Origin of the sequence: Pseudoalteromonas distincta (genome assembly GCF_000814675.1) — a bacterium.
Taxonomy (GTDB): Bacteria; Pseudomonadota; Gammaproteobacteria; order Enterobacterales; family Alteromonadaceae; genus Pseudoalteromonas; species Pseudoalteromonas distincta.
Genome location: NZ_JWIG01000026.1, coordinates 1 through 103,346 on the forward strand (window position 1 = coordinate 1; position 103,346 = coordinate 103,346).

At 39.2% G+C, this 103,346-nt stretch carries 87 protein-coding genes, 2 tRNA genes and 1 pseudogene; 51 read left to right on the forward strand and 39 right to left on the reverse strand.

From position 1 onward, the window contains the following. Positions 1 to 636, forward strand: a 636-nt coding sequence (locus tag QT16_RS16800) for an integrase core domain-containing protein (RefSeq protein WP_039486341.1), incomplete at its 5' end; no start/stop codon positions are given. 59 nt (positions 637 to 695) lie between these two features. Here the strand turns inward: QT16_RS16800 and QT16_RS16805 are convergent. The 6 genes from QT16_RS16805 to nirB form a co-directional block, all read right to left on the reverse strand. Further along, entirely contained in the window at positions 696 to 2,417 is a 1,722-nt protein-coding gene (locus tag QT16_RS16805) for a two-component system response regulator (RefSeq protein WP_039489492.1), read from the reverse strand. Positions 2,418 to 2,472: 55 nt separating this feature from the next. Beyond that, positions 2,473 to 3,666: a sensor histidine kinase gene (locus QT16_RS16810; RefSeq protein ID WP_039489495.1), complete on the reverse strand. Its 1,194-nt coding sequence runs from the start codon at positions 3,664 to 3,666 to the stop codon at positions 2,473 to 2,475. Positions 3,667 to 3,941: 275 nt separating this feature from the next. Continuing rightward, a complete protein-coding gene (locus QT16_RS16815; RefSeq protein ID WP_039489629.1) occupies positions 3,942 to 5,204 on the reverse strand; it encodes a nitrate- and nitrite sensing domain-containing protein in 1,263 nt (420 codons plus the stop codon). Positions 5,205 to 5,478: 274 nt separating this feature from the next. Beyond that, complete coding sequence (gene cobA, locus QT16_RS16820) at positions 5,479 to 6,342, reverse strand: uroporphyrinogen-III C-methyltransferase (protein WP_039489496.1); 864 nt, start codon at positions 6,340 to 6,342, stop codon at positions 5,479 to 5,481. A gap of 9 nt (positions 6,343 to 6,351) precedes the next feature. After that, complete coding sequence (gene nirD / locus QT16_RS16825; protein WP_002959861.1) at positions 6,352 to 6,705, reverse strand: nitrite reductase small subunit NirD; 354 nt, start codon at positions 6,703 to 6,705, stop codon at positions 6,352 to 6,354. Further along, positions 6,692 to 9,265 carry a nitrite reductase large subunit NirB gene (gene nirB, locus QT16_RS16830; RefSeq protein ID WP_039489497.1) on the reverse strand — a complete coding sequence of 858 codons (2,574 nt, stop codon included), beginning with the start codon at positions 9,263 to 9,265 and terminating at the stop codon, positions 6,692 to 6,694. Before nirB ends, nirD begins: the two co-directional genes overlap by 14 nt. Before the next feature lie 397 nt (positions 9,266 to 9,662). On the opposite strand from nirB, the gene QT16_RS16835 reads away from it, so the two are divergent. Further along, entirely contained in the window at positions 9,663 to 9,902 is a 240-nt protein-coding gene (locus QT16_RS16835; RefSeq protein ID WP_039489499.1) for a hypothetical protein, read from the forward strand. A gap of 38 nt (positions 9,903 to 9,940) precedes the next feature. On the opposite strand, the gene QT16_RS16840 is transcribed toward QT16_RS16835, so the two are convergent. Beyond that, positions 9,941 to 10,792, reverse strand: a complete 852-nt coding sequence (locus tag QT16_RS16840; protein ID WP_039489501.1) for a universal stress protein — start codon at positions 10,790 to 10,792, stop codon at positions 9,941 to 9,943. Between the two features lie 10 nt (positions 10,793 to 10,802). After that, complete coding sequence (locus tag QT16_RS16845) at positions 10,803 to 12,293, reverse strand: SulP family inorganic anion transporter (RefSeq protein ID WP_039489503.1); 1,491 nt, start codon at positions 12,291 to 12,293, stop codon at positions 10,803 to 10,805. 580 nt (positions 12,294 to 12,873) lie between these two features. On the opposite strand from QT16_RS16845, the gene QT16_RS16850 reads away from it, so the two are divergent. Genes QT16_RS16850 through QT16_RS16870 form a run of 5 tightly spaced genes read left to right on the forward strand, consistent with a single transcriptional unit; the run spans position 12,874 to position 16,551 of the window. Next, positions 12,874 to 13,272: a type IV pilin protein gene (locus tag QT16_RS16850; RefSeq protein WP_039489505.1), complete on the forward strand. Its 399-nt coding sequence runs from the start codon at positions 12,874 to 12,876 to the stop codon at positions 13,270 to 13,272. Then, the gene (locus tag QT16_RS16855; protein WP_007585191.1) at positions 13,263 to 13,715 is read left to right on the forward strand and encodes a GspH/FimT family pseudopilin; all 453 of its coding nucleotides are present in this window, start codon (positions 13,263 to 13,265) and stop codon (positions 13,713 to 13,715) included. The genes QT16_RS16850 and QT16_RS16855 overlap by 10 nt, the downstream gene beginning before the upstream one ends. After that, positions 13,709 to 14,119: a type IV pilus modification PilV family protein gene (locus tag QT16_RS16860; protein WP_007585189.1), complete on the forward strand. Its 411-nt coding sequence runs from the start codon at positions 13,709 to 13,711 to the stop codon at positions 14,117 to 14,119. Before QT16_RS16855 ends, QT16_RS16860 begins: the two co-directional genes overlap by 7 nt. Further along, positions 14,116 to 14,628 carry a PilW family protein gene (locus QT16_RS16865; RefSeq protein WP_007585188.1) on the forward strand — a complete coding sequence of 171 codons (513 nt, stop codon included), beginning with the start codon at positions 14,116 to 14,118 and terminating at the stop codon, positions 14,626 to 14,628. Before QT16_RS16860 ends, QT16_RS16865 begins: the two co-directional genes overlap by 4 nt. Next, complete coding sequence (locus QT16_RS16870) at positions 14,629 to 16,551, forward strand: DUF7305 domain-containing protein (RefSeq protein ID WP_039489508.1); 1,923 nt, start codon at positions 14,629 to 14,631, stop codon at positions 16,549 to 16,551. It begins immediately after the preceding gene. Positions 16,552 to 16,641: 90 nt separating this feature from the next. Here the strand turns inward: QT16_RS16870 and QT16_RS16875 are convergent, their stop codons facing one another. Then, positions 16,642 to 17,370, reverse strand: a complete 729-nt coding sequence (locus QT16_RS16875) for an NUDIX hydrolase (protein ID WP_007585186.1) — start codon at positions 17,368 to 17,370, stop codon at positions 16,642 to 16,644. Between the two features lie 364 nt (positions 17,371 to 17,734). Between QT16_RS16875 and QT16_RS16880 the strand changes: the two genes are divergently transcribed. The 10 genes from QT16_RS16880 (at position 17,735) to QT16_RS16925 (ending at position 32,401) form a co-directional block, all read left to right on the forward strand. Further along, positions 17,735 to 19,090 carry an MFS transporter gene (locus QT16_RS16880; protein ID WP_039489510.1) on the forward strand — a complete coding sequence of 452 codons (1,356 nt, stop codon included), beginning with the start codon at positions 17,735 to 17,737 and terminating at the stop codon, positions 19,088 to 19,090. A 62-nt stretch (positions 19,091 to 19,152) separates the two neighbouring features. Then, entirely contained in the window at positions 19,153 to 20,220 is a 1,068-nt protein-coding gene (locus QT16_RS16885) for a glycoside hydrolase family 43 protein (RefSeq protein WP_039489512.1), read from the forward strand. A 387-nt stretch (positions 20,221 to 20,607) separates the two neighbouring features. Further along, positions 20,608 to 23,637 carry a TonB-dependent receptor gene (locus tag QT16_RS16890; RefSeq protein WP_039489514.1) on the forward strand — a complete coding sequence of 1,010 codons (3,030 nt, stop codon included), beginning with the start codon at positions 20,608 to 20,610 and terminating at the stop codon, positions 23,635 to 23,637. Between the two features lie 177 nt (positions 23,638 to 23,814). Beyond that, entirely contained in the window at positions 23,815 to 24,558 is a 744-nt protein-coding gene (locus QT16_RS16895; RefSeq protein ID WP_039489516.1) for a SapC family protein, read from the forward strand. Between the two features lie 10 nt (positions 24,559 to 24,568). Further along, entirely contained in the window at positions 24,569 to 25,579 is a 1,011-nt protein-coding gene (locus QT16_RS16900) for a cupin-like domain-containing protein (protein ID WP_039489518.1), read from the forward strand. 22 nt (positions 25,580 to 25,601) lie between these two features. After that, positions 25,602 to 27,086, forward strand: a complete 1,485-nt coding sequence (locus tag QT16_RS16905) for a tryptophan halogenase family protein (RefSeq protein WP_039489520.1) — start codon at positions 25,602 to 25,604, stop codon at positions 27,084 to 27,086. Positions 27,087 to 27,091: 5 nt separating this feature from the next. Next, positions 27,092 to 27,814: a DUF6445 family protein gene (locus tag QT16_RS16910; RefSeq protein WP_039489522.1), complete on the forward strand. Its 723-nt coding sequence runs from the start codon at positions 27,092 to 27,094 to the stop codon at positions 27,812 to 27,814. A 7-nt stretch (positions 27,815 to 27,821) separates the two neighbouring features. Beyond that, a complete protein-coding gene (locus tag QT16_RS16915; protein ID WP_039489524.1) occupies positions 27,822 to 28,646 on the forward strand; it encodes a ThuA domain-containing protein in 825 nt (274 codons plus the stop codon). Between the two features lie 417 nt (positions 28,647 to 29,063). After that, entirely contained in the window at positions 29,064 to 30,374 is a 1,311-nt protein-coding gene (locus tag QT16_RS16920) for a sugar porter family MFS transporter (protein ID WP_039489525.1), read from the forward strand. A gap of 14 nt (positions 30,375 to 30,388) precedes the next feature. Beyond that, positions 30,389 to 32,401 carry a glycoside hydrolase family 32 protein gene (locus tag QT16_RS16925; RefSeq protein ID WP_039489527.1) on the forward strand — a complete coding sequence of 671 codons (2,013 nt, stop codon included), beginning with the start codon at positions 30,389 to 30,391 and terminating at the stop codon, positions 32,399 to 32,401. A 550-nt stretch (positions 32,402 to 32,951) separates the two neighbouring features. Here the strand turns inward: QT16_RS16925 and QT16_RS16930 are convergent. Then, a pseudogene (locus QT16_RS16930) lies at positions 32,952 to 33,948 on the reverse strand (LacI family DNA-binding transcriptional regulator). Positions 33,949 to 34,271: 323 nt separating this feature from the next. Here QT16_RS16930 and QT16_RS21055 point away from each other — a divergent pair. Next, the gene (locus tag QT16_RS21055) at positions 34,272 to 34,712 is read left to right on the forward strand and encodes a glycosyl hydrolase family 8 (RefSeq protein ID WP_238719453.1); all 441 of its coding nucleotides are present in this window, start codon (positions 34,272 to 34,274) and stop codon (positions 34,710 to 34,712) included. Then, positions 34,631 to 35,551 (forward strand): glycosyl hydrolase family 8, encoded by a 921-nt coding sequence (locus QT16_RS16935; RefSeq protein WP_238719454.1) that lies wholly within the window; start codon positions 34,631 to 34,633, stop codon positions 35,549 to 35,551. The genes QT16_RS21055 and QT16_RS16935 overlap by 82 nt, the downstream gene beginning before the upstream one ends. 123 nt (positions 35,552 to 35,674) lie before the next feature. Here QT16_RS16935 and QT16_RS16940 read toward each other — a convergent pair whose 3' ends face one another. Continuing rightward, entirely contained in the window at positions 35,675 to 36,649 is a 975-nt protein-coding gene (locus QT16_RS16940) for an SMP-30/gluconolactonase/LRE family protein (RefSeq protein WP_039489529.1), read from the reverse strand. A gap of 115 nt (positions 36,650 to 36,764) precedes the next feature. Between QT16_RS16940 and QT16_RS16945 the strand changes: the two genes are divergently transcribed. Next, entirely contained in the window at positions 36,765 to 37,898 is a 1,134-nt protein-coding gene (locus QT16_RS16945; protein ID WP_039489531.1) for an endo-1,4-beta-xylanase, read from the forward strand. Positions 37,899 to 38,495: 597 nt separating this feature from the next. Further along, on the forward strand, positions 38,496 to 40,718 hold the full coding sequence (locus QT16_RS16950; protein ID WP_039489533.1) for an endo-1,4-beta-xylanase: 2,223 nt from the start codon (positions 38,496 to 38,498) through the stop codon (positions 40,716 to 40,718). 184 nt (positions 40,719 to 40,902) lie between these two features. Here QT16_RS16950 and QT16_RS16955 read toward each other — a convergent pair whose 3' ends face one another. Beyond that, positions 40,903 to 41,856: an MBL fold metallo-hydrolase gene (locus QT16_RS16955; RefSeq protein ID WP_039489536.1), complete on the reverse strand. Its 954-nt coding sequence runs from the start codon at positions 41,854 to 41,856 to the stop codon at positions 40,903 to 40,905. Between the two features lie 278 nt (positions 41,857 to 42,134). Further along, entirely contained in the window at positions 42,135 to 42,467 is a 333-nt protein-coding gene (locus tag QT16_RS16960; protein WP_238719455.1) for a DoxX family protein, read from the reverse strand. Positions 42,468 to 42,631: 164 nt separating this feature from the next. Here QT16_RS16960 and QT16_RS16965 point away from each other — a divergent pair, with 164 nt between their 5' ends. Beyond that, positions 42,632 to 43,519 (forward strand): LysR family transcriptional regulator, encoded by an 888-nt coding sequence (locus tag QT16_RS16965; protein ID WP_039489540.1) that lies wholly within the window; start codon positions 42,632 to 42,634, stop codon positions 43,517 to 43,519. A 58-nt stretch (positions 43,520 to 43,577) separates the two neighbouring features. Here QT16_RS16965 and QT16_RS16970 read toward each other — a convergent pair whose 3' ends face one another. Further along, entirely contained in the window at positions 43,578 to 44,000 is a 423-nt protein-coding gene (locus tag QT16_RS16970; protein WP_039489542.1) for a cupin domain-containing protein, read from the reverse strand. 135 nt (positions 44,001 to 44,135) lie between these two features. On the opposite strand from QT16_RS16970, the gene QT16_RS16975 reads away from it, so the two are divergent. Further along, positions 44,136 to 45,275, forward strand: coding sequence for an endo-1,4-beta-xylanase (locus tag QT16_RS16975; RefSeq protein WP_039489544.1), 1,140 nt, complete (start codon positions 44,136 to 44,138; stop codon positions 45,273 to 45,275). A gap of 99 nt (positions 45,276 to 45,374) precedes the next feature. Here QT16_RS16975 and QT16_RS16980 read toward each other — a convergent pair whose 3' ends face one another. The 6 genes from QT16_RS16980 to xylB all read right to left on the reverse strand — a co-directional run bounded on the left by QT16_RS16980 (position 45,375) and on the right by xylB (position 52,689). Continuing rightward, positions 45,375 to 46,322 carry an aldose epimerase family protein gene (locus tag QT16_RS16980; RefSeq protein WP_052201174.1) on the reverse strand — a complete coding sequence of 316 codons (948 nt, stop codon included), beginning with the start codon at positions 46,320 to 46,322 and terminating at the stop codon, positions 45,375 to 45,377. A gap of 13 nt (positions 46,323 to 46,335) precedes the next feature. After that, positions 46,336 to 46,719 carry a hypothetical protein gene (locus tag QT16_RS16985; protein WP_007585159.1) on the reverse strand — a complete coding sequence of 128 codons (384 nt, stop codon included), beginning with the start codon at positions 46,717 to 46,719 and terminating at the stop codon, positions 46,336 to 46,338. Positions 46,720 to 46,826: 107 nt separating this feature from the next. Beyond that, entirely contained in the window at positions 46,827 to 48,845 is a 2,019-nt protein-coding gene (tkt, locus tag QT16_RS16990) for a transketolase (RefSeq protein WP_039489547.1), read from the reverse strand. A 58-nt stretch (positions 48,846 to 48,903) separates the two neighbouring features. Then, positions 48,904 to 49,842, reverse strand: a complete 939-nt coding sequence (gene tal / locus QT16_RS16995; RefSeq protein ID WP_152609347.1) for a transaldolase — start codon at positions 49,840 to 49,842, stop codon at positions 48,904 to 48,906. Positions 49,843 to 49,881: 39 nt separating this feature from the next. After that, on the reverse strand, positions 49,882 to 51,201 hold the full coding sequence (gene xylA / locus QT16_RS17000; RefSeq protein ID WP_007375167.1) for a xylose isomerase: 1,320 nt from the start codon (positions 51,199 to 51,201) through the stop codon (positions 49,882 to 49,884). Positions 51,202 to 51,231: 30 nt separating this feature from the next. Beyond that, a complete protein-coding gene (xylB, locus tag QT16_RS17005) occupies positions 51,232 to 52,689 on the reverse strand; it encodes a xylulokinase (RefSeq protein WP_039489554.1) in 1,458 nt (485 codons plus the stop codon). Positions 52,690 to 52,851: 162 nt separating this feature from the next. Here xylB and QT16_RS17010 point away from each other — a divergent pair, with 162 nt between their 5' ends. After that, the gene (locus QT16_RS17010; protein WP_039489556.1) at positions 52,852 to 53,808 is read left to right on the forward strand and encodes a Gfo/Idh/MocA family protein; all 957 of its coding nucleotides are present in this window, start codon (positions 52,852 to 52,854) and stop codon (positions 53,806 to 53,808) included. A 105-nt stretch (positions 53,809 to 53,913) separates the two neighbouring features. Here the strand turns inward: QT16_RS17010 and QT16_RS17015 are convergent, their stop codons facing one another. Continuing rightward, on the reverse strand, positions 53,914 to 55,524 hold the full coding sequence (locus QT16_RS17015; protein WP_039489558.1) for a glycoside hydrolase family 43 protein: 1,611 nt from the start codon (positions 55,522 to 55,524) through the stop codon (positions 53,914 to 53,916). Positions 55,525 to 55,734: 210 nt separating this feature from the next. Here QT16_RS17015 and QT16_RS17020 point away from each other — a divergent pair, with 210 nt between their 5' ends. The 8 genes from QT16_RS17020 to QT16_RS17055 all read left to right on the forward strand — a co-directional run bounded on the left by QT16_RS17020 (position 55,735) and on the right by QT16_RS17055 (position 65,977). Then, complete coding sequence (locus QT16_RS17020; RefSeq protein WP_033028786.1) at positions 55,735 to 56,775, forward strand: LacI family DNA-binding transcriptional regulator; 1,041 nt, start codon at positions 55,735 to 55,737, stop codon at positions 56,773 to 56,775. A gap of 59 nt (positions 56,776 to 56,834) precedes the next feature. Further along, positions 56,835 to 58,238 carry a sugar porter family MFS transporter gene (locus QT16_RS17025; protein WP_370597200.1) on the forward strand — a complete coding sequence of 468 codons (1,404 nt, stop codon included), beginning with the start codon at positions 56,835 to 56,837 and terminating at the stop codon, positions 58,236 to 58,238. Between the two features lie 667 nt (positions 58,239 to 58,905). Further along, positions 58,906 to 59,763 carry a DUF6236 family protein gene (locus QT16_RS17030; RefSeq protein WP_039489561.1) on the forward strand — a complete coding sequence of 286 codons (858 nt, stop codon included), beginning with the start codon at positions 58,906 to 58,908 and terminating at the stop codon, positions 59,761 to 59,763. A gap of 600 nt (positions 59,764 to 60,363) precedes the next feature. Next, positions 60,364 to 61,512 (forward strand): N(5)-(carboxyethyl)ornithine synthase, encoded by a 1,149-nt coding sequence (locus QT16_RS17035; RefSeq protein ID WP_039489563.1) that lies wholly within the window; start codon positions 60,364 to 60,366, stop codon positions 61,510 to 61,512. A 170-nt stretch (positions 61,513 to 61,682) separates the two neighbouring features. Next, the gene (nhaA, locus tag QT16_RS17040; protein WP_039489565.1) at positions 61,683 to 63,050 is read left to right on the forward strand and encodes a Na+/H+ antiporter NhaA; all 1,368 of its coding nucleotides are present in this window, start codon (positions 61,683 to 61,685) and stop codon (positions 63,048 to 63,050) included. 494 nt (positions 63,051 to 63,544) lie between these two features. After that, complete coding sequence (gene hflK, locus QT16_RS17045; RefSeq protein ID WP_200886974.1) at positions 63,545 to 64,486, forward strand: FtsH protease activity modulator HflK; 942 nt, start codon at positions 63,545 to 63,547, stop codon at positions 64,484 to 64,486. Continuing rightward, positions 64,483 to 65,466, forward strand: coding sequence for a protease modulator HflC (hflC, locus tag QT16_RS17050; RefSeq protein ID WP_039489568.1), 984 nt, complete (start codon positions 64,483 to 64,485; stop codon positions 65,464 to 65,466). Before hflK ends, hflC begins: the two co-directional genes overlap by 4 nt. Positions 65,467 to 65,518: 52 nt before the next feature. After that, positions 65,519 to 65,977 (forward strand): hypothetical protein, encoded by a 459-nt coding sequence (locus QT16_RS17055; RefSeq protein WP_039489570.1) that lies wholly within the window; start codon positions 65,519 to 65,521, stop codon positions 65,975 to 65,977. Between the two features lie 94 nt (positions 65,978 to 66,071). Here the strand turns inward: QT16_RS17055 and QT16_RS17060 are convergent, their stop codons facing one another. Next, complete coding sequence (locus QT16_RS17060; protein WP_039489572.1) at positions 66,072 to 66,275, reverse strand: hypothetical protein; 204 nt, start codon at positions 66,273 to 66,275, stop codon at positions 66,072 to 66,074. Between the two features lie 670 nt (positions 66,276 to 66,945). On the opposite strand from QT16_RS17060, the gene QT16_RS17065 reads away from it, so the two are divergent. After that, a complete protein-coding gene (locus QT16_RS17065; RefSeq protein WP_039489574.1) occupies positions 66,946 to 67,656 on the forward strand; it encodes a Crp/Fnr family transcriptional regulator in 711 nt (236 codons plus the stop codon). A gap of 452 nt (positions 67,657 to 68,108) precedes the next feature. Here the strand turns inward: QT16_RS17065 and QT16_RS17070 are convergent. The 4 genes from QT16_RS17070 to QT16_RS17085 all read right to left on the reverse strand — a co-directional run bounded on the left by QT16_RS17070 (position 68,109) and on the right by QT16_RS17085 (position 70,987). After that, positions 68,109 to 68,185: transfer RNA gene (locus tag QT16_RS17070), tRNA-Val, on the reverse strand. Positions 68,186 to 68,399: 214 nt separating this feature from the next. Continuing rightward, a tRNA-Val gene (locus QT16_RS17075) sits at positions 68,400 to 68,476 on the reverse strand. A gap of 113 nt (positions 68,477 to 68,589) precedes the next feature. Then, entirely contained in the window at positions 68,590 to 69,654 is a 1,065-nt protein-coding gene (locus QT16_RS17080; RefSeq protein WP_039489575.1) for a DUF3080 family protein, read from the reverse strand. After that, positions 69,617 to 70,987 carry an MATE family efflux transporter gene (locus QT16_RS17085; protein WP_039489577.1) on the reverse strand — a complete coding sequence of 457 codons (1,371 nt, stop codon included), beginning with the start codon at positions 70,985 to 70,987 and terminating at the stop codon, positions 69,617 to 69,619. The genes QT16_RS17080 and QT16_RS17085 overlap by 38 nt, the downstream gene beginning before the upstream one ends. Before the next feature lie 128 nt (positions 70,988 to 71,115). Between QT16_RS17085 and QT16_RS17090 the strand changes: the two genes are divergently transcribed. Beyond that, positions 71,116 to 71,742 (forward strand): riboflavin synthase, encoded by a 627-nt coding sequence (locus tag QT16_RS17090; RefSeq protein WP_024603969.1) that lies wholly within the window; start codon positions 71,116 to 71,118, stop codon positions 71,740 to 71,742. A 1-nt stretch (position 71,743) separates the two neighbouring features. On the opposite strand, the gene QT16_RS17095 is transcribed toward QT16_RS17090, so the two are convergent. Continuing rightward, positions 71,744 to 71,947 carry a CPXCG motif-containing cysteine-rich protein gene (locus QT16_RS17095; RefSeq protein ID WP_002962509.1) on the reverse strand — a complete coding sequence of 68 codons (204 nt, stop codon included), beginning with the start codon at positions 71,945 to 71,947 and terminating at the stop codon, positions 71,744 to 71,746. A gap of 103 nt (positions 71,948 to 72,050) precedes the next feature. After that, on the reverse strand, positions 72,051 to 72,923 hold the full coding sequence (locus tag QT16_RS17100) for a fructosamine kinase family protein (protein ID WP_002962507.1): 873 nt from the start codon (positions 72,921 to 72,923) through the stop codon (positions 72,051 to 72,053). Positions 72,924 to 73,047: 124 nt separating this feature from the next. On the opposite strand from QT16_RS17100, the gene QT16_RS17105 reads away from it, so the two are divergent. The 4 genes from QT16_RS17105 (at position 73,048) to QT16_RS17120 (ending at position 77,493) form a co-directional block, all read left to right on the forward strand. Continuing rightward, positions 73,048 to 73,740, forward strand: coding sequence for a hypothetical protein (locus QT16_RS17105; RefSeq protein WP_024603971.1), 693 nt, complete (start codon positions 73,048 to 73,050; stop codon positions 73,738 to 73,740). Between the two features lie 224 nt (positions 73,741 to 73,964). Then, on the forward strand, positions 73,965 to 74,750 hold the full coding sequence (locus QT16_RS17110) for a hypothetical protein (RefSeq protein WP_002962505.1): 786 nt from the start codon (positions 73,965 to 73,967) through the stop codon (positions 74,748 to 74,750). A 100-nt stretch (positions 74,751 to 74,850) separates the two neighbouring features. Further along, positions 74,851 to 76,233 (forward strand): amidohydrolase, encoded by a 1,383-nt coding sequence (locus QT16_RS17115; protein ID WP_002962503.1) that lies wholly within the window; start codon positions 74,851 to 74,853, stop codon positions 76,231 to 76,233. Positions 76,234 to 76,245: 12 nt separating this feature from the next. Then, complete coding sequence (locus QT16_RS17120) at positions 76,246 to 77,493, forward strand: amidohydrolase family protein (RefSeq protein WP_039489581.1); 1,248 nt, start codon at positions 76,246 to 76,248, stop codon at positions 77,491 to 77,493. 461 nt (positions 77,494 to 77,954) lie between these two features. Here the strand turns inward: QT16_RS17120 and QT16_RS17125 are convergent, their stop codons facing one another. Both QT16_RS17125 and cspD read right to left on the reverse strand, forming a co-directional pair. Beyond that, positions 77,955 to 80,177: an NADP-dependent isocitrate dehydrogenase gene (locus tag QT16_RS17125; protein ID WP_039489583.1), complete on the reverse strand. Its 2,223-nt coding sequence runs from the start codon at positions 80,175 to 80,177 to the stop codon at positions 77,955 to 77,957. 511 nt (positions 80,178 to 80,688) lie between these two features. Further along, positions 80,689 to 80,907 (reverse strand): cold shock domain-containing protein CspD, encoded by a 219-nt coding sequence (gene cspD, locus QT16_RS17130; RefSeq protein ID WP_002962500.1) that lies wholly within the window; start codon positions 80,905 to 80,907, stop codon positions 80,689 to 80,691. Positions 80,908 to 81,115: 208 nt separating this feature from the next. Between cspD and clpS the strand changes: the two genes are divergently transcribed. Continuing rightward, positions 81,116 to 81,424 (forward strand): ATP-dependent Clp protease adapter ClpS, encoded by a 309-nt coding sequence (gene clpS / locus QT16_RS17135; RefSeq protein WP_021032429.1) that lies wholly within the window; start codon positions 81,116 to 81,118, stop codon positions 81,422 to 81,424. 93 nt (positions 81,425 to 81,517) lie between these two features. Then, the gene (gene clpA / locus QT16_RS17140; protein ID WP_039489587.1) at positions 81,518 to 83,779 is read left to right on the forward strand and encodes an ATP-dependent Clp protease ATP-binding subunit ClpA; all 2,262 of its coding nucleotides are present in this window, start codon (positions 81,518 to 81,520) and stop codon (positions 83,777 to 83,779) included. A gap of 214 nt (positions 83,780 to 83,993) precedes the next feature. Here the strand turns inward: clpA and infA are convergent, their stop codons facing one another. The 4 genes from infA to trxB form a co-directional block, all read right to left on the reverse strand. Next, positions 83,994 to 84,212 carry a translation initiation factor IF-1 gene (infA, locus tag QT16_RS17145; RefSeq protein WP_002962494.1) on the reverse strand — a complete coding sequence of 73 codons (219 nt, stop codon included), beginning with the start codon at positions 84,210 to 84,212 and terminating at the stop codon, positions 83,994 to 83,996. Between the two features lie 90 nt (positions 84,213 to 84,302). Beyond that, complete coding sequence (locus QT16_RS17150; RefSeq protein ID WP_039489600.1) at positions 84,303 to 85,007, reverse strand: arginyltransferase; 705 nt, start codon at positions 85,005 to 85,007, stop codon at positions 84,303 to 84,305. Continuing rightward, positions 85,000 to 85,716: a leucyl/phenylalanyl-tRNA--protein transferase gene (gene aat / locus QT16_RS17155; RefSeq protein ID WP_039489602.1), complete on the reverse strand. Its 717-nt coding sequence runs from the start codon at positions 85,714 to 85,716 to the stop codon at positions 85,000 to 85,002. Before aat ends, QT16_RS17150 begins: the two co-directional genes overlap by 8 nt. Before the next feature lie 97 nt (positions 85,717 to 85,813). Further along, positions 85,814 to 86,764: a thioredoxin-disulfide reductase gene (trxB, locus tag QT16_RS17160; protein ID WP_002962484.1), complete on the reverse strand. Its 951-nt coding sequence runs from the start codon at positions 86,762 to 86,764 to the stop codon at positions 85,814 to 85,816. A gap of 287 nt (positions 86,765 to 87,051) precedes the next feature. Here trxB and pssA point away from each other — a divergent pair, with 287 nt between their 5' ends. After that, positions 87,052 to 88,377, forward strand: a complete 1,326-nt coding sequence (gene pssA, locus QT16_RS17165; RefSeq protein ID WP_002962483.1) for a CDP-diacylglycerol--serine O-phosphatidyltransferase — start codon at positions 87,052 to 87,054, stop codon at positions 88,375 to 88,377. Positions 88,378 to 88,485: 108 nt separating this feature from the next. Here the strand turns inward: pssA and ald are convergent, their stop codons facing one another. Continuing rightward, positions 88,486 to 89,607, reverse strand: coding sequence for an alanine dehydrogenase (ald, locus tag QT16_RS17170; RefSeq protein WP_039489605.1), 1,122 nt, complete (start codon positions 89,605 to 89,607; stop codon positions 88,486 to 88,488). A 142-nt stretch (positions 89,608 to 89,749) separates the two neighbouring features. On the opposite strand from ald, the gene lrp reads away from it, so the two are divergent. The 8 genes from lrp (at position 89,750) to QT16_RS17210 (ending at position 97,552) form a co-directional block, all read left to right on the forward strand. Further along, on the forward strand, positions 89,750 to 90,229 hold the full coding sequence (lrp, locus tag QT16_RS17175; RefSeq protein ID WP_007582985.1) for a leucine-responsive transcriptional regulator Lrp: 480 nt from the start codon (positions 89,750 to 89,752) through the stop codon (positions 90,227 to 90,229). A gap of 174 nt (positions 90,230 to 90,403) precedes the next feature. Then, positions 90,404 to 92,902 carry a DNA translocase FtsK gene (locus QT16_RS17180; protein WP_039489607.1) on the forward strand — a complete coding sequence of 833 codons (2,499 nt, stop codon included), beginning with the start codon at positions 90,404 to 90,406 and terminating at the stop codon, positions 92,900 to 92,902. Further along, on the forward strand, positions 92,899 to 93,525 hold the full coding sequence (gene lolA / locus QT16_RS17185) for an outer membrane lipoprotein periplasmic chaperone LolA (protein WP_039489610.1): 627 nt from the start codon (positions 92,899 to 92,901) through the stop codon (positions 93,523 to 93,525). The genes QT16_RS17180 and lolA overlap by 4 nt, the downstream gene beginning before the upstream one ends. Beyond that, positions 93,518 to 94,861: a replication-associated recombination protein A gene (locus tag QT16_RS17190; protein ID WP_039489611.1), complete on the forward strand. Its 1,344-nt coding sequence runs from the start codon at positions 93,518 to 93,520 to the stop codon at positions 94,859 to 94,861. Before lolA ends, QT16_RS17190 begins: the two co-directional genes overlap by 8 nt. After that, complete coding sequence (gene crcB / locus QT16_RS17195) at positions 94,854 to 95,234, forward strand: fluoride efflux transporter CrcB (protein WP_039489613.1); 381 nt, start codon at positions 94,854 to 94,856, stop codon at positions 95,232 to 95,234. The genes QT16_RS17190 and crcB overlap by 8 nt, the downstream gene beginning before the upstream one ends. Before the next feature lie 9 nt (positions 95,235 to 95,243). After that, a complete protein-coding gene (gene serS / locus QT16_RS17200; RefSeq protein WP_039489615.1) occupies positions 95,244 to 96,548 on the forward strand; it encodes a serine--tRNA ligase in 1,305 nt (434 codons plus the stop codon). 380 nt (positions 96,549 to 96,928) lie between these two features. Beyond that, positions 96,929 to 97,147 carry a hypothetical protein gene (locus QT16_RS17205; RefSeq protein WP_039489617.1) on the forward strand — a complete coding sequence of 73 codons (219 nt, stop codon included), beginning with the start codon at positions 96,929 to 96,931 and terminating at the stop codon, positions 97,145 to 97,147. 105 nt (positions 97,148 to 97,252) lie between these two features. Continuing rightward, entirely contained in the window at positions 97,253 to 97,552 is a 300-nt protein-coding gene (locus QT16_RS17210) for a hypothetical protein (RefSeq protein WP_039489619.1), read from the forward strand. Between the two features lie 34 nt (positions 97,553 to 97,586). On the opposite strand, the gene QT16_RS17215 is transcribed toward QT16_RS17210, so the two are convergent. Next, complete coding sequence (locus QT16_RS17215; protein ID WP_039489620.1) at positions 97,587 to 98,540, reverse strand: IS110 family RNA-guided transposase; 954 nt, start codon at positions 98,538 to 98,540, stop codon at positions 97,587 to 97,589. A 336-nt stretch (positions 98,541 to 98,876) separates the two neighbouring features. Here QT16_RS17215 and QT16_RS17220 point away from each other — a divergent pair, with 336 nt between their 5' ends. Further along, a complete protein-coding gene (locus QT16_RS17220; protein WP_024595227.1) occupies positions 98,877 to 99,284 on the forward strand; it encodes a hypothetical protein in 408 nt (135 codons plus the stop codon). Positions 99,285 to 99,584: 300 nt separating this feature from the next. On the opposite strand, the gene QT16_RS17225 is transcribed toward QT16_RS17220, so the two are convergent. Next, on the reverse strand, positions 99,585 to 100,775 hold the full coding sequence (locus QT16_RS17225; protein ID WP_039489622.1) for a PQQ-dependent sugar dehydrogenase: 1,191 nt from the start codon (positions 100,773 to 100,775) through the stop codon (positions 99,585 to 99,587). Here QT16_RS17225 and QT16_RS17230 point away from each other — a divergent pair. Then, entirely contained in the window at positions 100,760 to 101,212 is a 453-nt protein-coding gene (locus tag QT16_RS17230) for a hypothetical protein (RefSeq protein WP_039489624.1), read from the forward strand. The genes QT16_RS17225 and QT16_RS17230 overlap by 16 nt on opposite strands. A 103-nt stretch (positions 101,213 to 101,315) precedes the next feature. On the opposite strand, the gene QT16_RS17235 is transcribed toward QT16_RS17230, so the two are convergent. Together QT16_RS17235 and QT16_RS17240 are read right to left on the reverse strand one after the other, a co-directional pair. Continuing rightward, the gene (locus QT16_RS17235; RefSeq protein ID WP_039489626.1) at positions 101,316 to 102,515 is read right to left on the reverse strand and encodes an Nramp family divalent metal transporter; all 1,200 of its coding nucleotides are present in this window, start codon (positions 102,513 to 102,515) and stop codon (positions 101,316 to 101,318) included. A gap of 187 nt (positions 102,516 to 102,702) precedes the next feature. After that, a partial coding sequence (locus QT16_RS17240; RefSeq protein WP_039487489.1) for an IS3 family transposase occupies positions 102,703 to 103,346 on the reverse strand: 644 nt, incomplete at its 5' end.

Genomic DNA, 103,346 nt, shown 5'->3' on the forward strand with positions numbered 1-103,346 from the left:
ATTCTCACCGACGCTCAAGTAGCTGCGCTTGAAAAGAAAAAACATGATGACGAAGCGTGTGGTGAAATTGAAACGGCTCACCCAGGTTATCTAGGCTCTCAAGATACATTTTACGTGGGTAATCTCAAAGGCGTTGGGCGTATCTACCAACAAACCTTCGTTGATACATACAGCAAAGTAGCGTTCGCTAAGCTCTACACCACGAAAACGCCAATTACTGCGGCTGACATACTCAACGACAAAGTACTGCCGTACTTCGAACAGTACGAGCTTCCCATGCTACGTATTCTAACCGATAGAGGCACTGAATATTGTGGCAAAGTCGAACATCATGATTACCAGTTATATCTGGCTATTAATGATATCGATCATACAAAAACCAAAGCTATGTCACCGCAAACAAATGGTATCTGCGAACGCTTCCACAAAACGATACTCAATGAATTCTATCAAGTTACATTCCGTAAAAAGCTATATAGCTCATTAGCGGAATTGCAAAAGGATCTGGACGAATGGATGATTTATTACAATAATGACCGAACTCATCAAGGAAAAATATGCTGTGGCAGAACGCCATTAGAAACTTTATTAGATGGAAAATTGATCTGGGCTGAGAAAAATTTAGCTCAAATCTAGACTGACAGTCACCGATTAAAAAACGGGTAACTGTCGGATCAAGTCTGAGCTAGTACAATTTATTTAAGGATGATTTTTTTACAATAGTCATCGAGTATCAGGTTAATCTCGTTTGCAGGCATAGGTTTTGAAAATAGAAAACCTTGCAAGTAGTCTATGTTTAGTTTTTTACATAGCTGATGTTGGGCTTTCGTTTCGATTCCTTCAGCTACCACAGAAAAATCTAATTTTTTTAGCATTAAAGATAAACTCTCGATTATTTTTAATCGCTTATTATTTTCTCCATCCAACGACTGCATGCTTTTGTCTAATTTTACTATATCAATAGGGTAAGATATTAGATGAGATATGGATGAGTACCCCATACCAAAATCGTCCAAAGCAATCCTAAATCCCTTGTTAGACAAAGAAGTTAATATCTCAATCACTTCTTTACTATTTTCCATAAAAGCTGTTTCTGTTATTTCAAGAATAATACTGCTGGTTTTTAAGTTGTATGTTTTGATTGTCTCTAATAAATAGGTCTCTAAAATCTTTTTTTGTAGCTGAATAGGTGAAATATTAATAGATAGTGTTAACGGCGTTTCATAGCTTTGCTGCCATAAAGATAACTGCTCTAAAGCGCTCGCAATTATCCATTTTCCAAGTGGATCAATTAAACGACACTCTTCAGCAATAGGAATAAACTCATCAGGGGTATAATGAATGGTTGTATTTGGCCAACGGACCAGTGCTTCAACACCTGTCATCATTTGTGTTTTAGAACAGTAAACAGGTTGATAAAATAACCTAAAGCTTTTTTCCTCTATGTGCTCTTTTATACTATTTTGAATATCTACCCGGCGACTAAATTCATATTGATATTGCTCTTTGTAAAAGCTAATTCTACTTTTACCACTTTGCTTTGAGCGATACATTGCAATGTCAGCACATTTTAGCAGTTCATGCGATTCAGTCGCATCGTTTGGGTATAAAGCACTTCCTATACTAACACTGCAATTTAAAGTTCTACCTTCATGCAAAAAGGGTTTAGACACTTCAGCTAGTATTCTATTTGCTATCATACCTATTTGATTAATATTGCAAATTCCACCTATTATAACTGCAAATTCATCGCCTCCTAAGCGTGCAAATCCTTCATTTTGTCTCAGGCAACTATGAATTCTTTCTACTGTTTGTATTAAAATTTCGTCGCCGACACTATGGCCAAGCGTATCATTAATATTTTTAAAGTTATCTAAATCTAAAGCAAGTAACGCTACGCAGTTTTTTGCACGTTTATTGTTAGCTATCATTACTTTTAGTATTTCTTCAAAATGATATCGGTTAGACAAACCAGTAAGCTGATCCCGTTCTGCCATATGCTTTACAGCAAGATAACTATTGTGCATACGTTGTTCTGCTTCGAAGCGTTTTTTGGCATATATAAGCGCTTTATTTAAACTATCCCTCGTTATATCACCTTTTGGTAAAAAGTCTTGAGCGCCGGCTTCTATACACTCAATAGCTAAAGCTGAATTCTCTGAGGAACTAATCATGATAATTGCGGTGTTACCGAGTTTAGGCTTTGCACGCATTTCAATTAGCATTTCAATGCCATCTTCTTTCGGCATATTATAATCGAGTAGTATTATATCAAAGTGCTTATTTTCAATGGCTTTCAAGCCCTCGGATACGCACGTTACTTCGGTTATATCATGATGGTGAGAGCCATCAGAAATAAGCATCTTTTTAATTAATTTGCGATCAACTAAGTCATCATCAACAATTAATATATTCATACGTTCCTTCTAAGAGCAGCTAAATTATGCTCGTTTATAATTGATAATTTCATAGTTAAACTTTGGGCCAAAAAATAGTAAATGTACTGCCAAGCTTTCCATCGGAGGCTACTTCAATTTTGCCTCCATAATTAATAATGAGCTTATTGGCAATACAGAGTCCGATGCCGCTCCCTTCAACATCATCTCGAGATTGCAATGTCTGAAATAACTTAAATATGAGTGAAAAATACTTAGGGTCAATTCCTGGACCATTATCTTTTATTTCAATAATGTAATATTGATTAGAGGGGATAAGTGAAATATCGATAACCGAGTGCTCTTTATTGTTATGTTTTATTGCATTACTAATAAGATTTTGAAAAACAGTTTTAAAAGGGATCAGTGGTATATCGAGTACTTCGTGATTGGCGTGTATATTTACAGTGACAGTTTGAGGAACTTCTAAAATTTGTTCTATATCTTGGTAAAGACTTTCTAAAGATATGTTTGCACGAGTTGAATCACAGCTATTTATTCTCGAGTAGCTTAGTAAATCTTCTAGCAGTACTTGCATTCTATTAGCTCGGCTGAGCACAAGCTGAAAATTTTCTAGGTGCTCCTGAGGGAGTAAATCTTTGCAATCATCATAAACCCATTCTAATAAACGTTTTATAGCATTTAATGGTGACTTGAGATCGTGTGAAGCAATACTGGTAAATTCATCAAGTTCATCGCTCATTTTTTGTAATTTTTTAATTAAGCGATCTTTTTCAGTTTCGTCTTCTTTGTTTTGCTCGCAAATTGTTGAGTTAAACTTAGCACTGTTTATTTTATCTAATAATTTTTTACGTTGGACTAACTGATTTACAAAGTTTTTTTGTAAACTATTTAAAATTGATTTTTCTTTTTCTGTAAGTTGTGAATCACTTGCTCGCTCGAATATCAACCATCCAAACTTAAGACCTGAGGGCAAAATAATAGGCGATATAACTCTAAATATTTTAAGGTCATGCTCAATAATCGATTCATTAAAAATATCATCAGATAGTTGCTCTTTAGCTACTGCTATTTCTGAACCTGATTTATATAGCTCAACGACACCTGAAGGCAGATTAGCAACAATAGAAAATGAGCTCGCATCAAAAATGTTTAAAATTAGCTCAGCAATGTTTTCTATGTTTGTTTGAATGTCATTATCAAGAGAAGTTGTTAACTGCTGCTCATCTATTAATAATACACCTTCTATATAACTCTCTACATTGGGCATTCAAACTCCTACAACAGTATTAAATATGCCTCATTAAAATGAGATGCAACAAATGATTAACTTATTGTAGTTGATTATTTTGAATACGTTGAATAATTTGCATTATAAATAGACGTCAAATTAGAGTTTTACCTTATTGTAGTCAGCAGGTTATGAATCAATTTTAAAATAAGGCAAAACTCAATCTGGGTGTGAAATTTATAACTTAATAAATAACTATTATTTAGGGTAGTGTTCTTACTAAAGAGCAACATGCCCAAGTAAAAACAGCATATTTAATCGCTCAGTTGTACAATTTTTTGCGCTACGCTAAATAAGGTTTTATGCGTATCCATTGCTTGTTTTTGTAGCTGTTTATGGGCTTGCTCTTCGGTGAGCTTTAACTGCTCAATAAGTATGTACTTAGCTTGGTGAATAACCTTTTGCTCACTAATAACTTTTTTAGCGTCAAGTAACGCTTGGTTTATTTGTTTAATATGCTGGCTTTGCTCGATAATTAAATCGTACATACTTTTATTACTATTGAGCTTATCGGCCGCTATATTTTGGCTTATTTCTGGCTCTGGTTGCTTAATGGCTAATTGCCCAAAAGTCGGGGCTATGTGCTGCTCTGCCATATTGTTAAGTACTTGCTTATTTGTGTTTAAACTACGTTGAGCACAGGCTATTTGCATTGCTGCGGTATCAATTAATTGATCTGCTATGTTTTGTTCAATTTTGTGCATTATATCTATGCGCGTAGTGGTTACTTCATACCATACTTCGCTTAGTTGCGAGAGCGGTTGAGCATTCTCGTCATCGAGTTTTTGCAGCAAACTTCTAAGTTGCTCTACCTGATTATTAACCTGATGTGTTGTTAACGAGGCAAAGCATTTTAAAAGGTGCGCATCGGCGTACTCATTAAAAAAGTCAAAACTGTGGTTTTGCTCTTGTACAAAATGCGCGAGTTGTTGTTTTTGCTCAGTGGTAAATTTACTCGCGGCAAATGCTTGTGCACCACAGGCGCGCTCTTGTCCTGCATACTCTTTACCTTGCATAAAGTTAAAAAATGCAACTAATAAACGCGTTATTTTAGGATCGCTTGCGCCATCTGCTGCCTCTAAAATAATATTGAGTAAACTAGCAATTAACTGCGTGAACGACTGCGTAGCATGCACTGCACTAATGTTTTGTTGTGCTATTTGATTGCGTAATTCGGGCAATGCGTCAAGTGTTTGCAGGCTATAGGTAATTAAATTAAATAACCGAGTATGTCCAGTATCGGCGTTGTCGTTTATAAATGTTTGTTTAAGAGAATCATAAAATGCAGTTTGTGCGCTGCTGCTTAAAGGGATTTGTTCTTGTAATTGGGTTTTAAATCGCTCGCGATTTGAGGCCAAAAATATATTACTCATTGCACGTTCTTTTTGTAACTGATGTACAAAATCGCCTAATTTAGTAAGCGAGGCACAACTGTTTTGTAATTGCTTTAGCGCGTGTATTTCTTGATACTTAGCCGCTAATAAAAACTGTTTTGTGAGAGGATTGCTTGTCGCCATTGGTATTATTCCACACTTTTTTGTTTTTAAAGTGCAACCACTGTTCCAATCATTAATAAATTTCATCATTGAATTTAAAATCAAGCTAATACAATTGCTTAAAGTGTTATTTTTGTTTTTCACTTTGTTTCTATAATTTAACTTACCATTACTTTTAACTTATTTGGTGCATTTAAGTATGTTATTGCACACAACTTGAACCCAAATTAAAAACAAAAAAAGCGCCTACTCCTGGGGAGGTAGTAAGCGCGAAAAGTGCATTATTCATTTTACGTCATGCGTTAACATTTACACTGTTTAGTAACTCAGGACTAATTGCCATTTTATGATTTATTACTTCGCCAATCATAATTAGGGTAGGGCCTTGAAGGTTGTGTTTAGCATGCTCATTTACTATTAGTTCAAGCGTACTGGTAATTACCTTTTGCTTAGTGGTAGTGGCATTCTCTATTAGTGCGATGGGTGTATTACTTGGCCAACCCACTGATTGCAAACCGCAGCTTAGCGTTTGTAAGCGCGAAAGCCCCATATAAACCACTAAAGTGGGGTTGTTGTTTGCAGGCATAAACGCGTAATTTTGCCAATGAGGTTGCTTATTAGGATCGGCAAACTGCGCCGTTAAAAATGTAACACTACGCGCTACATCGCGTGCAGTGAGCGGAATACCCGTATAAGCGGACGTAGCACAAGCCGTTGTTACACCCGGCACAATAGCAAAATTAATATTATGCTCACTAAGCGCATCGGCTTCTTCGTTAATACGTGCAAACATACTCGGATCGCCGCCTTTTAAACGCACTACGTTTAAGCCTTGTTGTGCGTATTTAACCAGTAGTTCGCAAATGTTAGCTTGGGTCATCGAATGTTTACCCGCACGTTTACCTACAAATATTCGGTGTGCTTTTTTAGGAAGCGTTTTTAATAAATCATCGCTTACTAACCAATCGTATAAAACAACATCGGCGATATTAATTAAACGCTGCGCTTTTACTGTAATTAGCTCTGCGTCTCCTGGGCCCGCACCAATTATGTAAACATTGCCGCTTTTGACGCTGCGACTATTTGAACTTGTTAGCTTAGTAATAAGCTTATTTAGCCACACGTTTTCAATACCCGAAAAATAAGACAGTACACTCATACTATTCCCCTAAGCCACAGCTGTAGTAACTTTTGGTTCAGAGCTTATAAATACACTGCCGTCTTCAATTTTTGCATTAAAAACCGGTAAGTGTATTGCTTCTGCTTCTAAACATTCGCCTGTTTCTAGGCAAAAGTGTTGCTTATATAAAGGCGATGCAACAACTAATTTATTGTCGATTGAGCCAATAATGCCACGCGATAATACATTGGCTTTGCCAATAGGGTCGTAGTTGCTAATGGCAAACACAGCCGTTGGATTTTGTGGAATGTAAAAAATAGCCACTTGCTGATTATTAACTAATGCGCATACGCCGCTATTAGCCACTAGGTTGTCGATTGTTCCAATATTATGCCAAGACATCAGCTTGCTCCTCTTCAACTTCCATTACTGGAATACGGTTTTGTGTATTACGTTGCTCACGCTTTTCGGCTTCTGTAGCAGGGCGAATTTGGTTACGCTCTTGCACAAATAAAATGTTGTCGTCGGTTTCGGGGCTATTAACAAACTGGCGGAATCGTTTGGCTGCATCAGGGCTTTCAATCGCTTTTTTCCACTCACACGCATAGGTTTGTGTAATTAATTCCATTTGCGCTTCTAGCTCGTCGCAAATGCCTAAGCTGTCGTCAATTACTACGCTTTTAAGGTAGTCTAAACCGCCTTCAAGGTTTTCCATCCATACCGACGTACGCTGTAATTTGTCAGCCGTTTTAATGTAAAACATAATTACGCGGTCAATGTATTTAATTAGTGTTGGCGTGTCTAAATCGGTCGCAAATAAATCAGCATGGCGAGGGCGCATACCGCCATTACCACACACGTATAAGTTCCAGCCGTTTTCGGTGGCTATAATGCCAATATCTTTACTTTGTGCTTCGGCGCATTCGCGGGTACAACCCGATACCGCCATTTTAAATTTATGCGGTGCGCGTAACCCTTTGTAGCGGTTTTCTATTTCTATTGCGTGTCCAACGCTGTCTTGCACACCATAACGACACCACGTACTACCCACACACGACTTAACAGTTCTAAGAGACTTACCATAAGCATGACCTGTCTCAAATCCGGCTTCTATAAGTCGCTCCCAAATAACAGGAAGCTCTTCTAAGCGTGCACCAAATAAATCAATACGCTGACCGCCAGTGACTTTGCAGTACAGGTTAAAGTCTTTTGCTACTTGTCCAATTACAATGAGTTTGTCGGGGGTTATTTCGCCACCAGCAATACGCGGTACTACAGAGTACGAACCATCTTTTTGCATATTTGCTAGGTACGTATCGTTAGTGTCTTGCAAGCCAACATGAGCGGGTTCTAAAATAAAGTCGTTCCATGTTGAGGCTAAAATAGAGCCAATGGCAGGTTTACATATTTCACAGCCATGACCGCTGCCGTGTTTAGTTAGTAAGTCATCAAAGCTTTTAATGCTTTCTACTTTTACCATGTGCAGTAGTTCTTGGCGTGAATACGCAAAGTGCTCACATACATGGTTGTTAACTTCAACACCGCGGCTTGCTAATTCGTTATCAACAACTGATTTTAATAACGCGGCACAGCCACCACAGCCGCTTGCTGCTTTAGTGCATGATTTTACCGAGGCTAAATCGCACGAGCCGCCATCAATTGCACCCACAATGTCGCCTTTACTCACATTGTGACACGAACAAATAGTGGCGGTGTCGGGTAGGGCACTGCCAGATAACGACGGCACGCCGCCGCTGTCTGGTAAAATTAAGCACTCAGGGTTTTCTGGTAAGTCCATGTCGTTAAGCATGTACTGCAATAAAGTATCGTAATCGCTGGTATCGCCAACAAGTACAGCGCCCAGTAATTTATCGCCTTTTTCACTTAGTATGATTTTTTTATAACAGCCGCGAATAGCGTCTTGATATATAAGTTCTTTGCAGTCTGGCGTTTTTGCATGAGCGTCGCCAATAGAGCCTACTTCTACACCTAATAACTTAAGTTTTGTGCTCATGTCGGCACCTAAAAACTCAAGCTCGCCACCACTTAATTGACTCGCTGCAACGCGCGCCATGTTGTAACCCGGTGCTACTAAGCCAAATAGTTTTTTGTCCCACAGGGCACATTCACCAATGGCTAAAATATCAGGATCTGACGTTTGGCATTGATTATTAATGATAATACCGCCGCGTTCACCGAGTTCTAAATCAGCAATTTTACCTAGCTGATCGTACGGGCGAATACCGGCAGAGAACAAAATTAGGTCTGTTTCTAAAAATGACTCATCCGAAAAGTTCAATCTAAAGCGACTCGTTTCGCCTTTTACTATTTCACTGGTTGCCTTTGATGTGTGTACCGTTACGCCAAGTTCTTCTATTTTATTTTTTAGAAGCGTACCGCCTTGCCCATCAAGTTGAACAGCCATAAGTTGTGGTGCAAATTCAACTACGTGGGTATCAAGTCCTAGTTGCTTAATCGCATTTGCGGCTTCAAGCCCTAACAAACCACCGCCAATAACTACACCACTTTTACTTACAGCGGCACTGGCTTTTATTTGTTCTAAATCTTCTAATGTGCGATACACCAAACAATGGGGTTGGTCGTTACCTTTTATAGGCGGCACAAATGGGAACGAACCTGTAGCGAGTACAAGTTTGTCGTACGGGTATTGCTCACCCGTTAATGTGGTCACTATTTTTGCTGATCTATCAATGCCTTCAACCCACTGGCTGGTATGCACATTAATATTAAGTTGTTTATAGTTGTCGTGAGTGGTGAGTGCTAAATCGGCGGCTGTTTTGCCATCAAATACACTTGATAAATACACGCGATCGTATGCAAGATTTGCTTCTCCGCAAAGTACAGTAATGTCTGCGTTGGCATCGCTTTGGCGCATTTGCTCAACAAAGTGGTGTCCGACCATACCATTACCAATAATGAGTATTTTTTGCGAGGTTTGCATATGGCATTCCTTAAAGTGACGGTTTAAATACAAATAACAAAAAAGCCCGCCACAAATACGCATTATGCATAATTGTGTGCGGGCTTCTTTGCCGATGGTTGCTAATAGCTATAGTGCCAACAACCTAAATTTTTGCCGTAAGTAAAACTGGCTTGTTAATAGAGTGTTTGCAAAAACATAGCCAGTTTTTTAAGTTATTGTTTAAATAGTATTTAATATGTTTTTAGAGTGAATGAAAAACCCGTTTTGACATATGTTGGTGCGCACCTGGCACTAAGAGGGTGCAAGTATTGTCATTGTTTTGTGCATTATCAGTCAATAAAACACCCATTATCATTGATTGTATATTGAGTTAAATTTAGCCCATAAAATACGTACACGTACTCTCACGGGCAAAATGATAAACACAAACTCAATAGATGCTTCACCTTTTCACGAAGGCGAGCTGGCAATACAAGACAAGCTCGGTAAACGAGAAATAATGGCAACATTTGGTAAACGTGCCGTGCGCTCATTTATGCCAGAGCAGCATAGAAAGTTTGTGGCTCAAAAGGTTACGTCGTTTATTCAGTTTTTATTTGAAAAGTTTGAAGCTGGGCCAAAAACAAAAAGCCTAAAATCAGTTAAGAGATTTTAGGCTTTTGAGACTGGTTTAAACTTATTTAAAATAGCTACTTATTTTAAAATAACCACAGGCACATCGCTGTTTTCGAGCATTTTAATGGTGTTACTGCCCACAAAAAACTGCCTTAATTTAGAGTGCCCAAAAGCCCCCATAACAATCAAATCAATATTATTTTGTTCTTTGTATTGCATTAACGAGTCAAAAATATTGCCCTCTAAAAAGCTTGCAGACACTTCAAAGTCCATACTGATAAGCTTGTGCTGTGCATTAACAAATTTTTCTTCAAGGTCTTTTTCGTTATTTTTAATACTCACTAAATGACAATGCAAACCATGTAATAAGCCGCCATCAATCACTTGTTGTAGCGCTTTGTCGGCTGTTTCGCGGCCGTCATACGCAATCATAAATGATTTAGGTTGTTTAAATGTTTCAGGAATAAGCAAAATAGGTTGTGTTGCATTGCGTACTAAGGTTTCTATATGTGAGCCCAGCACCGCAAAGCTATTACTATGTCCAGCACCATTTTGGCCAATAACAATAAGGCGTGTGTCGTCTTTTAAGTCTATAACGGTATCGAGCAAATCACCGTGGCGCTTAATTAATTCAAAATTAGTAACACCTGCCGATTTAGCATGCTCACTTACTGAATTTAGTAATTCGTCAGCCATTTTTAAACTTACTTTGCAGCGTTGTTCGTCAAGCTTAGTCATTTCATCAAGAAGTGTTGACTGTGCACCAAGCCCAATACTACCAGAGTAGTCACCAACATTTGTTCGCTGCGTTTTTTCAATTGTATGCACAAAGCTAATTGGTTTATTTAGCTTTTTTGAAGCCCAAATAGCAGCATCGGTTACATTTTTAGTAATGGCTGAGCCATCTACATAGGTAATTATTTTAGTCATTGCATTCTCCTTAATGTCCGCCAAGTAGTTTTTCGACTTCTTCAGGGTTGTTATGCACGCCAAACTTATCAACAACTGTTTCGGTTGCGCTATTCATACCAACAATATTAACTGTTGCGCCTTCGCGTCTAAACTTAATAACCACCTTATCGAGTGACGATACACCGGTTATATCCCAAAAGTGGGCATGGGTTAAATCAATTACTACGTTAGAAACCGCATTTTTAAAATCGAACGACGCTATAAACTGCTCAGCTGAGGCAAAAAATACCTGGCCTACAACTTCATAAGTTACTAGGTTTTTAGTTTCATCGTGCTTAGTTGTAACAACCATAAAGCGACCAATTTTGTTCGCAAAAAACAACGTAGCTAGCAATACGCCAACTAAAACACCAATGGCTAGATTATGCGTGGCAACAACCACAATAACGGTTGAAATCATCACTACGTTTGATGAAAGAGGGTTCTTTTTTAAATCTTTAACTGATGCCCACGAAAACGTACCAATCGATACCATAATCATTACTGCAACTAATGCAGCCATAGGAATTAAACGCAGCCACTCATCTAAAAACACCACCATGATGATTAAAAATAAACCAGCAATAAAGGTTGAAAGTCGTCCACGACCGCCCGATTTAACGTTGATGATTGACTGTCCAATCATGGCGCAACCCGCCATACCACCAAATAAACCTGCGCCAATATTAGCAATACCTTGGCCCTTACATTCTTTATTACGATCGCTCGTTGTATCAGTTAAGTCATCAACAATGGTGGCGGTCATCATTGATTCAAGTAAGCCCACAACCGCAAGACCAATTGAATACGGTAAAACAATTTGCAGTGTTTCGAGTGTTAGTGGTACATCGGGCCATAAAAATATAGGTAGGGTGTCTGGCAGTTCGCCCATGTCGCCAACGGTTCTTATATCAAGACCCAAAAACAGTGAAACCAGTGTAATAACAACAATACACACTAAAGGAGAGGGAAGTATTTTGCCAATAGTTGGAATGTATGGGAATAAGTAAATAATACCTAAGCCTGCAGCAGTCATGGCGTAAACATGCCAAGTAACATTGGTAAGCTCAGGTAACTGTGCCATAAATATTAAAATCGCTAATGCGTTTACAAACCCTGTAACAACAGAGCGCGATACAAACCGCATTAACTCACCAAGCTTTAAAAAGCCTGCAAATATTTGCAGTACACCGGTAAGTAAGGTAGCAACCAGTAAGTATTCCAGACCATGATCTTTAACCAGCGTTACCATTAACAGCGCCATTGCACCGGTAGCCGCCGATATCATGCCTGGGCGACCGCCTACAAAGGCAATAATAACCGCAATACAAAATGAGGCGTATAAACCCACTTTAGGATCAACACCCGCAATAATAGAAAAGGCAATAGCTTCCGGTATTAGGGCAAGCGCCACAACAATACCAGCAAGCACATCACCACGAACATTAGAGAGCCAATCTCTTTTTACGTGATCAAACATGTAATAAACCTAATTAGTTAGTTTCCCAAAGTATAGGGGAGTATTTTATTTAAATAACAATGATTCTCGCGCAGATGGCGATTAAGGGTGCACGCAACGTGCTGATGAAAAAGGGAGTGGTTGCCTAGGGCGGCGTAAGTTTCAAGTAAAAAGCTCCTTTTTGATTAATTAATTTACTAGCTACGTGAAAATAACATAAGAAAAAGTTTGTTTCTAGCGAATAGAAAAATAGAAGGTTACGGCTGATGAATAAAAGCCTAGTTACATTTTAGAAACATATACAATAAATAAGTTATTAATTATATAAAATAACTTAGTATATTAACAGTGAGCTATTAAGGTAATTATAATACTATGTTATTTAAAACACTCGTTATTTGCACTGTTTTAGTGCACTCAAACGTTTTTTATTTAATCTGGTGCGTAACTGGAGTTAAATAAATGCTTCTGTATATTCTAACGTTATATTGTTGACAAGATGTAACTTGTCGCTATTATACATTCTTCAAAAAACTCCAAATTACTTTTTATTTTACGTAAAAATAAAACATGTTTGATATAAATAATGGAAATTAAATAAGTGAAAACGGAGCAATTAAGGATACCTTACGGTTTTACCCTTATTGAATTAATGATAGTAATTGCTATTATAGGTATTTTATACTCAGTTGCACTTCCAAGTTATACGAGTTACATACAACAAAGTCGAAGAGCTGATATCCAACAGGTTTTACTACAGCAAACAGCTGTTTTAGAAAGGCAATACACTCGTGTTGGTGGTTACCCAAATACATTTACTTTTCCTACCTCAGATTATTACTCCTTTAGCTATACAACCGATGCAACTACAGGCGCTTCAAATGGGTCTGAATTTACAATACAAGTTACACCTAAAGGTGCTCAGAAAAGTGATGAGTGCGGCAAGTTGTCTGTAAATCAAAGTGGTACTAAGTCAGCAGATAAATCTAAATGCTGGTAAAAAAAAGCCTTGGTTTTACTTTACTCGAAGTTTTAATCACGATGACCATTATTGGTATTTTAACTGCAGTTGCGACTCCTTCGTTTATTACTTTTATAAAGCGGGATAGATTAGTTACAAATTCGAATCAACTGCACAGTGTTTTTAAATTTGCGCGTAGTGAAGCCATTAAAAGAGATCAAAGTGTTTCTATCAAAACGTTGAATAAACAATGGCTAGTAAAAACTGCTATTAATTCGACGCAAACCACGTTAAATATTTTTGAAACTACACATAGCAGCATTTCTGTAGATTTAAAGAATATTAATATTTCAAGTACGGGTGAATTAGGCCAAATGTATCAAATCTTGGTGAGCGATAAGGACAGTACAACTGGCGACTTTACTTTATGTATTTTACAAAGTGGACAAAGTTGGTTAGTTGAGGCCCCAGAGACATGCTAATAAATTACAGCAAAGGGTTTTCTCTTTTAGAAGTTATGGTTGCTTTAATTGTCGCGACGGTTGCATTGTTAGGGCTTGCTTCAGGTCAACTAAAATCATTGCAATATATTACAAACAGCTTTAATTATACGGTGTCAATAATTGAGGCTAATAATGTTTTAGAGCGTATTTGGCCTCATTTATGCGAGCTACAACAAACAGATCCAAGTTTGTACAACGATACTGACTTTAGAAATTATTTATCCCCACAAATTGATGCATATACACTCACTCTACCTGCTAACTTTTCAAATGATTTATCGGTTGAAGTAACCTGGCAAGATAAGCGTTTGACTGACAACTTAGAAAATCGCGTTGTAATTACAGGAAGCTTCCCAACACTACCTGATGGTTGCACGCCATGAAACATCTAATAAATAAACATAAAGGCTTTACTTTAATAGAGCTTATGGTTGCACTTGCTGCAGGTATGTTTCTATTAGGCGGTGTGAGTCTGGCTTATTCTTCAATTAATAGCAGTACCAGCACAGCAAAAGATTTGGAAAATGCATTAGATGTAATCCGATTTAGCAGTAAAGTATTTACACGAAGTCTAAAACAAACCAACTCAGTCCCTACTTACACAAATAATATTCTAAGTGTTGAGCAAGAGATGGGGTCATCTGCTTGTACTGGCTTAACTATTAGTGCGCCATTTATCGAAAAATATAGCCATGAAGATGACTCATTATTTTGTGATGTAGGGAATGGAAAAGTAAAAATATTAAAAGGTGTTAATGCAATTAGCTACGTAATTGATAACAACGTAGTGAGTGTCCTTGTAGAACCTACAAACTTACCAAGCCAATTCAATAACAGCTTAGTGATTGATATATCTTTGTCGCAAATGGTAATGAATAAGGCATTTCAATAAATGAAAAATACATCTGGTTTTACACTTGTTACTGTACTTATTTTAACATCTATGGCTTCAATTGTTGTACTTAGTACTCTTAGAGATAGTGTGATCCAGGAGCGCTTGAGTGGTAATTTTCAGAAAAAATTGAACGCAAGGTTGATGTCTGAGAAAGGGGTATTTTCAAGTATTGAAAAACTAGAAACAGCAATGCTTGCAGATCCGACTATAAATATTAACGATTTAATAGCCCATAATAGTGAAGTTTCTGGTACAAGTTCGCTTGAATCTAGTATATACAATGCAACCATTGAGATTGACAGTAATGGCGATATTTTAATTTCTAGCGAAGGTACTCGCTTTGAAGGTGAGAACCAAATGCAAGCTATATTCGAATATGTAGCTGGTGGGGGCGGAACGACCAGCAGTGCCTCAGTTTTTTCTAATGGAATTACAGGGTGTTCTGGTGTTGCAATTAGTGGAAGTGGCTTAATTGATAGCTATGATTCGTCTTTAGGGGATTATAACGACACACTAGCTGATGGTAACAAAAATACATCAGAAGAATCTTTTGTTAATACAGTTAACGACTCTGGTGATATTACGCTCAATGGTAGCGGTACAATTGAAGGTAATGTTCTATCCTCTAGTAATTTATCAATTATTCAAGGCGCTGATATTAAAGGCAATATTCATAGTAATGGAAATTTAATACTCTCTGGTGGCGTGGTCGTTGGAGGGGATGCATCGGCATATCTAAGTTTCACACAAAGTAGTGGTACTGTTTCAGGTAGTATTTCAGCAAACCAATCTATATCAGTAAAGCAAACTCCAGTTGGTGGTGATATTAGTTCATCAGGTCCAATTTCTATTACAGGTAATGCAGTCCAAGGAACAATTCGTTCATATGATTTAGTCGCTCTTAATCAAACAACAATACGGCACGGCGTTTATACCTCCGGGAATTATGAGCAAACAGGGGGAAGTGTATACGGTGGAGTGCGTGTTCAAGGTAATGTGACGCTTAAACAGTGGGGCAGTACTATTGATAGTAAAGACCTTAGATACGCAGGTAATGGCTCTTTTAAGGACGACACACCAGAGTATGCTTTTTCACCTTATAAAGTATCAAGTCCAGACATATCAATACCAACTATTGAGCCAGTTGAAAAAATAACACCAGAAAGTGAAAATAATAGAGGGTTAACTGCGTGTGATCCACTTGATATTGCAACAGCAATTGATAGCGTGTCAGTTAATACGACAAGCCCTGACCTTTTTATAAATAACAATAGCAGAGCTGGTGACTTACTCGAGTTAGAAACTAACACGGCTAACTTTTTAGTAGACTTTGGAAGCACTCCAGATAGTGCCATCACTGCTAAAGCTGCAACTTTCCTTGATTCAGCAACTCAAATATTTTATTTTGATGATGTAACAATTAAAGGGCGAATGCAGGTAAAAAGTAATCACAATGCAGTTATGTTTGTAGATGGCGATTTTACAATGAATGGCGCAAGTTCACTAACAATCCCTGATAACAGCAGCTTAACTATCATAATTAAAGGAAAGCTTAAGATAGGAAATGGGGCACAAGTTTACGCACCTGACAATGGGATTACAAATGAAGGCAGGCCCGTTTTTAGTATTTATAGTTCTTACAGTGGAAATGATACTGGAATAGAGTTTTCAGGTGGTACACGAGAGCTTTATGCTGTTATATACGCACCACTTTCACAAGTTAAAGTTACTTCAGCAGTTGGTTTTAAAGGGTCTATTTTAGGAGATACTGTTATTGTAAGCGGCGCTGGTGGTATTCACTTTGACACGGCATTAAATGAAGCCAGTTTTGGTGGTTCTTCATCTGGTGGTAATGGATCTGCAAGCAAGTTAGTTTTCAAAGGATGGCGCTTTACCCCCGTTGAAAAAAGCAATGAATAACAAAGCTATTAGGTCATTATTCAAAGCTCAATTCTATAAGGGAATCTATCAAGATTATTGAATTAATTGCTTTGACCAATATTTGCATACTTAAAACTCAAACGTAAAACCAAACTCTCTTAATTTTTCATATACGTTTATATCAAAACGGTACAAAGTAGCAGCTCTGTGAGCTACATTTGTTTGTTTTTCTTTACAGTTTATTAGTAAGTTCATTTTTTGGAACTTACGTCTAAAGTTAGGTTTATCGAGTGATTTATTCAAAATCGACTCGTAAATTCCTTGTAGCTCAAGCAGGGTAAATTTTTCTGGAAGTAAGCTAAAACCAATCGGCTCGTGCCTTACTTTATAGCGTAAGTAATCAAGGCCGCTTTTTAAAATATCGGCATGGTCAAACATTAAAGCGGGTACACTATTTACATCAAACCATTCACACTCTAAAGCATTGTCGCCACTCACAAGGTTGGTTTCTTCAAAGCGAACGAGCGAATAATAAACAATGGTAATAATACGTCTGGCAGGGTAGCGGTCTACGTTACCAAACGCACCTAACTGATCTAAATAAAGGTTTTCAACACCGGTCGTACTTTTAACAACACGTAAAGCTGCAAGGTCTAAGTTTTCATCTTTACGAACCCAATGACCAATTAAACCCCATTGGCTTGTTGCAAGGCCTCGATTATATTTAACCAGCAACACCTTTAACTTACCTTCATGAATAGCAAATACAATATTATCTACGGTTAGATTACTAATGCAGTCATCAGGAATCGATTCTTCGTCGATGTTGTTAGAAATGTTTGATGTTTTATAGTGCATAAATTACTCAGCCAAAGCTATACGAAGATATTGTTATAAAGACTATTAAGGGTATATAAAAGGTGGGTAAAGCGCAAATAAAAAGCGTTTATAATTCCTATTTAAAACAATCACATCTATTTAATTAATCACTTTATACACTGTACCTGTTTTTACGCGTTAACGCCGATATTCGGCTTTGGTTTGGTATTGGTTCTTTATTGAGCGAGTAATACCTTTGTATGTTAGTAGCTTTGATGCTTAATTAGTGTGATGTATCAATTAAATTACCAGTAAATTAAAAATGTAACATAAATGTTTACATGTGCTAAAAATGCATATAGTATTTTTGACTATATCGATTTGCATTGAAAATTGAGCACACATGAACAACACAAAACACACACTCACAATTAAAGAAAAAATAGGGTACGGCCTTGGTGATACAGCCAGTAATATTGTATTTCAAATGGTCGCTAACTTTATGTTGATATTTTATACCGATGTTTACGGTTTATCTGCAGCCGCTGCGGGTACCTTATTATTAGCGGTTCGTTTATTTGATGGTATTACCGACCCAATAATGGGCAGCATTGCCGATAGAACGCGCAGCCGTTGGGGCTCTTACCGCCCATATATATTATTTTTAGCCGTGCCTTACGGTGTGTTTGCTTGCTTAGCATTTATAACCCCAGATTTTGATTCTACGGGCAAGCTTATATATGCCTACTTTACTTACGGGCTATTAATGACGTGTTATACCGCCATTAATATACCGTACGGCGCACTTGGCGCAGTTATGACAAACGATCCAAAAGAGCGTGCATCGCTTCAGTCATATCGATTTGCAATGGCAATGGCTGCACTGCTTGTAATTGTATGGGCACTGCCTAAGCTGGTTGCTTTTTTTGGCGACGGCGACGATGTAGTAGGATATCCGCTAGCCATGGTGTTTTTAGGCGGACTTGCTGCGGCTTGTTTTTTACTATGTTTTAAAATGACTAAAGAAACAAAACAAGTTAAACCCGCGCAAACTAAAAAGAATGCCTTCCTTGAATTTTTAAGCTTATTTAAAAACGATCAATGGGTTGTAATAGCCGTTATAAGCCTAGCAACATTAATCTTAATTGGCGTTAGAGCCTCTGTAGCGCCGCATTATATTAAGTACTACGTAGGAGAAGCCTCACTTACTTCTAACTTTTTAACACTCTCAGCAATTGGCTCAGTACTAGGCGCTGTGTCTACTAACTTTTTAACCAAATTTATTGAAAAGAAAACACTATTTATAGTCGCTTTAGTGGTCGTAATTATTTCTCACAGCATGTTTTACGTACTTGAGAGCGACGCCATAGTCACCATTTTTATTGTCTACTTTATTGCTAACTTTGCCCACATGATAATTACCCCAATTATGTTTTCGATGGTGGCAGATACGGTTGACTACGGGGCATTAAAAATTGGTCGCAGATTAACCGCCGTTACGTTTTCGGGTCATTTATTGGCAATAAAACTAGGCTTTGCAATTGGCGGTGCTATTGCAGGGTGGATATTATCTGGCTATGCATACGTGCCTAATCAAGAGCAGTCAGAACACACGTTATCAGGCATTTTACTCGCCTTTGCTGGCATTCCAGTAATTTGTACAGTGGCATGTTTAATTTTTATAACACGTTACAAACTTACCGAGCCTGAGGTAAAGCGCATTCAAACGCAGCTGGCTGATAACAAAACCATAAACTAATTTAGCAGTCCATTTTGCACCTTTTAAAAGTGCAAAGTGGGCAGGCAATACTAGGAGTAAAAATGCAAAATACAGCGCAAGCAGCACCCCCATCTAATGGATTAAGTGACGCTGAACTTAAACAGTTAAAAGACTTACAACGAGCCAACTCGTTAATACAAAATCATAATGTGTTAGTTGATCACATGTATACCGCCGATCCGTCTGCGCATGTGTTTAACGGCAAAGTGTATATTTATCCGTCGCACGACATTGAATCAAAAAATGAAATTAATGATAACGGCGACCACTTTGCAATGCGCGACTACCATGTATTTTCGCTTGACGAAAGCTCAGGCAAAGCCATAGACCATGGCGTAGCACTTTGTGTAGACGACGTAAAATGGGCAAGTAAGCAAATGTGGGCACCCGATGCTGCGCATAAACTTGGTCAGTATTACCTTTATTTCCCCGCGCGCGATCAGCAAGGTATTTTTAGAATTGGCGTTGCAAAAAGTGACAGTCCAACAGGTCCATTTAAAGCCGAAGACGATTACATTCAAGGGACGTTTAGTATTGACCCTGCTGTATTTGAAGATGACGACTCAAGCCATTATTTATATTTTGGTGGCTTGTGGGGCGGCCAATTACAAAATTGGCAAACCAGCGAATTTAATGAACAAAGCACGTATCCAAAAAATGGTGAACCTGCAATTCCTGCGCGCGTTGCAAAATTATCGGAAGATATGATCAGCCTAAGCGAAGACGTAAAAGAGGTTGTTGTACTAGATGAGAGCGGCTCACCAATTACAGTGTGCGATAACAACCGCCGGTTTTTTGAAGGCCCTTGGGTACACAAACATAACGGTATTTATTACTTTTCGTACTCAACGGGCGATACACACAAAATTGTATACGCAACGGGCGATAACCCATACGGACCATTTACCTATCAGGGTGTTATTTTAAACCCTGTACTTGGTTGGACCACGCATCACTCAATTGTTAAGCACAATGGCGACTGGTTTTTATTTTATCACGACAGTACGTTATCGGGCGGGCAAACCCATTTACGCAGTATGAAAATGGCTAAGCTTGAGCACGACTCAAACGGAAAAATTCAAACAATAAGCCCATATGAACACGCTTAACAAAAATAGTTTTAAACAATGCAAATTATCTGCGTAAGCAAAGCTTAAGCTTTTATTTGCACAAAAAAGATATAGTCAATGTGACCATTAATTTATTTTGTTAATGGTCTAAATAAGAGGAAGCTGAGGACATATGACAAAATGAAAATATTTTAAAGTAAAAAATAGCACAAAGAATTAGCATAAACATGCTGTTATTTAAAGATTTATTAGTTAAGTAGCACATGTTTAAAACTGGTTGTGGTCTTTGTAAAACGTTTAAAACATACACACACAATAATTATTTATTGACCGTAAAATGAAACAAATAGTTTACAATTATGTTTCGAGTAATTCTTAAAGTCTTGCAGTACGTCAATAATAATTTAATAAGAAAAAGGCATCATGATGTTTAAGAAAAAGATAATTTCAACAGCCATACTCGCTGCAATGGGTACCGTTACGCTTCCTCACCAAAGCTACGCTGCCGAAACCGTTGTCGACGAAGATGTAGAAATAATACAAGTAACAGGCATTAGAGGTTCATTGCAGCGCTCTATGGATGTTAAACGCGACTCTTCTGGTATTGTCGATGCTATTTCGGCTGAGGATATGGGGAAATTTCCTGATACTAATCTTGCTGAATCGCTGCAACGTATTACCGGCGTATCAATTGATAGAGCGGGCGGTGAAGGTAGCCGCGTAACAGTACGTGGATTTGGACCTGCTAATAACTTAATTACTATTAATGGCCGCCAACTTCCAAATACAACAGGTGACCGTACATTTGATTTTGCTAATGTGGCATCTGAAAGCGTATCGGGCGTGCAAGTTTATAAAACATCAGACGCAAGTGTTACCTCAGGTGGCATTGGCGCAACTATAAACTTAACAACAAACAGACCTTTAAATAGCCCAGGTATAAAAGCATCGTTTGGCGTTAAAGCTGTAGACGATCAATCAACCGACGAGGGCAGCATTACACCAGAGGTAAGTGGTTTATATTCGCAAACATTTGGTGACGATAAATTTGGTATATCTATTTCAGGTAGCTACCAAGACCGTGAAAGCGGTATGCAACAGTTTATTCAAGATCAAGGCTACAGAGCATCTGATTACACAAATACAGGGTGGGGCGGTGTACCTGCAGGCGCAGAGGGTGGAGCAAACAGACCTACATCAGGTATTTATTCAAACCCGCAACAACCACGTTATGTGTTTGAAGAACGCCAACGTGAACGTGTAAATGGCCAGCTAGTTTTTCAATATCAACCTGTTGAAAACATTACAGCAACCCTTGACTACACTACGTTTAGAACAACCGTTGAAGAGCAGCACACTGATGCCTCAGTTTGGTTTAACTACGCTGGCGACAGAAGTGAATCTGTTTGGGCGGGCGAGCCTAACGCGTATCCACTTATTTACTCAGAAATTTATGACATTCAAAGTGATGCCGATTACCGCGATACGTCGCTTACGGTAGGTTCTTGGGGTCGCGAAGAAAAAACAGATTCATTAGGCTTTAATCTAGAATGGGCAGTGTCTGATCAGCTTAACCTAGAGTTTGATCACCACAGTTCAAAAGCATCAATGAAAGCAACTGATCCACGCCACGGTACACGTAACAATATTCAGTTACCGTCGTACACACGTTCGCGCTCAGGGCTTGATTTAACAGGCGACTTACCAGGTATTGCTATTGGTAATATTGAAAATTTTAACCCAAGTACTATGCGTTTATCGGGTAGCTGGTTTGCAAATGATAAATACGATTCAGAAATCGATCAAACGCAAATTTCGGGCGACTACTACATTGACGACAACCTAAGCATTGACTTTGGTGTTGCGGTTAATAAAGTAAATAACCATTACCGTCATACACAAGTACAGCGCCCAGATTGGGGTGGTGTTGGTGTTGAGGGTGACTTTGCTGATATTGATTGGCGCCAAGATACTATTTTAGATAAGTTTCAAGCTAAGGCGGGGAACTTTGAAGGCACTGCAACACAAGGCGAATACGATTTATTTAATACAATCTTTTTTGCCGACTTTGATGCGATTGTAAATGCAGCAGAGTACGCAGATCCTATTGCTAACGTAGATAACCTTTACGGTGATTGTAAAGCAGCCGACGGCGCAGCTGCAGGACCAAACGGCGAAGGACAATTTTGTGCCTCAACCGACTGGGATGCAGCAACAAACCGCTTTACTGAAGAAAAAACGCAGTCTGCTTTTGCACAAGTAAATTACAAAGGTGAATTGAGTGGCATGTTCTTCGACCTGCAAATTGGCTTACGGTACGAAAAAACAGACGTATTTTCTAAAGCAACCGCACCAGGTTACAGCCGCGTAGAGTGGAACGAAGATACAGCTACATCAGTAACCGGTGTTACCGGTATTGAAACGCTAAGCCAGTCGGCAGATTACAGCCAGTTCCTGCCAAATATTAACTTTAATATTGAAGTTGTTGAAGATGTAATGATTCGCGCAGCAGCGAGCAAAACTATTTCAAGAGCAGGTTATGGCCAACTACAAGGCGGTACAACTATTAATACCGGCGGTAGCTTAAGTGGTTATTCGGGTGGCTCTGGTAACCCAGGACTTAAACCGCTTGAATCAATTAACTACGACTTATCAAGTGAATGGTATTACGGCGAAGGTAGCTATATTTCGTTTGGTTACTTTAAAAAAGACGTAACAAATTGGATCACTACAGGTACTATCGACTCAAATATATTTAACTTAGCTGATCCATTAAATGGTGAAAAGTTTAGAGCTGCTACAGCGGCACTTGGCGCTAATGCATCTAACGAAGATATCAGAAATTACATATTTGAAAACTTTGCTGATGATCCAAATGTGCAACCTAAGTTTGATGAAGATGGTGAATTAGACGGCGGCACAATTGTTGGTGACCCAGACTCAGATGATCCAATTAACTTTAGAATAAACGTGCCTGTAAATGGCGACCAAGAATACACCATTGATGGTTTTGAATTTAATATTCAGCACTTATTTGGTGAGTCAGGCTTTGGCGGTATTTTTAACTACACCATGGTTGACTCAGGCCTTGAATACGACAACGACTCGCTAGAGGATACAGAAGCACTCGTAGGGTTAAGTGATACAGCAAACGTGGTGTTCTTTTACGATAAAGAAGGCTTACAAGCACGTATTGCGTATAACTGGCGCGACTCGTTTTTAAATGAGCGTCGTGTAAATGGCGATTTAACCGCACCAATTTACACCGATGAGTATTACCAAATAGACTTTAACGTAAGTTACGAAGTACCCGCAGTCGAGGGACTTACTGTATTTATTGAAGGTATAAACATTACCGACGAGTACGTAACATCGTACGGGCGTAAGCAACAGTTGATTTATAACATCACTCAAACAGGCTCTCGTTACGGTTTAGGTGTTCGTTATAATTTTTAATAAATTACACTTGTAGCAACCTTATAAAAGCCGCATTTTGCGGCTTTTTTATTTGCCTAAATTAACCTAGTAATAATAATATCCAGCTGTTATAGTCAATATGAATTTAACTTATTGGTTACATTTAATGTGGAGCAATAGGTAAAGGCACACAACAACAATTGGAGCACACAATCCATGGCCAATCATGCATTATTAAATAATGTTGAACATCAGCATTTAAAAATAAACCCTGCACGCAGCACACACTTAGGTGACGGGGTTTGGTATAGCGAAACATTTGTGAGCGAATTTAGAGTCGCTCAAGCACATTACCCAATATTTTTTACCAAAGACGATACAACAAATACATTTTCGCCGGTGTGTTTGTACGGCATAAATAAAGACGAAAACTTATTTTTAGTAAACCAGCAATGGCAAGCACACTATATTCCACTAAGTATGCAGCGACTGCCTTTTGCTATAGCGACTCAAAATACAATGCAAAACGGTGTGGCAACGCAAGAGCGTATGTTAAGTATTGATTTAGACTCGCCAAAAGTGTCAACAAAGCAGGGTATTAACTTATTTTTAGAACACGGCGGGAATAGCGATTACCTCGAAAACATCATAAACGTGCTCGACAACTTGCATCATGGTTTGCAAGAAAACCAGCCCTTTATTAAAACCTTAATCAAACATGGTTTGCTTGAATCAGTATCGCTAGAGCTTGATTTAGTAAACGGGCTTAAACATAACTTACTTGGTTTTTATACCATAAACGAAGACTCGCTTAACCAGCTAAGTAGCGATGCAATTGCGCAGCTTCACTCACAAGGGTATTTAGCGTGTATATACATGATCATTGCATCGCAAGTACATGTGCGTGATTTAGTGGCGCTTAAAAACGAGCAACTTATGCTACAAAAGCACGCTGTGTAAGTATTTCGCTATGGAAAATTTAGCAAATAAAATTCAAACGCTTAATGGCTTAACTCCCAGCACGTTGCCCAAAGAGCTTTTAAACTCGTCTGTGCCTATTGTACTAAAAGGGTTTGTGAGCGATTGGCCCCTCGTTATTGCTGCTAAAAAGTCAGACAGTGCAGCGATTGATTATTTAGCGCCGTTTTACGAAGGTTTTTTAGTTAATACTTGCACAATACCCGCCAGTCAAAGCGGGGTTGTAGGGTATAACCCCGATATGAGCGGTTTTAATTTTACTAATCAGCAAGCGGCATTTATTAATGCGCTTGAGCAAATAGCGCAAAGTGCAAATAATCCACAAGCCGACACTTTATACATTGGCTCTACTAGCATTGCACAGTGCTTACCTGGTTTGGTTAATCACTGCCACGTTAACGCATTAAACGAAGGCTGTTTATTTAATGTATGGGCAGGCGGAAAGGTTACCGTACCAGCACATTACGACGTAGCGCAAAATTTAGCATGTTGCGTTGCAGGTAAAAGGCGTTTTACTTTATTTGCCCCCGATCAAATAGATAATTTATATATAGGCCCGCTTGATAAAGCACCTGGTGGTCAGCCAATAAGCTTAACCACTACTACAGCGCCTAATTTCACAAAATACCCTAAATTTAAACAAGCTATAAAAGCAGCAATAACTGTTGATTTGGAAGCAGGCGATGCGCTTATTTTACCCAGCATGTGGTGGCACCAAGTACAGGGGCTTGGCAGTTTAAATATACTGTTTAATTATTGGTTTAAAAATACGCCAGCGGTGTATGGGCAGCCTACTAATGCGTTGCACCTTGCTATTTTAAACATACGTAATTTACCAAAGCATGAGCGCGCAGCATGGCAACGTTTGTTTAATTACTATGTATTTGCTGATAACGAATTTACCCACATACCAGAGCCCGCACAGACTATTTTAACAAAGCCAATGAATGAGCTAACAGCGCGTAAATTAAGAGCCGAATTACAAAATAAATTAAGACGCTAAGCGTACTAGTAAGGTTTGAATTATGAATCAAAATGCAATTAAAAAAATCGTAATAGCAGGTGGCGGTACCGCCGGTTGGATGTGCAGCGCTGCAATGGCAAAGCTACTAGGTAAAAATATTGAAATATGCTTGGTTGAATCCGATTTAATACCTACCGTAGGGGTCGGGGAGTCAACTATTCCTACGCTGCATATATTTCATGATTTACTAAAAATTAGTGAATCAGAATTTATGGCAGCCACTAATGCCACGTTTAAATTAGGCATATCGTTTGAGGGCTGGAAACAAAACCAGCAAAGCTACTTTCACTCATTTGGTTATGTGGGGCAAGGTTGTTGGGCTGCAGGTTTTCAGCACTTTTGGCTAAAAGGTATGCAACAAGGTGTAGCTGCCGATATTGGTGATTATTGCACAGAGCACGTAGCAAGTCGCTTGGGTAAATTTGCCGTAGTGCCGAATCAAGACCGTAACCATGCTTATCAGTTAGATGCCGGTTTGTACGCTAAGTTTTTACGTAATTTTGCACAGCAAAACGGCGCTAAACGTATAGAAGGCATGATAAGTAAAGTTAATTTAGAGCCCACTAATGGCTTTATAAAATCGCTTACTTTAGGTGACGGGCAAATTATTGAGGGTGATTTATTTATAGATTGCACCGGCTTTAAAGGTTTATTAATAGAGCAAGCGCTACACACCGGATACGAAGATTGGAGCCATTGGCTCCCGTGCGACAGCGCAGTGGCAATACAAACCGAATTAGTAAGCCCAATAGTGCCATATACGCGTGCAATGGCACATAAATGTGGTTGGCAGTGGCAAATACCGCTGCAAAGCCGCCGTGGTAATGGCTTAGTGTTTTGTAGTAAATACATGAGCGATGATGAGGCAAAAACAGCGCTACTCAATAACGTAGAAGGCAAACCTATTAATGAGCCGCGCGTTATTAAATACCGCACCGGTACACGGCGTAAACATTGGAACAAAAACTGTGTTGCTATTGGCTTAGCAAGTGGTTTTATTGAGCCGCTTGAATCAACCAGTATTCATTTAATTCAGCAAAGCATTATAAGATTAATGCAAAACATGCCAACCAAAGCAATCGAGTCGTGCTATCAAGATGACTTTAACAACAAAATGCGCTTTGAAGCCGAAAACATTCGCGACTTTATTGTACTTCATTACCATGTAACACAGCGCACCGATAGCGACTTTTGGCGCTACTGTAAAAACATGCCAATTCCAGAGTCGCTTGCCAAACGCATTGAGCTATTTAAGCAAAGTGGGCATGTTTATAAAGCAGAGCAAGAGTTATTTGGTGAAGCCTCGTGGTTACAAGTGATGTTAGGGCAAGGGCTAGTGCCGCAAAATTATCATCCGATTGTTGATAGCATGAGCGATGATGAGCTTAAACGATTTTTAGAGTCAATAAAAAATCATGTTGCTAAAAAAGCAGATAGCTTACCGAGTCACATTGATTTTATTAATCATTATTGCAAGGCTAAGTAAGCAATATGCTAACACTTGGCAATAATTTACAGCCGCAGTATGAGTTTATAGGGCAAGAGCAAACGCCAATTATTATAATTGACGACTACCTGAGTGAGCCGCAAAAACTTATAAACTTAGCGCAAAGTGCTGATGAAAATCATGCGCAAAATCAGGGAGAGTTTAAACCTGACGAACTCACTCAATACCCAGGTTTACGCATGCCGCTGCCAAAGCAATGTGTGGTTGATTACCTAAAGCCGCTTATACAGGGGTTTTATAACGTATTTAATATTGGGCAAACACTTACCCCATACCCAAAAGATAATACCTTATCGTTAATTACTAAAACGCAGCAGCAGCTATCACCAATACAAACCTTGCCACACTTTGATACCAATGATCCTAACTTAATTGCCATTATTCATTACCTTGGCAGAGGCGAGCACGGCGGCACTGGATTTTTTAGGCATAAAAAAACAGGGTTTGAAACAATCAGCACCAAGCGCAAAAACACGTATGTAACACATGCTCAGCAATACCTTGAATTAGATAATACAAAGCCTAGTTATTGCACGACGCAGCACAGTGAGTTTGAGTGCTACAAGCACATAGAATATAAGCCAAATAGGCTTATTGTGTTTCCTGGGTATTTGCTGCACACCAGTTTACTTAATACGTCTACCGATATTTCGTCGTGTCCACAAACAGGGCGGCTAACGGCTAATATGTTTGTTCATTTTAAATAGGAATATTATGTTTTTTTCTTTATCTAGATTCGCATATAAAGGTTGGCTATTATGCTTTGTTGTATTGACGCTGAGTATGGTAACAGTGCAAAAAAGTCATGCTACAGGGTTTGATACGCTCCCTAAAAAGCAATTTAATGTGCTGCTATTTACAAAAACCGCAGGGTGGCACCATAAGTCGCAAACCGAAGGGGTTAAAGCGTTAGAGGTCTTAGCCGATAAGCATTTTTTTAACTTAATTTGGCACGAAGAGAGCCATTACTTTAACGACGATTACTTAAAAAATGTTGATGTAGTGGTATTTTTATCAACCACGGGCGATATTTTAAACCTAAAAGAGCAAGCCGCGCTTGAGCGATTTATAAAAGCAGGTAAAGGCTTTGTTGGCATTCATAGCGCATCAGATACCGAATACGACTGGCCTTGGTACCAAAAGCTGGTGGGGCGCACCTTTAACATTCATCCTGTTATTCAAACTGGCGTACTACGTAAAGTGCCGAATACTGTCTTTATTGGCTTAAACCATATGCCGCAGGAGATACTTTGGACCGACGAGTGGTACGAGTTTGGGCCCGAGCTAACTAAGTTAAACTACTTACTCACGGTTGATGAGCAAACTTACAACCCAAATGCCGATTGGGGTAATAACAAAACAGGCTCAGGCATGGGGGCGTTTCATCCTATTTCGTGGTATCACAATTACGATGGTGGTCGCTCGTTTTATACAGCCCTTGGGCATACTAATGCGGTGTATAAAAGTGAATTTTTAACCGAGCATATCTATGGCGGAATTTATTGGGCAGCAACAGGGAAAGGACTAAAAGAGCTGTAGGCAATATGTCGGGTAATCATCAATAACGAACCACATAAAGGTAATACATTGATGCAATGATTTTGTTGAGTTTACGTTTCTTTAATGTTAAAAAGACAACGTTGTCATAATGTTTGTTTAACTTTATGCTTTAAGTACTACGGGCAATTGACCGTACAATTAAATTTAGACAGATAGAGTAAATCAAAAAAGACAACGTTGTTTATTTGAAAGAGTAAATAGACATGCAATGAGAAAACACACAATTTAAGCACTTTAAAACCATAATTATCAAGGTATTGGGTATTGCTCTTATATACACTGATTTAGCGCATCTAATTACCAGATAAGTATGTAACTTAAAGCTTTAATAAGAATATAAATGCGCCCATTGTCGTGCTTTGATTAAATTGGCGCCTATAAGTAATAAGAGTTGATATGAATAAGATTATTTACTGGTCAATAACAGTCGCTGTAGCGGGGTTTTTATTTGGCTTCGACACGGCGGTTATATCTGGGGCAGATAAGCCCATTCAAGCAATGTGGGATACGAGTTCGTTATTTCATGGCTTATTTATTATGTCTTCAGCTTTATGGGGAACATTAATTGGAGCCTTAGGAGGTAATTACCCTTGTGATAAATATGGCCGCAAACCCACATTAGTATTGGTTGGCGTATTATTTTTAGTTTCTGCTATTGGTTCTGCAATTGCGCAAGACCCTTATACTTTTGCCTTGCTGAGGTTTATTGGCGGTGTAGGTGTGGGTATCTCTTCTATAGTGGTACCCGCTTATATATCAGAAATAGCCCCTGCTAAATATCGCGGGCGGTTAGTTGCGCTTTATCAGTTTCAAATTGTGTTTGGGATTTTAATTGCATTTATTTCAAATTTCCTAATTTCAGGTACATCTGGAAACGATTGGCGTTTAATGCTTGCCGTAGAGGCAATACCTGCCGTTATCTATTTACTTATGGTTGTGAGAGCGCCTGAAAGTCCACGTTGGTTAGTACAAAATAAAAACGCTATAAAAAAAGCGCGGTCAATATTAATCCAACTAGGAGAGTCAAAGCCAGATACCGTTTTACTAGCAATTGAAAAAGATAAAAAACAAAATGTTGAGTCTAAACTGTTTTCAGGTACTTACAGTAAAGCCGCTCTACTCGCATTTTTGTTTGCGGCATTTAATCAATTATCGGGTATTAATTTCATTATTTACTATGCTCCTCGGCTTTTTGAGCTAGCAGGATTAGATGTAAACCAGGCACTACTATCAGGTGCAGGGATAGGCCTAGTTAACTTATGTTTTACTATGCTTGGCTTATTATTAATTGATAAATATGGCCGCCGTTCATTAATGTATGTTGGTTCTATTGGTTACATTATTTCATTGGCTGTCGTTGCATGGGCATTTAGCAACCAAACAGGAGGAGTATTGGTTGTTGCGTTTGTATTTGTATTTATAGCCGCACATGCAATTGGACAAGGCACAGTAATTTGGGTTTTTATAGCCGAAATATTCCCAAATAAAATACGCTCTAAAGGTCAGTCTTTAGGCTCCGGTACACATTGGTTGTTTGCTGCAGCAATCACTTTATTTATGCCTTATTTTTTAGAAAAATTTAGTCCAGCAGAGATTTTTGGCTTTTTCACTTTAATGATGGTGGGGCAGCTTATTTTTGTAGCTCGTTTTATGCCTGAAACAAAAGGGCGTTCTTTAGAAAATATTTCTATTAATACCAATAACTAAGTGTGGGCCATTCGATGCAACTAATAATTATAATACTCGTTTTGTCTTTTTTAACTGCATGTGATGCAGTAAATCAATCTCAAAACAACAAGCAATATGTAAAAGAACAATTGGCAAACGAAGCGTTTAGGCCTGCTTATCATTTTACACCTAATAAAAATTGGATGAATGATCCTAACGGAATGGTGTATTACCAAGGTGAATACCATTTATTTTATCAATATAACCCTTATGGTTCGGTGTGGGGCCCTATGCACTGGGGGTACGCAATAAGTTCTGATATGGTTGAATGGCAACATCAAGGGGTAAAGCTGTACCCAGATCAACACGGAACGATATTCTCAGGCAGTGCCGTTGTTGATTGGAAAAATAGCAGTGGCTTTGGTACAAAAGAAAACCCACCTTTGGTGGCTATTTACACATACCATAATGAGGAAAAAGCAAAACAAGGGTTAAGCGATATTCAGACACAAGGATTAGCGTATAGCATAGATAAAGGGCGTACTTGGCAAAAATATAAACATAATCCTGTACTTAAAAATTCAAATATCCGTGACTTTCGAGATCCAAAAGTTAAATGGCATCCAACAACCAAGCAGTGGGTTATGGTATTGGCCCAAGATGACCACATAGGTTTTTATACTTCAACTAATCTAAAAGATTGGCAGTTTAAAAGTACTTTTGGAGCCCAATGGGGTAGCCATGGTGGAGTGTGGGAATGCCCTGATTTAATCCGTGTAAAAATACGCGGCACTGATAATTATAAATATGTTCTACTAGTAAGCATTAACCCAGGTGCACCTAATGGCGGCTCAGGAACTCAATATTTTATAGGTGATTTTGATGGAACAAAATTCACTTTAGATGAAAACTATCAGAAAATGCTAGCGCCTACATCGGCTGTATTTCCACAAGGTGTAGAGTTTGCAAATTTTAAAAATGGATTAAGTAAATGGCAGGTAGAAGGAAATGCATTTCATATTGCAAGTGATCAACAAGGAAAGCCAATACTGAGCTCATTTAACCAATCTGACGAAGCAACTGGTTCAGCTTTATCTGAGGCTTTTACTATTGAGCACGATTATATCAATTTTAAAATATTAGGTGGTAAACATAAAAATCGAACTGCAATTGAGTTATTGATTAACGGTGAAGTAGTTAAAAGTACAGTAGGTAGTAACTCAAATGTTATGTTAGAAACTGCGTGGGATGTGCGCAGCTTTAAAAATAAGCAAGGAGTAATTAAAGTAATCGATAGTAAAAAGGGTGATTGGGGCCACATTAAAGTTGCTGATATCACCTTTTCTGACCAAGCAGCTAGGCCAAAAATAGAGCCTGCAATTTGGCTAGATTATGGCACTGACAATTATGCTGGAGTGACTTTTTCTGATGCACCTGATAATCGTCATTTATTTATAGGCTGGATGAGCAATTGGCAGTACGCTAATTTTGTGCCAACAACAACCTGGCGTAGTGCAATGACCTTACCAAGGGAACTTGAGTTGATAAAAACATCTCAAGGGTTACGCTTTGCATCACAGCCAGTTAAAGAGTTGCAGAAAATTTTGGCCAGTACTCAAACCAAAGCTGTGCTAGAAGGTAAAAATAATTACCAACTTGACCAGGTATTTAATGTTGCTCCTGGGCAATTTAAACTAAGTTTTACCTTAGTAAACGCCAATCAAGCAATTGATATTATATTAAGTGCCGACTCGGGGGAGCAAACAATACTCTCGCTCAACCCACTAAAAGGAACACTTGTTTTAGATAGGACTAAGTCTGGACTGATTGACTTTGAGGCTGATTTTGCATCTATTCAAACGAGCCCACTGCAAAAAAACCTTACAGATTATCATGTAGATATCTGGGTTGATAAAGCGTCTGTCGAGGTGTTTGTAAATAAAGGAGTAAGTACAATGACCTCTATTGTTTTTCCTACTCAGCCGTACCATAAGGTGAGCGTAAAAGCCCTGCAGCAATTTACCTTAAAAGACATTCAATTTAATAATGTTGCTATAACAAAATAAATTCAAACACGTCTCTATATCACTTAGGGCCGTTTGGGTTTTATCGGCAAAAAATAATTTACTAGTGATTACACAGACAATACTCTTGTACCAATTTTAAAAAGCACTTAATTATTTTTAGGCTGAATTTTATGTTAACAGCATTAAAAGTGAACATTTAAAACAACTAAATAGCGCAATTTCTTAGCTACCAGCACGTTTTTATGCTTTAAAGTAGATCACTTAAGTAAATTGATACTAGGGCGTGTTGACCTTTCGTGGGTGAATTTGCAGCTGTATGTTTGGTTTTTAGGCAAGGCCGAGCCTATGTAGTGTGGTAATTTCCCATAAATAGGCGGTAACGCAGCATAAATACCAAACATGCGCTGCCCGTTGGGTTCTTTCTAGGGACGATTAACTCTTTGTTGCCTACATGGATGTAGGTAAGGGGCGTGAGCAGGACGCGGAAGCTTTGCTCGGTTTTTACTTAGCCCACTAGGTTACAAACCTCGCGCCGCGATTAAATCGCCCCTAGATTGAACAAATTGCAATCCACAAAGATCAACACGCCCTAAAAGGAATCTCGTTTTATTAATTTAAATGGCAAATGTTGATGAACTAAGTCGACTCTAAGGTCTATAAGGTATTCCATAGCCCAGCGACCCATTTGTAGGTGCGGTAAAGCCATAGTGGTTAAATTTGGTTGTAATAATTCAGGTATACTGCCCCAATTATCAAAGCTAGCTATACCTATATCATCGCCTATTACCATGTTTTTTTCATGCGCCACAAAGTAAATTTCCATAGCCATTGGGTCTTGCCCACAAATAATAGCATCGGGTTTAAAGCTATCGATAATTTTAGCAGCAGACTCTCGAGATATAGAGCGTTCAATTCCGTCATCTTGCTTAATGATAACCGATTCAATAAGTAAATTGCTTAAAGGTAAGCCGTGGCGCGTAAATGCATTAATAACACCTTGCTTTCGGCCTTTTGCAGCAATTATATCTTCATTTAAATTTAGAAATGCAATTCGGCGATAGCCTTTATTGATTAGTGCTGTGGTAATTTCTTCCCCGGCTTGTACTTCATCAGGTACAACACACGGAAAATCCCCATTTATTGGAAAGCAATTAGCCAATATAGTCGGGATTTTTTTTAATTCATCGGGTAATTGAACTGCACGGTGGCACATTGCTGAATAAATAACACCTTCAACCCTATTCTCTAATAGACTTACTATAGCCCTATCTATGCTTGCTTTTGTTTCATTGATGTTGAGGATTAGCAGTTCTTTGTTCTTTTTCCAGGCAACTTCTTGAGCGCCCCGAATAATATCAAAAGTGTAGGGTACGTTAAGCAGCTCATCAGCAATAATGGCGTATATATTTGTTTTTTTTTCGGCGTGTTAGGCTTGCTGCTCGATTTGGGCGATAGTTTAATTCTTTTATCGCATTTAGCACTTTTTCACGGTTTACACTTTTAACACTCGGATCGTTGTTAACCACACGAGAGACTGTCTTAAATGAAACGCCAGCACGGGCAGCCACTTGCTTGATTGTAACCATACTAAATAATACCTCTTAAGAATAAAAAGAGTATACCAGCACATCTTATTTTATTTTTATGTTTTTACACTGCTTTATTGCTAATACTAAGCAAAATCTTACATACCTTTCTTTCGAGTTCATATTATCTAGGTACGAAATGAATGCGTCATTGATATGGTATTTACTGGGTGCATATTTTATTAAATTGCGACATTTTAATTGATTAAGTAAAAATTTAAGTTTTATCGAAAGTAAAATAAATGTGAAAATATCTTGATCAAATAGTCTAAAAGACTATATTGGTTTTGCACGCTGATATAATTCACAAAAAGAGGATAAATATGAACGTAATTTTAAAATCTACGGCTATGTTGTTAGTGCTTGCATCTAGCCACTCTTATTCAGCTTTTAACGTAAATCCCCCGAGTGTTGGTGCTGATAGCTCGGGTACTTACCGTAACCTTGCACAGGAAATGGGTAAAACAAACATACAACAGAAGGTGAATAGTACTTTTGACAATATGTTTGGCTATAACAACACTCAACAACTTTATTACCCGTACACCGAAAACGGTGTTTATAAAGCACACTATATAAAAGCAATTAACCCAGACGAGGGCGACGATATAAGAACAGAAGGGCAGTCGTGGGGAATGACCGCCGCTGTCATGCTAAACAAACAGCAAGAGTTTGATAACCTATGGCGTTTTGCAAAGCGTATCAAAAAAATCCAGACAACCACCCTGATGCTAAAAAACAAGGCGTTTACGCGTGGAAACTAAAGCTTAATCAAAACGGCTTTGTTTATAAAGTAGATGAAGGCCCCGCTCCCGATGGCGAAGAGTACTTTGCTTTTGCACTACTTAATGCCTCCGCTCGTTGGGGCAATTCGGGTGAGTTTAACTACTACAACGATGCCATTACCATGTTAAACACAATTAAAAATAAGCTGATGGAAAACCAAATAATCCGCTTTTCACCTTACATTGATAACCTAACAGACCCTTCTTACCATATACCTGCGTTTTACGACTACTTTGCAAATAACGTAACTAACCAAGCAGACAAAAATTACTGGCGACAAGTAGCCACAAAAAGTAGAACCTTACTTAAAAACCATTTTACAAAAGTAAGTGGTAGCCCGCATTGGAACTTACCTACATTTTTATCGCGCTTAGATGGCAGCCCTGTTATTGGCTACATTTTTAACGACCAAGCAAACCCAGGTCAATGGTATGAATTTGATGCATGGCGCGTAATTATGAATGTGGGTTTAGACGCGCATTTAATGGGTGCTCAAGCGTGGCATAAAAGTGCAGTTAATAAAGCACTGGGCTTTTTAAGTTATGCAAAAACAAACAACAGTAAAAACTGTTACGAGCAAGTGTATTCGTACGGTGGAGCGCAAAACAGAGGCTGTGCAGGCGAAGGTCAAAAAGCGGCTAATGCAGTAGCGCTACTGGCTTCAACAAATGCTGGGCAAGCAAATGAGTTTTTTAACGAATTTTGGTCTTTATCGCAACCAACGGGTGACTACCGTTACTATAATGGTTCGTTATATATGTTAGCTATGCTGCATGTATCGGGCAATTTTAAGTTTTATAACAACACGTTTAATTAAATAACACTACCTAAGCAGCAAAAACTTAGGCAGCAAAAAACCGGTGTAACCAAGTTACACCGGTTTTTTATGTACAACGAGTAAGCTAACTTTTCTCGTTAATAAGTTGCTTAACTAATTTAGCTAATTAGCCAAGCCCGCTACTTTTACATCAAGCGTAAACAAGCCCTTAGCGGTGGTTATTAATAACGTTTTGCGATTTTTACCACCAAACGCAAGGTTAGTTACATTAGGGACAAGTTCAATTTTATCGATAAGTGAGCCGCGTGGCGTGTAAATATTAATAACGCCTTTTTTGTGACTGCTTACGTAAATATTGCCAGCAGAGTCTACTTTTATACCATCGGGCGAGGTTACTTTAATAAAGTCTTCGCGCGGTGAAATATCACCGTTTTCATCAATAGTGTATTTGCTGACGCGGTTGCTAAAGTCGCCAACATAAAGGGTACGTTGATCAGGCGAGAGTGCAACACCATTGGGCTTTTCAAGAGTAGCGTCAATTAAACTAAGTATGCCTGTATTGCTTAACTTATACACACCGGTATAAGACATTTGCTGAGTGCGTTCGCCTAGTTGCCAATTAGGATCGGTAAAAAATATATCGCCATTTTTATGCATAGTCATATCGTTTGGTGAGCTAAAGCTTAGCCCATCAAATTTATTGACTATTACGGTATTGGTCTTACTTTTTATATTAATTTTAGAAAGCGATTGCGTACTATGGTTAAGCGTATAGAGGTTCTCTCCTTTGGCATACAAGCCGTTTGTACCACTGTGTTTTAAATAAGTGGTGAGGGTATTGGGCAGCACTAATTTATAAATGGTCGAATCAGGGCCAAGTGCTTGCGAGCTTGCAAAGTTCATTTCTGAAAAATAAAACGCATTGTCATGGCTTGACCACGTTGGGCCTTCTAAAAATAATAAATTGTCACTAACAAGTGTGGGTGTTACGCCCTTTATTAATGGCGACTGCTCATTGCTTTGGCTGTTTACAGTGTTTAACAAAGGTGTATTTTCAGGTTGTTGTGCCAGCGCTGCTTTATTAAAACAGAGCATTAATACAACTAAGCTTAGCGTTTTTTTGTGTGTTTTTAGCATAGACGTTTACTCAGGTTTGTTTAATTTATAATTAATGGTCATTTTGACTATATCATTTATTTTTTTCGTTGTATGATATTTATCGAAAAGAATAACGCATCAACGGAGCACACACATGCATAAAAAACACACACTCAGCCTGCTTTTACTTACAGGATCATTAAGCGTAAACGCTGCACAAGAGCAAGGCCTTAAAAACACCTTTGTAGACTCATTCAAAATGGGGGTTGCTGTAAATCAAGATATAGTGATAGGCAAAAACGCAGCCGCGCAGTCAATTATTGCTAAGCAATTTAATACAGTCACCCTAGAAAACGCCATGAAAGCAGAAGTAATTTACACACAGCAAGGTAAGGTCGATTTTAGTGGTGCAGATGCGTTTATAGATTTTGCCAAGCAAAACAACATGTTTACCGTAGCCCACACCTTAGTGTGGCATAACCAAACGCCTGACTGGTTTTTTACAAATAGTAAAAATGAGCCAAATACCCCAGCAGAGCAATTAGAGCAAATGCGCAAACACATAGAGCTTGTAGCAGGGCGCTATAAAAACAAAGTAGATGCGTGGGATGTAGTTAACGAAGTGATTGCTGATGATGGCTCTTATCGCCCAACTGTGTGGGTTAACCGCGTAGGCGATGGCGATACTATGGTAAAAGCCGCGTTTAAATACGCCCAGCAGTATTCACCTAATACCGAGCTTTACTACAACGATTTTAATGCATGGCGACCAGAAAAAAGAGACGGCATTATACGCATGATCAAAATGCTGCAAAAAGAAGGTATTCGAATCGATGGCATTGGCATACAAGCGCACTGGGGGCTTAATTTTCCTAAAATGCAATATATTGAACAAGCCATTGACGCCTACGCCGCGCTGGGTATAAAAGTGATGATCACCGAGCTTGATATAGACGTGCTGCCGTTAACAAAAGAGGGGCAAATTACCGGCACCGATATGATGAAACCACAATTTCAGCTAGAAGAGTTTGAAACCTACCTCGACCCATACAAAAATGGCTTGCCAAGCGACGTAGAGGCGCAATTAAACGCCCGTTATAAAGCCTTGTTTGAACTGTTTTACGCAAAGCGCGATGTAATAGACCGCGTAACCTTTTGGGGATTACACGATGGAATGTCGTGGAAAAATGATTATCCAATCCCAAATAGAACCAATTACCCATTATTATGGAACCGCAATTTAACCCCTAAACCAATCATAAAAACAATTTCTGACGTAGCTCAGTAAACAAGTCGATGTGTGAAGTGTAAAGCCGAGTATTTTTAAATGCTCGGCTTTTTTTGTTGTCGCCTCTAGCTTATACCAATCCGCAATAATACTTAATCATTTTGAGGGGCTAAAAGCGTCGCTATCAGCGTTAAAAAATTCTCTTTTAGAACAACTAAATAGCTATTTTTTGCCTAGCTATCAACACGTTTTTCCATCCTCAAAATAGATCACTTAATTAAGCGGATTGGTATTAAAACAAAAAGGTACCCTAAACATATTTCAGCGTTTGTTACCGAATAGAGTGAATATTGCACTTGATCGTTATTGTTAGTTGGACTATAACTATGTTGGTTTTTAGTTAAATTAATAACACTGTATTTACACACACAATAAAGCAGTAATAATTTAATTTTAATCTAAGTGTAAGTTATTGTAATTATTGCTTTGTATTATCTTTAATGAAGCGTAAATAATTCAATAGTAATTAAAAAAATAAAAGTAAATGTATAATTATTTGACTTATTTACCTAGTGGTCAAATTGAATAAAAGGCGAGATTTTACCATCGTTCATATTCTTAAAAAATGCATTTATTACTCAAACTTAAGGATTAAAAATGAAGAAATTTTTTATTCAAACCACTGGATTAGTGGCCTTGATGTCACTGATTGTCGCATGCGGAGATAATAATAAAGACCCCGAGGTGCCTGTGGTTGTGGAAGTTGTAGTCCCCGATACCCCTGAGGTCGAAGCGCCAGAAGCCGCTAAAATAATGAATGGCGGTTTTGAAGATGATGCCGCGGGAGAAACCACAGCAACAGGAAACTGGGTTTTTAGACCCGATCAAGAGCCTACTGCGTTCTCCACAATAAACATTATTGAGTCAGAAGAAGGGGTGAATACTTACAAAGGCACAAAAGCAGTTGAGGTTAACGTTAATACATTGGGTGACAACCCTTGGGGTATTGAAATAGCTTATGAAGACCTTCCTATCACTGGTGGTAAAAATTATGAGTTTAGTGTTTGGGCAAAAGGTGAAGAGGGCACCAGTGCAGATTTTTGGATACAGACTCCTGCGCCAGATTATGGTCAACTTAGCCTAGTAAAAGAAACACTCACAGGCGAGTGGCAAAAAATAACATTAATAGCTGCAACGGCCGAAGCTGACTCTTTAGTAAGGTTGGCAATTCACTTTTCAAAAGAAGAGAACATTAACAAGTCTATATACCTAGACGAATTTTCAGGTTTTATTTTAGACGATGTCCCAGCAGAAGAAATACCTGATGTTCAATACAGCGAAGTGACAGCACAAAGTTTAAAAGCATTAGCACCTAATTTTAATATTGGCGTGGCTGTGCCTGCAGGTGGATTTAGTAACAGCATAATAGACAGGGCAGAGATTAGAACGATTGTTGAACAACACTTTAATCAGCTCTCTGCTGAAAATATTATGAAGCCCACCTATTTACAACCTACCCAAGGCGAATTCTTTTACGATGATTCTGATGAGCTAGTTAACTACGCCAAAGACAACTCACTTACTATACATGGCCATGTTTTTGTTTGGCACTCGCAAATTGCGCCTTGGATGCAAAGTTTTCAAGGTGATAAAGCCGCGTGGATAACCATGATGGAAAATCACATCACACAAGTTGCCACTCATTTTGAAGAAGAAGGCGATAACGATACCGTCGTTAGCTGGGATGTAGTTAACGAAGCGTTTATGGAAAATGGCAAATACCGCGGTGAAAAAACCACAAACGACAGTGCCGACGAATCTGTGTGGTTTGAAAACATAGGTGCAGAATTTTTACCGTTATCATATAAAGCAGCAAGAGCAGCAGATCCTGATGCTGATTTATATTACAACGATTACAACCTGATTTGGAATGCTGATAAATTAGATGCTGTTATCAATATGGTTAACGACTTTCAAACCAATGGTGTGCCTATTGATGGTATAGGGTTTCAATCTCATATTTCACTTAACAGCCCTGATATTTCAACCATTCAGGCACACCTTCAAAAAGTGGTCGATATTCGCCCTAAAATCAAAGTAAAAATTACCGAGCTAGATGTTCGTATGAACAACGAAGGCGGCATTCCTCTAACTTACCTAACCAGTGAAAGAGCGGACGAACAAAAGCAGTACTACTACGATATTGTTAAAACATACTTAGAAACGGTACCTGAAGATCAACGCGGTGGCATTACTATTTGGGGCGTAATTGACGAGGATAGTTGGTTACAAAACTGGCCAGAGCCAACAACAGAATGGCCACTGTTATTTTTTAATGACTATACACCAAAACCGGCTTTGCAAGGTGTTGCCGATGCGCTGCAAGAGCTAATTGAAGTAGCAGAGCCAGAGCCTTCAGCTGAGTTGCTAACTAATGGTGACTTTGAAGCAGGGCTTGATTCATGGCAATCACGAGGCAGTGCTACTATTTCACTTGAAATAACCCAAGCTCACAGTGGTAATAATAGCGCTTTAGTACAAGGGCGAACTGAAACGTGGAATGGGTTACAAAAAGATGTAAAAGGCTTATTTACAGCAGGTAAAACCTATAATGTATCTGCGTGGGTTAAGTTATCTGACGATAGCACCGCGGTATCGCCTGGAGTTAAGCTCACACTGCAAATTGAGCATGCGAGCACTGAATACCTCGAGCTAACCACTGTTACAAACGTAGTTGCAGGCGATTGGGTACAGCTTTCGGGCACTTATACCCATTCAATTACAACCGAGGAAAGCGCGGCTTTACTTTATGTGGAGTCAAACGAACTGACTGCTGATTTTTATGTAGACGACGTATCGGTCACTTTGGTAGAACAATAAACCAAACTAACAGTAATTAACCCCACATTTGATAGTCTGTATTTTTATACAGACTATTTTTTGAGGGCTTTCATAAAAAGAAGTGCACTATGCTTTTATATTAGTAATGGGTATCGCTTTAAAGCGACATATACCGTCGGTATAAATAAATTAGCACGATAACGCCAGTGCGTGAAAAGCTATATTAGTTTGACTCAAATGACGAAAGTTTCTTTTGAACGTTATTTCGTAATACATCGTCTATGTACTCATTAAATGCCTTATTACCGGTTACCAAGGGGTTTTGTTGATCAGATTTACGATTTTTTAATGTATTAATTTGATTAATTAGATCATGTGAAAACGGGTGGTTTGAGATACTTCCATCAACATCGTTTTTGTTTGCAATTTTTTGAAAATAATTTAAAGAGTGCAAATAAGTTTGATTTGCTTCTTTAGTATCCGGTAAACCGGTACCTCCCCAAAGTGCAACTGTATGAGGTATGCCATTATCTGTAACAGATATTATCAAAGACAACCCACCAGGCGTATGCCCTGGTGTAGCAAGTACAGTTAAATTAGTTTTACCTAAACTTATTTTTTCACCATCGATAACTTGGGTGTAAGTGCTAGGTAATGGTATTTCGGTAGAAAAATTACCGAAAGGATCAGTTAATACAGGTGCATTTGGATTATGGATGTAGTCCCACTCATTTTTTCTCATTAAAATTTTAGCGCCATAATGTGATTCAAAGTAGTGAGCGCCACCATAATGGTCGCTATGGCCGTGAGTAACTATCACGTATTTAATATCTTCAGGATTTAAGCCTAACTCTCTCAGTCCAGGAACAATCACATGTTTGGCATCGTGCGGGGTCCACATGGTATCGATTAAAATAATGCCCTCAGTTGTAGTGATAACAAAAGTGCCTACGCTGATATATCCTACAAAATAAAGGTTATCAAATAGCTGAGTGGGTTCAACAACAGTGGTATTGAACAAATCACTAGAGGTTAGCGAGGAAGGTAGTTTATTTAATCTAGTACTTATTTTATCTTCACTCAATTTTGTAATATTACCGGTATTTGATGTTGTGCAGCCGCTCAGTAAGTAAGTTATTACTGTAATCGAGAAAATGCCTAAAAATGTTTTTTTCATATTTTACACCTTAGTTAATTAGGCATATTAAAAGCCCAAGTAATAAACTTTAGTACGTCGTCTATTTAATTATTAAATACAGGGTATGAACTCAAAATTAAAATTTAATGGATAAAACAACCTTAGCCTTTGTTTGTTTAGAGATCGAGCTTGTTATCTTTAGGCTAAATGAGAGATGTGAAAGCATTTGTCATTTTGTAAATGAGGGTTTGAATAACGATAGAAGCGAATATATCGTTATTCATTGTATTGAAAATAGCTCTAGGTTACTTACTATCCTAGGCGTTTATATCATTGACTCGGTTAATTATGATATTAATTAATAAAGCACATAAAATAACGGCAGGTATTGCATTGGCAACACTGTCGTAAACTACATGAAAAAATGTTGCACCAGCCATAATAACTAACAAACCACTTGCAGCTAAAATGCTTAGTTTTTTTATCCAAATAGCAATAGCACCTGCAAGTTCACTTGCACCAATAAAATAGCCAAACCAAGCAGGTAAACCCATGAGTGCAAAAGATAAGTGCATTTGCTCAACTCCTGCTAGTTTTGCAGAGCCTGCAGCTATAAAGGCAAGTGTTGTTAATCCTAGTGATGTATACATAAAAATTCTTTTTACTTTTGTGCTCATGTTATTCCCAACTTTAATAAGAGTGATTTAAGCAGATGCTTAGCTTTTGAGGTTAGAATAATCACAGTTCTTATTAATTAATATTGAATGTTTTTTTATAAGATATAAACTTTAGCTTTACATGTTTGGCGTAAATTATGAAATTAGAACAGCTTAGTATGTTTGTTACTGTTGCTCAGGTTGGATCATTGAGTGAAGCAAGTGCTCTTTTACACAAAACTCAACCAGCTATAAGCCAAGGTATTAAGCAACTAGAAAATACCCTTAACTTTGCCTTATTTAGTCGTAATGGTTATCGGTTAGAGCTTACCAGTGCAGGAAAAACTATGTTTCATAAGGCTATGAAATTGCTAGATGATGCAGCACAACTTAAACAAGTTGCACACCACATAGCACAGGGGAACGAGGTAAGTATAACGATTGCAATTGAAGCATCATTTAATTTAAAGGGTATTTTACCATTACTAAAAAACATGCAAAATCAGTTCCCTGAAACTCAAATAATAATCAGGCAAGAGTACATAACAGGTGCAATTGAAGCCTTACTTGATGGCGGTGCCGATCTGTGTATAACACCAACAATGGAATTTTCTGCACAAGAAGAGAAAATTGAAAAGCATTTGTTAAATAGCGGCTCATTAATCAATGTAGCTTCCCCTTTGTTGTTAAAGCGAAATCCAAACCTTAGGCAGGCCACTGATTTGTTGAACGAATACCAAATAATTGTGCAGGACTCAGGCACTGGTTCAAAAAACATAGAGTGGGGTGTACAGCAAGGTCAGCGACGATGGTATGTAAATGACTTTCCAACTAAAAAAATGCTTATCGAAAGTGCAATGGGTTGGGGTAAATTACCAGGTTATTTAGCTGATGAAGGTATTGCAAATAATACTCTTCAAATGCTGTCACTTAGTGATGTGCAAAATATAACGCCTCTAAAATATTACATTATTAAGAAAAGGGGAGAAGTGTTGGGGCCTGTAGCAGAGGCCGTGTGGGAGCAATTTAAAAACTATCAGATATAGCAATTACATATATGTGAAAAACGTATTTAAATTACTTCCCTAAAAAAGCCACTAAAACCTACTTAGTTTGATATCTTACTACCACAAACTTAAGCGGCACATCGCCATTATTATAAATGCCGTGTACGTCGTTAGGGGCTGCAAATAAGATATCTCCAGTATGAGCAGGCTGGCTTTTGCCATTAAGCGTCCAGGTACCTGACCCCTCTAAAATCATTAAGTATTCTTCATCAGGATGCTGGTGGGCGGGGTGTATTTCGTTATTAGGTTTAATAACCGCAACGCCTGTAATAGCGCCCTTGGTGAGTGGTGTATCGCCGTAAAAGTAAGTATGAAAATCAGCGCCTTCGTAATGAGTAATGTGCGCGTCTTTTTGACTCACAATAGCTGATGTAAGTTGAGTGGGTTTATCAGCTGCGTTTACAGTTAATGCAAAGATGGCTACTGCTATTAATGATAAGGTGGTTGTTATATTTTTCATGTGTGTCCTTGCTAATTTTCGTGCTAGTTAAAAGTGTTATTTTTGTTCAGTCTATTTTAATAAAACGTTGTTGTCAAAAAGACTATATGGTGTTAAGTTTACGTTGCACACTAAAAAACACACAACAGGTACATCATGCATAAAAATAAATTTACGATTGCTATTTTATTAGGAATGTCGAGCCTTGCACTTGGCTGTAATGGCTCAGCAGAGCAAAGCAAACCAACATTAAAAGCGCCGGAGCAATTAACGCTTAAAGCGCAATTTAAAGAGCACTTTAAAATTGGCACAGCGATTAGCCGCGACCAAATATTAGGGGCTTTGCCTGAAGATTTAAATGTGGCTAAAGCGCAATTTAATACCTTTACGCCAGAGAACTCAATGAAGTGGGAGCGTATACACCCAGAGCTAGAAACCTATGATTTTGAAGCCGCTGATGCGTTAGTTCAGTACGCACAAGAGAACAACCAAGAATTAGTTGGGCATACATTAGTGTGGCATTCGCAAACTCCTGACTGGGTTTTTGAAGACGAACAAGGCGAGCCGCTAACCCGCGATGCATTACTTAAGCGCATGCAAAACCATATTAATGCTGTTGCAGGGCGTTATCAAAACCGCATTTTTGCATGGGACGTGGTAAACGAAGCACTTAACGAAGACGGCACACTGCGTGAATCTAAATGGAGCACCATTATTGGTGACGACTTTATAGAATATGCGTTTAAATACGCTAAGCAGGCAGCGCCTAATGCCAAGCTATACTACAACGATTACAACTTATATAAGCCAGAAAAAAGAGCCGGTGCAATTGCGCTTATTAAAAATTTACAAAGCAAAGGCATTGAAATAGATGGTATTGGTATGCAAGCGCATTATTCGCTTGATAACCCAGAGCTTTCGTTAATGGAAGACTCTATTGTGGCATACGCTGCAACGGGTATTGATGTGATGATAACCGAGCTTGATATTTCGGTATTACCGTTCCCTGAAGGTGAAGAACAAGGGGCTGATATTTCGTTAGATATTGCGCTGCAAGAGCGATTTAACCCATACCCGAATGGTTTACCGAGTGAAGTAAACACCCAGTTAGGCGAGCGCTACAAAGCCGTGTTTGACATACTTAAAAAACATGACGATAAAGTAAGCCGTGTTACTTTTTGGGGTATAAGCGATGCACGTACTTGGCGCAACGATTGGCCAATGCAAGGGCGCACCGATTACCCATTATTAATTGACCGTGAGTTAAAACTTAAAAGCTTTGTAAGCGATTTATAATCGCACTAAACATTTAACCTCCCGCAAAGGATCGCTTAATAGCGATCCTTTTTTGGTTTATAAAATAGCTATTTTTTATTGGTTTTAGTTAAGCAGTAACTAAGTATGCGTTTGCAAAGGTACTTGTGGTGTTAAATAGCTAAATGGGAAGTGTGGGTTATTAGGGCTGTCGGGGAAAAATTGCGGCTCTAGGCAAATACCGTCAAATTGGTTAAACGGACTTTTTAAGTGCTGCCCTGTATAAACCTGAATAGCAGGGTAGTTAGAAAGCACACTCAGCATTACTTTTTCATCGGCGCTAGTAAGCTCTGCGTGTTGCTTATTGGCTTGCAGGTTAAGTACTTGCTCGGTGACAAAGTTATGATCGAGTCTATCGGTTTTATTAAGCACACGCGCATTTGTGTAGTCAAAAATGGTATTTGCTACTGGGGCTATTAAACCTGTGGGAATGGCGTTTGTATCTACGGGGGTATAATGCGCGGCGGCCAGTTTTAATGTATGCCCTTGTGCGCTGTTAGTAATGCCATTTAAATTAAAGTACGGATGCGCTGTTGGCCCTGCAATGGTTTTTTTATTACTGGTAATCGTAAATTTAATATCAAGATTACTTTGGTTTTTACTGTTAGTGGTAAAGGTATACAGCACGTTAAATATAGTTTTACCGGGGTAGCCGTTGTATCCATCGGGTAGAGTAATACTTAAACTTAGCGCATTTTTTTGATGATAATCGAGCTGCCAAAATAAGTCGCTTAATGCTTTTTGGCCGCCGTGAAGTTGGTTTACTCCTTCGTTTTTATTAAGTGCATAGGCTTTATCATCGATGTTTATTTGGGCGTTACTTAGCCTGTTTGCATAAGGACCGGCTACAGCGCCTAAGTAAAACGTGTCGTTTAAATAGTCATTAATATTAGAATAGCCAAGTATAATATTTCGTTTTTTATTATCAACATGGGTAACCCAGCTGGTAAGCCGGGCACCATAGTTAATAATAGAAATAGTGTCGTTTGCTTCATTACTTAGTGTGTATTGAACAATTGAAGTTGTCATGTTGGTTACTCTTTTAATTGTTCGTTCTTGCTTTTTTAATTTCTTCTTTTACGATTGGGTACAGATCGTATGTTGGATAAAACTCAGTGCTGTAGGCTTTCCAACCATAACGTTCAATCGATAAATTTACTTTTGGTAATAACGCTGCCGGAAAGCGCAAGGTAACAACTTGCCCTATGCCCATCATTACTTTCCAAGATTCTACTGTTGCGCCCTCTGGTGGGAAGTGTTTGTAAAAGTTAGCGTTGTTTAGTATTTCTTTTATTTCAGAGAGGTTTTTTGATTGGTCGTGCTTTAAAAAAATCGTTAGCATTAGTTCATCATTTTGCTCGTCACTTGCCCATGCGTTAAAACTAGTACTTGCACTAAAAAGCATAATTAATAGTAAATATTTCATAGTTCACCTTTGTTAGTTAATTATAAAAATGCGCCGAGCTTTGAAAGGCTTAGCGCATTAATTGGATAAAGTTTGAATTATTTAGCGCATTACGCGTACTAAATATATTAAGCGTTGGCTTTAATTAACGCCTGCGCGGTGCTCACTACATTTTTGGTGGTAAAGCCAAAATGATCTAATAACACGTTACCTGGCGCCGACTCACCAAAAGTGCTCATACCAATTACTTTGCCTTGTAAGCCAACATATTTAAGCCAGTAATCTTGGTGTGATGTTTCAATTGCAATACGGTTTGCTACCGAGTTTGGCAATACACTTTGCTTGTAATCGTCTGATTGTAGATCAAACAATGTGGTGCTTGGCATTGATACCACACGCACTGCAACGCCTTGTGCTGTAAGCTCTTTTGCGGCTTGCATTGCTAAATCAACTTCAGAACCCGTTGCAATTAAAATAAGCTCAGGCACTTTATTGCTATCGCTAAGAATATAGCCGCCTTTTTCTATGTCGCTAATTTGCTGAGCGCTGCGTGGCTGGTGGTTGAGCCCTTGGCGACTAAAAATAAGCGCCGTAGGTTGCTGCTGATTTTGTATCGCGTTTTTCCACGATACTGCAGTTTCTACTGCGTCACATGGGCGCCATGTGACTAGGTTTGGCGTCATACGTAGGTTGGCTAGTTGCTCAATAGGTTGGTGAGTCGGACCGTCTTCACCTTGACCAATAGAGTCGTGGGTATACACAAATATATTTTGAATACCCATAAGTGCCGACATTCTTACTGCGTTACGGGCGTATTCCATAAACATTAAAAATGTAGCACCGTAATTAATAAAACCACTGTGCAGTGATATGCCATTCATAATGCCGCTCATACCAAACTCGCGCACGCCATAAAACAGGTAATTACCGCTGGCGTCATCTGCGCTTATGCCTTTAGAGCCAGACCACAGCGTTAAGTTAGAACCGGCTAAATCGGCAGAGCCACCCAGTAACTCTGGTAAATGCGGGGCAAAGGCTTCAATGGTGTTTTGCGAGGCTTTTCGGCTGGCAATATTAGCGGCGTCTTTGTTGCACTGTGCAATATAGTTGTTTGCAATAGCTTCGAAGTTGTCAGGAAGGGTGCGTTTAATTACGCGTCGCTCAAATTCTTTAGCAAGCTCTGGGTGGCTTTTGGTGTAGTCGCTAAATAGTTGTTGCCATTGTTTTTGTTTTTTATCACCGCTTTGTTTAGCGTCCCAATGGGCGTAAATATCATCACTGATACTAAATGCTTCATTTGGGAGGTTTAAAAATTTGCGCGCCGCAGTTATTTCGTCATTACCTAATGGCGAGCCATGGCAGTCGTGCGAGCCTGATTTATTTGGCGAGCCAAAACCAATCACGGTTTTACAACAAAGTAGAGTAGGTTTATCGCTCACTTGTTTTGCTTGTTCAATGGCGCTTGCAATTTGCTCTGGGTCGTGGCCGTCTATATCTTTTATTACATGCCAGCCGTAAGCGTCAAAGCGTTTAGCGGTGTCGTCGGTAAACCAGCCCTCAACGTGTCCGTCGATAGATATGCCGTTATCGTCCCAAAAAGCAATAAGTTTACCCAGGCCTAATGTGCCTGCAAGCGAACATGCTTCGTGCGATATGCCTTCCATTAAACAGCCATCGCCCATAAAACAGTAAGTGTAATGATCAACAATATCAAAACTCTCTTTGTTAAATTGTGCTGCTAGGGCTTTTTCGGCAATAGCCATACCTACGGCATTTGATAAACCTGCGCCAAGCGGACCTGTGGTTGTTTCAACACCTGGGGTGTAACCGTATTCAGGGTGACCTGGGGTTTTTGAATGCATTTGTCTAAATTGTTTAAGCTCGCTAAGTGGTAGTTCGTACCCACTTAAATGCAATAAAGAATAAATAAGCATAGAGCCGTGACCGTTACTGAGTACAAAGCGGTCTCGGTTTGGCCAATTTGGATCGGTTGGATTGTGGTTTAAAAAATCGTTCCACAGTACTTCGGCTATATCGGCCATACCCATAGGTGCGCCCGGATGCCCTGAGTTTGCTTGCTGTACCGCATCCATACTGAGTGCACGAATGGCATTAGCAAAAGGCGCACGAGAAGAAAGTTGAGTCATGTATTACCTCAAATAAAATTAAAAAAGCCCGCACGTTATGTGGCAGGCTTGAGGGAAATTAGTTTAGTAAGTCTTCAACCAATTTAGCCAAAATACGCTGATCTTTGGCAAAGTTACGAATACCTTCACCGAGCTTTTCGCTGGCCATTGCATCTTCGTTGTGCTGCCATAAAAATTGCTCATGGGTGAGTGCGGTTAAGTCACTTTGCGGTGCTTTGGCAATGTTTGCAGCGTCAAGCTTTGTAACCAGTTCACCTTCTTGGCTTTGTAAATCATTGAGTAATGATGGCGAGATAGTCAGTAAATCGCAGCCAGCAAGTTCGATTATTTCCTGGGTATTTCTAAAGCTTGCACCCATTACCACGGTTTTATAATCGTACTTTTTATAGTACTGATAAATACCTGTAACCGACTGCACACCAGGATCTTCGCTTGGGGTGTATTCTTTATTATCGCGGGCTTTGTACCAATCAAGAATACGACCAACAAACGGAGATATAAGCGTTACGTTAGCTTGTGCGCACGCAATGGCTTGAGCCATCGAAAAAAGCAGCGTTAAGTTACACTTAATGCCTTCTTTTTCTAACTGCTCGGCGGCTTTAATGCCTTCCCATGTTGAAGCAAGTTTAATAAGTACGCGGTCTTTTGAAATACCCGCTTGCTCGTAAAGTGAAATAAGCTTACGCCCTTTGGCAATACTTGCTTGGGTATCAAACGATAAACGCGCATCTACTTCGCTCGATATACGCCCAGGTATTACTTTTAGTATTTCACAGCCAAAGTTAACAATAAGTTGGTCGCATATAGCGTCAACGTTGTTGCCAGCTTTTTGTATAGCGTCTTCAATTAAATGTTTATATTGAGGTAATTTTGCAGCTTGTAAAATTAACGAAGGATTGGTTGTTGCATCAACCGGTTGTAGGGCTTTGATTGACTCTACATCGCCACTGTCGGCAACGACCGTGGTTACTTTTTTGAGTTGTTCTAACAAGTTCATAATGATGTACGCCTCGGCTTTAAAACCGAGGCGATGTCCTTATACGTAGCGGTTAACAATATTCTCAAGCAGTTCTTGGCGACCAGAAACTTGCTTAGGATCGATGTTGTTCTCGTGTACTAAGGCTGAAAGGCTTTCAAGTGATTGCTCACCATTTAGAATGCTTTGACCTAGGTCTTCTTTCCAACCAGCGTAACGTTTTTCAACAAAATCAGTCAGCTCGCCGCCTTCAATCATTGCTGCTGCATTGAGTAATGCTTTAGCCATCGTATCCATACCGCCAATGTGACCAATGAATAAGTCATCACGCTCACACGATTGACGACGAAGTTTAGTGTCAAAGTTAAAGCCGCCTGTTGTAAAACCACCCATTTTTAAAATTTCGTAAACAACAAGTGTGCACTCAGCTACGTCGTTAGGGAATTGGTCAGTATCCCAACCGTTTTGCATGTCGCCACGGTTAGCATCAATACTACCCATAATGCCTTCTGCGCAAGCCACTGCAATTTCGTGGTGGAAGCTATGACCCGCAAGTGTTGCGTGGTTTGCTTCAATGTTTACTTTAATTTCGTCTTGTAAGCCGTGCTTGTATAAAAAGCCTGCAACCGTTGCTGTATCGTAATCGTACTGGTGCTTAGTTGGCTCTTGTGGTTTTGGCTCAATTAATAATGTGCCTTTAAAACCAATTTTTTTCTTGTGCTCTACAACCATTTTCAAAAAGCGTGCGTACTGTTCGCTTTCTTGTGCAAGGTCTGTATTTAGTAGCGTGTCGTAACCTTCACGACCACCCCAAAGTACGTAGTTTTCGCCGCCTAAACGATGCGTAATTTCCATTGCATGTTTAACTTGTGCTGCTGCATATGCATACGTATTAGGATTAGGGTTTGTTGCACCACCGGCACAAAAACGCTGATTTGAGAATAAGTTAGCAGTACCCCACAGTAGTTTTACACCTGTGCGCTGCATTTCTTTTTCGATAATGTTAGCTATGTGCGTTACGTTATCGTGGCTTTCTTGTAGTGTTTTACCTTCAGGGGCAATATCAACATCATGAAAACAAAAGTAAGGAACGCCTAATTTTTCATAAAATTCAAAGGCTACTTTTACTTTTTGTTCAGCAAGTTCTAATTGATTGCCTACAGGTTGGATCCAAGGACGGTCAAACGTACCTTCACCAAAAATATCAAACCCTGTAGAACAAAAGTTATGCCAGTAACAGGCTGCAAAACGTAAATGTTCTTTCATTGTTTTGCCAAGCACTACTTGGTTTTCGTCGTAATAACGAAATGCAAATGGGTTTTTAGAGTTTTCACCCTCAAATTTAATTTTCTCAACGTTTGTAAAAAATTGTTCGCTCATAATGTGCTCCATTAATTTTATAATAGTGTATTAAAAGTATGTTTTTACACTTTGGTAAAGTGCTTTGTATGTTGTGTATTGCTGTGCGTAAAAGTCTTGCATGACTGGATCTGGCTCAATTGTTTGCGTTACCTTGCCGTTAACACACACTTGTTGTGCAGGGAGTTGTGTTACTGCTATTCGGGCAAGTCTTGCTGCGCCAAATGCGGGGCCAACTTCTGAGCCTTCTCGGTAAATTAGGGGGCGGTTGAGTACACTTGCGATGATTTTTCCCCACAGTGGGCTTTTAGCGCCACCACCAATAACGGTTACATCGTCAATTTGTGCGCCGGCATCAAGCAGTACTTGTTGGCCATCGGCAAAGGCAAAAGCAACGCCCTCTAGTACTGCACGGCCAAGAGCTGCTGCATCGGTATCGCTGTCTAAACCAAAAAATACGCCTTTGGCATCGGGGTTATTATGCGGCGTACGCTCGCCAGTTAAATAAGGTAAAAATATGACTGAGCTTGGTTTGCTAAAATCGCATTTACTTACTTGTTCAAGGAGTGCGCTTTCGTTTTCAAAACCGGTTAATTTAGTGACCCAGGTTAAACAGCTTGCTGCGCTTAACACCACTGACATTTGGTGCCAGGTGTTTTCAATGCAATGACAAAAAGTATGTACAGCACCTTCTGGGTTAGGCAGGTATTTATCGTTAGCAACAAAGTAAACGCCCGAAGTACCTAATGACAAAAACGCTTGTTTAGGCCTTACTACGCCAACACCAGCAGCGCCTGCGGCATTATCGCCACCACCTGCAACAACAGGTACTTGTTCCATACCCCATTTAGCAGCAACTTGGGCTGTTAATTTGCCAGTAATTTGTGTGCCCTCAAAAAGGGTAGGCATGTGTTGCTCTGTTAAGTCGCAGGCGCTAAGCATTTTTTGCGACCATGCTCTTTTTTCTACGTCTAGCCACAGTGTGCCTGCTGAGTCAGACATGTCTGATGCAAAATCACCGGTCATTAAAAAGCGTAGGTAGTCTTTTGGTAATAATACTTTGGCGACTTTTGCAAAGTTTTCTGGCTCAAACTCTTTTAACCACACCAATTTAGGTGCAGTAAAACCAGGCATTGCTATGTTGCCGGTAATATTACGAGAATTTGGTTCGCGTTTTTCAAGCTCTACACATTGTGCAGCACTGCGCCCGTCGTTCCATAAAATGGCTGGGCGAATAATATTATTGTTTTTATCAAGCAGCGTTGCGCCATGCATTTGCCCAGAAAGGCCCACAGCCTTTACCGATTTTAGTAATGCAGGGTGAGTCTTTTTAAGATCCTCGATTGCACTACAGGTAGCAAGCCACCAATCTGAAGGGTTTTGCTCAGAAAAAAGTGGTGCTGGGCGTGAAACGCTTAAAGAGCCACTTGCTTGAGCAAGCAATTGGTCTTGCTCGTCTAAAATAATTACTTTTACACCTGAAGTGCCTAAATCGATACCAAGGAACATAAATGTGATACTTAATGTTGTTTTAGTGTTAGCGCTAACATTAATGATTTGATATTGTTAAGTCAAGCTAGTTTTAAACTATGTTTAACAATTAATTTGCAAGTTTATTGCTTGGTTGTTGGAGTTCACTTAAATTTCTTTTTAAGATCATAAGGAAACACTATGAAAAAAATAAACTGGGGTATTGTTGGTTGTGGCCGAATTGCCGCACAATTTTGTGAAGACTTAGCACATACAAATAATGGTGTTGCGTACGCAGTTGCAGCAAGAAATGGGGATGATGCAACCGCTTTTGCGAGCAAGTATGGTGCGGCCAATGCCTACGAAGGGTATCAGGCATTATTTCACGATAAAAACGTTGATGTAGTTTACATTGCGACCCCGCATAACTTTCACTTTAAAAATGCCAGCGATGCTATTAAAGCAGGTAAGCATGTATTGTGCGAAAAGCCCATTACGGTTTCGGCTGAAGAGTGTAAGCAGTTGTCTTTACTGGCTAAAAAGCACGACGTATTTTTAATGGAAGCCATGTGGACGTACTTTTTACCTGCAATACAAAAAGCAAAACAATGGGTAGAGCAAGGGCGAATTGGCACTATTAAACATGTTAAAGCTGACTTTGGCTATCCTGTGCCTTTTAACCCCGACGGGCGTGAATACAACCCAGATTTAGCGGGCGGTTGTTTACTTGATATGGGAATTTATCCGCTTGCCATTGCCAATTACTTTTTAAATAACGACCTTGAAAACTTATACGTAAGAGCAAATGTTCGCTACAAAGGCGTGGAAGACGATGTACTTATTACTGCTAATTGTGGTGATGTAATGGTGAGCTTAGCAACGTCATTTCAATGCCGGTTAGGGAATGGCGCGTATATTATTGGCGACAAAGGCTATATAAAAATACCCGATGCATTTAGGGCTTATGAGTGCTCTTTGTATGAGCTTGATGACTTAATTGAGCATTTTGAAGATGGCAGGCAGTCACAAGGTTATAGCTTTGAAGCGCAAGAAGTAGGGCGCTTACTGAGCGAAAACAAACGAGAGAGTGACATTATGAGCCACTCTCAAAGTTTACTTTTACAATCGCAAATGGAGCGTATTAAAGCCCTGTTTTAAAATAGTTTTAAGAGAACTTTAATAGAGCTTTAAAAGAGTTTTGAATGAGCTTTAAAGCAGTTTCAAAAAGCTTTCAATCAAATAATAAACTTAACTGGCGGCGATTTATTCGCCGCTAGGTTCGTCATAATTAAAAAATGAAAAGTGAGCTTCTCTATTTCTCCCCGATAAATCTTGGCAAGCCATACCAACAAAAGCACCGGTAAAACACGGGCGATACCCTTGCGGTGATTGCTGCACGTAATCATCAGATAAAATACTGCCATCGAGCACTGGACCAAACTTTATCCAGCAGTTTTTCTCGGTGGCATAATAAAACTGTAGCTGCGCGCCATTAAAATCAGCTTTTAAGTAAACAGGTTTGTTTGTTTTAAGCAAAAGCGGTGCAACAGGCGTACTTGTTTGGTATTTATCGCAGCTTATTATATTTAAATAACGTGGTGTGGTTTCATCGCCTACATCGCCGCCGCTTATATGCAAATAGTAGTAATGAGCGGTGTTGTAATAACATACTAGCCCCGCCATTTGTTGAAAACTGCTTGGTGCAAAATCAACGCATGTGCTGCAAACAGTATGATGAGCCTGTACACGCCTGGCAATAAAACTTTGCTGATGCAATGAGCTTAAAGACTCTTTTCCCACTAAGGTGAGCGATGATTTTTGGGCATTCTTATACACCCAGCTTTTGCACATGGGTATACGCAATGACTGAAAATCAACAGTCAGATCATCTTTACTAAAATCAATATGTGTTGTGGGTTGCGGCTGTGAATTTAGCATTAAACCCTCAATGGGTACGTGCATTGTCGGGGCTTTATTTGTGTGTTTGGCATAAGGCCAGTCATCGTCTTTCCAGATTATTTGCTCAATCCCTGTTTCACGCCCTGTAATGCAGCGGCCACGCTCAGTCAGTGGTCTAGATGTTAAAAATACCGTGTACCAATCACCGGCTTGCGTTTGAAAAAAATCTCCATGGCCACATTTTTGTAGCGTATTACTCGGCTCGTGGGCTGCTGTAATAACGGGGTTGTGCGGGTGTACTTGGTAAGGGCCAAATACGTTTTTAGAGCGCGCTATACTAATGCAGTGTTCATACCCAGTGCCACCTTCAGCGGTAATTAAATAGTAGTAATCGCCGCGTTTTAAAATATGTGGGCCTTCAGTGCAACCAAGTTTTGTGCCTGAAAATATAGGTTTAACATCGCCTATTAACTTATTGGTTTTTAGGCAAAGCTCTTGCATTACTATGCCACCAAATAGTGCGTTGTTGCGGTGATCAACCAACATGTTTAGCAAATAGCTTTTACCGTCATCATCGTGAAAAATAGACGGATCAAAACCGCTAGAGTTTAAGTAAGTCGCTTGTGACCAGTTACCGGTAATATCAGTGGTTGATACAAAATAGTTTGGTGTGTCTTTGTAAGGGCCATCAAAGCTTTTTACATTGGTATATACCAAATAAAAACGGCCATTATTGTAACTAAGTTGCGCAGCCCATACGCCGCAAGAATCAGGCACTCCTCGCATATCGAGTTGCTCTACGGTGTTAAGTGCTTGGCCTATAACTCGCCAATTTACTAAATCGGTAGAGTGGTGAATTTGCACACCGCCAAACCATTCAAATGTTGAAGTGGCTATGTAGTAGTCGTTATTAACTCTGACAATGTTTGGGTCTGGGTTAAAGCCTCTTAGAATTGGGTTTTGCAGCATGCTCATAATATAGGCCTTTTTAAGTTTTTTATATTATTGGGTATGAATATTACAAATTTGTTGTTAGCGCTAACATTTTCAGTGTAGTATAAGACTTTGTCAATAAGTAATCATATAAAACGCGCTGTAAACAATATCAAGCTTTACAATTATGTATAATGAAAATTAAGAAAGTTAATTATAACAATCACATGATTGTGAGTAGGTAATAAGAATATGGCCGATCCTAAAAGAGCAAGAATACAAGATGTAGCCGAGCAGGCTGGTGTATCAATGATGACAGTTTCGCGCGTGCTCAATCAAGACAAAAAAGTAAGCGACAAAACCCGCGAAAAAGTAATGGCGGTTGTTGAGCAATTAAATTACAGGCCAAATGTGTCTGCTAGGCGCCTTGCTAGTACTAAGTCATTCTTTTTAGGACTTTTATACGATAACCCAAGTGACTCTTACATAAGCCAGTTTTTGTTAGCAGCGCTTAAAAAATGCCGCGCACTGGGCTACCACCTAGTTGTTGACGAAGCGCATACCGATATTGACAAAACAATTGAATCGGTAAAGCAACTTATTGATGTTACACAGGTTGATGGCATGATTTTACTGCCCCCTATGTGCGACAACGAACAGGTTTTAGATGTGCTTACTAAAGCACAAGTACCATTTGTAAGAATAACGCCAGATACAAAATTAAATCGCTCCCCTTATATATGCATGGACGATTACCAAGCGGCGTTTGATGTTACAGAGCATTTAATAAATCAAGGGCATAGCAAAATTGCACATATTATTGGCGACACTAAACAAGGTGTAAGCCGTTTGCGTTACCAAGGTTATTTAGATGCGCTGCGCTCTAATAAAATAATAACGCCACCTGAGTATATAGAGCAGGGCAGTTTTACCTATCAATCGGGTATGAAAGCGGCGATAAAATTACTTTCGCTTGATGATAAACCAACAGCTATTTTTGCAGCTAACGATGATATGGCGGCCGCTGTAATCTCAATAGCTCAAAAACAAGGTATTAATATTCCAAGCGAACTGTCGGTTGTGGGCTTTGATGACACGCAACTTGCAACTATAGTTTGGCCAAATATTTCTACGGTAAAACAGCCCATTAATGAAATGGCTGAGCTTGCGATTACTTTACTTGCATCGGGTCAGTACAACGATTTGAGCAATGTAAAAAGCTTAGACTTAAGACATATTTTAGATTTTGAATTAATAGAAAGAGAATCAAGCTCAACCAATAAAAACAACTAAATAAGCACACCCTTTTGAGCTTCAAAATCTATATAAAATAACAACAACACACAATATGGATACTTATGAACGAGAAAGAAAATGTACTTTTAATAGTACTGGTTTGCTTTGTTGCGACCATTGGCGGTTTTTTATTTGGTTTTGACAGCGGCGTAATTAACGGCACTGTTGATGGATTACAAACGGCGTTTGGCTCCAGTAGTGCGGGTACGGGATTTAACGTATCGAGCATGCTAATTGGTTGTGCCATTGGTGCGTTTTGCGCAGGTCGATTGGCTGATAAATTTGGTCGGCGTCCAATTTTACTTTTTGCCGCTGCTTTATTTATTATAAGTGCTTGGGGCTCGGGTGTGTCAGTCACATCGTTTGAATTTGTGATTTATCGCATTTTAGGCGGCTTAGCTGTAGGGGCTGCATCGGTTATGACCCCAGCTTATATTAGCGAAATTGCCCCCGCACGATACAGAGGCACGCTCTCTACACTGCAACAAGTGGCTATTATATTTGGTTTATTTAGCGCATTTGTGAGTAACTATTTTTTAGCAAATACGGCTGGCGGCTCTACGGCTATATTTTGGCTCGACTTTGAAACATGGCGTTGGATGTTTTGGGTTGAGTTATTACCTGCATGCTTGTTTTTAATCGCTTTATTTTTTATCCCTGAAAGCCCACGATACTTAATTATGGCTGGTAAAAAAGACGCTGCTGCACGTGTTTTATCGTCATTATATGGTGCTGAAACTGCCGCTCTTAAATTAAATGAAATAGCAGAGTCTCTTGCTGGGGATAAACACCAACCTAAATTATCTGATCTTATTGATAAACCTAAAAAACGTTTACGCCCCATTGTTTGGATAGGAATTAGCTTAGCTACATTTCAGCAATTAGTCGGCATTAACGTTGTTTTTTACTACGGCGCGGTACTTTGGCAAGCAGCAGGCTTTACTGAATCTGACGCGTTACTCATTAATATAATAAGCGGCTTTGTAAGTATTTTAGCGGTGTTTATTACCATGTATTTTATAGACAAAATTGGTAGAAAACCTTTTTTGTTAACCGGCTCAATTGGTATGACGGTGACGCTTTCGGTTATTGTTTATGCCTTTTTAAACGCAGATATTGGCTCAACAGGTAATTTAGAGCTAGGAGAGCAGGGCATAGTTGCTTTAATAGCCGCTAATGCTTATGTGTTCTTTTTTAACTTATCGTGGGGCCCTGTAATGTGGGTTATGTTAGGTGAAATGTTCCCTAACCAAATTCGCGGCTCTGGCCTTGCAGTTACCGGCTTTGCCCAGTGGATAGCTAACTTTTTAATTACCTGGTCGTTCCCTGTCATGCTCACCGGTATAGGTTTAGCAGGTGCGTATGGTTTTTACGCATTTTGCGCGTTTGTTTCAGTTATATTTGTATTTAAGTTTTTACACGAAACCAAAGGCAAAGAGCTTGAACAAATGAAAGGGTAAATATTACCCCTTTAATAAGCGCCAAAACTAAAGCAATAGTTTTGGCGTTGTTAGACTACCTCACTCCTTAAGTTTTTTTTACTAAACCCAAACACTTTATAAACTCGCAGCAACTATCTCATTTCTCAATAGGTAAATTACTAATGCATTTAAGTAAAGTGTGAATAGCTTGTTCAATATCGCGATCTGTAATGGCGTTTAACATCATTTTTTAAACTTTTATTATTTCGATTTAAGCTGCCTCCATCGCTGTTTTCCCTTGGTTGTTAACTGGGTCATCAGCTTACGACTATGTTGTGAAAATGAATAATATTAGACGTGACGTAGTTTTTAAAAAGACGTAGTTGCGCAGTTTGTGTAATAAGCAACTAAAAAGCAAATACAGCTGATAGTCTGCAGTGAGCGAGGAGCAGTCATTGAGATTGGATAAATATAATAGTTAATTGAGCGGTCAAACTACTTTTTGCGTATGTAGCTATGAAAATGAACGACGCGCGCATATTAGTTCATTTAACTTTTCTTTAAAATTTTAGAAAACTTAGTGATAGTAATATCTTAGGTTATTTGTTAAAACATATATAATGTAGAAAATAGCGTGGCGTCAGCAGAAATATGCGCGATGAGCGTATTATTAAATTGTTATAAATTTTTCATCTAGGGAGTTATTTTGCAAAGAGGTTTAATTACTGTCGCTGGTAATATTAAGTTTCAAATGCAAGGATGTGGCTTAAGCTCAAACTTGACGCCTGAAGATATCCGTTTCTATTTAATGTATTGGGATAAAATTATAATCCCAACAAATAATCTAATACATTTTGGTATTCCTGATGAAGAAGATTTAATTAGTAGTAAAGCCTTATGGCGACCTAGAACAAGTCATGTTGGTCGCTTTTCTGGCCATGAGCTAGGTGAAGCTATAATTAAGGGACAAAGCGAAATTGCAGAGTTAATGTTAAAAGACTCTAAAACAGATTGGGTAGTGCACCAAACTGGCAATCAAATATTCTTACCTAAAAAAACTTCACAATATAACAACACTATTCGTGTTGATTTGTCTGGTGTATTGCCTGTTCCAAGTAAAGATACAAACATTAATGAGATACTTGAATTCAAGGAAAAAAGAGGCGCGGAACTTGAAGCATTGCACTCAACACTTGATGAATTATATAAAGAAATTTTAACCTCACCAGACCCCTCATTAGAAGCTAAGTCCATTTTCTCAAGATTAAATAAAGAAATTGAAGCACTTGAAAGGGTTTCTGGCGAAAAGTATAAGAAAACAAGTAAGTTTGATTTATCTGTTGAATTAAATCTAAATGGTAAAGATATTGCTATGGCTGGAGCATCAGGAGCCGCAATAGATTTTTTATCAAATGGCTTTACTATGCCAATAGCTACTACTTTAGCCGCTATTGGTGCTTGTGTGAAAGTTTCGGGGAAATCTACAAATACATTTTCAGCCGCGGATGAAAGGCTAAAATTAGGGTATATTTCTAAGGCTTCTGAAGTGGGCTTGGTGCAATAAATTTATAACAAGTTACTCATAAGGACGCAAAACGCTTGGTTGGCGCTCATTCTTCGCTAATCCTAGCCAAGCATTATCCGCATTTTATGCGGGCGTTACGAGCGTCCGCAATTGGCACTCTCCAGCCACTCGACAACATAAAATGTTGATAATAATTGGCAAGGTATTTTACTGTGTCGGATGGCGCTTCGCTTATCCGACCTACACTGGCACATAGCCGGAGTTGATATAAAAGCCAAACGTTCGGCTAACCCAATACAAAGCAGATTAAACCTGCTCTAAAAAGTAAATCACTAAGGTAAAACTTCAGTAATTATCGAGTACTCCCTTTATTTCAGTTTGAGATACCCAAGTTAGTAATACTTATTTCTGATATACTCAGTCAGCACTTTTACTCAAAAGGTAATAGTCTTCAGCTTGCAACTCAATGCAAGTTAACTCACTGCTCTTCATTATTTATTGTCAAAATTACACCTTTGTAAAATAGAGTTGGTTCATCCGAGCCAAAACGTACAGAACAAACACCGCCTAAGTTTATTGGCGAAGTATGATGATTCGTTGGTGAACTCAAGCGTACTTACTTTATAAACAGGACTTAGCATGAGTGAATTAACTATCGGCGTTATCGGAACATCCCGCAAGACAGATGAAAGACGGTATCCTATTCACCCAGAGCACTTATTACGAATTCCCGAAAATCTTAGAAAACAAATGGTGTTTGAACAAGGCTATGGCACCGCTTTTAATGTTAGCGATGAATATATTGCAACGTTAACGGGTGGCATTGCATCTCGCAGCGAAATACTTACCCATATTGGCACTGCCATTATCGCAAAGCCTGTACTTGCTGACTTAGAAGAAATGCGCGAAGGAGGCACTATTTGGGGCTATGCCCACTGCGTTCAACAGCATGAAATAACACAAGCGGCGATAGAGCGTAAACTTACCTTAATTGCTTTTGAAGATATGTATGTGTGGTCACCAAACGGAAATGTAGGGCGCCATACTTTTTATAAAAACAATGAAATGGCAGGGTATTGCGCTGTAATACATGCTTTGCAACTTAAGGGTATTGATGGTCATTATGGCGATCAACGTAAAACGATTATATTTAGTTTTGGTGCAGTGAGTAGAGGCGCTATTTACGCCCTTAAAGCGCATGGCTTTAGAGATATTACAATTTGTATTCAGCGTCCTGATCACGAAGTGCGTGAAGAAATATTAGATTGTCATTATGTTAAGGTACGAGAAGGTTTTGAAGGGGAGGCTCGCATGATGGTTGTTGAACATGATGGGACTAATCGACCACTTAGCGATCTTATTAGCGAAGCCGATATTATCGTGAACGGGACTTATCAAGAAACAGCTCATCCGGTTAACTTTGTAATTGAATCAGAAGCAGACTGCTTAAAACCTAACAGCTTAATTATTGATGTTAGCTGTGATGAGGGGATGGGATTCTTTTTTGCAAAGCCGACAACGTTTAAAAACCCTTTATTTCGATATAACAACACGGATTATTATGGCGTTGATCATACACCGAGTTATTTATGGGAAAGCGCGACGCGTTCAATCTCTGCGGCGCTCATTGTATATTTACAAACGATACTTAAAGGTGCTTTGCAGTGGCAAAAAGATGAAACCATTCGCCGTGCAATAAACATTGAGCAAGGAATAATTAAAAATACGGCTATTTTGGCATTCCAAAACCGCGAAAATATTTATCCTTATAACGTAATAACACAATGATTATATCTATCTCTAATCTAATTTTACGTAAGATTAATTAGGGGGGGGCACTTCGTCTTAATGCTAGTAATTTTAAGGCGAAGTGTTTGTTGACTGATAGTAAAGCTGGAGAACTTAAATCTTAAAAGTTTTGATAAAACGAACACCCACAATTTATAAGGCTACCTGATATGCCTAACGATTCTAAAAATATACTAAATCGTGGCTTAGACTATATGCACGACCCATTTTCTAATTTTATGCGTGCTCAAACCACCTCTAGTCTGTTTCTACTGGTATCTACAATCATTGCACTATGGTGGGCAAATTCAGCTTATTCAGCTACCTATCTGAACTTAGTGCATACGCCTATTGGGATCTCATTAGGAAACTTTGAGCTACAAACCTCGCTTAAACACATTATTAATGATGGTTTGATGGTGATATTTTTCTTATTGCTAGGGCTTGAAATAAAACGAGAGGTACTTGCTGGAGATTTAGCTGAGCCCAAAAATAGACACATGCTCATTTTTTGCGCCATAGGCGGAATGGTTGTGCCAGCTGGTATTTATTCGCTGTTTAACTGGGGGCAAGATTCACTGATTGGTTGGGGTATACCCATGGCAACCGACACTGCGTTTGCATTAGGTGTGCTTACAATTGTAAGAAAACATATACCAACAAGCTTGTTGGCTTTTATTGTAGGTCTTTCGATTGTTGACGATGTGGGGGCAATACTCGTTATTGCCGTGTTTTATACCCAAGAAATATCGGTGATGTATTTGTCATGCGCCGTTGTTCTATTTGCTTTTTTAGTAGCCGCCAATTATGCCGGAATAAGGCAGCCGCTTTTTTACATTATCATTGGTCTTGCCACCTGGTGGATGATGTTACAGTCAGGTGTGCATCCTACTGTAGCAGGTGTTGCTATTGCTTTAACGGCTCCTGCACGCTCAATGTTGGGCTCAGGAAGGTCGCTTGAAAAGGCAAAAACAACCATTACCTCTATGCAAAAAGAAATTGAGAAAGTAGATGTTCTGGCTAGCAGACAGGATCATAAACAGGTACTCGAAATTCGTGATTTAGCCGAAAATGCAGGTACACCTTTGCGTCGGTGGGAAGATGTGCTGCACCTGCCTGTCGCACTGTTTATTTTACCGCTATTTGCTTTAGTTAATGCGGGTGTGGTTTTTAACTTTAGTTCATTTGTTGAGAGTCTCAGTGATCCCGTTGGCTTAGGTATTATTAGTGGTCTTGTTGTTGGTAAGTTTATTGGTATTTCGGGTGCGTGTTGGCTTGCTTTACGCTACAAAATAGGTTGCTTGCCAGAAGGTATCAATCTTCAGCATGTTATCGGTGCTTCACTTATCGCCGGGATTGGATTCACCATGTCTACTTTTATTGCTACGTTGGGGTTTGATGGGCAAGCCGAGCACCTTCATAACGCAAAAACATCGGTTTTAGTGGCTTCGGTTCTTTCTGCAATACTTGGGGTTTTATATATTCGAGTGGTTGCCTCAAAAAAGAGCAATAAATCAATTAATTCAACGCCAAAATAGGGCGTGAAGGGGTTAATGGGTATTCAATAATGTGTACTCATTAGTTGTACTTAACCCTTTATTTATCAATTAAACCTATTGGTTAAAACAAGCTATGTGTTGTAGCGAACAGACCAATTAAAATAAATACGCTAATGTCTTATAAAGATTTTTTGGCTTTAAATTAATCTATAAGTGCATGAATTCAAATCTTAAAACTATTTCTTAAATCATTACCCCTAAATTATTACCCTTAAATTATACAGAGGAAGTTATCACCTAGATTGCGAAGCACGCTAGGGCTTATGACAATCTAAAGTAGTAATAAGGCTCCATATTTTTGGTTTCTTAAAAAGGAAAATATTATTTCTACACAAAACGAAAATAATCCAAATTCTAAAAGTAAAAGCGGTCCGCCAGATATCGATAAAGTGATGAGCGGTGCGTTTAAAAAGTATAAGAAGTTGCTGAGTGGAAAATTTAGCACAAGTTTAACCATAGTATTGTTTTTGGGATTGATTGCTACAGGCTATAGCGCAGTCTATACCGTTCCCAGTGATTCAGTTGCTTTGGTATTAAGGTTTGGTAAGTTTCAAGAAATTCTGCCTGCGGGCTTACATGTAAAAATCCCATTAGGTGTTGATCACGTCACAATAGTGCCTACCAAGCGGCAATTAAAGCAGGAGTTTGGTTTTTCTACTCCTGGAGCCTCCGACCCTGATCAAAATATTAATCCTGAAAATAATATTCGCTCATTTGCGCCAAAAATTTCACCTGCAACAAATCAACGCGAAGAAACCCAAATGGTAACTGGCGATTTAAACACTGCGCTGATTGAATGGGTAATTCAATATCGGATAGCCGATCCCCAAAAGTACTTATTTGAGGTGCGCGACCCGGCAGGCACTTTACGATATGTGTCTGAATCAGTTATGCGTGAAGTTGTAGGCGATAGAACTGTAGATGAAGTAATTACCATTGGCAGGCAAGGGATTGAAATTGAGGCATTACAAAAAATGCAGGCATTGGCAACCAAATATGTAATGGGGATTAGTATTGATCAGGTTCAATTAAAAAATATTAACCCACCCGTACCAGTACAAGGGTCGTTCAATGAAGTTAATCAGGCTCAACAAGAAAAAGAAAAGTTGATTAACGAAGCGCGTCGCGAATATAACCGCGTTATTCCGCTTGCTCAGGGGGAGCGCGACCAACGAATAAGAGAGGCTGACGGTTATCGCCTTAAGCGCGTTAATGAAGCTGAAGGCGACGCTTTGCGTTTTAATGCGCTGTTTGCACAGTACCAACTGGCACCTGAGGTAACACGCAGACGAATATATATAGAAACAATGACTGATGTTATGCCAACGATAAAAAATAAAATTATTATCGATAGCGAAGCACGCGGTGTATTACCTTTACTCAATTTAACTTCACTAAAAGGACAGCAGCCATGAAATCTTATTTAATCTTTGGCAGCAGTATTTTAGCTGCACTTGTAGGGGTTACTTTATATAGCGCTTTATATACGGTTAACGAAGTAGAGCAGGTTGTTATTACTCAGTTTGGTAAACCGGTTGGTGAGCCAATTAGAGAGGCGGGTATTCAACTCAAAATGCCATTTGTTCAGCAAGTTAATTTTATTGATAAGCGCGTGCTGGAATGGGAAGGAACACCTTCTGATATGCCGACCAAAGATAAGCTTTATATTTCTGTAAGTCTTTACGCGCGGTGGCAGGTTACCGATCCGTTGCAGTATTTTTTACGCTTAGGTGATGAGCGAAGCGCACAGTCTAGGCTCGATGATATTTTTGGCAGTGAAACGCGTAATGCAGTAGCCACACACGAATTAATCGAAATTATTCGTACAACGAAAGATCGCCAACCTTTGCGTGACTCGTCACTCACCGAGGCTGAAAAAGAGCAGAATATTGGTAGTTTAGTGCCTATAAGCATGGGACGCTTAGTTGTCGAGCAAGATATATTTAATGCCGCAGCCAAAAAAGTAAAAGTATTTGGTATTGAGCTTATGGATATTCGCTTTAAACGTATTAATTATAATGAAAGTGTACGCCCTAAAATCTATGAACGTATGATCAGCGAACGTCGTCAAATAGCAGAACGCTTTTTGTCAGAAGGAAAAGGCGAAGCTGCCCGTATACAAGGTAACAGAGAGCGAGACTTAGATAAAATTCAATCTGAAGCCTACCGAGCAGTAACAGAAATTAGAGGTAAAGCTGATGCTAAAGCAGCCGCTATTTACGCCTCAGCCTATAACAAAAATGATCAAGCAGTCGCATTTTATGCATTTACCCGTTCGTTGCAGGCGCTTGAACTTGCCCTTAGCCAAAACACAACATTGGTATTATCGACCGACAGTGAGCTATTTCAGTATTTACAACACACTCAGGCGAGTGAGCCTAATCCCAAAAATTAGCATGCTTCATATTTAAATATTGTATAGATATCATCAAACTTAGGAGCAATAAATGCAAATTGAAACAATTCGAGATGTACTCAATTGGACCGTTTTATTTCACAAAAACTTAAAAGATAGCCTAAACCAGAGCTCTGAACAAAATAAGGATGAGGGAGCACGAATGATGCTTCGCTACCTATCTGAGCATGAGGAGAGTTTAGAGAATATTGTACAAGGATTTGAAAATACGGCAGACGTAAAAGCGCTAAACACCTGGTGTTTTGATTACATCGAAAAGCACTCAATTATTGAGCGCGTTGATTGCAACTCACTCTTTGAAGAGCTAGATATCTCAGACATTATGGATAAAATAGTAAACCATCATGAACAAGTTATTGAGTTATACATTCATATATATTCTCGTGTAGATATCGAAAGCGCAAAAACGTTGCTTGATACAATAAAAGATATTGAAGAAAATGAGATCAAAAGAATTGTGCAATCGGCTAACCGATTTTCAGATATGTAATCGACTGATTGAACTGGCAATATTTCTGCAAAATGTCAGTTTGACCAAAAATATGCTTAGCTAATTTCTTGTACTATAGAGCAACCAGTTAAATTTATTTTGTTACTGGAATATCATTTAATAGCTTTATGATAGCGCTGTTATTACCGAGTTTAGCTAAGTCTAATAGGTAGCTTTTTTCTAGCTCTTGCATTGACTGATCTGCTAATAATTCTTTTACCGATTGTTCTTCCCCATTTGCTATTGAAGTTTCTAAGGCTGCAAAGTTTGCGATTGAGTGTTTAATTTCATTAGTCATAATAAGTCCCGTTTGTTGTGATGCAAGGTGTAGCGAGTAATTGGATTAATTTATCATCGCTATCGACTAAATGCTGGTACCAAGACGACATTGTTTGCTTAGAGCGCTCATTGTTAGCTGGACCAACTTTACACCTACTGAATCAATAGCGCACCATTAAAAATGTTCATAAAGTTTATCTTATTGCTGAATACATACATCAACATATATCAAGCAACGTTAATGGTCGGTTCGTCAACCCACATAGTCTAATAGTAGTGTTCGATTTTTTTTTATAACAGGGAGTTGTCGCTATATTGTGGTGTAGATTATCTTTAATCTCCATCAATCATTATGGATATATATTAACTAAAGGCAGATAAATTTAAACTATGTGTGTTAGCGTACATATTCGCCTTGTTGTATTGAATATTTTATTATTTCAGTGAAGCACAGCGGGGGTGTCGGCTTATATTAAAAGTGAATAAGCGTAAAAAGGCACCTTAAAATTCTTTAATAAAAATAGAACAATTTTTATTATCAAAAAGCAACGACCTTTCATTTCTAGCGCCCAATTGTATAAACAAATTCAAGTTTATTATTAAAATATCCTGACTTACATGCTTTTAAGCCATTACTTTGAGGTTTCATTAGTTATAAGTTGGGCATATAAAAAGGAAATTCACACTCGATGGGTCAATTGAAGAACACACTGCTTAATGCTTTAACTACTGATGCACAACACCGCATGTTTCCGCTTTTACAGCGAGTCAATTTATCCCTTGGAGAAGTTATTTATGAAACAAGTGAAAAGCTCGATTACGTTTATTTTCCAATAGATAGTATTGTTTCATTATTGTATGTGATGATTGATGGCTCATCTGCTGAAGTATCAGTTATTGGTAATGAAGGGGTTGTAGGTATAGCTGTATTTATGGGGGGAGAAAGCACCCCTAATCGGGCTATTGTGCAAAGTGCTGGTACCGCTTATCGCTTACCCGCTTGTGAATTACGCAGGCAGTTTAACAGCGAGCCTGATATGCGTATGCTCATGTTACGTTACACGCAATCATTAATTACCCAAACGGCGCAAACCGCAGTTTGTAATCGTCATCATAGTATAGTGCAGCAACTAAGCCGCTGGCTTTTGCTATCGATTGACCGTTTACCGAGTAACAATTTAATAATGACTCAAGAGCTAATAGCAAATATGTTAGGCGTAAGACGTGAAGGGGTAACTGAGGCCGCAGGTAAACTACAAAAACTAGGTGTTATCACTTATAAACGTGGTCATATTAGTGTGATAGACCGACCTCAGTTAGAGTCCCAGTCTTGCGAGTGCTATGAGGTTGTAAAAAGAGAAGCAGACAGGTTGGAGTCTTATATGGAAAAAAAAACCTAACACGAAAGAACCATCAATTATCAGTTAATATATTCTGGTATCTAGTAAGCTAATTTACATAAAAATAAAATTCAGTAATAGCTTCAAAAAACACAGCCTAGCAAGTTGTTCACTGAGCCTGGGCTCTAAAATAAATTTATTAAATGACACGAACAAGTTTAGGTTACTGGTCACTTAATCTTCAATTGCAAAGTGGTAAATTTGTAAGCTAGGGAGTGCTCTTTCTTCGGTTTTTTTATTACTTTGAAGTGGTACGACTGAGTGGATTGGAACTACTGGCCATTGGACCGGGTGATCAAGAGTGGGTAGTGCTTTTTTTAGATTTTTAGGTTTTATCATTACTTTGAAGTGGTACGACTGAGTGGATTCGAACTGCAGGCCATTGGACCGGGTGATCAAGAGCGGGTAGTGCTTTTTCTTTCAAATGTACTTTATTTATTTTACTTAAATGTTGGTACGACTGAGTGGATTCGAACCACCGACCCCTACCATGTCAAGGTAGTGCTCTAACCAACTGAGCTACAGTCGTACAATTTTTGAGGTTTTACTTAAATGTTGGTACGACTAAATGGATTCGAACTACTGACCCTTGGACCGGGTGATCAAGAGTAGGTAGTGCTTTTTCCTTTAATTATACTTTTTTAAATGTTGGTACGACTGAGTGGATTCGAACTACTGACCCTTGGACCGGGTGGTCAAGAGTAGGTAGTGCTCTTTCCTTCAATTATACGTTTCATTAATGTTGGTACGACTGAGTGGATTCGAACCACCGACCCCTACCATGTCAAGGTAGTGCTCTAACCAACTGAGCTACAGTCGTATTACTTTATTTAAGTAAGTGTTAATTGCTTAACAACGGCGGCTAATATATAGCGTGGCGGTTGGTGAATCAAGCAAGTTTGTTGTTTTTGAGTTTATTTGCCGTTTTTTTATTCATATTGGGCTTATTTCACACGTTTTATAAAAACCTTGCCACCAAACCACATGTTTTTTAGCTGAGCTTTTAAGTAAGTTCAGTAAGTTACTTGTCGAGCCCGTTTTGACTAAGTTATTAATTTGAGGGCTTGAGATACTTTCGTTAAACCAAAGCTCGTTATAAAGCGGTTGTAGTACCTCTAGATAACCAGTTAATTGCGCTTGATAGGGCTGAATTTCTTTTAGGTAAAACTTTTGAAATACGTTGCTTATGATTTTTGCGTTTTTATTATTTTTATCCTCTGGGCACAGCGTATTAAAGTTTAGTGTTTTTACAAACTGTGTGGCGTTGTTATTTAACACGACCTGCATACGGACTGATTGAATGAGTGCTTGGTTAAATTGAAATTTATTAAGCTGCTCGAGTGCGCTAAAAATAGAGTCGCTATTAATTGTACTAAATTCTTTAGCCTTAATTTGCTGCTTAATGAGTACAAGTTGCTTTAGCGCAAATACGGTATCGCTAAAACCAGCGGGTTCAGTAGTGAGCTCGTTTGAGGTGAGTTGCCAGGTACGATTTAACTCAGGTTCATTAAATAACATGGTATTAAAAAAGTACATTAGGTGTGTTTCTTTATAGTTTTTGGCTGCGAGTATTTTTGTGTAACTAGGGCTATTTTTATCAAGCGTATTTAAGCAAACCTGCGCACTTTTAATAAAGTTTATTTGATATTTTAATTGCCCAGCAGCGCTGGCTGTTTTTCCTAATTGGTTGTTGTGCTCACTTATAAGTACGTTAAGCTTACATTGGCTAATGCCTGCAAGCTCAACAATACTCAGTGTTAAGTCACTTTGTGCTATTGGGGGAGGCTGCAGTAAAGGGAGTTGCTTGAGCGGCGTAGGCTGTGTTGGACTTGCATTAACTGTGCTACTTAAGCGTTCAATATAAGTAGCGTTTACACTACTTTGTGGTTTGTTGCAGCCAGTAAGCATTAAAAAACACATTACCAACAAAGCAGCTGGTAATGATTTAAGGCTGAGCTTATTAGTTTTGATTGAGTGAATCACTGTTAGCAAATTCATATTTTAGACGCTTTCTTACTGTTAGCATTAATAAAATAGCAGCGACACTAAGGCCTACTATTATTCCAACCCAAAAGCCATGCGGCCCCATAGCTGGCACAATTATGTCTGTTCTTGCCAATACGTAACCTAAACAAAAGCCGATTAACCAATACGATATAAACGTAATATACGATATAGGCGTGGTGTATTTTAACCCACGAAGCATGCCATTTGCAGCAACCTGTAATGCATCGGGTAACTGGTAGACACACGCTAGTATCATAATTGATGAAGCTAGAGCCATTACAGCGGGACTGTCGGTATAAAGTTGGCTAATTAAATCACGACCTGTAAAAGTCATAAGTGCCAAAAATAGTGCAATTACAATAGCTAATATGTAACTAGTCGATACGGCAACTTTTAACTGCTGTAAATTATTTTGACCATATAGATTACCAATACGAATACTTATAGCGATAGAGAGGCTCAGCGGCATCATAAACAGCAATGTAGTTACACTCGCTGCTATTTGATGCCCCGATACAGCCACTGCACCTAAATGCGCTATAAATAGCGGTATACACGCAAATAAAGTGACTTCAAAAAAGGTGGCAAGTGAAATTGGTATACCTAGCTTAGTAATAATACCAATGGTAGTGAAATTAGGTTTTTCGAATGATGAAAGCAGGCCTTTAGCATCTACCTTTTTACTCATTTGGCAGTAAGTAACTTGTGCTATTGCCATAACAGTTAAAACAATTGCTGTGGCAATGCCACATCCTGCGCCGCCATAAGCAGGAAAACCAAATAAGCCATTTATGAAAATATAATTTACTGGAATATTAACGGCTAAACCTAATAGGCTTATGTAAAAAGCGGGTTTGGTCATCCCCATGCCTTCGGTAACGTTTCTGTATACTGTAAAAATTAAAAATCCAAACACACCCCATTTCACAAAGTGGATGTAGTCAATGGCAAGGTTTGCAATAGCAGGCGTTGTATCGAGCTTTAAAATAATGGCATCTGCTAAATGGGCAATACCAAAACCTGTAAAGCTTAAAATAGCGGTTAAATAAAGCGCTTGTTGAAAATAGTGGCTAATGCCTTTGCGGTCATCGCTGCCCGAAAACTGCGCAATAATACCAGTAAGCGCTAATAAAATACCTTGCAGAGCAAGTAATAATGGGTTCCATATTCCTGTTGCAATAGAAAGTGCAGCTAAGTCAGTAGGGCTAACTTGGCCGGCCATAATTGTGTCGACTACCGACATTAAAATAAGTGTAACTTGTGCTAAAAAAACAGGTAAGGCTAGGGAAAGTAAACGCTTGGCTTCCCAATTGCAAAAGGTCATAAAAAAAGCTATTAAATAAAACAGGCGGCAATTGTAATCTATTGCGTTTCAAATAAAAATCACAGTAGTGAATGATTTTATGAGTTGATACGTTAAACTAGCACTTTGTAATAATTTTAAGTGATTTTATGTTTACAGGAATAGTGCAAACACAAGCAACAGTGGTCTCTAAAACTCAAGCTGATGGTGTGTTACGCTTAGTTGTATCGGTGAGCGATGAGTACGTTAAGCATTTAGATTTAGGCGCAAGCATTGCTATTAATGGCTGTTGTTTAACGGTTGTGCAAGTTGAGCTAAGTAATCATGATGTGGTGGCGCAAGTGCATTTTGATGTGATTGACGAAACCCTAAAGTTAACTAATTTAGGCCTGCTTGAGCTAGGTAGTTTAGTAAATTACGAACGCTCTGTTACGTTTGGTACTGAGCTAGGTGGGCATATAGTGTCTGGGCATATTCATTGTACGTCACAAATCTCTCAAATAGTGAAGCTTGAGAATAACTGCAAAATACAACTCAGCTTGCCAAAAGAGTGGCAAAAGTACGTGTTATATAAAGGCTTTGTTGCTATAAATGGCGCAAGCTTAACCGTAGGCGAAGTTGATGAACAAGGTTTTTGGATACACCTCATTCCGGAAACGCTCGCCATTACAAACATTGGTGCAGCGCAAGTGGGTGACAAGTTTAATATTGAAGTTGATCAGCAAACTTACACTATTGTAAATACGGTAGAGAACTACTTACGCCATCAGGCTTAAGTTAAAATATTTGTTCGTCGTCACTGTCTACGTGTAGCTCCAATTTATTATTAGCATGGTCTATATGCATATTTAAATGAATTGGGTTACAGCAGGCAGTGCAATCTTCTATATAGTCTTGATCGCCGCTGCTTGCGTCTAAGTCTAGATGTATGTGGTGTCCACAGTGTGGGCACGTTATTCGTTGTGATAAAAAATCTTTCATAATCACTCCAGTTATAAATAATTAAGTTAGGTTCAACTTAATCGCTTACAGATGAACGTCTACTTACTCATTAAATATAGTGCTGAAATGCAGCTTATGACACTTATTTTATATCTTCAAATACCAGCTTTTCTATATGTTGTTTAGCTTCAGTAAGATAGTGACCGGCAAAGATGTTGGCATGATTTAAAATGGGGTATAGCTGGTATATTAACTTACGTTTTTCGTAATTTTGAGAAAGCGGGTAGTGCGCGTTATAGGCGCTATAAAAGTCTTTAGGCAGTGGGGCAAATAGTTCGCTCATTGCAATATCCACTTCCCGATCACCATAATAACAAGCCGGGTTAAATATTGTTGGTTCTGCTTTTAAAAATCCCATATTGCCACGCCAAAAATCGCCATGCAGTAATGAAGGTTTTACTTGATGGCTATGTAGTTGCTCTTTTACGGTATTAATTAAGCGTTCGGGCTCAATAAAGCTAATGCCTTTTTCAGCGAGTAGTTGTAACTGCCACCCTATACGCTCTTCGGCGTAAAATACATCCCACTTTTTGTGCCAGCGGTTTGGCTGTATGGTTGTGGCTAGATAATTATCTACATCAAAACCAAACATAGCTTGGTCATGTTTTTGATGCATTTTAGCGAGGTTACGCCCCATATTAGTCCACGTGTCGTGGGGTTGTTTGTCTAAAACAAGCCATTGTAAAACAATAAACGAAAACTCTATATTTGCACCAGTTGTAATACATTCAGGTACTTTAAAATTACTATTTTGCGCCAAAAGCTTTAAGCCAATAAATTCACTTTCTAAACGTTCGAGTTCGCTTTTTAGTGCTATTTTAACGAAGTAGTTATGCGTACCATTGGTAATATGAAATAGTTTGTCGGTGTTTGTACTTTGTAATTGGCGTTTGTAGGTGTGCTTAAAGTCAAAATTAATGGCTTGGCTGATGTGCTCATTTACTGTTTTCCACATAACAATTGCTCGCCTTTTAAACAGATACTTAAACTATGGCAAAAAGGTATTAATTTAACAATCTAAACGTTGTAAAATTAACGGCTATATTGAATAAAATTACACTTACTGTAGTGGAGTTAAAATGAACAAAAGTTTAATAACCAATTTGCTAGCGGGTTTATGTGTTGTTGTAGGTTTTATGTTTAACCAAGCAATTGTGTTGTCTGTTGGTTTATTTGCACTTTCTGGCGCGGTAACTAATTTATTAGCTATTCATATGTTATTCGAAAAAGTCCCGTTTTTATATGGTTCAGGTGTTATAGCGCTTAAGTTTGAAAGCTTTAAAGTCGCTATACGAAACTTAATATTAACGGAGTTTTTTTCAGAGCAAAAAATTAATAATTTACTCAATAAAGCACAGCCCAATATCGACTTTGAGCCAATAATTAGCAATGTTGATTTAAACCCTGCATTCGACAATTTGTTAGAGGTAATAGAGCAGTCTCAGTTTGGTAGTATGCTAGGAATGTTTGGCGGTACAGCGGCAATAGAGCCGATGCGTGAAAAGTTTATTGAAAAAATGCAATTGTCGCTTAGTGAGATTTCTCAAACTGACGACTTTAAAGCATTAGTAAGCCAAACACTTTCACAAGGTAATAGCGCAGAAAGCCTACATAAAACGGTGCTTAAACTAGTTGATGAGCGCTTAGATGAGCTTACTCCTAAAATGGTTAAAGAGATTATTCAGACCATGATCCGCGAGCATCTAGGCTGGCTTGTAGTATGGGGCGGTGTGTTTGGTGGTTTATTTGGTTTAATAGCGGCCGTTATTTAAATCTAGCGACTAATAAAAAACATAATCATTCTATTGCATTAAATAGTGTACTTTCTGCGTTAAAAATTATTTGTATAGAATAACTACACGTTTTTATTTGTGCCTGTTATTGCACTACTTTTTAGCGAAATAATAGAGCACTAATTTAATGCAATTGGTATAACTTATTTTTTCAGGCTGTTATTATCGCCTCCATAATTTAGTCGTGTTTTTTAGGAGCAACGGTGAGCAAAACGTTAGCCAGTTATTATCAGCAAGCATATGCGTGCGATCAGCAGCATTTTAATCAGTGTTTTTATTGTGGCTGCGAAGCGACAGAGCGCGATCATTGTCCGCCACTGCATATGCTACAAAGTATCGTTGATTTAGGTGAAGAGGCTGACTTTATCTCAATCCCTGCGTGTTATGAGTGCCATGCACTTTTACATAACGAAAGACTGATGACGATTGATGAGCGCTTTACCAAGCTTAAAAAAAAGCTCTCAAATAAATATGCTAAACCATTGCGCGTTTATAACATGTGGGAAGAAAGCGAACTTGGCGACATGAGCGACGAGTTTGCCCATAGTATTCAAGCGGGTATGAAATTAGGCAAAGAAGCCGCTGAGCGTTTAGCCTTTACGGGTTTTAGCTATGCCACAGAAGATGCCAAAGTAGCAGTGCGCGAAAAAACAAAAGAGTTTGATGTAGAAGGCATGATATTTACCGACTTTAAAGAGGCGCTAAATTACTGTATTAACGATTTAAATGTTCAAAAAAGCGACTTTTATAAAATTTTGGTTGAAGACTATCAAGGCGATTTTAATAAAGCATTGAGCCAGTATCGTCATCGTCATGACAAAGTTACTGCGGCTAAAGATGGTAATACACTTATTAAAGATTTTTCTAAGCTACACAAGCAAAACTCTGATTTTGTAACGCGTACGGTTAAGCACTTTATTAGTAAAGATCCCTCGCTTACCACCGAAGGTGCGCTTGAAAAGCTATATAACAATTATATAAAGAAATAATTACAGAAATTCATCTTAATTAACTGCGTTTTCACCTGTTTTTTTGGCTTTATCCTTTAGGTTTCGCTAAAGTAGCAAAAAAACAGGAGATCCAAACAACATGCAAAAATTTGCACCTTCTTTATTAGCGGTTGGCTTAGCTGCTGCACTTGTAGGCTGCCAAGAAAACGGCCCACAAGACGATAAAATAACAATTAACAAAAATCCTTACCCAAGTACTTATCAGCCACTTTCTACATCAAGCACTCTTATTACAAATGCAACAGTACTTACAGGTACTGGTGAGCGTTTAGATGAGGCAGATGTATTACTTGTTGATGGTAAAGTACAACAAGTCGGTAAAGACTTAACAGCCACTGCTGATATTACAATTGATGCACAAGGGAAATGGGTAACACCGGGTATTATTGACGTACATTCACATTTAGGCGCATACCCAAGTCCGTCAGTCGAGTCGCATCAAGATGGTAACGAAATGACCAGCCCTAACACTGCAGAAGTGTGGGTTGAGCATTCTGTTTGGCCACAAGATCCAGGCTTTAATCGTGCACGCGAAGGCGGCATTACTTCTCTACAAATTTTACCAGGCTCAGCTAACTTATTTGGTGGACGCGGCGTTACGCTTAAAAATGTACCAGCGCACACTATGCAAGGGATGAAATTTCCAGAGGCGCCGTATGGTTTAAAAATGGCGTGTGGTGAAAACCCTAAACGTGTTTATGGTCGTCAAGGTGTATTGCCTTCAACCCGTATGGGTAATATGGCTGGTTACCGTATGGCCTGGGCTGAAGCCGCTGAGTACAAACGTGCATGGGATAAATACGATGCCGATTATGAAGCCGGTTTAAACCCAGAAGCACCAGTACGTGATATTAAACACGATACGCTACGCGGTGTGCTTGAAGGCGAAGTACGTATTCATAATCATTGTTATAAAGCAGAAGAAATGGCAATGATGATTGACCTGTCAAAAGAATTTGGTTACCACGCAGGTACTTTTCATCACGGTGTAGAAGCATATAAAATTGCTGACTTACTTGCGCAAAATGGTTCGTGTGCTGCACTTTGGCCTGACTGGTGGGGCTTTAAAATGGAAGCCTACGACATGGTTCAAGAAAACGTGGCTATTGTTGATGCGGTTAAAAACTCGTGTGCAGTTGTTCACTCAGATTCAGATACTACTATTCAGCGTTTAAACCAAGAAGCGGGCAAAGTGATGTACCGAGCTAACGAAAATGGTTTTGATATTTCTGAGCAACACGCTATTAAATGGATCACGTCTAACGCTGCTAAATCGTTAGGTATTGATGACAAAACAGGTTCACTAGAAGCGGGTAAGCAGGGCGATGTTGTTATTTGGAATCAAAGCCCATTTAGTGTCTATGCTAAAGCTGAACAAGTTTTTGTTGATGGTGCAAAGGTTTACGATAGAAACGACAGCGCGTACCAAGCAACAAGTGATTTTATGTTAGGTCAACAATAAGGAGCACCCAGAATGAAAAATTTATCACGTTCGTTTTCGCTTTCTCTGGTTGCTGCAGGATTATTAGCATCTGGTGCTGTAAGCGCACAATCGCTAGCAATTATTAATGCAACATTGCATACGTCTTCTGATCAAGGTGTATTAGAAGCGGCAAGCATTGTAATGACAGATGGTAAAATCACAGCGATTAACCCAGCTGAAATTAAAGTAGATCAAATTATTGATGCAAAGGGCCAAATTGTAACCCCTGGCTTTATAGCAAGTATTAATCAACTTGGTTTAGTTGAAGTAAGTGCAGTTGCAGGCTCTCGCGATGCAGGGGAAGAAAAAGCCGGTATTGATTTTGATGTAAGCCTTGCTTACAACGCACATTCAAGCTTAATTCCTTACGCTCGTAAAGGCGGTGTAACACGCGATGTAATTACTCCTCATGGCGGCGATAGCATTTTTTCAGGCCTTGCCAGTGTTGTTGATTTAAGTGGTAGTTTTGACAGCGACATGCAAAAACAAGCGGCTTTAATTGTTTACTTAGGTGAGCGCAGTAAAGGCTCACGTGCTTTTACTTTGCAAACACTTATTAATAAGCTTGATGAGCACAAAACTAAAGCTGGTAAAAAAGCGAAAAAAGACGATGACAAGCCAAGTACTGAAGATAAAGTAATGGCAAAAGTACTCAGTGGTGAAATGCCATTAGTGGTTGGCGTTTCGCGTGCGGCGGATATTATTGAGCTAATTAAAGTAAAAGAGCAATTTGGTATTAACCTAGTACTTAACGGCGCGCAAGATGCTGTTGTAGTAAAAGAGCGCGTTGCTAAAGCAAATATTCCAGTGATTATTAGTGCAATGGATAGCTTACCTGGAAGCTTTGATTCGCTTCATGCGAGTTTAGATAATGCTAGTGTGCTTGAAAAAGCAGGCGTTAAAGTATTATTAACGGTAGGTGGTGATGCAAGTCACAATATTTATCAGCTGCGTTTTGATGCTGGTAATGCGGTGTCGTACGGTATGAGCCAAGAAGGTGCGTTAAAAGCGCTTACATCAAACGTTGCTGATGTATTTGGCATTAATGCAGGTAGCCTTGAAGTAGGCAAAGCTGCTGATGTAGTAATATGGAGTAATGACCCGTTTGAGCTAAGCAGCCATGTGAGCAAAATGTTTATTAATGGCGTTGAGGTATCTACACAATCTCGTCAAGATAAACTGCGTGATCGCTATACGACAGATTCAAAAATGCCACGTGCTTATACCAACCCGCAATAATACTTAATCAATTTGAGGGATTAAATCTGACGGTAACTGCGTTAAAAATTTCTGATATAGAGCAACTAAATAACGAAATTTTTGCCTTGTTATCGACAAGATTTTCTTGCCTCAAAGTTGATCACTTAATTAAGCGAATTGGTATGATACTAAATAATTAAATAATTAATTAATTAAATAAATAAATTTAATTATTCAAAGGCCGCTATTTTATAAATAGCGGCCTTTTTTTGTAAAGTTTATACCAACCTGCATAAATCTTTGATCAATTTAACGAATTAAATTGCACTATAACGTCGTTAAAAATTTTTTATTTAGAACAACTAGATACAAAAATTTTTGCCTGGTTTTAGCGCAATTTTCTTAACGTTAAATAGACCCCATATATAAGCAGATTGGTATTAGACATAAAAAAGCCGCTTACTTTTGCAAGTAAGCGGCTTTTAAATTTAAACCGATATTTATACTAATTTAGCAAGAATATCGTTAAATGTAGTGCTTGGACGCATCGCTTTAAAGGCTGCATCATCGTTAGGCTGGAAGTAACCGCCTAAATCAACTGCAGGGCCTTGCGCATCGTTAAGTTCACTTACGATTTGCTCTTTATTAGACTCAAGGTCGCTAGCGATTTGAGTAAACTGTGCTTTAAGTTCACTGTCATCATTTTGCTTAGCAAGTTCTTGTGCCCAGAATAAAGATAGGAAGAAATGAGAACCACGGTTATCAATTTCTTTCACTTTACGTGAAGGCGATTTGTTTTCGGCAAGGAACGTACCTGTTGCTTTATCTAGGGTATCAGCAAGTACTTGTGCCTTGTTGTTACCAGCAGTTACGCTTAAGTGCTCAAGTGATGCAGCAAGTGCTAAAAACTCACCTAAAGAATCCCAACGTAAGTGGTTTTCTTTTTCGAATTGTTGAACATGCTTAGGTGCAGAACCACCAGCGCCAGTTTCAAATAAGCCACCACCGTTCATAAGTGGAACAATTGAAAGCATTTTAGCACTCGTACCCAACTCTAAAATTGGGAATAAATCTGTAAGGTAATCACGTAAAACGTTACCTGTTACAGAAATAGTGTCTTTACCTTCTTTAATACGCGCTAGTGAGAACAATGTTGCTTCAAGCGGTGATAAAATTTGAATATCTAGGCCAGCTGTATCGTGATCTGGTAGGTATTTATTTACTTTTTTGATTAGCTGCGCATCATGTGCACGGTTTTCGTCTAACCAGAAAATAGCTGGAACGCCTGTTGCGCGTGCACGATTTACTGCAAGCTTAACCCAATCTTGAATTGGTGCGTCTTTAACCTGACACATACGCCAGATATCGCCTTGCTCAACACTGTGCTCAAGTAATGTATTACCATTTGCATCAACAACACGGATAGAACCGTCCGCTTTTGCTTCAAATGTTTTGTCGTGTGAACCGTATTCTTCAGCTTTTTGAGCCATAAGGCCAACGTTTGGAACGCTACCCATTGTTGTTGGATCAAACGCGCCATTTTCTTTACAAAAATCGATAGTTGCTTGGTAAACACTTGAGTAACAACGATCAGGAATTACAAAGCTAGTGTCTTGTAATTTACCATCGTTATTCCACATTTGACCGCTTGAACGGATTGCTGCAGGCATAGATGCATCGATGATCACGTCACTTGGTACGTGTAAGTTTGTAATACCACGGTCAGAATCAACCATAGCAATAGCAGGGCGGTTAGCGTAAACAGCTTGAATGTCTGCTTCGATTTCTTCGCGCTTAGCATCGTCTAATGTTTGAATTTTAGAATATACGTCGCCTAAACCATTATTTACATCAACACCTAGCTCTTCAAAAAGCTCACCGTGTTTAGCAAATACATCTTTGTAGAATACTTTTACAGCGTGACCGAAGATGATTGGATCAGATACTTTCATCATTGTCGCTTTCATGTGAAGCGAGAACAAAACACCTTTTTCTTTAGCAGCGTCAATTTCTGCAGCTAAGAAAGCTTGAAGCTTAGAAGCGCTAATGCTTGATGCATCAATAACTTCGCCAGCTAAAAGAGGTGTGCTTTGTTTAAGAACAGTAACGTCACCGTTAGTTGCAACATGTTCAATACGCACATCAGTGGCTGTATCAACAGTTACTGATTTTTCTGAACCGAAGAAATCGCCTTCGCTCATACTTGCAACGTAAGACTGAGAATCTTTGCTCCACGCACCCATTGAATGTGGGTTGTTACGTGCATATTCTTTTACAGAGCCTGGCGCGCGACGATCTGAGTTACCTTCACGTAGTACAGGGTTTACTGCACTGCCTTTAATTTTGTCGTAAGCCGCTTGAATTGCTTTTTCTTCATCATTTTTAGGTTCAACAGGGTATTCTGGAAGAGCGTAACCTTTTGCTTGAAGCTCTTTAATTACAGCGCGAAGCTGTGGTACAGATGCACTGATGTTTGGTAATTTGATGATGTTTGCTTCTGGTGTTTTAGCAAGCTCGCCAAGTTCAGCAAGTGCATCACCAATGCGTTGTTCTTCTGTTAAATAATCAGGGAAGCTAGCAATTACACGACCTGCTAATGAAATGTCGCGAGTTTCAACTTCAACACCGGCCGCATTTGTATATGCTTGGATGATCGGTAGCAACGAATAAGTTGCTAGTGCCGGAGCTTCGTCCGTTTTTGTATAGATAATTTTTGATGTCATCATCATTCCTAGATAGTCGACCGATAAGGTCTTATTCAACAATGCAAAGAAAATCATTACTTATGAGTGAGTACATATTATTAAACAAGTTAATGAACACGTACGCTCGTAATGAATAGTTTGTTAGGTGTTGGTACTCAGCGTTGCTCTTTTATAAAAGCAGAATAGTCACACCTGACGAACTGGAATCGTATTTATAGCTAAAAAATTAACAAAAATAAATCAGCCTTTAGCCTAGTACATATAAAAGAGGCGATAAGGTGTTATGCGCAATTTTTAGCACCAAGAGTGTAACAAGCTTAAATAAAAAGGGCTAGAGTTTGAGCATGCCCAATAAGCAGTTAAACAATCAACTCTTAGAACATTGGGGTATATAAAATAAATTCAAGGAAAAGGGTTGAATTTGAATGAAAAGAGGCAATAAATAAGGGAAGAAGAGATAAGTTAGTATGCTTAAGGAATTAAGCGAGGATCTTAAAAGGTCGCTCGCTTTAGTCGAACAAAACAATCGTCACTCAATAATGTCACCATCTGGGGCAATATTTTTAGCGTGTAGGCCTTTAGGCCCTTGTTCTAATTCGAATGTTACATCTTGACCAGCTTTAAGCGTTTTATAGCCGTCCATTACAATTGTTGAGTAATGAGCGAAGATATCATTCTCGCAGCCGTCTTCTACGATGAAACCAAAACCTTTGGCGTTGTTGAACCATTTAACTTTACCACAAGCCATACTTCTACATCCTTCAATAAGTTGACTAATTTAGTTATTCTAAACCGTATAATTTGCTAGACTGACTAAGGTTTAATCAATCTATGTTTGACTGTAGTTTATTTAGCCAACCAGTCAAGTGTTTTGAGTTATTTTTTAACATTTTATTTATTTTTTATTCAAGTTTGCTTGAGTTACAAAGACAAGACTATATTTAATTATGAGTGGTATGAAAGATTCAGGTGTTATCGACACAGTTCGCGACAGTGAAAAGCAAAAGCTACAGCCGCCGCGAAAATATAAAGTTGTTTTAAATAACGACGACTACACGCCGATGGACTTCGTAATTGAAGTTTTAACGACGTTTTTTAATATGGATAGCGATAGAGCAACCGATGTGATGCTTCAGGTTCATGAAAAAGGTAAGGGTATTTGCGGTGTTTACAGCGCCGATGTTGCCTACACCAAAGTTGAACAAGTTAACCGTTACTCACGGGATAACGAGCATCCACTGCTTTGTAGTTGTGAGCAGGAATAATACCAATTTAATACAATTGGTATAAATACCAATTAGGGTGATCAAACATCCGATTGTTGTGGTATAAATTATTATCTCAGTAAGGGGTTGCCAATGCTAAACAAAGACTTAGAACTCACTTTAAATGCCGCGTTTCGTGAAGCGCGCACTCGCCGTCATGAGTTTATGACCGTAGAGCACCTTTTACTTGCGCTATTAGATAATCCTTCAGCAGGAGAAGCCTTAAACGCGTGTGGTGTTAATCTTTCAGGCTTAAAAACCGAATTATTAGAATTTATTGACGAAACAACACCCGTCATCCCAGATTTAGAAGAAGAGCGTGAAACTCAGCCAACGCTTGGTTTTCAGCGTGTATTACAACGTGCTGTGTTTCATGTGCAATCGTCAGGAAAAAACGAAGTGACGGGTGTCAATGTACTGGTTGCTATTTTTTCTGAGCAAGAGAGCCAAGCTGTTTATTTACTTAAAAAGCAAGATGTATCGCGCTTAGATATTGTTAACTTTATTTCGCACGGCATTTCAAAAGCTGATGATGAACTAGGCGACGACAGCGATGATATACATGAAGAAGTGCAAGAAGTTCAAAACGAAGAAGCAAGTAAGCTAGACAGCTTTACAACTAACTTAAACGCTCAGGCTCGTGAAGGTAATATTGACCCATTGATTGGGCGCGACAGCGAAGTAGAGCGCACGGTACAAGTATTGTGTCGTCGTAAAAAGAATAACCCATTACTTGTTGGTGAAGCGGGCGTTGGTAAAACAGCCATTGCTGAAGGTTTAGCGTACCGTATTGTGAACGAGCAAGTACCAGAAGTAATTGCAGATGCAGTTGTGTACTCACTAGATATGGGGGCATTGCTTGCAGGTACTAAATACCGTGGCGATTTTGAAAAGCGCTTTAAAAGCTTACTAAAAGAGCTTCAGGCACAACCTGGGTCTATTTTATTTATTGATGAAATACATACCATAATAGGTGCTGGCGCAGCGTCTGGTGGCGTTATGGACGCTTCAAACTTACTTAAACCACTTCTTTCAAGTGGTAAGTTACGTTGTATGGGTTCAACCACTTACAATGAGTATAAAAATATCTTTGAGAAAGACCGTGCATTAGTACGTCGTTTTCAAAAAATTGATGTACTTGAACCAAGTGTTGCCGATACCACTAAAATTTTAAATGGATTAAAAGAGCGTTACGAAGAGCACCATGGTATTCGCTACACTCAAAAAGCATTAAAAGCAGCTGCTGAACTTAGTGCTAAATACATTAATGAGCGCCACTTGCCAGATAAAGCAATTGATGTAATTGATGAAGCGGGCGCTAACCAACGTTTACAACCTAGTTCTAAACGTAAAAAAACCATCGGTGTGGCTGATATAGAGCTAATAATATCGAAGATGGCACGTATTCCACCACAAAATGTGTCTTCAACAGATAAAGAGACGCTTAAAAATCTAGACCGTAATCTTAAAATGCTGGTGTTTGGACAAGATCAATCTATTGATGCGCTTACATCGGCTATTCGTTTATCTCGCTCGGGTTTATCAAGCGAAGAAAAACCAGTGGGTTCGTTCTTGTTTGCAGGCCCAACAGGTGTTGGTAAAACAGAAGTAACTAAGCAACTTGCTAAATGTATGGGTGTTGAGTTTATTCGTTTTGATATGTCTGAGTATGTAGAGCGCCACGCAATCAGCCGACTAATTGGTGCTCCACCAGGATATGTTGGTTTTGAGCAAGGCGGATTATTAACCGAGGCGGTTATTAAAAACCCACATGCGGTTGTACTTTTAGATGAGATTGAAAAAGCGCATCCAGATATTTACAATATTTTACTACAAGTTATGGATCACGGTACGTTAACCGATAATAACGGTCGTAAAGCTGATTTTAGAAATGTAGTGGTTGTAATGACTACCAATGCGGGCGTACAAGAAACTACGCGTAAGTCGATTGGTTTTACAGAGCAAGATCACACGCACGATGCAATGGGCGAAATTAATAAAGTATTTTCGCCAGAATTTAGAAACCGTTTAGATAACATTATTTGGTTTAATCACCTTGAACGTGAAGTTATTTTACTGGTGGTTGATAAATTTATTGTGGAACTGCAAGCTCAGCTTGATAAAAAATCGGTTAATCTTGAGCTTACGCCTAAAGCGCGTGAATGGCTCGCAGATAAAGGTTATGACAAGGCTATGGGGGCACGACCAATGGCACGTGTTATTCAAGAAGAGCTTAAAAAGCAATTAGCTAATGAAATACTGTTTGGTGAACTTGTTGATGGCGGTACAGTTAAAGTATCGGTTAAAGACAAGAAGATTCGCTTTGATTACGAGAGCAATTTAACGCCAGCGTAAAACGTTAATTGCACAACTAAGTTAAATAAAAATGGCCCGCTAAATAATAGCGGGCCATTTTTTTGCCATTTTTATAGGCAACAAAAAACCCAGTAAAAACTGGGTTTTTTGTTTATTAAATGTAATTGCTAGTCAATGTCTATCAATTACATTTAATAAACGCTTAAAGCTAGTAAAACACTAGCCAAAAACTAAATCTCGTTTACGCACTTACTTAGCGAGCACGGAATACGATACGACCCTTTGATAAATCGTAAGGAGTCATTTCTACCGTTACTTTATCGCCGGTTAAAATACGGATATAGTTTTTGCGCATTTTGCCTGAAATGTGAGCCACAACTACGTGACCATTTTCTAGCTCAACTCGGAACATTGTATTTGGTAAAGTATCAAGGACTGTCCCTTGCATTTCGATTACGTCTTCTTTCGCCATGTTTAGCGTAACACCTCTTTAATAGTTAAACGCTGCAGATTTTGCCCAAAATACACCAATAAGTAAAGGCGCAGGGGCTATATTTGCAAATTAAATAGCCACCCACTCATCATTGAGCTGTTTTTGAGCTGGTAAAAACTGAGTTTTGTACTTCATTTTATCGCATTCATCAATTTGATAGCCTAAGTACACGTATTGCTTATTTTGCTCTTTTGCAAATTTAAGCTGCTCTAATATCATCACAGAGCCTAAACTATAGTGTTCAAAGTCGGGGTCAAAAAAAGTATAAATTGCAGAAATAGAGCTGTTCATACAATCAGTTACGGCAACTGCGACTAAAGTATCTTGGTGCCATAGTTCAATAAATGTGATTTTGAGCCAACTGCAAAGTAAAAAGCTTTGAAACTGTTCTTTTTCAGGAGGATACATACTTCCATCCTGATGGCGCATCGTTATGTATTTACTATAGAGCGGATAATACTCAGGGCGTTCTTGCGTCGAGTATTTTACTTCAAACTGGTTTTTTGCTTTGTTTAGTTTACGTTTTTGCGATTTTGAAGGGATAAAGTCTTGTGCTAATACACGTACAGAGTTACATGCACTGCATATTGGGCAGTGTGGACGGTATATTTGGTTACCACTGCGACGAAACCCTAAGCCTAATAATGACTCAAATTTGTCTGTGCTGTAGCAACTAGGATCTAGAATAACTAATAGTTGCTCTTGTCTGTTGGGTAAATAACTACAGTCAAACTCTTGGGTTAAACCAACACGTGCAGGAAGTTGCTCATTCATAGATTGCGTCAAGTTCTTGTGGCTCCCACATAATAGGGTTAACAGTATAGTTATGTGCAGCTTTTAGTTTAGTCAAAAATGTGGAACGGGGGATTACTTGTGCACCTAAGGTCATTAAATAAGGGTTTTCTAACTGGCAATCAATAAAATGCGCATTATGACGTTTAAGCCAATTTACCAGTGCCCACATAGCAAGCTTGGAGCAATTGGTTTGATGATGAAACATTGATTCACCACAAAAAACACCATTTTGCATAATACCGTATAAGCCACCTGCAAGCTCTCCGTTGCTCCACACTTCTAAGCTATGGGCAATGCCAGCATTATGTGCATTAACGTAAGCGTTGAGCATGTCAGAGGTGATCCAAGTGCCATCGGTATCAAGGCGTTGATCGCGACAAGCTTCTATTACCTCCTCAAAGGCATTATTAATGGTTACTTTTACAGGGTGCTTTTTTAAATGTTTACGCAGGCTCTTACTTATATGAAAATCATCCAGTTCAAAAATCCCGCGCTCGCTTGGCGACCACCACATAATAGGCTCATCTTCGCTAAACCAAGGGAATATTCCGCTTTTGTAGGCATTACTTAGGCGAGGTAAACTTAAATCTCCGCCAATTGCTAACAAGCCATCAGGGGATTCTAATGCGTATTCCGGATTGGGGAATGCTATATCGGTTTCACTTAATTGGTATAGCTGATTTCTCATACAGTACTTATTTTATAATTGATCGTAAAAGTGTAACTATATTTTAGACATAAAAAAAGGGCTGAATAATCAGCCCTATTATAATTTATTTAATTGCTTATAAATTATCTAAGAAACGCTCTGCATCAAGGGCAGCCATACAGCCTGTACCCGCTGATGTGATTGCTTGACGGTAAATGTGGTCAGACACATCACCTGCAGCAAAAACGCCCTCTACACTTGTTTGAGTTGCGTTACCATTTAATCCAGACTCTACAACTAAGTAGCCGTCTTTCATTTCTAGTTGACCAACAAACATATCTGTATTTGGCTTATGACCAATAGCAATAAATACACCGGCTAAATCTAGCTCTTGTGTTGCATCAGAGTGTGCATCTTTAATACGAATACCAGTTACGCCCATTTGGTCGCCTAATACTTCGTCAAGCGTACGGTTGTAATGTAAAACAACGTTACCGTTAGCTGCTTTTTCAGCAAGGCGATCTGCAAGTATTTTTTCACTACGGAAACTATCACGGCGGTGAATAACATGTACTTCGTCAGCAATGTTAGATAAGTATAGCGCTTCTTCAACCGCTGTATTACCACCACCAACAACCGCTACTTTCTGACCTTTATAGAAAAAGCCATCACATGTAGCACAGGCTGAAACGCCACGGCCTTGGAAATTAGTTTCAGACTCTAAGCCTAAGTATTTAGCAGAAGCACCTGTTGCAATGATTAACGCATCACATGTGTAAGTACCTTGGTCGCCAGTTAGTGTGAAAGGGCGCTTAGATACATCTACTTTATTGATGTGATCGAATATGATTTCAGTTTCAAAGCGCTCAGCGTGCTCTTTCATACGATCCATTAATGCAGGGCCCGTTAAGCCGTGTGCATCACCAGGCCAGTTTTCAACTTCAGTCGTGGTTGTTAATTGGCCACCTTGTTGAATGCCTGTAATTAAAACAGGGTTTAAATTTGCACGTGCTGCATATACTGCGGCAGTATAACCAGCTGGGCCAGAGCCTAAAATTAGTAGCTTACAATGTTTTGCTTCAGTCATTATTTTTTCCTAAACGTTTAATACGGTCTTTAATGCGCTCGATTCTAAGAAAATCAAGGCGGATGTAAACAAAATCCGCGATTATTTTTTTTCGCAAATCGAAAAGCTGTGCAGTATTGTGTACTAGAGCTCAGTACTTTTACAGTTAAAACACCTAAGTAGCTCAATAAATAGACTAACAGGCAACAAAACAGCGTTAATTCATGACCCCTTTGATTTTTTTTGTTATGTTTTACCTAATTTTATTTGTCACTGATAGATTATGTGACCTAAGCGAATAGGCAACTATGTTATTTTGGCAGGAAAAACCCGCATTCGGGTTGACTTCAAAAGACGTTAACGTCTTAACCAATGCGCAAGATTACCGAACGCAATTGCTACGTTTGATAGCTAATGCAAAAAAACGAATTTATATCACAGCGCTTTATTTACAGGATGACGAAGCAGGTCGCGAGATTTTAGAAGCCTTGCATCGAGTATCATTAGAGAACCCTGCGCTTGATGTAAAAGTGCTGGTGGATTTTCATCGTGCGCAACGTGGTTTAATTGGTGCAGAGAAATCTGATGGTAACGCAAGTTTATATTGTGACGATTTAGAAAAGTTTAAATCGAACGTACAAGTTTATGGCGTACCTGTAAAAGCTAAAGAATTATTTGGCGTATTACATTTAAAGGGTTTTGTCATTGACGATACCTTACTTTACAGCGGCGCAAGCTTAAACAACGTGTATTTGCAGTATAACGAGCGTTACAGACTCGATCGTTACTTTTTAATAACGCAGAGCGAGCTGTGTGACTCAGTGGTTGATTTTATTGAGACAAAGCTAATTAGCTCCGTTGCTGTGCCACGCATAGACACACGACCGCTTAAGCGTTTACACGACTTCAAACTTGATCAAAAGCAATTAATGCGTGATTTAAAAGTCGCAAGTTACAACGCAGCAGAGCAACTGAATACGCAAGCATTAGGTATTCGTTTGTTTTTAGGGCTTGGTCGTCGTAATAACGAATTAAATCGTTTAATAAAAGCGTTATTTGATACCACAGAGCAAGAGCTTGTGTTGTATACGCCATACTTTAATTTTCCGGCGCCACTTATGCGATCACTGCGCCGATTATTAAAGCAAGGCAAGCAAGTGACTATTGTGGTAGGGGATAAAACAGCAAATGACTTTTATTTACCGCCAAGCGAGCCGTTTAGTAAAATAGGGGCATTACCTTATTTATACGAAACTATTTTGCATAAGTTTGTAAAAACGCAAAAACGCCACATCGATAACGGTAATTTAAATGTGTATCTGTGGAAAGATGAAAGTAATTCGTTTCATTTAAAAGGTATTTGTTCAGATAGAACAAAACATTTACTGAGTGGGCATAACTTAAATCCGCGTGCATGGGGTCTTGATATCGAAAACGGTATTTTAATAGAAGATCCAGAGCAAACAATTATGGATGCTATTGATAACGAAAAGCAGGAAATTTTACAACACTGCCGCCGTTTAACAGGCCCAGATGATTTAGAAACAATGGATGATTACCCGCAGCCAGTTAAAAAACTACTTGGCCAAGCTAAGCGCGTAAAAGTAGATTTTATAATTAAGCGTTTCATATAAATTTACTTTAAATCAGACATAAAAAAAGCAGCTAATTAGCTGCTTTTTTTATGGGTTGTAGTTAAGTTACTATATTATTTAATACCAACCTAACTACGAAACGCTAAATTATGCGTTTTCTACCGCTGTGCGTGGGTCAACATATTCCATGTTGAACGCTTCAGCTACTTCTTTGTAAGTTACTTGGCCTTTAATTACGTTTAAGCCTTTTAAGAAGTGAGCGTCATCTAGTAGCGCCTTTTTATAACCTTTGTTTGCAAGGTTAATGATGAAAGGCAATGTTGCATTGTTAAGTGCAAACGTAGATGTGCGTGGAACAGCACCTGGCATGTTAGCAACACAGTAGTGAACAACTTCATCAACGATGAAAGTTGGATCAGCATGCGTCGTTGCTTTAGAAGTAGCAATACAGCCACCTTGGTCGATTGCAACATCAACAATTGCAGAACCAGGTTTCATTGCTTTAATGTGCTCAGCAGTTACTAGTTTAGGTGCAGCTGCACCAGGGATCAGTACACCACCGATTACTAAATCAGCTTCTAGTACGTGTTTTTCTAGTGCATCAGCAGTTGAGTAAATAGCTTTAACTTTATTACCAAATTGCGCGTCTAGAGCACGTAATACGTCGATGTTACGATCAAGAACGACAACTTCAGCACCAAGGCCAACAGCCATTTGAGCTGCGCTACGACCAACCATGCCGCCGCCAATGATAACAACTTTAGCAGCTTCAACGCCTGGTACGCCACCTAGTAGCATGCCACGACCGTGGTTAGATTTTTCTAGCGCTTGTGCGCCAGCTTGAATAGACATACGACCAGCAACTTCGCTCATAGGAGCAAGAAGCGGTAAACCACCGCGTGAGTCAGTTACAGTTTCGTATGCAATACAAATAGCTTTGCTTTTTACAAGGTCTTCAGTTTGTGGAAGATCAGGTGCAAGGTGTAAGTAAGTGAAAAGAATTTGGTCTTCACGTAGCATTGCACGTTCAACAGCTTGCGGCTCTTTTACTTTTACAATCATGTCTGCTTTTGCAAAAACATCAGCTGCAGTTGCTAAAATTTCAGCACCCGCTTGTGTGTAATCTTCGTTAGTAAAACCAATGCCCATGCCTGCATCAGTTTCTACAATCACTTGGTGACCGTGGTTTACTAATTCACGAACACTTGCAGGAACCATACCTACACGGTATTCATGGTTTTTAATTTCTTTAGGAACACCAATAATCATATCATTTGCCTTATTAAGAACGGATTAACATTTTCCACTATTATATTCATCATAAGCCCGTGTGTCTCACCTTTTTTAAAGTCAAATCTAGTGTTATCATCTAGATAATAAAAATAAACAGCATAAAAAACTAGTTGGTACTATGCATCAATTATTAGATAGAATTGACCGTAAAATTTTAATGGAATTACAACACGATGGACGCTTGTCGAACGTAGAACTGGCCAGACGAGTTGGCCTAAGCGCCACGCCCTGCTTGGAGCGAGTAAAAAAGCTAGAACGAGAAGGTTACATACTTGGCTATAAAGCGGTGGTCGATCCCGCTAAGCTTGGGCAAGGTTTATCGGTGTATGTAGAAGTAACGATTACTAAAACATCTCCCGACGTATTTGATGAGTTTAGTGCTGCGGTTAAAAAGCACGAAGAAATTATTGAATGTCATTTAGTATCGGGTAATTTTGATTTTTTACTTAAAACGCGCGTAAATGATATGTCAGAATACCGTGGCGTATTAGGCGACATATTATTAAAATTGCCTAACGTAAGTGAAAGCCGAACTTATGTAGTAATGGAAGAAGTAAAAGGTGAAGAAGGCGTAATTATTCGTCCTTATATTACTTAAGGTTATTTATATTAACTGCGTCATTTGCTTATAGTAAGCTCAAATTATAAAAACTTGTTCATAATCAGGCCATCAAGGTTAAGATAAAGTGCAACAAATTGCATTTCCTGCTAAGGTATTTCACTGCTAAGTAAGTGTGAATAAAAATAGAATAATAAAGAGGAATAGGGAACTATGCGCCTAAATGGTGTGCAAAGACTATTAGAAACAGGGCTGATTATCAGTACCTTTACGGCAATATTTATTTTATGTGCCTTGATCAGCTTTGATCCAGCAGATGCTGCATGGTCGCAAACTAGTTTTAGCGAAGTAAGCAACATCACAGGAGCAGCCGGTGCATGGATAGCCGACATTTTATTACTCACCTTTGGTTGGTTGGCTTACTTAGTGCCTGCGGCCATTCAGCTATTTGGCTACTTGCTATTTAAACAACCTCACCGCATTTTACAGCTTGATTACACCACCTTAGCGCTGCGTGTTATTGGTTTTGCTTTATTTATTACCTCAGCTACCGCTATTAGTAGTATTAATTTCGACGATATTTATAATTTTTCATCGGGTGGAGTAGTGGGCGATGTTATTGCATCAGCCATGATGCCTGCGTTTAACTTTACCGGTACATCTATATTATTGCTGTGTTTCTTTTTTGCAGGGCTTACCTTGTTGACGGGAGTATCGTGGGTTGATTTTGTAGATTACCTTGGCGATTTAATGGTTAGGCTTTATCGCTATGTTGTCTCGTATGCAAAAGGCTGGATGCACCGAGAACACACTGCAGGTAAAGTAAATAATAACGATGAAGCAGACGCCCATTTTGAAGACGATATAAAAGAGCAAATAGAGCTGCCTACATCAGCTAAAAAAGCAGATAAACAAAAAGCAATAGATAAGCCTCAAACACCATTTAGTGAACCACAAATTAGTGATGACTTTATGCCGTTTGATGAACTTGACGATATACTCGATCAAGAAATTGGCTTTAGCGCAATAGATGACGAACCAATGGACACGGCTGCTGCATTAAATGCGCTTGATCAAAGCCCAGTTGTGGAGCCTGAAAAACCAGTTACAACGGTGGTATCGCCAGCAAGACCAATGCCTAAACCAAAAGCGCAATATCAACCACCACCAACGGCAAAAGAAAAATTTGAGCAATTATTAACGCAAGAGCCACCACCAGGGCCATTACCATCGCTCGATTTACTCGACAGACCGGATAAAGCTAAAAACCCAATTTCGCAAGAAGAGCTTGATAGCGTATCGCGCCTTGTAGAGACAAAACTTCTCGACTTTAACGTACAAGCAACCGTAGTAGCGGTATACCCAGGCCCGGTTGTTACGCGTTTTGAGCTAGATTTAGCGCCAGGTATTAAAGTGTCTAAAATTACAGGCTTAGCTAAAGATTTAGCCCGTTCGCTTTCGGCAATTAGTGTACGTGTTGTAGAAGTTATTCCAGGTAAAACCTATGTTGGTATTGAACTTCCAAATAAACACCGTGAAATAGTTCGTTTATCAGAAGTTATAAACGCCCCTAAATTTGAGCAAAACCCGTCGCCACTTACCATGGTGCTTGGTAAAGACATTGCTGGTCAGCCGGTATGTGCTGATTTAGGTAAAATGCCACATTTATTGGTAGCCGGTACAACTGGTTCAGGTAAATCAGTGGGCGTTAATGTCATGATAGTAAGCTTGCTTTACAAATCGGGTCCTGACGATGTACGGATGATCATGATTGACCCTAAAATGCTTGAGCTTTCAGTTTATGAAGGTATTCCGCATTTATTGTGTGAAGTAGTTACCGATATGAAAGAAGCTGCCAACGCACTGCGTTGGTGTGTTGGCGAAATGGAACGTCGTTATAAATTAATGTCAGCATTGGGTGTGCGTAACTTAAAAGGTTACAACCAAAAAGTGCTTGAAGCCAATGAAGCGGGTTACCCAATTCTTGACCCATTATTTAAAGACACCGATGGCATGAAAGAAGGCCCCGAAGAGCTAGGTAAATTACCAAGTATTGTTGTAGTAATAGACGAATTTGCCGACATGATGATGATTGTAGGTAAAAAAGTAGAAGAACTTATTGCCCGTATAGCCCAAAAGGCACGTGCGGCAGGCATTCACTTAGTGCTTGCTACGCAGCGCCCATCGGTTGATGTAATTACCGGCTTAATTAAAGCTAATATCCCAACACGTATGGCGTTTCAGGTATCAAGCAAAATAGATTCACGGACAATACTTGACCAACAAGGTGCAGAAAACTTACTAGGCATGGGCGACATGCTTTATTTACCGCCAGGCACTAGCGTACCAGAACGTGTGCATGGCGCGTTTGTAGACGACCATGAAGTACACGCCGTAGTAAACGATTGGAAAGCACGTGCTAAACCAAATTACATTGACGAAATACTCAATGGCGATGCCACTGAAGATATTTTATTACCCGGTGAAGCAAGCGAAAATGCAGATGAAGAATCAGATCCGTTATACGACGAAGCTGTGTCGTTTGTAATTGAAACCGGCAAAGTATCAGTATCGTCAGTACAACGTAAATTACGTGTTGGCTACAACCGCGCAGCACGTTTAGTAGAACAAATGGAAACATCGGGTATCGTGAGTTCACCAGGTCATAACGGTGCTCGCGATGTATTAGTACCTAATGGAGCAAATTCATGAAAAAAGTTAACGCCTTATTATTAGTGTTAGGCAGCGTACTTGCCGCACCAAGCTTTGCTGACGACAGCCAAGCATTACAAGACAGACTTGCCACTTTGAAAAGCTTTAAAGCGCAGTTTGCACAACAAGTAACAGACAAAGAAGGCCAAGCAGTTATGCAAGGCGAGGGCACAATAGCGCTTCAACAGCCTATGATGATTCGCTGGCAGCAAACTAATCCAGACGATACGTTATTTGTATCAAACGGTGATAAAACCTATTACTTCGACAGCTTTGCTGAGCAAGTAACGATTATGAAAACCAACAGCCTAATCGACTCAACACCATTTGTGCTACTGACATCAAAAGACCCAGCACAGTGGGAAAAATACAGCGTACTTGCAACAAGTACAGGCTTTAGTGTAACGCCAAATAAAGGCGTAGAAAGCCAAGTAGAACAACTTGATATAGCATTTGCGGGTAACGAGCAAGGGCTTGCTAAACTAGTGGTTACCGACAACTCAGGGCAGCTATCGTCATTTACGTTTAACAATGCCCAAGTTAATACGCCGCTTGATCAAAGCACTTTTGAATTTACGCCTCCTGAAGGTGTTGAAATAGACGATCAGAGTAACGGTGAGTAATTTAGGTTTTAATTTTGGGCCCGATGTACGCCCACTTGCTGCGCGTATGCGCCCTACAACGCTTGATGAATACATTGGTCAGCAGCACTTATTAAGCGCTGATAAACCACTGCATCAAGCCATTGTCGCGGGGCGATGCCATAGTTTAATTTTATGGGGTCCGCCTGGTGTGGGTAAAACAACACTTGCGCAAATAATTGCCAACCATGCTGATGCCTCACTTATTCAAATGTCGGCGGTAACTGCAGGCGTAAAAGATATACGCGACAGCGTAACGCAAGCGCGGGACAACCTAGAAAGCCGTGGCCAACGCACCCTTATGTTTGTTGACGAAGTTCATCGCTTTAATAAATCCCAACAAGATGCCTTTTTACCGCACATAGAAGACGGCACCTTTATATTTGTAGGTGCAACCACAGAAAACCCATCGTTTGCCCTTAACAACGCTATATTGTCGCGTGCACGCGTGTATGTTTTAAAATCGCTTGCCGATACCGACTTATACACCGTAATAGAACGTGCACTTAAACAAGACGAGCAGCTAAGCCAAAAATACATCACTATTGCCGACAACGCTAAAAAGGCACTGTGCCAAGCAAGTGGCGGCGATGCGCGTAAAGTACTTAATTTACTTGAACAAGCAGTTGATTTAACGTCCGAGCAAAACGGTCAATACAACGTAGATGAGCACGTACTTAGCCAAGTGCTACCCACGCATTTAGCTAAATACGATAAAGGCGGAGATGAGTTTTACGATTTAATATCGGCCTTTCATAAATCAGTACGAGGTAGCTCCCCCGACGGTGCACTGTATTGGTATTGCCGAATTTTAGCCGGTGGTGGCGACCCTTTGTATGTAGCAAGGCGTTTGCTTGCCATAGCTACAGAAGACATAGGTAACGCCGATCCGCGCGCAATGGAAGTGGCTTTAAATGCATGGGATATATTTCAACGTGTTGGTCCAAGCGAGGGCGAGCGTGCAATTGCACAAGCCACACTGTATTTAGCCAGCGCACCTAAAAGTAATGCGGTATATATGGCGTTTAATCAAGCAAAAGCAGATGCCAAAAACGAGCCAAGTTACCCAGTACCAGAGCATTTACGCAATGCCCCAACCAACTTAATGAAAGACTTAGGGTATGGTGCTGAGTATCGTTATGCGCATAACGAAGAAGGCGCATTTGCCGCAGGTGAAAAATACTTACCATCAGAAATGGACGGCAAAGAATATTACTTACCGAGCGAGCGCGGACTTGAACAAAAAATTAAACAAAAACTCGATTACCTAAAAGAGCGCGATGCGCAAAGCCCATTTAGACGATACGAAAATGATTAAACTTTATATGATGATCGCCCTTGGCGGAGCCTCAGGTGCGTGTTTACGGTTTTTTATTAGCGAAACCATGCTAAAACTCCTCGGTAGGGGATTCCCTTTTGGCACGTTGACGGTTAATATTCTGGGTTCATTGTTAATGGGCATTTTGTACGGTTTGATAGATAAAGAAATTATCACCGCAAGCCCCGCCAAAACCCTTATCGGTATTGGCTTTTTAGGTGCATTAACCACCTTTTCAACATTCTCAATGGACTCGTTGTTGTTATTACAACAAGGTCACTTTATTAAAATGGCCCTCAATATCATCTTAAACGTGATGGTGTGTATTTTTATGGCTTGGCTGGGCCTTCAGCTAGTAATGCAAAAAGGTTAAAAAACTAACATGTTAGATTCTAAATTTTTACGTCAAGACATCGAACAAACTGCAGCACGTTTAGCGGCGCGCGGTTACGAACTCGATGTAGCGACGGTAACGGCACTTGAAGAAAAACGCAAAACATTACAAGTAAAAACGCAAGAACTTCAAAGTCAACGTAATGCAAGCGCAAAAGCAATTGGTCAAGCCAAAGCTAAAGGCGAAGACGCACAGCCTCTACTTGATGCAGTGGCTAACTTAGGCAGTGAGCTAGACGCCGCTAAAACAGAGCAAGATGAAGTATTAGCCGCCATTAACGACATTGCTTTAGCAATTCCTAACTTGCCAGACGAGTCAGTACCTGCAGGTAAAGATGAGGACGACAACGTTGAAATTTTAACGTGGGGTACACCTAAAAAGTTTGATTTTGAAGTTAAAGACCACGTAAATGTAGGCCAAGACCTAAACGGTTTAGACTTTGAAATGGGCGTTAAAATTAGTGGCGCACGCTTTACTGTAATGCGTGGCCAAGTAGCGCGTATGCACCGTGCACTAACGCAATTTATGCTAGATACACATGCTGATAAAAACGGCTACACAGAAATGTATGTACCGTACCTAGTAAATAGCGCAAGCCTTTACGGCACTAGCCAATTACCTAAATTTGCGGGCGATTTGTTCCACACATTAGGCCTTGTAAATGACGACGGCGAACAACAAGCCGGCTTTAGCTTAATTCCTACAGCTGAAGTACCGCTTACAAACAGCGCCCGCGACGAAATTTACGACGAAAGCGATTTACCAATTCGTTTAGTTGCTCACACTCCGTGTTTTAGAAGTGAAGCAGGCAGTTATGGTCGCGATACACGTGGCCTAATTCGTCAGCACCAGTTTGATAAAGTTGAATTAGTACAACTTGTAAAACCAGAAGACTCAATGGCAACGCTTGAAGAGTTAACAGGTCACGCAGAGCAAATACTACAAGCGCTTGAACTTCCATACCGTAAAGTAATTTTATGTATGGGCGACATGGGCTTTGGTTCAGCTAAAACATACGATTTAGAAGTATGGTTACCTGCGCAAGATACATACCGCGAAATTTCATCATGTTCAAACATGGCTGACTTTCAGGCGCGTAGAATGCAAGCACGTTTTCGTCGTGAAGGTGTTAAAAAGCCAGAGTTACTACATACACTAAATGGTTCAGGCTTAGCCGTTGGCCGTACACTAGTAGCCATACTAGAAAACTACCAACAAGCCGATGGGTCAGTAGTAGTACCAGAAGTATTACGCCCATACATGGGTGGACTTGAAGTGATTGGTAAACAATAAAAATCAAGTTTAAGTTAAGCAAGTTTTAAGCTTGTAAATCTTAATTCGAAAGCCGCTGTTTGTAATAAACAGCGGCTTTTTTGTTTTAGGTTAAAGGCAAAAGCTTAGAGAAAAATTTAAGTTATCTTATTAATAACATCGCTTACACCTATTTTTATAGCTCATTACTTTTTTGTCCGATATTACTGATCTCTACCATTTTGGGGTATTTCTACATCAAGGTAACTTAAATATCGGCTAACTAGTTGTTTACAAGTCTTTATTAGCTGGTTAAGTTAGAATCTTTGTAATATTTGGACATTTGTCGGTTTATAAAGCGACAAATGTCGGATACAAAATTGTTATGTGATTTGTGCTGAAAACAAAAAAGGAGTTTAATAATGAAATTATTTAGAATTAAAACTGCGAGTTATATTACTAAGAAGAATATCTCATCCACTTTTATGTTATTTATAGCCTCTGTAATTCCAGTTACTTTTGTAATTCAAAGAGAACTTTTTATTGGCTCAATGTTAATGATAATTGTAGTGGGTGTTTATTTGTCGCTATTAACTGGTAAAGGTTTGTTTAAGTCTAAAAACAAAAGCGCGGGGCGTTAAATAGTAATCACATAACAATCCAATTATTCCGAACTCAACTCGCTGCGCTCGTTTCGTCGGCATATTGGGGCGTTATGTTTACAAATTAAGAAAGGAGTCTTTCCGATGTTTCCTCAATGTAGAAGTTGTTCTAAGAAAATATCACTTAGTTGGTTTTTAACAGCCTTTAAATGGACTAAATACCGTTGTGTAAATTGTGGCTCAATACATGAGTTCACTACAAGGCGTGGTTATATCGCAGGAATTGTAGGTGCATCAACTGCTTTCTTTTATCCAATCAAGGAAAGTTCTATCTTTTATAGCCCTTTGTTGTTTGTTTTAGTGGTGTTTGCTGCCCTTGTGCTTAGTAGTTTAATTCCTGGGCAACACGAATTAGTTGTAACTGAGGAATCGCTGGATCAGTGAACATAACAAGTGACTATGGTGTCAATTCCTAATTTCAAACCATTTTAGGATCCCACATGACACCATCCCTCACCATAGAATTTATGATTACTATAAGCTTTCTTATACAGGCAATAATAGCCACTTTTTTAGGTTTCCCTGCCGCGACTAGCCGATGATAAATAGCTTTAAATTTAGGGTTACATTGGATAGCTGACATCATTGTCATATACATTGCGGTTCTAATTTTTGGCCGTCCACCTCGTATCATCCGTTTACCCTGATAAGCACCACTTTCTCGATTAAATGGTGCAACACCAACCAGTGATGCAGCCTCTTTATTGTTTACACACCCAAGCTCAGGCATGTCACTAAGTAAGTTAAATGCGACAACATTCCCAACGCCAGGCACACTTTGAATAATGTCATTCTTGACCTTATATTCGTCACATTCTTTGATGAGTTTTTGTAGTTTCAAATCTACTTTGTCAATCTGATTTTTTAATGCCGTTAGGATAGGTTTTATTAGTGATGATATTGTTTTTGGCATTATCTGTGAACGATTTTTCTCCATCGTTTGCATATCCATTAACTGCCTTCTTCTAGAAAGTAAATCACTCATCAAGCGCATCTGCTCTGGCGTTAAAGATGAGAGTGGTGGCTTTATTGCTTCACCAAAATGAGCGATGAGTTGCGCATCAAGTTTATCTGTTTTTGCTTTTTGGCCAATAGCGCCTGCGAAACGTTTAATATTAACGGGATTAGCAACAACTAAAGGGATATTCGCTTGAGCACACGCCATAATAAAGGGGTGTTCAAGGCGCCCAGTTGCTTCAATAGTAACACGCGTTATTGGGTGCTTTTTTAGTGTTTTTATAGCGTGTTTAATGCCGCCGTCATTGTTTTCTACGGTGAAATATATATCTAACGGTCGGATGTAAATATCGAGTTGAGTTTTACCTGTATCGACACCGACGTTAATTTCATTTTGATTATTGAGTGTATTCATAATAAGCTGACTCTGCCTTGCGATTCGGGCTCGAGGCCCCGTTGACTATCCGAGTTTAATGCTTGGAGTTTATACAGCGTTCTTTCTTGTTATCGGTCTCTCAATAGAGGAGCCTTCAATCAATCGAACTACTGTATAAAAGGCTTTGGTTGCAGCCAAAGCTTGAGCCTCATATTACCCGAACTTGGTTAAAGTATTAATTAATTTATGGGTTTATTATCCATAGAAGGGTTTTAAGTCGGACAAATTACAGTTGGCTTTTTGTTCGTGCCTCACTTATTTTAGCCAACTGCAATTTGCCGCTTAAAACGGCGTTTATATGACTAGGGATGTTCCGTGCTAAAAAAATTATTGTGGAGTTTCTTCATATTGGTTGTTCTTGTTATGGGAACGATTTGGTATGAAACTTCAAGCTATATGTTCCCTTGGCGAGTAAATGACTCTATTAAGCACACTTTATCTTGGGGTGGACTAGCAGATTTACCTGAAAATATTAAAGACTTTAATATAGAAATGTATGGCGGTGGATTCAATCGAACATATGATATGGAGTTTACTAGTACTGAGACAAATCTCAAAAATTGGATAAGTAACTCAAAACGGTTAAAGGATAACAACCCAATATCTATAACAGAGTTTATTAGTGAATATGAAATATACCCTGGAGAAGAGAACGCTGTAGGTGGTTGGGTTCAAATAAATTGGCAAACCTACAAGGTTAAAGTTCATATATTGTGGTCATAATTTAAAACGTAAAAGTCATATAACAACACGCCCTGAGGTGGACAGCAAGCGCTAAAAAAATAAAGGATCAAATCTTGACTTCAGACGTCAAGTTCTAAAGCACGTGGTAAGTTGGGTTGTCCGATGTTAATTCACTATTCTTGTCGGATGGCGTGGCTTCGCCACTTATCCGACCTACGTAAAAAGGTAGGTTAGTTAAGCCGAAGGCGCCACCCAACAGAGTTCTTAAATTTATTAATACGGCCTATTGAAACCGCTTTTATCCTCCAAAAGCGAAGCGCCTCTAATCCTCTTTGTGAATTAATTTGCTTGAAACAACATCAGCTTTGCCTCTTTACCGTCTGTTAATACCGCGACGTTACCCTTATTAGTTATAAACACATCTCTTAATCGCCCTGCGGCCTTAGGAAATACGTGAGACTGTTTAAATTCACCACTTACCAGATTAACGCTGTAGAGCTTTTTATCAACAAGAGTAGTGATAAGCACATGTTGTTGTAGTGAAGGGAAGGCGGTATGTTTAGAGCCGTAATACGCCATGCCTGATGGCGCTATTGATGGCGTCCAATTAACACTTGGTTTTTGCATGCCTTTATATTCGGTAAATGGTGAAATACGCGCTTGCGAGTAATCTTTGCCATAGGTGATTACCGGCCAGCCGTAATTAGTCCCAGCGGTTAAGTAGTTTAGCTCGTCACCGCCTGCAGGGCCGTGTTCGTTGCTAATAATTTGCTGCGTATCGTAATCATAAACTAAGCCTTGAGGGTTACGATGACCGAGTGAGTAAACAGCATGCGCATTTGGGTTTTTGTGATTAATAAATGGGTTGTCTATTGGAATGGTGCCATCTAGGTTTATACGTAATATTTTACCAAGTTGGCTGGTGATAACTTGTGCTTGCTCTCTAAAGTCAAACCCATCGCCCGTTGAAACTAATAACGTATTGTCGGGTAGGACAAGGGCGCGTCCTGCGTAATGTTGCGGTGTGTTTTTATCAGTCGCTACTTTATAAATAATGTTAGGTTTTGAAAAGTCAGTGCCATTAAACGTGGCTTTGGCAACAACAAGCCTGTTTGCGCTTGCACCACCTTGGGCATAGGTAAAAATAACTTCTTTGGAGTCGTTATAATCTGGTGATAATACTATGTCGAGTAAACCACCTTGGCCCGCAACGTATAAGCCCTCAAGGTTTAATTTTACTCTTGATTGCGCGTTGTTTTTAACTATAACTACATGACCATCACGCTCTGTAATTAACCATGTGCCGTTTGGTAGTTCAACCATGCTCCACGGAGACTGTAATTGCGTAGCCAGTGTTTTTGTACTGTATTGCTCCTTTGGGAGCGCAGCGATTGCATTAACAGAAAACGCACAAAGCGAAAGCAGAGTAAAAAAAGAGATACATTGTTTACGGGGCAAGCCTTTGCTAGCATGGCTAGTATAAGAAAAAAGCTTTATTTTAAGTTGAGATAACCATGTCGTTTTTAACACGTATATTGCCTTCATTTTTAGTTTCTTGGTTACTTACATTCACACTTGCTAGCTTGTTTCATAGCCAATACGTTGTCAATCAATTAGTTAATGTAGGTGTAGTGGTGGGCTTTAGTGATCGTGCTAGTTTAACGCTTGATGATTGGTTAGGCCTATTACCTACCTACGGCGCTATTATTGCCCTAGCACTTGCCATCGCTTTTTTTGTTACCGCAAAGCTTAATAAAAAGGTTAAAAAATACAGTACTCAGTTATTTGTTATTGCTGGCATTGTGGCATTTGCCATTGTGCTAATTGCCATTGAATCAATTATGAATATTCATATTATAGCGGGCGCAAGAGGCTGGGGTTTTTATGCTCAACTGCTTGCAGGCGCGGTAGGTGGTTTTACATTTTCACAATTATTTAAAGCAACTAAAAACCAAAAAGCGTATTAGATGTGTGAATATAAGTACGGCTTATACGTTATTTGGTGATTAATAAATAAAGCCCGCTGTTTATTGTAAACAGCGGGCTTTAAATATGGCCTTTAGAGTTAAATTAAAAAATTAAACTAATTAGTTTGTAGCTACTTAACCCAAAAATTAGGATTAAAACGGGCAGGGTCACCAGGTTTAACACAAAAGAATTTGTGTAGTTTCCCATAACCCCTTTTTGATTAACCAGCCATACAAGGTAGGTGCTAACAATAGGGAGTAATAACCCGTTAGCCGCTTGCGCGAATATAATTACCGCGACAGGGTCTAAACCGAGTGACGCCACAGCAGCACCAAACAATAAAATAACAATAGCGACGCCTTTAAAGCGCGTGTTGCTCATATCGTTAGACCAACCTAACATGCCACACACGGCATAAGCACCGGCAAGTGGCGCTGTAATCGCGCTTGTTAAACCTGCAGCAAATAAGCCAATAGCAAAAAAGTAATGAGCGGCGTCGCCAAGCAATGGCTCTAGCTGCACGGCCATGTTAGCCGCACTAATTTGCCCCGCATCGGTGCCATAAAATGCAACTGAAGCTGTAGATAAAATAGCTAAAGTGATCACACCGCCTAAAGTGATTGATAGGCCTGTATCAACATTTGTTTGTTTAATCACTTTTTGCATGTCGCTGTTACTGTCGTGTCTAGCAGCGAGTACGCCGGAGTGCAAAAATAAGTTATACGGCACAATGGTAGTACCAACTAAAGCTAGTATGGTTGTAATAGAGCCTTCAGGCATACTAGGAATAAAGCCAGCAAATACATCACCCAGTGAAGGCGCTGCCATTACAAGTGTTGAGATAAACACTAAGCTCATTAAAATAACGAGTAAAATTAGCGCGTTTTCAACCACTTTATGTTTGCCGCTATACAGTAAAGCTGCACTAAAAAAAGCAATAAGTGGTGTCCATAGTTGAGGACTAACTTGAGGGAATATTTCAATTAACCCCATGCTAGCGCCACTTAAGTTACCCGCTTCATAAGCTGCACTGCCCACACCAATGGCGCTAATGACTAAAAATATAGCTAAAGATTTGAATAAAGGCGTTTGAATATGTGCTCTGAGCGCTTGAGCTAAATCTTGCCCGGTGGCAACGCCAAGGCGCGCCGCCATAGATTGTAATAATATAGTGGCAACAACTGAAAACAGTAATGTCCATATAAGTGCAAAACCAAAGTTTGCACCTGCCACGCTGGCGGTAGTAATTGTTCCTGGCCCAATGAAGGCTGCAGTGACGAGTAGTCCTGGTCCTAATCGCATAATTGACCTTAATAGTGCTAATGCATGTTGCTATTTAAAGTTACATCTAACGTTTAAAATCAATAATTATACGCGATGCCTGTTGTGTTAAAGCTGTCACTTACAGTAAGTGCCTTGCAGCAGTATTCGCTCCTTGACGATTTCTTTTTTATAAGCATATGTCCCGTCCTAAAATACGTTGACGGTTTTAAATGAAGGCCAGTAGCTTTTGCTCCTGGTCTTTTTTATGCACTTGGTTTGGTGTTTTCATTCCTAAACTTAAATGCGGCCTCAATTCATTGTATATCAATATCGATTCATCGACGAGCTGCTTTAGCTCTTCTAGGTTTTGGCATTTATAGAGTAAGAATTCCTGCTTCAATATGCCGTTAATACGCTCCGCCAGTGCATTCTGATAGCAGTCGTAGCCATCGGTCATTGATGGAATAATGCCATTTTCATTAAGCTTTACTTGATATACCCGCGAGCAATACTGCAACCCTCTATCTGAATGATGAATCGTACTACATTGATACTGACGATTATTGATGGTCATATCTAATGCCTTAACCACATCTGTCGCCTTCATTTCATCACTGAGTTCATATCCCATAATTTTTCGACTATACGCATCAGTTACTAGTGATAGATAGTGAACTCCTTGCGCTGATTGAACGTAGGTTATATCGCTTACAAATACCTCTTCTGGCTTCGATGGCTGCCTATCTTTAAGTAAATTAGGATGCTTTTTCATCCAATGTTTACTAAACGTAGTTTTTGTATAACTACGCTTAGGCTTAACCAATAAATGTTCATTTTTCAGGTAACTAAAGAAAGCGTCTCGACCTAAAC

What these genes read in the sequence shown, in the direction of transcription:
- QT16_RS16805 (WP_039489492.1), bottom strand. Translation starts at nt 2,417, where the DNA reads ATGAATATATTAATTGTTGATGATGACTTAGTTGATCGCAAATTAATT.
- QT16_RS16810 (WP_039489495.1), bottom strand. Translation starts at nt 3,666, where the DNA reads ATGCCCAATGTAGAGAGTTATATAGAAGGTGTATTATTAATAGATGAG.
- QT16_RS16815 (WP_039489629.1), bottom strand. Translation starts at nt 5,204, where the DNA reads ATGGCGACAAGCAATCCTCTCACAAAACAGTTTTTATTAGCGGCTAAG.
- cobA (WP_039489496.1), bottom strand. Translation starts at nt 6,342, where the DNA reads ATGAGTGTACTGTCTTATTTTTCGGGTATTGAAAACGTGTGGCTAAAT.
- nirD (WP_002959861.1), bottom strand. Translation starts at nt 6,705, where the DNA reads ATGTCTTGGCATAATATTGGAACAATCGACAACCTAGTGGCTAATAGC.
- nirB (WP_039489497.1), bottom strand. Translation starts at nt 9,265, where the DNA reads ATGCAAACCTCGCAAAAAATACTCATTATTGGTAATGGTATGGTCGGA.
- QT16_RS16835 (WP_039489499.1), top strand. Translation starts at nt 9,663, where the DNA reads ATGATAAACACAAACTCAATAGATGCTTCACCTTTTCACGAAGGCGAG.
- QT16_RS16840 (WP_039489501.1), bottom strand. Translation starts at nt 10,792, where the DNA reads ATGACTAAAATAATTACCTATGTAGATGGCTCAGCCATTACTAAAAAT.
- QT16_RS16845 (WP_039489503.1), bottom strand. Translation starts at nt 12,293, where the DNA reads ATGTTTGATCACGTAAAAAGAGATTGGCTCTCTAATGTTCGTGGTGAT.
- QT16_RS16855 (WP_007585191.1), top strand. Translation starts at nt 13,263, where the DNA reads ATGCTGGTAAAAAAAAGCCTTGGTTTTACTTTACTCGAAGTTTTAATC.
- QT16_RS16860 (WP_007585189.1), top strand. Translation starts at nt 13,709, where the DNA reads ATGCTAATAAATTACAGCAAAGGGTTTTCTCTTTTAGAAGTTATGGTT.
- QT16_RS16865 (WP_007585188.1), top strand. Translation starts at nt 14,116, where the DNA reads ATGAAACATCTAATAAATAAACATAAAGGCTTTACTTTAATAGAGCTT.
- QT16_RS16870 (WP_039489508.1), top strand. Translation starts at nt 14,629, where the DNA reads ATGAAAAATACATCTGGTTTTACACTTGTTACTGTACTTATTTTAACA.
- QT16_RS16875 (WP_007585186.1), bottom strand. Translation starts at nt 17,370, where the DNA reads ATGCACTATAAAACATCAAACATTTCTAACAACATCGACGAAGAATCG.
- QT16_RS16880 (WP_039489510.1), top strand. Translation starts at nt 17,735, where the DNA reads ATGAACAACACAAAACACACACTCACAATTAAAGAAAAAATAGGGTAC.
- QT16_RS16885 (WP_039489512.1), top strand. Translation starts at nt 19,153, where the DNA reads ATGCAAAATACAGCGCAAGCAGCACCCCCATCTAATGGATTAAGTGAC.
- QT16_RS16890 (WP_039489514.1), top strand. Translation starts at nt 20,608, where the DNA reads ATGTTTAAGAAAAAGATAATTTCAACAGCCATACTCGCTGCAATGGGT.
- QT16_RS16895 (WP_039489516.1), top strand. Translation starts at nt 23,815, where the DNA reads ATGGCCAATCATGCATTATTAAATAATGTTGAACATCAGCATTTAAAA.
- QT16_RS16900 (WP_039489518.1), top strand. Translation starts at nt 24,569, where the DNA reads ATGGAAAATTTAGCAAATAAAATTCAAACGCTTAATGGCTTAACTCCC.
- QT16_RS16905 (WP_039489520.1), top strand. Translation starts at nt 25,602, where the DNA reads ATGAATCAAAATGCAATTAAAAAAATCGTAATAGCAGGTGGCGGTACC.
- QT16_RS16910 (WP_039489522.1), top strand. Translation starts at nt 27,092, where the DNA reads ATGCTAACACTTGGCAATAATTTACAGCCGCAGTATGAGTTTATAGGG.
- QT16_RS16915 (WP_039489524.1), top strand. Translation starts at nt 27,822, where the DNA reads ATGTTTTTTTCTTTATCTAGATTCGCATATAAAGGTTGGCTATTATGC.
- QT16_RS16920 (WP_039489525.1), top strand. Translation starts at nt 29,064, where the DNA reads ATGAATAAGATTATTTACTGGTCAATAACAGTCGCTGTAGCGGGGTTT.
- QT16_RS16925 (WP_039489527.1), top strand. Translation starts at nt 30,389, where the DNA reads ATGCAACTAATAATTATAATACTCGTTTTGTCTTTTTTAACTGCATGT.
- QT16_RS21055 (WP_238719453.1), top strand. Translation starts at nt 34,272, where the DNA reads ATGAACGTAATTTTAAAATCTACGGCTATGTTGTTAGTGCTTGCATCT.
- QT16_RS16935 (WP_238719454.1), top strand. Translation starts at nt 34,631, where the DNA reads ATGGCGTTTTGCAAAGCGTATCAAAAAAATCCAGACAACCACCCTGAT.
- QT16_RS16940 (WP_039489529.1), bottom strand. Translation starts at nt 36,649, where the DNA reads ATGCTAAAAACACACAAAAAAACGCTAAGCTTAGTTGTATTAATGCTC.
- QT16_RS16945 (WP_039489531.1), top strand. Translation starts at nt 36,765, where the DNA reads ATGCATAAAAAACACACACTCAGCCTGCTTTTACTTACAGGATCATTA.
- QT16_RS16950 (WP_039489533.1), top strand. Translation starts at nt 38,496, where the DNA reads ATGAAGAAATTTTTTATTCAAACCACTGGATTAGTGGCCTTGATGTCA.
- QT16_RS16955 (WP_039489536.1), bottom strand. Translation starts at nt 41,856, where the DNA reads ATGAAAAAAACATTTTTAGGCATTTTCTCGATTACAGTAATAACTTAC.
- QT16_RS16960 (WP_238719455.1), bottom strand. Translation starts at nt 42,467, where the DNA reads ATGTATACATCACTAGGATTAACAACACTTGCCTTTATAGCTGCAGGC.
- QT16_RS16965 (WP_039489540.1), top strand. Translation starts at nt 42,632, where the DNA reads ATGAAATTAGAACAGCTTAGTATGTTTGTTACTGTTGCTCAGGTTGGA.
- QT16_RS16970 (WP_039489542.1), bottom strand. Translation starts at nt 44,000, where the DNA reads ATGAAAAATATAACAACCACCTTATCATTAATAGCAGTAGCCATCTTT.
- QT16_RS16975 (WP_039489544.1), top strand. Translation starts at nt 44,136, where the DNA reads ATGCATAAAAATAAATTTACGATTGCTATTTTATTAGGAATGTCGAGC.
- QT16_RS16980 (WP_052201174.1), bottom strand. Translation starts at nt 46,322, where the DNA reads ATGACAACTTCAATTGTTCAATACACACTAAGTAATGAAGCAAACGAC.
- QT16_RS16985 (WP_007585159.1), bottom strand. Translation starts at nt 46,719, where the DNA reads ATGAAATATTTACTATTAATTATGCTTTTTAGTGCAAGTACTAGTTTT.
- tkt (WP_039489547.1), bottom strand. Translation starts at nt 48,845, where the DNA reads ATGACTCAACTTTCTTCTCGTGCGCCTTTTGCTAATGCCATTCGTGCA.
- tal (WP_152609347.1), bottom strand. Translation starts at nt 49,842, where the DNA reads ATGAACTTGTTAGAACAACTCAAAAAAGTAACCACGGTCGTTGCCGAC.
- xylA (WP_007375167.1), bottom strand. Translation starts at nt 51,201, where the DNA reads ATGAGCGAACAATTTTTTACAAACGTTGAGAAAATTAAATTTGAGGGT.
- xylB (WP_039489554.1), bottom strand. Translation starts at nt 52,689, where the DNA reads ATGTTCCTTGGTATCGATTTAGGCACTTCAGGTGTAAAAGTAATTATT.
- QT16_RS17010 (WP_039489556.1), top strand. Translation starts at nt 52,852, where the DNA reads ATGAAAAAAATAAACTGGGGTATTGTTGGTTGTGGCCGAATTGCCGCA.
- QT16_RS17015 (WP_039489558.1), bottom strand. Translation starts at nt 55,524, where the DNA reads ATGAGCATGCTGCAAAACCCAATTCTAAGAGGCTTTAACCCAGACCCA.
- QT16_RS17020 (WP_033028786.1), top strand. Translation starts at nt 55,735, where the DNA reads ATGGCCGATCCTAAAAGAGCAAGAATACAAGATGTAGCCGAGCAGGCT.
- QT16_RS17035 (WP_039489563.1), top strand. Translation starts at nt 60,364, where the DNA reads ATGAGTGAATTAACTATCGGCGTTATCGGAACATCCCGCAAGACAGAT.
- nhaA (WP_039489565.1), top strand. Translation starts at nt 61,683, where the DNA reads ATGCCTAACGATTCTAAAAATATACTAAATCGTGGCTTAGACTATATG.
- hflC (WP_039489568.1), top strand. Translation starts at nt 64,483, where the DNA reads ATGAAATCTTATTTAATCTTTGGCAGCAGTATTTTAGCTGCACTTGTA.
- QT16_RS17055 (WP_039489570.1), top strand. Translation starts at nt 65,519, where the DNA reads ATGCAAATTGAAACAATTCGAGATGTACTCAATTGGACCGTTTTATTT.
- QT16_RS17060 (WP_039489572.1), bottom strand. Translation starts at nt 66,275, where the DNA reads ATGACTAATGAAATTAAACACTCAATCGCAAACTTTGCAGCCTTAGAA.
- QT16_RS17065 (WP_039489574.1), top strand. Translation starts at nt 66,946, where the DNA reads ATGGGTCAATTGAAGAACACACTGCTTAATGCTTTAACTACTGATGCA.
- QT16_RS17080 (WP_039489575.1), bottom strand. Translation starts at nt 69,654, where the DNA reads ATGAATTTGCTAACAGTGATTCACTCAATCAAAACTAATAAGCTCAGC.
- QT16_RS17085 (WP_039489577.1), bottom strand. Translation starts at nt 70,987, where the DNA reads ATGACCTTTTGCAATTGGGAAGCCAAGCGTTTACTTTCCCTAGCCTTA.
- QT16_RS17090 (WP_024603969.1), top strand. Translation starts at nt 71,116, where the DNA reads ATGTTTACAGGAATAGTGCAAACACAAGCAACAGTGGTCTCTAAAACT.
- QT16_RS17095 (WP_002962509.1), bottom strand. Translation starts at nt 71,947, where the DNA reads ATGAAAGATTTTTTATCACAACGAATAACGTGCCCACACTGTGGACAC.
- QT16_RS17100 (WP_002962507.1), bottom strand. Translation starts at nt 72,923, where the DNA reads ATGTGGAAAACAGTAAATGAGCACATCAGCCAAGCCATTAATTTTGAC.
- QT16_RS17105 (WP_024603971.1), top strand. Translation starts at nt 73,048, where the DNA reads ATGAACAAAAGTTTAATAACCAATTTGCTAGCGGGTTTATGTGTTGTT.
- QT16_RS17115 (WP_002962503.1), top strand. Translation starts at nt 74,851, where the DNA reads ATGCAAAAATTTGCACCTTCTTTATTAGCGGTTGGCTTAGCTGCTGCA.
- QT16_RS17120 (WP_039489581.1), top strand. Translation starts at nt 76,246, where the DNA reads ATGAAAAATTTATCACGTTCGTTTTCGCTTTCTCTGGTTGCTGCAGGA.
- QT16_RS17125 (WP_039489583.1), bottom strand. Translation starts at nt 80,177, where the DNA reads ATGACATCAAAAATTATCTATACAAAAACGGACGAAGCTCCGGCACTA.
- cspD (WP_002962500.1), bottom strand. Translation starts at nt 80,907, where the DNA reads ATGGCTTGTGGTAAAGTTAAATGGTTCAACAACGCCAAAGGTTTTGGT.
- clpS (WP_021032429.1), top strand. Translation starts at nt 81,116, where the DNA reads ATGAAAGATTCAGGTGTTATCGACACAGTTCGCGACAGTGAAAAGCAA.
- clpA (WP_039489587.1), top strand. Translation starts at nt 81,518, where the DNA reads ATGCTAAACAAAGACTTAGAACTCACTTTAAATGCCGCGTTTCGTGAA.
- infA (WP_002962494.1), bottom strand. Translation starts at nt 84,212, where the DNA reads ATGGCGAAAGAAGACGTAATCGAAATGCAAGGGACAGTCCTTGATACT.
- QT16_RS17150 (WP_039489600.1), bottom strand. Translation starts at nt 85,007, where the DNA reads ATGAATGAGCAACTTCCTGCACGTGTTGGTTTAACCCAAGAGTTTGAC.
- aat (WP_039489602.1), bottom strand. Translation starts at nt 85,716, where the DNA reads ATGAGAAATCAGCTATACCAATTAAGTGAAACCGATATAGCATTCCCC.
- trxB (WP_002962484.1), bottom strand. Translation starts at nt 86,764, where the DNA reads ATGACTGAAGCAAAACATTGTAAGCTACTAATTTTAGGCTCTGGCCCA.
- pssA (WP_002962483.1), top strand. Translation starts at nt 87,052, where the DNA reads ATGTTATTTTGGCAGGAAAAACCCGCATTCGGGTTGACTTCAAAAGAC.
- ald (WP_039489605.1), bottom strand. Translation starts at nt 89,607, where the DNA reads ATGATTATTGGTGTTCCTAAAGAAATTAAAAACCATGAATACCGTGTA.
- lrp (WP_007582985.1), top strand. Translation starts at nt 89,750, where the DNA reads ATGCATCAATTATTAGATAGAATTGACCGTAAAATTTTAATGGAATTA.
- QT16_RS17180 (WP_039489607.1), top strand. Translation starts at nt 90,404, where the DNA reads ATGCGCCTAAATGGTGTGCAAAGACTATTAGAAACAGGGCTGATTATC.
- lolA (WP_039489610.1), top strand. Translation starts at nt 92,899, where the DNA reads ATGAAAAAAGTTAACGCCTTATTATTAGTGTTAGGCAGCGTACTTGCC.
- crcB (WP_039489613.1), top strand. Translation starts at nt 94,854, where the DNA reads ATGATTAAACTTTATATGATGATCGCCCTTGGCGGAGCCTCAGGTGCG.
- serS (WP_039489615.1), top strand. Translation starts at nt 95,244, where the DNA reads ATGTTAGATTCTAAATTTTTACGTCAAGACATCGAACAAACTGCAGCA.
- QT16_RS17205 (WP_039489617.1), top strand. Translation starts at nt 96,929, where the DNA reads ATGAAATTATTTAGAATTAAAACTGCGAGTTATATTACTAAGAAGAAT.
- QT16_RS17210 (WP_039489619.1), top strand. Translation starts at nt 97,253, where the DNA reads ATGTTTCCTCAATGTAGAAGTTGTTCTAAGAAAATATCACTTAGTTGG.
- QT16_RS17215 (WP_039489620.1), bottom strand. Translation starts at nt 98,540, where the DNA reads ATGAATACACTCAATAATCAAAATGAAATTAACGTCGGTGTCGATACA.
- QT16_RS17230 (WP_039489624.1), top strand. Translation starts at nt 100,760, where the DNA reads ATGTCGTTTTTAACACGTATATTGCCTTCATTTTTAGTTTCTTGGTTA.
- QT16_RS17235 (WP_039489626.1), bottom strand. Translation starts at nt 102,515, where the DNA reads ATGCGATTAGGACCAGGACTACTCGTCACTGCAGCCTTCATTGGGCCA.